The organism is Paenibacillus tianjinensis, from assembly GCF_017086365.1.
Lineage (GTDB): Bacteria > Bacillota > Bacilli > Paenibacillales > Paenibacillaceae > Paenibacillus_AQ > Paenibacillus_AQ tianjinensis.
The window spans coordinates 1,382,115-1,497,457 of record NZ_CP070969.1 but is presented as its reverse complement, the minus strand read 5'-3'; the positions used below and the strand labels follow the sequence as shown (position 1 = coordinate 1,497,457).

General features: G+C 46.3%; 83 protein-coding genes and 10 pseudogenes (2 of these 93 cut by a window edge). 16 read left to right on the top strand and 77 right to left on the bottom strand.

What is annotated here, in order from left to right:
• Positions 1-1,451, top strand: the 3' portion of a protein-coding gene (locus tag JRJ22_RS06575; protein ID WP_206103752.1) for a type 2 periplasmic-binding domain-containing protein. 340 nt of this gene lie to the left of the window's left edge; the window shows 1,451 of its 1,791 coding nt (coding positions 341-1,791); the start codon falls outside the window, past its left edge; its stop codon occupies positions 1,449-1,451.
• A gap of 136 nt (positions 1,452-1,587) precedes the next feature.
• Here JRJ22_RS06575 and JRJ22_RS06570 read toward each other — a convergent pair whose 3' ends face one another.
• The 3 genes from JRJ22_RS06570 to JRJ22_RS06560 form a co-directional block, all read right to left on the bottom strand.
• Positions 1,588-2,370, bottom strand: a complete 783-nt coding sequence (locus JRJ22_RS06570; RefSeq protein WP_206103751.1) for an alpha/beta hydrolase — start codon at positions 2,368-2,370, stop codon at positions 1,588-1,590.
• Positions 2,370-3,917: a carboxylesterase/lipase family protein gene (locus JRJ22_RS06565; RefSeq protein ID WP_206103750.1), complete on the bottom strand. Its 1,548-nt coding sequence runs from the start codon at positions 3,915-3,917 to the stop codon at positions 2,370-2,372. Before JRJ22_RS06565 ends, JRJ22_RS06570 begins: the two co-directional genes overlap by 1 nt.
• A 184-nt stretch (positions 3,918-4,101) precedes the next feature.
• Positions 4,102-5,916 (bottom strand): family 43 glycosylhydrolase, encoded by a 1,815-nt coding sequence (locus JRJ22_RS06560; RefSeq protein WP_206103749.1) that lies wholly within the window; start codon positions 5,914-5,916, stop codon positions 4,102-4,104.
• A 182-nt stretch (positions 5,917-6,098) separates the two neighbouring features.
• On the opposite strand from JRJ22_RS06560, the gene JRJ22_RS06555 reads away from it, so the two are divergent.
• A complete protein-coding gene (locus JRJ22_RS06555; RefSeq protein ID WP_206103748.1) occupies positions 6,099-6,890 on the top strand; it encodes a helix-turn-helix transcriptional regulator in 792 nt (263 codons plus the stop codon).
• A 117-nt stretch (positions 6,891-7,007) separates the two neighbouring features.
• Here the strand turns inward: JRJ22_RS06555 and JRJ22_RS06550 are convergent, their stop codons facing one another.
• From JRJ22_RS06550 to JRJ22_RS06490, 13 genes are all read right to left on the bottom strand, one after another.
• Complete coding sequence (locus JRJ22_RS06550; RefSeq protein ID WP_206103747.1) at positions 7,008-8,522, bottom strand: glycoside hydrolase family 43 protein; 1,515 nt, start codon at positions 8,520-8,522, stop codon at positions 7,008-7,010.
• Positions 8,523-8,550: 28 nt separating this feature from the next.
• Complete coding sequence (locus JRJ22_RS06545; RefSeq protein WP_206103746.1) at positions 8,551-9,978, bottom strand: glycoside hydrolase family 43 protein; 1,428 nt, start codon at positions 9,976-9,978, stop codon at positions 8,551-8,553.
• Between the two features lie 41 nt (positions 9,979-10,019).
• On the bottom strand, positions 10,020-11,039 hold the full coding sequence (locus tag JRJ22_RS06540; RefSeq protein WP_206105004.1) for an endo-1,4-beta-xylanase: 1,020 nt from the start codon (positions 11,037-11,039) through the stop codon (positions 10,020-10,022).
• Positions 11,040-11,136: 97 nt separating this feature from the next.
• Positions 11,137-12,657, bottom strand: coding sequence for a response regulator (locus JRJ22_RS06535; RefSeq protein ID WP_206103745.1), 1,521 nt, complete (start codon positions 12,655-12,657; stop codon positions 11,137-11,139).
• Positions 12,650-14,458: a sensor histidine kinase gene (locus tag JRJ22_RS06530; protein ID WP_206103744.1), complete on the bottom strand. Its 1,809-nt coding sequence runs from the start codon at positions 14,456-14,458 to the stop codon at positions 12,650-12,652. Before JRJ22_RS06530 ends, JRJ22_RS06535 begins: the two co-directional genes overlap by 8 nt.
• Positions 14,459-14,479: 21 nt before the next feature.
• Positions 14,480-16,006, bottom strand: a complete 1,527-nt coding sequence (locus JRJ22_RS06525) for a response regulator transcription factor (RefSeq protein ID WP_206103743.1) — start codon at positions 16,004-16,006, stop codon at positions 14,480-14,482.
• 131 nt (positions 16,007-16,137) lie between these two features.
• On the bottom strand, positions 16,138-17,049 hold the full coding sequence (locus JRJ22_RS06520; protein WP_206103742.1) for a carbohydrate ABC transporter permease: 912 nt from the start codon (positions 17,047-17,049) through the stop codon (positions 16,138-16,140).
• 14 nt (positions 17,050-17,063) lie between these two features.
• On the bottom strand, positions 17,064-18,050 hold the full coding sequence (locus JRJ22_RS06515; RefSeq protein WP_232381048.1) for an ABC transporter permease: 987 nt from the start codon (positions 18,048-18,050) through the stop codon (positions 17,064-17,066).
• 98 nt (positions 18,051-18,148) lie between these two features.
• Complete coding sequence (locus JRJ22_RS06510; protein ID WP_206103741.1) at positions 18,149-19,852, bottom strand: type 2 periplasmic-binding domain-containing protein; 1,704 nt, start codon at positions 19,850-19,852, stop codon at positions 18,149-18,151.
• A gap of 319 nt (positions 19,853-20,171) precedes the next feature.
• Positions 20,172-22,418 (bottom strand): glycoside hydrolase family 95 protein, encoded by a 2,247-nt coding sequence (locus tag JRJ22_RS06505; RefSeq protein WP_206103740.1) that lies wholly within the window; start codon positions 22,416-22,418, stop codon positions 20,172-20,174.
• Positions 22,419-22,473: 55 nt separating this feature from the next.
• Positions 22,474-23,493, bottom strand: a complete 1,020-nt coding sequence (locus tag JRJ22_RS06500) for a zinc-binding alcohol dehydrogenase family protein (protein ID WP_206103739.1) — start codon at positions 23,491-23,493, stop codon at positions 22,474-22,476.
• A complete protein-coding gene (locus JRJ22_RS06495) occupies positions 23,493-24,452 on the bottom strand; it encodes an aldo/keto reductase (RefSeq protein WP_206103738.1) in 960 nt (319 codons plus the stop codon). Before JRJ22_RS06495 ends, JRJ22_RS06500 begins: the two co-directional genes overlap by 1 nt.
• Positions 24,453-24,457: 5 nt before the next feature.
• Positions 24,458-25,309: an amidohydrolase family protein gene (locus tag JRJ22_RS06490; protein ID WP_206103737.1), complete on the bottom strand. Its 852-nt coding sequence runs from the start codon at positions 25,307-25,309 to the stop codon at positions 24,458-24,460.
• A 130-nt stretch (positions 25,310-25,439) separates the two neighbouring features.
• Between JRJ22_RS06490 and JRJ22_RS06485 the strand changes: the two genes are divergently transcribed.
• Positions 25,440-26,309: an AraC family transcriptional regulator gene (locus JRJ22_RS06485; protein ID WP_206103736.1), complete on the top strand. Its 870-nt coding sequence runs from the start codon at positions 25,440-25,442 to the stop codon at positions 26,307-26,309.
• A gap of 33 nt (positions 26,310-26,342) precedes the next feature.
• Here the strand turns inward: JRJ22_RS06485 and JRJ22_RS06480 are convergent, their stop codons facing one another.
• The 3 genes from JRJ22_RS06480 to JRJ22_RS06470 form a co-directional block, all read right to left on the bottom strand.
• Positions 26,343-27,770, bottom strand: coding sequence for a family 43 glycosylhydrolase (locus tag JRJ22_RS06480; RefSeq protein WP_206103735.1), 1,428 nt, complete (start codon positions 27,768-27,770; stop codon positions 26,343-26,345).
• Between the two features lie 252 nt (positions 27,771-28,022).
• Positions 28,023-28,442 (bottom strand): DUF3237 family protein, encoded by a 420-nt coding sequence (locus JRJ22_RS06475; RefSeq protein ID WP_206103734.1) that lies wholly within the window; start codon positions 28,440-28,442, stop codon positions 28,023-28,025.
• A gap of 11 nt (positions 28,443-28,453) precedes the next feature.
• Positions 28,454-29,353: an alpha/beta hydrolase gene (locus tag JRJ22_RS06470; protein WP_206103733.1), complete on the bottom strand. Its 900-nt coding sequence runs from the start codon at positions 29,351-29,353 to the stop codon at positions 28,454-28,456.
• Positions 29,354-29,612: 259 nt separating this feature from the next.
• On the opposite strand from JRJ22_RS06470, the gene JRJ22_RS06465 reads away from it, so the two are divergent.
• The gene (locus JRJ22_RS06465; protein ID WP_206103732.1) at positions 29,613-31,634 is read left to right on the top strand and encodes an ATP-dependent DNA helicase; all 2,022 of its coding nucleotides are present in this window, start codon (positions 29,613-29,615) and stop codon (positions 31,632-31,634) included.
• 332 nt (positions 31,635-31,966) lie between these two features.
• On the opposite strand, the gene JRJ22_RS06460 is transcribed toward JRJ22_RS06465, so the two are convergent.
• The 4 genes and pseudogenes from JRJ22_RS06460 to JRJ22_RS06445 all read right to left on the bottom strand — a co-directional run bounded on the left by JRJ22_RS06460 (position 31,967) and on the right by JRJ22_RS06445 (position 33,879).
• A complete protein-coding gene (locus tag JRJ22_RS06460) occupies positions 31,967-32,797 on the bottom strand; it encodes an NAD(P)-dependent oxidoreductase (RefSeq protein WP_206103731.1) in 831 nt (276 codons plus the stop codon).
• A gap of 5 nt (positions 32,798-32,802) precedes the next feature.
• Complete coding sequence (locus JRJ22_RS06455) at positions 32,803-33,174, bottom strand: MerR family transcriptional regulator (RefSeq protein ID WP_206103730.1); 372 nt, start codon at positions 33,172-33,174, stop codon at positions 32,803-32,805.
• Between the two features lie 197 nt (positions 33,175-33,371).
• A pseudogene (locus JRJ22_RS29670) lies at positions 33,372-33,440 on the bottom strand (IS66 family transposase); the annotation flags it as partial.
• Positions 33,430-33,879: a MerR family transcriptional regulator gene (locus JRJ22_RS06445; protein WP_206105002.1), complete on the bottom strand. Its 450-nt coding sequence runs from the start codon at positions 33,877-33,879 to the stop codon at positions 33,430-33,432. The gene JRJ22_RS06445 and the pseudogene JRJ22_RS29670, both read right to left, overlap by 11 nt.
• Between JRJ22_RS06445 and JRJ22_RS06440 the strand changes: the two are divergent.
• Together JRJ22_RS06440 and JRJ22_RS06435 are read left to right on the top strand one after the other, a co-directional pair.
• A pseudogene (locus JRJ22_RS06440) lies at positions 33,871-34,440 on the top strand (aldo/keto reductase); the annotation flags it as partial. The gene JRJ22_RS06445 and the pseudogene JRJ22_RS06440 sit on opposite strands and share 9 nt — an antisense overlap.
• Before the next feature lie 79 nt (positions 34,441-34,519).
• Positions 34,520-34,648, top strand: a pseudogene (locus JRJ22_RS06435) (CD3324 family protein); the annotation flags it as partial.
• Positions 34,649-34,882: 234 nt separating this feature from the next.
• Here the strand turns inward: JRJ22_RS06435 and JRJ22_RS06430 are convergent.
• Positions 34,883-35,932 carry an NAD(P)-dependent alcohol dehydrogenase gene (locus tag JRJ22_RS06430; RefSeq protein ID WP_206103728.1) on the bottom strand — a complete coding sequence of 350 codons (1,050 nt, stop codon included), beginning with the start codon at positions 35,930-35,932 and terminating at the stop codon, positions 34,883-34,885.
• A 121-nt stretch (positions 35,933-36,053) separates the two neighbouring features.
• Here JRJ22_RS06430 and JRJ22_RS06425 point away from each other — a divergent pair, with 121 nt between their 5' ends.
• Positions 36,054-36,470: a MerR family transcriptional regulator gene (locus tag JRJ22_RS06425; protein ID WP_206103727.1), complete on the top strand. Its 417-nt coding sequence runs from the start codon at positions 36,054-36,056 to the stop codon at positions 36,468-36,470.
• Positions 36,471-36,574: 104 nt separating this feature from the next.
• Here the strand turns inward: JRJ22_RS06425 and JRJ22_RS06420 are convergent, their stop codons facing one another.
• Together JRJ22_RS06420 and JRJ22_RS06415 are read right to left on the bottom strand one after the other, a co-directional pair.
• Positions 36,575-37,303 carry a ThuA domain-containing protein gene (locus JRJ22_RS06420; protein WP_206103726.1) on the bottom strand — a complete coding sequence of 243 codons (729 nt, stop codon included), beginning with the start codon at positions 37,301-37,303 and terminating at the stop codon, positions 36,575-36,577.
• Positions 37,304-37,318: 15 nt separating this feature from the next.
• Positions 37,319-38,368: a Gfo/Idh/MocA family protein gene (locus JRJ22_RS06415; protein WP_232381047.1), complete on the bottom strand. Its 1,050-nt coding sequence runs from the start codon at positions 38,366-38,368 to the stop codon at positions 37,319-37,321.
• A gap of 130 nt (positions 38,369-38,498) precedes the next feature.
• Here JRJ22_RS06415 and JRJ22_RS06410 point away from each other — a divergent pair, with 130 nt between their 5' ends.
• Positions 38,499-39,398: an AraC family transcriptional regulator gene (locus JRJ22_RS06410; protein ID WP_206103724.1), complete on the top strand. Its 900-nt coding sequence runs from the start codon at positions 38,499-38,501 to the stop codon at positions 39,396-39,398.
• Positions 39,399-39,456: 58 nt separating this feature from the next.
• Here JRJ22_RS06410 and JRJ22_RS06405 read toward each other — a convergent pair whose 3' ends face one another.
• From JRJ22_RS06405 to JRJ22_RS06375, 7 genes are all read right to left on the bottom strand, one after another.
• Positions 39,457-41,088 carry a glycoside hydrolase family 13 protein gene (locus JRJ22_RS06405; protein WP_206103723.1) on the bottom strand — a complete coding sequence of 544 codons (1,632 nt, stop codon included), beginning with the start codon at positions 41,086-41,088 and terminating at the stop codon, positions 39,457-39,459.
• A gap of 129 nt (positions 41,089-41,217) precedes the next feature.
• A complete protein-coding gene (locus JRJ22_RS06400) occupies positions 41,218-42,792 on the bottom strand; it encodes an ABC transporter substrate-binding protein (RefSeq protein ID WP_127601938.1) in 1,575 nt (524 codons plus the stop codon).
• An 82-nt stretch (positions 42,793-42,874) separates the two neighbouring features.
• Complete coding sequence (locus tag JRJ22_RS06395; RefSeq protein ID WP_206103722.1) at positions 42,875-43,753, bottom strand: carbohydrate ABC transporter permease; 879 nt, start codon at positions 43,751-43,753, stop codon at positions 42,875-42,877.
• Positions 43,754-43,765: 12 nt separating this feature from the next.
• On the bottom strand, positions 43,766-44,695 hold the full coding sequence (locus tag JRJ22_RS06390; protein ID WP_206103721.1) for an ABC transporter permease: 930 nt from the start codon (positions 44,693-44,695) through the stop codon (positions 43,766-43,768).
• A 75-nt stretch (positions 44,696-44,770) separates the two neighbouring features.
• A complete protein-coding gene (locus tag JRJ22_RS06385; protein ID WP_206103720.1) occupies positions 44,771-46,381 on the bottom strand; it encodes a response regulator transcription factor in 1,611 nt (536 codons plus the stop codon).
• Positions 46,382-46,384: 3 nt separating this feature from the next.
• A complete protein-coding gene (locus tag JRJ22_RS06380) occupies positions 46,385-48,136 on the bottom strand; it encodes a sensor histidine kinase (RefSeq protein WP_206103719.1) in 1,752 nt (583 codons plus the stop codon).
• 120 nt (positions 48,137-48,256) lie between these two features.
• Positions 48,257-53,368, bottom strand: a complete 5,112-nt coding sequence (locus JRJ22_RS06375) for a glycoside hydrolase family 66 protein (protein WP_206103718.1) — start codon at positions 53,366-53,368, stop codon at positions 48,257-48,259.
• A 411-nt stretch (positions 53,369-53,779) separates the two neighbouring features.
• On the opposite strand from JRJ22_RS06375, the gene JRJ22_RS06370 reads away from it, so the two are divergent.
• Complete coding sequence (locus JRJ22_RS06370) at positions 53,780-54,784, top strand: LacI family DNA-binding transcriptional regulator (protein ID WP_206103717.1); 1,005 nt, start codon at positions 53,780-53,782, stop codon at positions 54,782-54,784.
• Positions 54,785-54,952: 168 nt separating this feature from the next.
• On the opposite strand, the pseudogene JRJ22_RS29160 reads toward JRJ22_RS06370, so the two are convergent.
• A pseudogene (locus tag JRJ22_RS29160) lies at positions 54,953-55,096 on the bottom strand (RNA polymerase subunit sigma-70); the annotation flags it as partial.
• Positions 55,097-55,323: 227 nt separating this feature from the next.
• Entirely contained in the window at positions 55,324-56,067 is a 744-nt protein-coding gene (locus JRJ22_RS06365; protein WP_206103716.1) for a 4'-phosphopantetheinyl transferase family protein, read from the bottom strand.
• A gap of 248 nt (positions 56,068-56,315) precedes the next feature.
• Here JRJ22_RS06365 and JRJ22_RS06360 point away from each other — a divergent pair, with 248 nt between their 5' ends.
• Positions 56,316-56,480 (top strand): hypothetical protein, encoded by a 165-nt coding sequence (locus JRJ22_RS06360; RefSeq protein WP_206103715.1) that lies wholly within the window; start codon positions 56,316-56,318, stop codon positions 56,478-56,480.
• Positions 56,481-56,576: 96 nt separating this feature from the next.
• On the opposite strand, the gene JRJ22_RS06355 is transcribed toward JRJ22_RS06360, so the two are convergent.
• The 9 genes and pseudogenes from JRJ22_RS06355 to JRJ22_RS06315 form a co-directional block, all read right to left on the bottom strand.
• The gene (locus JRJ22_RS06355) at positions 56,577-58,991 is read right to left on the bottom strand and encodes a glycoside hydrolase family 31 protein (RefSeq protein ID WP_206103714.1); all 2,415 of its coding nucleotides are present in this window, start codon (positions 58,989-58,991) and stop codon (positions 56,577-56,579) included.
• 75 nt (positions 58,992-59,066) lie between these two features.
• Complete coding sequence (locus JRJ22_RS06350) at positions 59,067-60,824, bottom strand: alpha-glycosidase (RefSeq protein WP_206105001.1); 1,758 nt, start codon at positions 60,822-60,824, stop codon at positions 59,067-59,069.
• Between the two features lie 53 nt (positions 60,825-60,877).
• Positions 60,878-61,720 (bottom strand): sugar ABC transporter permease, encoded by an 843-nt coding sequence (locus JRJ22_RS06345; protein ID WP_054939453.1) that lies wholly within the window; start codon positions 61,718-61,720, stop codon positions 60,878-60,880.
• Positions 61,717-63,027, bottom strand: a complete 1,311-nt coding sequence (locus tag JRJ22_RS06340) for a carbohydrate ABC transporter permease (protein WP_206103713.1) — start codon at positions 63,025-63,027, stop codon at positions 61,717-61,719. The genes JRJ22_RS06345 and JRJ22_RS06340 overlap by 4 nt, the downstream gene beginning before the upstream one ends.
• An 88-nt stretch (positions 63,028-63,115) precedes the next feature.
• Positions 63,116-64,417, bottom strand: a complete 1,302-nt coding sequence (locus JRJ22_RS06335) for a sugar ABC transporter substrate-binding protein (protein ID WP_206103712.1) — start codon at positions 64,415-64,417, stop codon at positions 63,116-63,118.
• 168 nt (positions 64,418-64,585) lie between these two features.
• Positions 64,586-65,611 (bottom strand): LacI family DNA-binding transcriptional regulator, encoded by a 1,026-nt coding sequence (locus tag JRJ22_RS06330; protein WP_206103711.1) that lies wholly within the window; start codon positions 65,609-65,611, stop codon positions 64,586-64,588.
• Between the two features lie 185 nt (positions 65,612-65,796).
• Positions 65,797-65,886 (bottom strand): annotated as a pseudogene (locus JRJ22_RS06325) (RNA polymerase subunit sigma-70); the annotation flags it as partial.
• 142 nt (positions 65,887-66,028) lie between these two features.
• Positions 66,029-69,805, bottom strand: a complete 3,777-nt coding sequence (locus tag JRJ22_RS06320; RefSeq protein WP_206103710.1) for a carbohydrate-binding protein — start codon at positions 69,803-69,805, stop codon at positions 66,029-66,031.
• Positions 69,806-69,845: 40 nt separating this feature from the next.
• On the bottom strand, positions 69,846-70,829 hold the full coding sequence (locus tag JRJ22_RS06315) for an S-layer homology domain-containing protein (protein WP_206103709.1): 984 nt from the start codon (positions 70,827-70,829) through the stop codon (positions 69,846-69,848).
• Positions 70,830-71,151: 322 nt separating this feature from the next.
• Between JRJ22_RS06315 and JRJ22_RS06310 the strand changes: the two genes are divergently transcribed.
• A complete protein-coding gene (locus tag JRJ22_RS06310) occupies positions 71,152-71,370 on the top strand; it encodes a hypothetical protein (RefSeq protein WP_232381046.1) in 219 nt (72 codons plus the stop codon).
• A 19-nt stretch (positions 71,371-71,389) separates the two neighbouring features.
• Here JRJ22_RS06310 and JRJ22_RS06305 read toward each other — a convergent pair.
• Positions 71,390-71,767: pseudogene (locus JRJ22_RS06305) on the bottom strand (sigma-70 family RNA polymerase sigma factor); the annotation flags it as partial.
• Positions 71,768-71,930: 163 nt separating this feature from the next.
• Between JRJ22_RS06305 and JRJ22_RS06300 the strand changes: the two are divergent.
• Together JRJ22_RS06300 and JRJ22_RS06295 are read left to right on the top strand one after the other, a co-directional pair.
• A complete protein-coding gene (locus tag JRJ22_RS06300; protein WP_206103708.1) occupies positions 71,931-72,608 on the top strand; it encodes a hypothetical protein in 678 nt (225 codons plus the stop codon).
• Positions 72,609-72,652: 44 nt separating this feature from the next.
• On the top strand, positions 72,653-73,147 hold the full coding sequence (locus tag JRJ22_RS06295) for a hypothetical protein (RefSeq protein WP_206103707.1): 495 nt from the start codon (positions 72,653-72,655) through the stop codon (positions 73,145-73,147).
• 105 nt (positions 73,148-73,252) lie between these two features.
• Here JRJ22_RS06295 and JRJ22_RS06290 read toward each other — a convergent pair whose 3' ends face one another.
• Complete coding sequence (locus JRJ22_RS06290; RefSeq protein ID WP_206103706.1) at positions 73,253-74,179, bottom strand: copper amine oxidase N-terminal domain-containing protein; 927 nt, start codon at positions 74,177-74,179, stop codon at positions 73,253-73,255.
• A 776-nt stretch (positions 74,180-74,955) separates the two neighbouring features.
• Here JRJ22_RS06290 and JRJ22_RS06285 point away from each other — a divergent pair.
• Positions 74,956-75,477, top strand: coding sequence for a hypothetical protein (locus JRJ22_RS06285; RefSeq protein ID WP_206103705.1), 522 nt, complete (start codon positions 74,956-74,958; stop codon positions 75,475-75,477).
• A 146-nt stretch (positions 75,478-75,623) separates the two neighbouring features.
• Here JRJ22_RS06285 and JRJ22_RS06280 read toward each other — a convergent pair.
• The 20 genes and pseudogenes from JRJ22_RS06280 to sigK (JRJ22_RS06185) all read right to left on the bottom strand — a co-directional run.
• Positions 75,624-75,719: pseudogene (locus JRJ22_RS06280) on the bottom strand (RNA polymerase subunit sigma-70); the annotation flags it as partial.
• Positions 75,720-75,873: 154 nt separating this feature from the next.
• Positions 75,874-76,266: a C-glycoside deglycosidase beta subunit domain-containing protein gene (locus JRJ22_RS06275; protein WP_206103704.1), complete on the bottom strand. Its 393-nt coding sequence runs from the start codon at positions 76,264-76,266 to the stop codon at positions 75,874-75,876.
• Positions 76,267-76,285: 19 nt separating this feature from the next.
• Positions 76,286-77,272, bottom strand: coding sequence for a sugar phosphate isomerase/epimerase family protein (locus JRJ22_RS06270; protein WP_206103703.1), 987 nt, complete (start codon positions 77,270-77,272; stop codon positions 76,286-76,288).
• A 33-nt stretch (positions 77,273-77,305) separates the two neighbouring features.
• Entirely contained in the window at positions 77,306-79,804 is a 2,499-nt protein-coding gene (locus JRJ22_RS06265; RefSeq protein ID WP_206103702.1) for a GH39 family glycosyl hydrolase, read from the bottom strand.
• 32 nt (positions 79,805-79,836) lie between these two features.
• Entirely contained in the window at positions 79,837-80,805 is a 969-nt protein-coding gene (locus JRJ22_RS06260) for a sugar phosphate isomerase/epimerase family protein (protein ID WP_206103701.1), read from the bottom strand.
• An 18-nt stretch (positions 80,806-80,823) separates the two neighbouring features.
• A complete protein-coding gene (locus JRJ22_RS06255) occupies positions 80,824-81,921 on the bottom strand; it encodes a Gfo/Idh/MocA family protein (protein WP_206103700.1) in 1,098 nt (365 codons plus the stop codon).
• Between the two features lie 232 nt (positions 81,922-82,153).
• Entirely contained in the window at positions 82,154-83,242 is a 1,089-nt protein-coding gene (locus JRJ22_RS06250; RefSeq protein WP_206103699.1) for a Gfo/Idh/MocA family protein, read from the bottom strand.
• 15 nt (positions 83,243-83,257) lie between these two features.
• On the bottom strand, positions 83,258-84,049 hold the full coding sequence (locus tag JRJ22_RS06245; protein WP_206103698.1) for a sugar phosphate isomerase/epimerase family protein: 792 nt from the start codon (positions 84,047-84,049) through the stop codon (positions 83,258-83,260).
• Between the two features lie 77 nt (positions 84,050-84,126).
• A complete protein-coding gene (locus JRJ22_RS06240) occupies positions 84,127-84,681 on the bottom strand; it encodes a hypothetical protein (RefSeq protein ID WP_206103697.1) in 555 nt (184 codons plus the stop codon).
• A 25-nt stretch (positions 84,682-84,706) separates the two neighbouring features.
• Positions 84,707-85,345 carry a TetR/AcrR family transcriptional regulator gene (locus JRJ22_RS06235; RefSeq protein WP_206103696.1) on the bottom strand — a complete coding sequence of 213 codons (639 nt, stop codon included), beginning with the start codon at positions 85,343-85,345 and terminating at the stop codon, positions 84,707-84,709.
• A gap of 289 nt (positions 85,346-85,634) precedes the next feature.
• On the bottom strand, positions 85,635-86,591 hold the full coding sequence (locus JRJ22_RS06230; RefSeq protein ID WP_206103695.1) for an ROK family glucokinase: 957 nt from the start codon (positions 86,589-86,591) through the stop codon (positions 85,635-85,637).
• Between the two features lie 143 nt (positions 86,592-86,734).
• Complete coding sequence (locus JRJ22_RS06225) at positions 86,735-88,135, bottom strand: glycoside-pentoside-hexuronide (GPH):cation symporter (protein WP_206103694.1); 1,401 nt, start codon at positions 88,133-88,135, stop codon at positions 86,735-86,737.
• A gap of 396 nt (positions 88,136-88,531) precedes the next feature.
• Entirely contained in the window at positions 88,532-89,242 is a 711-nt protein-coding gene (locus JRJ22_RS06220; protein ID WP_206103693.1) for a DNA alkylation repair protein, read from the bottom strand.
• A gap of 274 nt (positions 89,243-89,516) precedes the next feature.
• On the bottom strand, positions 89,517-90,005 hold the full coding sequence (locus tag JRJ22_RS06215; protein ID WP_206103692.1) for a hypothetical protein: 489 nt from the start codon (positions 90,003-90,005) through the stop codon (positions 89,517-89,519).
• 656 nt (positions 90,006-90,661) lie between these two features.
• Entirely contained in the window at positions 90,662-90,838 is a 177-nt protein-coding gene (locus JRJ22_RS06210) for a hypothetical protein (RefSeq protein ID WP_206103691.1), read from the bottom strand.
• A gap of 122 nt (positions 90,839-90,960) precedes the next feature.
• The gene (locus tag JRJ22_RS29665) at positions 90,961-91,041 is read right to left on the bottom strand and encodes an ArsR family transcriptional regulator (RefSeq protein ID WP_206104999.1); all 81 of its coding nucleotides are present in this window, start codon (positions 91,039-91,041) and stop codon (positions 90,961-90,963) included.
• 102 nt (positions 91,042-91,143) lie between these two features.
• Positions 91,144-91,647 (bottom strand): annotated as a pseudogene (gene sigK / locus JRJ22_RS06200) (RNA polymerase sporulation sigma factor SigK); the annotation flags it as partial.
• Between the two features lie 70 nt (positions 91,648-91,717).
• Positions 91,718-92,317 (bottom strand): ATPase, encoded by a 600-nt coding sequence (locus JRJ22_RS06195; protein ID WP_206103690.1) that lies wholly within the window; start codon positions 92,315-92,317, stop codon positions 91,718-91,720.
• Complete coding sequence (locus JRJ22_RS06190; RefSeq protein WP_206105367.1) at positions 92,310-92,489, bottom strand: hypothetical protein; 180 nt, start codon at positions 92,487-92,489, stop codon at positions 92,310-92,312. Before JRJ22_RS06190 ends, JRJ22_RS06195 begins: the two co-directional genes overlap by 8 nt.
• Before the next feature lie 174 nt (positions 92,490-92,663).
• Positions 92,664-93,176: pseudogene (gene sigK, locus JRJ22_RS06185) on the bottom strand (RNA polymerase sporulation sigma factor SigK); the annotation flags it as partial.
• 245 nt (positions 93,177-93,421) lie between these two features.
• On the opposite strand from sigK (JRJ22_RS06185), the gene JRJ22_RS06180 reads away from it, so the two are divergent.
• The gene (locus tag JRJ22_RS06180) at positions 93,422-97,228 is read left to right on the top strand and encodes a hypothetical protein (protein WP_206103689.1); all 3,807 of its coding nucleotides are present in this window, start codon (positions 93,422-93,424) and stop codon (positions 97,226-97,228) included.
• A gap of 384 nt (positions 97,229-97,612) precedes the next feature.
• On the opposite strand, the pseudogene JRJ22_RS06175 reads toward JRJ22_RS06180, so the two are convergent.
• The 9 genes and pseudogenes from JRJ22_RS06175 to sigK (JRJ22_RS06135) all read right to left on the bottom strand — a co-directional run.
• Positions 97,613-97,997: pseudogene (locus tag JRJ22_RS06175) on the bottom strand (sigma-70 family RNA polymerase sigma factor); the annotation flags it as partial.
• Between the two features lie 557 nt (positions 97,998-98,554).
• Positions 98,555-100,102 carry a hypothetical protein gene (locus JRJ22_RS06170; RefSeq protein ID WP_206103688.1) on the bottom strand — a complete coding sequence of 516 codons (1,548 nt, stop codon included), beginning with the start codon at positions 100,100-100,102 and terminating at the stop codon, positions 98,555-98,557.
• A gap of 88 nt (positions 100,103-100,190) precedes the next feature.
• Positions 100,191-100,940, bottom strand: coding sequence for a hypothetical protein (locus JRJ22_RS06165; RefSeq protein WP_206103687.1), 750 nt, complete (start codon positions 100,938-100,940; stop codon positions 100,191-100,193).
• Positions 100,941-101,016: 76 nt separating this feature from the next.
• Positions 101,017-103,497, bottom strand: coding sequence for a pPIWI_RE module domain-containing protein (locus JRJ22_RS06160; protein WP_206103686.1), 2,481 nt, complete (start codon positions 103,495-103,497; stop codon positions 101,017-101,019).
• Positions 103,484-106,567: a pPIWI_RE_Z domain-containing protein gene (locus JRJ22_RS06155; RefSeq protein ID WP_206103685.1), complete on the bottom strand. Its 3,084-nt coding sequence runs from the start codon at positions 106,565-106,567 to the stop codon at positions 103,484-103,486. The genes JRJ22_RS06160 and JRJ22_RS06155 overlap by 14 nt, the downstream gene beginning before the upstream one ends.
• Positions 106,568-107,623 (bottom strand): restriction endonuclease-related protein, encoded by a 1,056-nt coding sequence (locus JRJ22_RS06150; protein WP_206103684.1) that lies wholly within the window; start codon positions 107,621-107,623, stop codon positions 106,568-106,570.
• Positions 107,624-108,138: 515 nt separating this feature from the next.
• Positions 108,139-109,158, bottom strand: coding sequence for a toll/interleukin-1 receptor domain-containing protein (locus tag JRJ22_RS06145; protein ID WP_206103683.1), 1,020 nt, complete (start codon positions 109,156-109,158; stop codon positions 108,139-108,141).
• Between the two features lie 252 nt (positions 109,159-109,410).
• A complete protein-coding gene (locus tag JRJ22_RS06140; protein ID WP_206103682.1) occupies positions 109,411-111,069 on the bottom strand; it encodes a restriction endonuclease in 1,659 nt (552 codons plus the stop codon).
• Positions 111,070-111,234: 165 nt separating this feature from the next.
• Positions 111,235-111,936: an RNA polymerase sporulation sigma factor SigK gene (gene sigK / locus JRJ22_RS06135; RefSeq protein ID WP_054939435.1), complete on the bottom strand. Its 702-nt coding sequence runs from the start codon at positions 111,934-111,936 to the stop codon at positions 111,235-111,237.
• A gap of 229 nt (positions 111,937-112,165) precedes the next feature.
• Between sigK (JRJ22_RS06135) and JRJ22_RS06130 the strand changes: the two genes are divergently transcribed.
• Positions 112,166-113,311, top strand: coding sequence for a family 8 glycosyl hydrolase (locus JRJ22_RS06130; RefSeq protein WP_206103681.1), 1,146 nt, complete (start codon positions 112,166-112,168; stop codon positions 113,309-113,311).
• 252 nt (positions 113,312-113,563) lie between these two features.
• On the opposite strand, the gene JRJ22_RS06125 is transcribed toward JRJ22_RS06130, so the two are convergent.
• Positions 113,564-114,112, bottom strand: coding sequence for a hypothetical protein (locus JRJ22_RS06125; RefSeq protein ID WP_206103680.1), 549 nt, complete (start codon positions 114,110-114,112; stop codon positions 113,564-113,566).
• 38 nt (positions 114,113-114,150) lie between these two features.
• A protein-coding gene (locus tag JRJ22_RS06120; RefSeq protein WP_206103679.1) for an acyltransferase family protein crosses the window boundary here: on the bottom strand, positions 114,151-115,343 show its 3' portion. It continues 970 nt past the right edge of the window; 1,193 of the gene's 2,163 nt are visible here — the last part of the coding sequence; its start codon lies off the right edge, out of view — the gene reads right to left on this strand; its stop codon occupies positions 114,151-114,153.

Genomic DNA, 115,343 nt, shown 5'->3' with positions numbered 1-115,343 from the left:
CGGGAGATCTGGGAGACCTCCTGATTATTGATAACAGTCAGCTGGAGGAATTGATTCCGGCAGGTATGATTATGGATATCACGGATAAGATCAAGAATACGGAGTACTTGTCCAAATATGTAGACAATCACTTCAAGCCTTTCAATGCTGCATTCCAACACATCAATCCGGATGGCAAGATTTATGCGCTGCCGACTTTTACATCGGACACTTCCCCGACAACCTTCTCGGAAGAACTCCCTTACTCCAGTCCGCTTATGCCTTGGGACTATTACAAGGGGATAGGAGCTCCCAAGCTGAACAATCTGACCGATCTTCTGAATGCATTGAAGCAGATGCAGGAGAAATATCCTAAGACACCTGACGGCAAACCGATCGTTCCGATTACCTTGTGGAAGGACTGGGACAACGGTAGTATGGAAAATGTCCGCTGGCTCAGTAACTGGTATGGTTATGAACAGCCGGACGGAACCTCGACCATACAATTAAATGCAAAAGGCGATATTGTTCCTCTCGTTGACGACAACAGTATGTACAAAAAAATCCTCAAGTTCTATTTTGACGCCAATCAGATGGGGCTGGTGGACCAGGACTCACCTTCCCAGGACTGGAATAAAGTCGCTGAAAAGCTGACTAACAAACAGGTTCTGCTCTTATGGTATTCATGGCAAAGAGGCTTCTACAATACCATTGAAAGAGGCAATAAAGGTGACGGCAATGTTGCCATTCCGATTGCTGATACTCATATTATCCAGAATAGTGATGCCTACTTCGGGAACGGAAGAGTATTTGCTGTAGGTTCAAAAGCAAAGGATCCGGACAGAATTATTGAATTCATGGATTGGCTGTGCTCTCCTGAAGGCCTGCGCTACTATACCAATGGATTTGAAGGCTTCAACTACGAAAAGACAGCCGACGGCAAGTTTAAGCTAACACCTGTAGGCCAAACCGCCTTCCAGGATAACACCCCCGTTCCTGAAGAATACGGCGGCGGCGGATATCAAGACGGACAGAGTAAGATCAACACTATGATTATGAGCGACTTTGTGGTAGATCCGGATACGAAAGAATTCTACAACAACACTTATTGGAGCTCAACCATAGAAGCAAACAAGACAGTTCTGACTACGGAATGGCAGAAAACTTATAATGCAACCACTCCGACAGAATACTATCAGAAAAACAATATGATCGATATCGTGCCAAATATTAATACAAGTCTCGGGTCGGACTCCTCGGACATTAAGAATAAACGGAGCCAGATCTCGGATTATGTGAAGAACACCTCCTGGAAAATGATATTCGCCAAGGACCAGGCAGAATTCGATAAGCTCTGGACCAAGCTGAAGGACGATGTGGTCGGTCTCGGCTGGAATGATGTCCTTGCCGTAGATACGGAAAGAGCACAAAAAATTGTTAAAATGCGTGCCGATGCAGTCGCAAACAAATAATCATCGTCCCACCAAGCACTTTGCGTATAACCTGCTCTAATCAAAAATAAGGGGCGTTCCCGGCAGCCATAATGGTCTGCCGGGAACGCCCCTTGTTGTATACGGCTTCAAGCAGCGGTTATCCTTGAGCGGTCAGCTAAAAAATAAGCTTCGAGAACTGATATAAGCCGTTCTTCCAGACCGGCCAATCATGGTCGCCGTTTTCTTCCACCCAGATATGCGGCACGGAATGCTGCGACAAATACGCATGCGTCCGGTCGCTGACATTCTTAAGACTGTCCAGATCCCCGCACGATATAAAGAGCAGACTTAGTAGCTCTGCAGTCTTCTGAGGTTCCGGGAGCAGCAGCTCAGGCAGCTTCGTATTAGGAGCCGGAGAGAACGCCCCGATCCAGGCGAAACGGTCCAGATTGCTCAGACCAATATTCAGAGATTGCCCTCCGCCCATGGATAATCCGGCAATGGCACGGTGCATCCGGTCCGTCAAGACCGAATAATTCATTTCAATATAAGGGATAAGATCATGGAGCAAATCCGATTCGAAGGTTTCGAAGGCCTGGATCTTGTCAGGAGCAAAAATATCTCCTTCCGCCCGGTCATTCAGCATCGCCCGCCCGTTCGGAAGTACAACAATCATAGGCTTCAGCATTTGATCCGCATACAGATTATCCAGAATGATCTGGGGCTTGCCGTGGTTGTACCATTCTGTCTCATCTCCGCCAATCCCGTGCAGCAGATACAAGACGCTGTACGCCTGTTCTGCGGAATAACCGGGTGGCGTATATACCATTGCCTTCCGGGTGCTGCCAACCGCTCTGGAGGGATATTCAATAGTATGAATTTCTCCCCGCACAATGCCATCCCTCTCCGTATCATATCCGGCTGTTTGTATCGTATACTTCCGATAACTCTCGTTCATTACCGCTCATTCCTCTCTGTATGGATGGCTTGCCGATTGAAATATTGCTCAACCAGAAATTGCATGACCTCACCCGGAGGCTCCTCCATCGGCACTGCCTGGTCTGCAAACACCATGCCGTAAGGCATTTCCGGCGTACACGGTTTCCAGAGAGGCAATTCCTCGCCAGTCGAATCTTTGCCGTTCGGATCGCCCGTGCCAATGAAATAGGCCAAATAATTGCACATCTGGCGGGCAAGATCATAATGCTTGCCCACAAAAGGCCGCCAGCATTTGGCCAGCGTTTCGAAGTGGAACCACAGATCCACCGAGTGGAAGGTTCCGGGATCATCCCAGCCCGGAATGTCCGCATCAAAATTGTAATAGTACATCGGAACACCGCTGCCGGAATCACTATTGGCCTTGATGGCAACACGGGCCGCATATTCAATATTATTCACGGAAGCTTTTTGGATCATTTCCTCCAGATTTCCTGTATCAAAGGCGCATAGCTTAAGATACACTTCGGCTTCCCCGCCAAACATTTCAACAGCCATGGCTCTGAATTCCTCCACGGTGCCTGCACCTGGAGCGCTCATAAATTCGGAAGAGGTATTTCCCAGCATGACCGGGACCTTGTGGTGCTGCCCCTTCAGAAAAAGGTCATACGGATTACCGGGACAGTACACCTGGTCTATGACCGTTCCCCAGAAGTGGCCGTATTCCAGCATTTTATCGCGGATATATACGGCATCCAGCTTGCGGGCCTCTTCCAGAGTAGACACCCCTATGAATTCAAAGAAGGCTGCTCCCTCCGCTTCAGCCTGCCTTAGGGTACGGTCTAGCGGAGGCATCGCGTTGCCGGGATACAGCGGAGTAAAGACGCCGCTCATAACCACGGCCCGCTGAAACAATCCTTCATTCTGCGGCGAGGTTAGTTGGCTCATCACACTTGCGCCGCCGGCCGATTGTCCCCCTATTGTGATTTGGTCAGGGTCTCCGCCAAAAGCAGCGATATTGCGCTTCACCCACTGCGTGCCCGCCTGTTGATCCAGATGTCCGAAATTCGCGGGAGCACCGGGGGATTCGGCAGTGATCTCGGCATGGCTCAGGAAGCCAAACACGTTCAGGCGGTAATTCACGGTCACAACGACAACCCCCCTGCGGGCAATACGTTCACCGTCAAACTCCATTTCCGCTGTATGGCCAACCTGAAGTCCTCCGCCAAAATACCATACAAAGACAGGGAGCTTCTCACCCGAGCTATGGGCCGGTGTCCAGACGTTCAGATAAAGGCAGTCCTCATCCATGGGAAGATCGGGATCGACCGACCATTCGCGGGTATAAATATTATTCACATCTATAACAGTCGGGGCCTGCATCGAAATCGGGGCAAAATCAAACGCTTTCAATTTTCCTTCCCAGTGTGGTACAGGCTGGGGAGCACGCCAGCGGTTCTCTCCTACAGGCGGGGCTGCAAACGGAATTCCCTTAAAGCTGGTGATACGCGGATCAGCTGCCGGCAGTCCTTGAACAATACCGCTTTCAACACGTACTTCTCTTAACATACCGTTACTCCTCTCTGAATACAAACGTCTGCTTTTTTTTGTTTATTCGATCAGCAGAGGAAGAGCTTCCTCTGCTGAAGTCGACTGATGACCGATTGACGCTTCGCATATTTGACATACCGCTTGGGGGTGACGCCGCTGAACAGCAAACAGCCGCATCCGCCGCCCCCAGCTAAACCGCGGTTTAACTCACGGTTACTTCTATAGTTACCTTTTTCAGCTCCCGGTTCAGATCCTTATCCTCTGTCAGATCCAGGACTGGAACACCGTCAATGTCAAAATGCACGCGGCGGATGCCGGAACTTCTGGGTCCGTCAATCCCCGGTCTTGCATGGTAAGCATTCCAAATGACTCCATCCTCATCGGTCACATAGGAATTGTGGCCCGGTCCATATTCCCCCGGTACACTTCTGGAGGTCAGCAGCGGGTAATTGCCTTTGGTCCAGCTGCGGATATCCAGCAAATCCGCACCCTTGTCAGCCGTCAAGAGACCCACAACATAGGTTGCATCCACCGCCGCGCTGGCAAAGGTCAAGAATAACTTCTCATCGGTGTAGAGAGCGAACGGTCCTTCATCTACAAAGGTATGATTATTGGCCCACCCGTAATCGGGTTTTGTCAAAAGCACCGGATCACTGGTCAGCTTCCACGGCTCCTGCGGGTCGATTCTGGCAATATAGATCCAGGCTCCAAGATCGACAGGCACGAACTGGCGCTCCGACCATGCGGCGTAATACTCTCCGTTCCATTGTATTACGGTCATATCGAGGGAAATCGTCTTGCCCGCTTCACACAAATATGTACCATCATTCTTTACTACACGCTTAGGCATCGACCAGTCAGCAGCGCACATCGGATTCCCTTCTGGCCGCAGCTTCATGACATGCGACTCTTCATACAGGAACTCACCTGGTGTTGCCGCATGAAAGATATAAAGTTCATCCTCAATGATATGGAATTCCGGCGCCCACAGCAGCCCGCCGATCTGCTCATAGGTATTCGAATCCAGAATCAGTGCTTCCTCGGCATCTACCAGCCCAGGGATCGTATCGGCTTCCCGCATATATAACGTGTGATTTTGGTCTGCATCGTTCGTGGCAATGAAATAATATTTTCCTTTCCATTTGGCAATGCAGGGGTCTGCACGGTCGAACGCAATTGGAAACGGATAATGATCCTGATGAACTTCACCGGAAATTCTATAGGTCCCCGCCTGCTCCCAATCGATTTCATCCGTATTCCAGTCCACTCTCTTCAGTGCTTTGGTGCCGTCGCTGTACAGAGCCGTCGCCCGGATCTCTTGCAAATCCGATTCCGATGCCGCTCTCACGCGGTCCGGAACTTCAATGGCAATGTTGGTCGGAACCGTAAGCTTACAGTAGAGCCTGCGGGCTATATCCTTGGATACCGGGATGTAGTTGCGCGGCAGAATCCCTTCAATATCGGAAAGCACTGTGTCTAGAGTAAAGGGCTGTGCCGCTTCCGGTGCGGAGATATCCTTCATGCTCATGATATCGGCTATAAAATTCTGATAGCCGTTCCCCAGCTCATCGATCCAGCGGATCAGATAGCCTTTCCGGCCGGTATCGTATTCGCAGGAGACATCGCTTACAAAGGTATCTGCCTTAAGCTCCAGCAGTCCAACTTCGTTGTACTGCAGCAAATCAACAGAGGAGAACAGCAGCACTTTCCCCTTGCTCTCTGCATCGGCTTCGCCTTCCGCCTCCGTACGGACTGCAATCACCCCGAAATTCCCCTCGGAGGTGTGAAACAGATACGGATTCTTCAGGCTCTTGGCCCGGAGTGTGCCATCCTCGTTCTCTGTCGCTCTGGCGAATAGAACCCCCGAATTATGGTTTAATTCCTGAAAAAGAAGCCCGTCGCTGCAATAGGCCAAATGCATGCTGTGCGCCAGTTTCGGAGCATACACCATATCCTCCTGCGGTAACCGGGTATAGCAAAGGATATAATTCCGCTCTTCCTTTTGATGTGCTATCATTAACAAACATCCTTCCTTCATTATTGATAATTTCTAATGACCAGAAAATCATATTCTGTGGTAGAATTCAGAAATAATCTCCAAATTACCTTGATTTGCAATATAATTATAGAAAAATACTGAATTCCAAACAATGATCTATCCTGTCCATTAATTGATGTATCCGAAGAAAGGAGAAACTGATGCCAAAAATTCATTATGTCGAATTCGACGCTACTCATTCTGAAGATTTTGTGTTCAGCATACCCGGTGGCCATGATGCCTGGCTTCTGGTGCTCACCCAAACTGCGGCATTGTTTGAAGTGCACGGAGAATTGAAAGAGTTCCCGGCCCACTCCGTTGTTCTTTATCCGCCTAAGCACAAAATTTATTACCGTGCCTGCTCCAATAAATATATTAATGACTGGGTCCGTTTTGATGCGGATGAGTCCTATATTACAGAAACCGCCTTGCCTGTCGGCATTCCATTTTCACTTCCGGACCCCAGCTATTGCCACCAGCTGTTTCAGCTGTTGACCTTTGAACATACTTTTCAGAATGATTACCGGGAGCTTTCCATTGACTACCTGTTTAGAATTATGTTTAATAAGCTGTGCGAAGCGTCCCAAGATAAGCTGAGCCCGCAATACTATAATCTTCTGAACTTGCGCAAGACTGTTTACAATAACCCCGGCCAGCCTTGGACTGTTTCCTTAATGGCAGAGTATCTGCATATCAGTGCAGGCTATCTGCAAACGATATATAAATCCACCTTCGGTATCTCCTGCATGGAGGATGTCATTCATTGCCGGATCCGTTTGGCCAAAGAAAAGCTTGGCTTCGGTCCGCATAAAATTGCTGAAGTCGCAACGCTTTGCGGTTATGCCAATGTCGAGCATTTCTGCAGACAGTTTCGGCAGCTTACAGGTTACTCCCCCAAGGCTTACCGGGAAAAACTCGCCTCCAAAGAACCGAAGGCCGGGTTAGAACTATAAAGCAAACGATTAACAACCCAAGCCGTTTATATCCAATGCAAAGGGCGGTCCATACGTGGCCGCCCTTTGCATTGTCATTTGTGGCATAGTTAGCTCTGTACGTCTACAGACCTAGTCCTAATTCCGCCTATGATAATGAAAATAATCGAAATCCGCATAACCGCCGGACTGATGAGTCGCATAATTAAACAGTCCAATTCTGTATCCCATAAAATGATCCAGCGTGTATTTCATATGCAGCGTCCGGCCGACGGGCTTCCACGCTGTCCCGTCTTCCGAATAGAAGAAATGTGCCTGGTCAAGGCTATCCTCAAAATTGAAGTCAATTTTGAGATAAACCCGCTCACCGGTAAACACGATACTCTCCACCGTCTCCTCGCGGCCTTCTCCGCCGTTAACACACATATCAATGCTGAACTGTCCCGGCTCCCCGGCTGCAATCCTAATCGTGCCAAAACCATTCTGTAGGGCTACCATCCCTGCCCGGTCACCGGGCTTCATTCCCGAAATCTCAACCACTGTCTCCGCGCTGCAGGCCGGACCTTCCGTACGTTGCGTCAGCGTATTGCGTGCAAATAGAATACTGTCTGTTAATGGACCGGTGTGGAGCCGCAGATGGCCCGGCCGCTCTGTTACAGACCATAACCCATTGTCAGGATTATGGTTCCACTGCCAGTTCAGGGCCAGCCGGTTGGACGCATAGTCGAACTCATCGCTGATTACCAGAGGCTTCGGTTCCGCAACAGGCAACTTTGTCTCAACAATGGGAGGAACTGAGCCATTGATCCCGATGACCGGCCAATCGTTCTCCCAGCTCACAGGAAGCACACAGGGAATCCGCCCGACAGCATCATGATCCTGGAACAGCACAGCATACCAATCATGATCCGGGGTATCAACAATGCCACCTTGTGCCACACCTTTATTATGGTAGCCCAGATCATCGTCCAGAATAATTTCCCGTTCATAGGGACCCAGAAGCTCGCGCGAACGATAGCAGATTTGACGTCTGCGCATATTTCCGGTTTGCGGCCATTCAATAAAGAACAAATAGTAATAACCGTTCAGCTTATACGCATGACAGCCCTCGATCCGCAGACCGATGTCTCTCCGTTCGCCTTCGAGCAGCAGCTGATCGGTTCCACCCGGCATCACGGCTGTAAGATCTTCCGTCAGCTCCTTAATACGGATATCCCCATTACCGTAGATCACATAATTACGGCCGTTGTCATCCAGCAGCAAGCCTGGGTCATGGTGAAGCCCCGGTATCACCGAACGCTCCCATATTCCATGTTCGATATCCTCCGTGCGGTAGATATAGAACTGGTCCATGTCATTGGATGAAAAACAAACGTAGAATACCCCGTCCTTGTAACGGAGGGAGGCCGCCCAAGAGCCCTTTCCATAAATACCTCTTCCGTCCATCAGCCGATGGGCATCATTATCTTCAAAGGTATCAAATACATAATTCACAATTTCCCAATCTTTCAAGTTAACCGATTTCATAATCGGACAGCCCGGCATGGAATGCATGCTTGTGCTGACCATATAGAATGCAGGGCCGACCCGGATTACGTCAACATCCGGAACATCTGCCCACATAATGGGATTGGTTATGGTAGCGGTATTCACTGTATTGTCCCTCCCTGGATGTATTCCTCTACTGCATAAACTGCCAGGATACAAGCTGGAATAATGGAGTCCCTGTATTCCCTATAAACACCAGATACAGGTCCCGGGTTCCTTCGACTCCTTTAACCTCCGTCTTAAGTTCCCTCTGCTTCACCGGCCCGTTCGCAGCGGGAACAGGCAGTTCGCCAATCAATTGACCTGCCGGATCATCCAGATGCAGTTCAATCGCACCGCCGTCTTCAAGGCTTATGACAGTTGCACAGAATGCTACGGCACCTTTACTTCCGAAATCGACACCGGCTAACCCGATCCAGTCTCCACTGTCAATGTCGGTTACTACCCGTTCTCCCGCGGCCGCCTCGAATGCTGTCTTTACGCCTGCGCTCCATCCCATTGTCACCGCCTGCACATGTTGATACGGGCATAAAGGTTTGATTTGCTGTACACCTTTATAGTCTGCTTCAACCTCCCGGATAGACCCATCCTCGTTATGAAAAATGCGGCCCAGATGCGTCGAACGGTAGCCGTTCGCAATTCCCTGTGCTTTGGACAAGGTTTGTGCATGATAGGCAATATACCATTCATCATGAAATTGGAATATGGCATGATGGTTATTGCCTGACACTCCGAAAAAATGCCCCGGATTCTTTAATATCGTCTTATGATAAGTCCAGGGACCCATGGGTTTGTTGCTCGTCATATAGGCAATCTCTCCCGCAGGAGGACTGCCTTCCGGACGTTCCCCATCATAGAAATTAGAACAGTAGGTATAGTAATAGATGCCCTCCCGTTTATGTATCCCGGCATCCTCGAACATGAACGGAGCGGGAATAACCTCCGCAGTACCTACTACGCTGGTCATGTCCTCTCCCAGCTTCATTACCCGTGCTGTGCCCGGCTCCGCGTATTGTCCTTCCGGTACCCCGCCACCGAAATAAATGTAACTCTTGCCATCATCATCAACCAGAACCGCCGGGTCGAAAAGCCAGGTTACATCCTCCACTCCCGGAGTGGAACGCAAAATAAGTGCCTCACCAATAGGGTCAACCCATGGCCCCTCCGGACTGTCACTCGTCAGAACGCCGATACCGCTGGCATTATTGGCGAAGTACAGGAAGAATTTATCTTTGCCTTCGATCACCTTGTGGACTGCTGCAGGCGCCCAGGACTGGGTAGCCCACTTGGCCGCCCCATCCGGCCCGGCTACCCTAATTTCACCATGATCGGTCCAGTTGATTAAATCGCAGGAGGAGATTACCGCAATCTTATTGATACTGCTGTAAGTGTTTTCTATTATCGCACCGCTTCCGTCGTACTCCAGCGCGTCATGGGTCATGTACAAATAGACCCGGTCTTTGAATACCAGTGCATACGGATCGGCCCCGTATCGATTTGCTACCACCGGATTACCGTTAGGCGGAACCTTCCCTATGGCCTGATTTAATTGAACTGTCATTTTCTTCCTCCTATTTTGAATTTCCCGGACCTCATCAATTGTTATCCTTTAGAAGCAGCCAGATCGGCAATCCGTCCAAACGAAGCTTTGGGCTGGTGGTTTACGTCGAACAGAAACGGCCAGTTTTTACGCCCCCGGACTGGAAAATCATCCAGCCATGTATAGTCATCAGCTACACCCCAGAATGTAACAGAGTCAATGACCTTTCTGTATTCCAGCAGAACAGCAAAAATCTCTGCATAACGTTCTTCCTGAAGCTTAAGCATCTCAACTGTTGGCGCTTTCAAATCCGCCCGCTCATCTTCGAACCGGAACATGGAAAGATCGAGCTCGGTAATGTGGATTCTAAGGCCAAGAGAGGCATATAGCTCAAGCGCACTGCGGATTTCACCAATTGTCGGGCCATAGATATTCCAGTGTGCCTGCATGCCTATCCCGTGAATAGGTGTATTTTGATTGAGCAAATTGCGGACCAGCTTGTAGATTTTGTCCCGTTTAACCGGATCGGTCTCATTATAGTCGTTATAGAACAGCAGGGCGTCCGGGTCGGCTTGATGGGCCATTTCAAAAGCCTCACGGAGATAGTCCTCCCCGAGAATTTCCAGCCATTTCGTATCCCTCAGGTATTGGCCGGATTTATCCTCAACGGCTTCATTCACCACATCCCAGGCATAAGCCTTCCCGCGGTACCGGCCTACAACAGTGTTGATATGGGTTCGCAGGCGGCCGAGCAGCTGTTCTCTGGTGCACGGACCCCCTTCTGAATTGCGGAACATCCAGTCTCCTGTCTGATTGTGCCATAGCAGGGTATGGCCCCTTACTGCGATGTGATTGTCCTCCGCAAACTCAAAAATACGGTCGGCTGCATCAAAGGTATAAATTCCTTCCTGCGGTTGGACTTCCTCCGGCTTCATTACATTCTCGGCAGTAATGCTATTGAAATGCTTGGCAATGAAAGAAGCTTGCCCAGATAATACATCCATGCTGACCGCAGCGCCAATCTTGAAGGCGTCCCGGAACATTTCATGCAAAGCGGGTAACCCGCTGTTTGGCTGTGCCATCATCGATAACCTCCTAATCTGAATGTAGAGAGACAGTTAAGTCTATGATATCTCTTTTGTATGCGTTTACCATTACTATACTAAAGAAGGATACCCGTCATTTTTCGGCTCCAGCCTGGTTGCGATAAGCGACCGGTTTCAGTGCAGTCCGCTTTTCAAACTCTCTTAAAAAATGATGGTAATGAACATAACCCACATTCTCTGCAATCTTCCTGACGGTCTCGCCCGTTTCAATCAACCGCTTCTTGGCTTGTTCAATGCGCAAATTATGAATATATTCAAGTATGCTGATACTGTTCTTTTTAATAAAGGCCTGGCCCAGGTATACCGGATTGATATAAAAGTGCTCCGCAATTTCTTTCACGGTTAAAGGCTTGGAATAATTCTCCTTCAAGAAACATTCCACCTGTACAAGCGGATGCTCGGATCCGCGTTCCTTATGCTGCCTGATATATTCCATACATGAATTCAGCAAATCTCCAAGGATGTCTTCCAGCACTGTGAGCGACTTGGGCTCGGTTTTGAAAAACTCAAAAGAATCACTCCACTGCTCAGCCTTTCCCCCGAACTCCTTCACCAGCTCCATACTTTTCAGCATGATATCGATGCTGGTCATCTGAACAACCTCAGGCGCAGTTCTGTTCACTTCAAACATTCTGAACATTTCCTTCAATTGGTACCAGACTTTCTGCTCCTGTAATCGTTCCACTGCGCCCATCAGCTCCTCAGTCAGATCTGCGGAGGGAAGATTATAGCTAAGCTGGTTCCGTGAATCCATGGTAGTATCAATAGGTCCGCTTGCTTCCGAATAAAAAAGATGGCGGGCGGCACCCCCTACTGCCACCATATAGGATACGGTCAGCTCCCGTAGAGATTGCACGCTAGGCCCGATGCTCACAGATCCCTTCACGCTGCTGTTCTGTGACAGCTCGGCATATACAAGTCTTGCCAGCTCCGCCGCAGATGCTGAACTCTCCACGACAAGCCCCGCCTGATCACCCGGCAAATCAATGAACAAGGCGCCCACCGCCCCAGAGAGCTTCCGGCAGATGTCCGTGATAAGGCATTTGGGGCCATCCACATGTATATAAGTCCATCCTGAAGCCGCCTCGTCCAGACGATCCATCTGCTCAGCAATCTCTTCTTCCGGCTCGGCCCACTGCCCTTCAACCATTCGGGCGATCGCAACGGGAAGAAGCCGGTTCGCCAGCATGTCCTGCTGCATCTTGTGCTTGACACGTTTTTCCAGCTCGTCCGTAATATCAGCAAGCGCCTTTTCCCACTCCGCTTCAATGACAGGCTTCAGCAAGTAGTGTCTCACACCATAACGGATGGCTGTCCGTGCGTATTCAAACTCGCCGTAACCGCTGAGAACGATGAATAGGGGCTGCTCCATGTCCAGCTGGCGTACGCGCTTGATTAGCTCCAATCCATCGATGCCGGGCATGCGGATATCTGTAATCACAAGATCTGGCGAGCATTCATCAATGGCGATCAATGCTTCTTCCCCATTCTCGCATGCTCCGCAGATTTCAAAGCCCAGTTCCTCCCAGTCGGTCAACATTCTTAATCCCTCTAATGCAATCGTTTCATCGTCAGCTAAAACTACCTTATACATGGGATTCCTCCACTTTTGGGACTAATGCCAGGTCTATAGGAATTTGAATAGTAATCGCCGTCTGTTCATACTCGGTGCTCTGAATGCTGAACCCGGCTCTGCTGTCATAATACAACATCAGGCGTTTATAGACATTTCGGAGCCCGATATTTTGGCCGGTGTCTTGCTCTGATTGCAGGTGGGACTCGATCCATTTCAGCTTTTCCTTCTCAATTCCCTTCCCGTTATCTGTCACAGTAATGATTAGGCCTGAATCGTTCCTGGATGCAGACACGTGAATCTTCCTTGCTCCTTTGACTGACTGCAGACCATGCTTACAGGAATTCTCCACCAGCGCCTGAATGCTCATTTTGGGAATCCGCCAATTCAGCACCGCAGGGTCGATATCAATGTCATAAGTGAACCGGCTCTGAAAGCGGAATTTTTCAATCTGCAAATACATTTCTATAAAAGATATTTCTTCTTCGACGGTAATCAGATCGTCCTTCCAGCTTAACAGCCTGCGCAGAATAAGAGCCAAATTCCGGATAACATCGGTGACCTCTTCATACTTGTATTTTTTGCATATGACCAATATGGCGTTCAACGTATTGAAGAGGAAATGCGGGTCCACCTGACTTTCCAGATAGTTCAATTCGGCCCTCACCTGCTCAAGCTCAAGATCCTTTTTCTGGATTTCCAGCTTATATACATCATTGATCAAATTGCGGATTTTCTCCGTCATCAGATTGAAGCTGCGGATCAAACCACCGATCTCGTCTTTCCCCTCATACATATCAATATTCTCAAACTGTTCGTATTTGACCAGCTTCATATGTTTGTAGAGCAGCCTTACCCTCAGATTATAGGATTGTAAAATAACTATCATTAATAGTGTGGGAATAATTATCGTCAATACAGCAAAAATTAACGAAATCCGCAGCGCATGGCTCATCTCACCATTGCTTTTTCTGCCTTCCGGGATTCCGATCAGCCTCCAGCCCTCAGTATATCCTGCACTGCCCAAGGTTCGGACAATCTGCTTGGACGGCTGGCTGTCGTCCGTATCTACTTTCAACAGCGCATTTTTATCCGTTGAGTAGAAGGAATGATCCGATTCCAGCACGACACGATTCTGCTCATCCAGAAGCTTGAACTGCAAATAGTCGCGTTCCTTCTGGAACAGCCCCTGCACATTGTTCAACCGCAGATCGATTCGCAGATATTTATGGTAGGGCTGTCCAGTAAAGTTATCCAATTTGCGGATAAGGCTGACAAACACTTCTTGCTGGGGCGGATTGAGCGGGTTGGTTCCCTGATAAGAGGTTAACAGCACTTTGTCCGAGCCACTGGATATTTTGCGGTACCATTCACTCTTCTTGTCGTTGTCTGACAGCATAAAGTAACTGCCACCGTTCTGGAAGGTCGGATTCGTAGTATACACACCCATCCAATAAATATAGGAATGCAGATTGCTATATTGCCACATTTTGTCCCTCAGAACATCGCTATAGGCATCATAATATGCCTCATTATCCGGGTAGGCTACATCCATGATTTCATTATAAGCACGGTCTGCGGCAACCGTATTGCTGATCGCCACACATTCATTCACGATCTGCATCAGATCATAGACCACCCGGTCAACTGAAATCTCAAGATTCTCTCTTTCGCGGGTATCTACATTACGGCTGATCTGAACATAAAAGAGGCCGTTAATGCTGAGTATAGGGACAAGAACACATAGCAAATAGATAAACAGAAATTTGTATTTGAGCGGAATATCATTGACGATGGCTGATGGTTTCCTTTTGCCCTTCATGCTGCTCTCCTCCCCCTTGAATCAGCCCTTCTTGTACACCGAAGGCGAGACGCCATTTAGCGCTTTGAACTTGGCCGCGAATAAATCGGCATCCGAATAGCCCACACGCTCCGAAATATCAGAAATGCACATATCCGTCCGGCGCAGCAGTTTCTTGGCTTTTTCTATCCGGTATTCATGAAGAAAATCGTTAAAAGAGATGCCATAACGTTTCTTGATCCGTTGTCCCAGATAGGCAGAATTCACGTGTAAATGCTTGGCAATATCCTGCAGCTTCAGCTTCTCCTGATAGTGCGCCCGCACATAGTCAATCGCCGTTGTAACAAGCGTGTCCTCCTGATTATTGTCTGCTGAGGCGAACCATTCGGCAACTTCGTGCAAATCCTCCATCGTCTGCCGCTCAAGCAGCGGCAGGCAGCAAGCGGTTACACGGGGTGGAAACCATTTATCCGCCCATATTGCCGAATCTCCTCCTCTGACCTCGATTTCACGGAGCAGTTCAGCTTTGATGTTGCTCAGGAAAGCATCGATCCATGCACATGAAGTACTATCCGCAGAGAAAATTTTAAATACATCGCTGAGTTGGGAGCTTAATGGTTCAAGCTGCCCTTCGGTAACCGATTGGAGCAGCGATTTCTTCATCCCTGCCGGAAGCAGCGCCATTTGATCCTTGTCCTGCTTCTGGAAGAAACTAATTTCGGGGGTGTTCACATCCGGCCGGCATAGCTCAGCTGCCAGGGCTTCATTATACGCAGTATTCAGAAATGCGGTACCTTGATGCTCAAGACTTACCGAGAAAAGAACCTGTCTGCTAAACTGAGTCCGCATTTCATTAATCCAGCTTGCCAGCATCCTCCGGTCTAGCTCCGGGCCTTCCGCCGGGAAGACCAGCAAATAGCCATACTTACGGGTTCCGGCCATAAAAGGATACGCGGTTATATTGATAAACATTTCCTCGACACTCAGCGAATACACTTGTCTTCGCAAATGTGAGCTGTCGAGCGAATCTCCCTGAGCCAATACACAGCATATCCGGGAGCCCGGATGTATACTCAGCGTTTTAAGTGCCTCTTCCACTTCTTCTGCAGTATTCTCCCGCATGAGGAGACGGGATACCGTTTCCGCCTGTATGAAGGCGGAAACCGCTTCGCGCCGTGAAGCAAGCTTGCGCTCAGCGCGTATTTGTTCAGCTACAGTCTGCAGAGCCTCTGTCAATTCTCTTTCATCTAAGGGTTTGGTCAAATAATTGGACACACCGTATCTAAGCGCTTCCTTCGCATACTCGAAGTCAGCATAACCGCTAAAGATGATGAACTTCGGCTGGAAATCACTTTCTGCAAATTTCTTAATGAGTTCAAGGCCATCGATCACAGGCATACGTACATCAGTTATGACCAAATCAGGCCTTGTGCTATGGATAAGCTGCAGCGCATCTTCGCCATCCAGAGCCTCGCCGCACACTTCAAAGTCCAATTCCTCCCAGTCCACTAAGAATCGAAGCCCTTCAAGCATCAGCGGCTCATCGTCGGCAAAAAGTACCTTAAGCATTGGCATCACCCTCTTTATGTCTAAATTCTCTGATTTCTGAAAGCTATACCTTGTGGAACAGGAGAAACCGCTTCGGTCACTGCCGAAACGGTTCTCATTAACATACAATCATTTAGATATTATTAATTCAGTTATTCTTTAACACTACCCAAGTTTAATCCTACCACGAAGTACTTCTGTAAAAAAGGGTATACGAACAAAATCGGTACTGCGGTAACGATAGTGATGGCTGCACGGATGGAAGCCGGTGTCACCAGGGCCTGCATCTGATTGTGCTGATTGCCTGCCAGCGCAGAAGGATCGTTGTTCGTGCTCATGGTGGAACCGAGCAGCTTCATCATTTCATATTGCAGTGTGCTCAGATTGATATCTGAAGACGCATACAGGAACGTGTCAAACCAGGAGTTCCATGCGCCTACGGCGATGAATAAAGCTACGGTTGCCAGTACAGGTGTACACAGTGGAAAGATGATTTTCCAGAAAATTCTGAATTCTCCCGCACCGTCGATTTTTGCCGACTCTATGAGGCCGGCCGGGAGGGAACGGATATACGTACGGATGATAATCAGGTTGAAGGCGCTGACCAAGCTTGGAAGGATATAGACCATAAAGCTATGAAGCAGGCCTAACTGTTTAATAAGGAAATAATTTGGAATCAGTCCGGCATTGAAATACATGGTCAGGATGAACAGCATGCCAATTTTTTTACGGAGAATGTATTGTGGCTGCGCCAGTGTATACGCCAGCATCGTAGTCAGAAAAACGCCGAATACCGTCGAGAGCACCGTACGGGACACAGAGATAAAAGCGGCATGGTAAATCGTCCCTGTAATAAAGACGGCTCTGTAGTTCTCCATGGTCCAGGCACGGGGCCAGAAATATATTCCACCGGCAAGAGTGTCACTGCCGTCATTGAAAGAAACAGCCAGCGTGTGGAGGAATGGATAGAGCGTGATGGCAACCACAAAGAGCATAAATATGGTGTTGATCGTATGAAATACAATCGGCTCAATGCGGCCTGAACTTTTCGTCACAGCTTTCATATGGGCTTCCTCCTCTATACTAATCGCTCTTCGCCGAGGCGTTTTGCGATATAATTTGCGATGAATACGAGAATGACACTGACGATGGTTTTGAAGATCCCTGCAGCCGTAGCCAGAGAATAATTCCCCATAGAGATACCATATTTCACTACAAAGATATCAATGGTTTGCGACCAGTCCACAGTAAGACCGTTACCAAGCAAATATTGGAGTTCAAAGCCGGCATCCAGAATATGTCCGATGTTCATAATGAGCAAAATAACAAATGTGGATTTGATCCCCGGAAGAGTGACATAGCGCATCTTCTGAAAACGTTTAGCGCCGTCAATGGACGCTGCCTCATACAGAGAAGGATCGATCGAGGTAATGGCTGCCAGATAAATGATGGTACCCCAGCCCACCTCTTTCCACACGTTCGAAGCCCCGATAATGCCCCAGAAATATTTTCCTTCACTGAGCCACATAATCGGTTCTTTAATTAAGTGAAGCTTCATTAAGACGATATTGACAATTCCGTCATCAATCGACAGTGAAGTAGCAACGATGCCCGCTGCGATAACCCAGGACAAGAAGTGCGGCAAATACGAAATAGACTGAACGATACGCTTGAAAAACTTAGCTCTGATCTCATTTAGCAGCAAAGCCAGACCGATTGCCGTAACAGTGCCAAGCACAAGGTTAATAAAGCTCATGGCGATCGTGTTGCGCAGCACCATCATAAAGGTCTCATCTGAAAATAGAAATTTGAACTGCTGCAAGCCTACCCACTCTTGCTTGCCGAAAGAGAGCGCCGGGCGGTAGTTCTGAAAGGCCATTAACCAGCCCCAAATGGGAGCATAGTTAAAGATAATTAAATAAATGGCAATCGGTACGGACATGAAAACAAGCTGCTTCTGCATTTTCAGCGTTTTCCAGCTAAGACTCACACCGATTTCCGGATCGACTTTGCGTTTTCTGGTCTTCTGAGTTTTGACCTGTTTGTCCAGTACGGCATCAGACATTAGTGTTCCCCTCCTGTAAAATCATTCTCTCCATACTATCCGGATTAATGAAGAGCGGGAAATACGATTTCCCGCTCTATTCTTTGTCTTGAAACCGACTACTTCACACTCCACTTTTCGATGCGCTGCTGGATACCTTCATTTATCCGGTCTTCATAAGCCTTGATGTCCAGCTTATGAATGCGGTCGACATAATCTTGCCAGACCCCTTCAAATTCATCGGGACTTGCCATAATGGCCTTCGGCAAATATTTGACTTGAAGGTCATTCAGCTTGGACTGCGCAAGCTTGGCTGCCGAACCGTCCTTAAGAACGATGGAGTAAGCAGGGAAGTAGATATAATTTTCTTTCGGTTCCTTGAAGAATTCGGACCATGTTTTCTTGTTATACGCTTTCAGGATTTTCTGATCATAAGGTTTCAGACTGTCGAAGAATTCCTGCGGCTGAGTTCCGGCATCAGCTGCATTCCCGTCGCTGTAGGTACCTTGAATTTTCGGCATATAACCAAACATAGTCGTGATTTTGTTAGCCAACTGCCAGCTTGTTTGATCCGCATTTGCCCGTTGTTCCGGCGTCCGGTAGAACATGCCGTCTTCCTTCACTTCATAGTCTTCGCCTTTGACGCCCCATTGGAGAGTTTTCTGCCAATCTTCTGTAATCATCTGATCCAGGAATTTGATAATCCGGACAGGGTCCTTGGCATTGATCGATATCCCTAATCCGCGGTTGGTGCCGACCGCTCCGCGGTCACGATACCATTCCTCAGCGCCCGGATAGAGCAGAGGGAAGCCGATATAGGTATTTTCAATTTTACCCTGGGAAATCAAAGAGGTTTCCCCATCCTGGAAGTTCCAGTGCTGGTCAAACATACCGATGACTTTACCGCTTGCGATTTTGGCCAGGTACTGGTCGTAGTTCTGTACGAAAGCTTCTTTATCCATCAAACCTTGAGCGTTAATTTCATTAAGCTTCTTATAATAGGTCTTAGAAATGTCCTTATCGGCAAAAATCTGCGCTTTGTTGTTGTCTACAATAACGCCACCGTCATTCGGATGGCCCGCCAAATGCTCAGGAGCGTTCTGAAGCGGGAATACACGCCAGTCGAAGTTGAGCGATTCAAATCCGATCATATCCGGGTGCTTTTCTTTATATTTAGCGATGATATCGAAATATTCATCCAGAGTCTTAGGAGTCGGATATCCCATTTCCTCAAGCACTGCCTTTTGAAGCCAGAAGCCTGGTCCCTGATAAGTTGGTTCGGTAATCTTTCCTTGATAAACCCCATAGCTTGGCAGAACGTAGATATGTCCGTCGGTCTCATCCTTGATCTGATTCCAGACCGCGGCATAATGTTTTTTCAGGTTGGGAGCGTACTTCTCAATCAAATCTTCAAGGGGAATGTACGCCTTGGCATTGAGTAATTTGTCATCGCCCGACATAAGGTCCGGGTAATCTCCTCCGGCAATCATAACCCCCAGCTTCTGCTGCAGGTCGCCCACCAGAAGCTCCGTTTTAAAGCTGACGCCGGTTTTTTCTTTAATCAGTTTGAGAATCTTGTTGTCCTCCGTAGGCGTCTGCCCAGGACTGGCCAAAAATACCGAGAATGTTACAGGAGCATTATCGTCTCCATTTGCCGCCGGACTAGCGTTTCCTGCATTTGCCGCCGGACTAGCGTCTCCCCCATTCGCTGTGTTGCCGTTTGCGTTGTTTGTGTTGTTCGAGCTGCAGCCTGTCAGTGCCAGTGCAAGCGCGAATGTACCAGCTGCTATTGCCCGGGTTGAACGTTTTGCCGTTTTGTGCATTTTGTTATGCCTCCCCTTTTTGGCTAATTGCTTTTTGTTTGCTGTCAATCACCTGGTGATATCATTAATTATACCTTCCAAGAATACGCTTCCAATTCATAAACTATAGTTCTTACCCCCTAAAAATATGAAATATGAAAACGCTTGCTGCTTATATACTCCTTAGAATTGTTAACGTACACGGCATGTACATACCGGATTATAGTAAACGTTTTTCCTTTGGTAAAGCTCGTGCTGAACAGAATAGGGCTGGCGTAATACGCCAACCCCAGCCAGCCCAGTTCTATTATACAGACAGAACAGGCATCTTCCTATTTTCTTAACGGATGAATGTATAAGTGCTTCCGGCTTCTCCGGTGAACGAAACGGAATCAAGACCAGGACCCTCCAGCCGGCAAGGACCGGAAACGGTGCATGTCACAACTGCTCTCGTAACAACGCCCTCTTCCCAGGCAAAGTCGAGGATATATCCCCCCCTAGCCCGCAGACCCTTGACGCTTCCCTCGCTCCAGCTTTGCGGCAAAGCGGGCAGCAGCTCAATTCTCTCGGTATGGCTTTGCAGCAGCATTTCGGCAATCCCCGCCGCTCCTCCAAAATTACCGTCAATCTGGAATGGAGGGTGGTTATCAAACAGGTTAGGCAATGTCGAATGCTCCAGAAGAGCGCGGACGTTTGCGTAGGCTTTGTCCTCATCCTTCAATCTGGCCCAGAAGTTTATGATCCAGGCCCGGCTCCAGCCGGTGTGGCCGCCGCCGTTGGCTAGCCTGCGTTCCAGTGTCGTCCGCGCCGCTTCAGCCAGCTCCGGTGTACGCTCCACGGTGAAGGCGTCGCCGGGGTACAGCGCAAATAAGTGCGAGATGTGCCGGTGCCCGGGCTCCACTTCTTCATAATCCTCCATCCACTCCTGAATCTGGCCGTATTTTCCGATTTGCGGTTTAGGAAGACGCCTCAGGGCGGCGGAGAGTTCTTCGCGGAACGCCTCATCCCTGCCAATGATTTCGGCACTGCGGATGCAGGCCCCGAACAGGGCGTCTATAATCTGAAAATCCATCGATGCCCCGGCGCAGAGCACTCCCGATTCGCCGCTGGGCAGCTTATAGGTGTTCTCAGGGGAAACGGACGGACAGGTAATCAGCCGTCCGTCGGCGTCTTCGATCAAATAATCAAGCAGGAACTGAGCGGCCTCCTTCATCGTCTCATACGCCTGTGCCAGAAAATAACGATCCTGGCTGAACCGGTAGTGCTCCCAAAGGTGCAGGCACAGCCACGCGGCGCCAAGCGGCCAAAAGGAAGCCGGCAGGTAGGTATCCTGCGGAGCCGTGTCTGCCCAGATATCCGTATTATGATGCGCAGTGAAACCACCGCAGCCGTACATGACCCTGGCTGTGACCCTCCCCGGCAGCCGCATCCGCTCGATCAGATCAAACAGCGGCTCATGACATTCAGCGAGGTTGCAGGTCTCCGCAGGCCAATAATTCATTTGCGCATTGATATTAATCGTAAATTTGCTGTCCCAGGCCGGGGTGAAGCTGTCGTTCCAGATCCCCTGCAGATTGGCGGGTAAGGAGCCTTGGCGGCTGGAGGCGATAAGTAAATAGCGGCCATACTGGAAATAGGTCGCTATCAGCCCGTTGTCCTCCTCCCCCTTGCGAAACCGTTCCAGCCGTTCGTCGGTCGGCAACGCACACTGGTGCGGGTTCTCCGGCAGTGTCAGCTCAACCCGCCCGTACAATTTACGGTAATCCGAGATATGCCGGGACAGCAGCTCTTGATAGGGAACCCGGCTCAGCTCTTCCAGCTGTCTCTTGGCATAAAGCTCCGGATCGGGGTGACGGAAAGAGGTTCCTGCGGCAAGCAGCAGCGTAACTGAGCTTGCGCCATCCACCAGCAAATACTCGCCTATGGTCCGGCAAATGCCGTCTTCCGTTACTGCCTTCAAGACAGCAGCAAATGAGCTGCCTCCCTTGCCGCCGCACTCACCGCTCACCGCCAGCCCGCTGTTTTGCCACTTTTCTATTCTCTCCAGATATCTCCAGTTGTGGCGGTTAAACCTTGCTTTTAAGGAAATCCCGTCCTTATGGTCGGTCGAAATTCGGATGGAAATGGCCTGATCCGGATAGCTGGCAAACATCTCCCGGATATACTGAACCTCACCGATCCTATAACTGATCCGGGATACACCGTTCTCCAGATCAAGCTCTCTTCTATACTCTTCGGCAGGCTGTCCGTGACCGCCAAAGGACAGCAGCAGTTCCCCCAGCGGCATATAATGGCGCTGCGCTTCGGGAAGACCCGCCATCGACATTCCAGCCAGTTCCTCTGCCTCCTTCAGCCTTCCCTCCAGAATCAGCTTGCGGATTTCGTGCAAATGAGGCAGCGCGTCCTCGTTGTTGCGGTCGCGGGGACCGCCGTACCATACGGAATCCTCATTGAGCTGCAGCTTCTCCTCGGCTGTACCGCCAAAAATCATAGCACCGAGCCGACCGTTTCCAATCGGCAATGCCTCATTCCATTCCCCCGCCGGCCCGCTGTACCACAACCGCTGAGGGCGTTCCGTGCTTATCATGATTGCTTCGCTCCTTCCATCAGCATTTATGAATTTACCGATAACGGTATTGTAATTAGTCCAGCTCCACCAGCGCCTTAATTACCTTAGATTCTGGCTGGAGCCAGCTCTCGAACCGGCTGATCATGTCCGCAAATCTGCTGCGGTTGGTAATGTAACTGCCGACATCGATGTAACCGTCTTTGATGGCATCAAGGACTCGCTCAAAGTCTTCCCGGGTGGCATTTCTGCTGCCCTGTACCGTCATTTCACGTGCATGAAAATCGGGATCATTGAAGGTAATCATGCCTTTCACCAAGCCAACATAGGTCAAGGTTCCCCCATGGCCGACAAAACCAAAGGCACTTTCCATGGATGAAAGATTGCCGGTGGAATCGATAACATAGGGCAGGAAGCTGCCGTCCGTAAGCTTGGACAACTGTTCCTTAGGCTCGCGTAGTGCGTTCACCGTATGCTTTGCCTGCGCCCATTCCCTGCAAAAGTCCAAACGTTCGTCGTTTACATCCATGCCTATCACCTTCGCTCCGGCAGATCTGGCCATTGCCATCACTCCTAGACCGATCGGTCCGGCACCGATAACCAGGACTTGGTCCCCGGCGCCAAGACCCGAGCGGCGGACGGCGTGTGCGCCGATGGCCAGCGGCTCCAGCATGGCCGCCTGATCAAGCGACAGCCCTTCCGTTTTCAATAGATTTTGTATAGGCAAGGCCACTCGTTCCCTCATTCCGCCGTCCAAATGAACGCCGAACACCCTCATATTCTGACAGCAGTTGGTTTTGCCGCTCAGGCAGGCCCGGCACTTGCCGCAATGAAGATATGGAATGACACTGACCTGCTCGCCGGCCCGCAGGCCCCCCGGATTATCACCAATGTGCTCAATCGTTCCGGACAGCTCGTGTCCAAGCACGCGCGGGTAGGTGAAATAAGGCTGGTTGCCCCGGTAAGCATGCAGATCGGTACCGCAAATACCGATCCGGCGAATCCTTACAATCGCTTCGCCCGCATGGAGTTCCGGCTCCGGCAGATCTTCCCTGTATACGAATTTCCCGATTTCCTCGCAGATAATTCCCTTCATTATAGACGCTCTCCGATCTGATCCCGCTCTTTGTCCCACTCCGGCCGGCCGCTCGGCCATGTTGCGCCGTCGATCGGCTTCAGGATCTCCAATACTTCCTTCAGCAATTGTTCATCCATCGGCTCTTCCGTCCACAATATATTGTTGCGGATATTTGCCGGTGTCGCCGTGCTTACCAAGGTTGTCGGAATCTGCTCATTGGCAGTGGAGAACTGGACCGCCAGCTTCGTAATATCCTCTCCCTTATCCCGGCAGTATTCGGCGGCACGCTGGCACGCAGCCTGGATGTCCCCGCCCGCCGGATGCCAGTCAGGTACCTGGCGGCTGCTCAGCAGGCCCATGGAAATGGGCGACGCGTTGATCAGTCCGGTTCCCTTCCGCTCCAGCAGCGGAAGGAGGCGAAGCAGCGTGGTATCGTTCAGCGAATAATGGCAATACGACAGAATCACATCCAGAGCGGTTCGGGACAACACCGTTTCGAAGACATTCAGGGGCAGGCCGGTCACACCAAAGAAACGGATCTTCCCGGACTGCTTCAATTCCTCCAGGGCCGGAATCCCTTCTTCCATCACCTGCTCCATCGAACCGAATTCAATGTCATGCAGCTGCAAAATATCCAGATAGTCCGTTCCCAGCCGGCGCATACTTTCCTCCGCGCTGCGGATTACCCGTTTCTTGGAGAAATCAAAATCATCCTGACCGTAACGTCCGGCCTTCGTGCTTATAATGTAGCGGTCCCTCGGAACCGTCTGCAGCGCCTCACCAAGTACTGTCTCCGCTTTCATCAACCCGTAATATGGAGAAACGTCAATGAGATTAATCCCCATGTCGATAGCGGTATGAACCGTGCGGATTCCCTCTTCCTTCGGAACCTCCCGGAATACGCTTCCAAGTGAAGACGCACCGAAACTTAACACAGAGACATCCAGACCCGTATTCCCCAGCTTTCTGTACTTCATCGCGCCTAACCTCCAATATACTGTGAATTTAACTTGTAAAATCTCGCCGCATTCGCTCCGAAGATTGGCTCCATCTCTTGCGGGGATAACCGGTCCTGCAACGCTATCCGCAATATATCCATGACTTCATCATAGGTTGCGGCTTGAAGGCATACGGGCCAATCGCTGCCGAAGAGCAGCCTTTCGGGTCCAAACAGGTCCAGCATTTCATGTACATAGACCGTAAAATCCTCATGGGTCCAGCCTTGTGGATGAGCCTCTGTCACCATCCCGGAAAGCTTGCAGTAAATGCCAGGATGCTGCGCAATCTCCGCCATCTGAGTTCGCCACGGCTCCAGTCTGTCTGATGCAATCGGCGGCTTCGCGAGATGATCGATGACCCCTCTCAGTCCTGGAACCCGTTCCAGCAGCTCTATAAGCTGCGGAAGCTGATCCGCCAGAACAAGCAGGTCGACGGGAAGATCCTCCTCCGCTAAATATGAAAGCGCTTCTATATAGGGGGTAGATAAAAGAATGCCGGGATTGTCCATCTCCTGTATCATCACGCGAATGCCGGTGAATTTCGGGTGCTCGCAGAGCTGCCGGTATTGCGTTTTGAATAACGGGCTCTCAAGGTCCAGCCACCCGATCACGCCAGCTATAGAGTCAGCATGTTTGCTTAATTCAAGAATATATTCCGTCTCCTCCACCGTTGGCGCAGCCTGTACCACAATCGTGTGGCTGATTCCGTGTTTTTGCAAGTGCGGTTCAAGATCGGAGGGCAGATAATCCCGATACAGCACCGGTATTTCGGGTGTAATCCATCCGTAATCATTTCTGTCAATCTTCCAGTAATGCTGATGAGCGTCAATACGCATTACCCCACCTCCATTCCATCTTATTGTAAGCATCGGATCAAAGAATAAAAATAGCTTAAACAAACAAATTTATACCTTATTTTGATATGATGGCTGTAAGAGTCTAGAGTTCAACAAAGGAGGCGGGGCAATGAAACCGATCCGAAAGACTTTCGGCAACGAGTTGCCGTTTTCTCTGCTTCTGCACTACAAGGAAACAAAAAGCCCGCAGCATGAGCTGCCGGACCATCTGCATCACTGGTATGAGTTCGTTTACGTCTACAGGGGAAAAGGGACTTTTTTTATTGATCAGACGTTCTACGAGATGTGCCAGGGTGACATCATCGTCATTCCCGGCAATACGGTGCACCGGGGATTTCCCGACAAAGAAGAGCCGGTAACGTCCTCTGCCGTTTTTTTCAGCCCCTACCTTGTTAATAACAACACATTCAGCGAGGCCTATACCTATCTTAGGCTATTTGATACAGCCAAGAAGAACAAGCAATACAAATATACCCTGCCTCCTGAACACGCCCAAATCATAGAAAGCGATATCCTGGCCATCCATGAAGAATGGGAGCAGAGACGCCCGGACGGGGGCCACGCCATGGCGCTGCTGCTCCATCTCGCACTGCTTCACTTAAACCGGTACTGCTTGCCGCAGGCAGCCGAGCCGGGCGCCACAAGCACCTTGGTCCCGGATTGGTTCCGTGAAGCACTCGCCTATATCAATGACCATCTGGACGGGCAGCTGGAGCTTCACGCGCTGGCGAAACGGGCAGCCGTATCTTCAGCCCATTTCAGCCGCGTCTTCAAACAGCGGCTGGGTATGAATGCGGGCGAATATATTTCCACCAAACGGATTTTTGCGGCCAAGGATCGCTTGCTCCAGTCCAATGACAAAATTGAGCAAATTGCCATGTCCTGCGGCTTTGAGAGCATGCCCCATTTTTACCGTACATTTAAAAAATATACGGACATGACTCCTGCCGCCTACCGGAAGAGCAACCGGCCGTCCTGAGGCATTGATTGTTATTTTAGATTTCCACTCGGTTTATTCCAAAGTAAAAGAAGCCAGACTGGCACCTCCATGGCCGGTATATGTAAAATACAGTGCTTGTACACCGTCCGGAATAGCCAAATCTGTGGAGTATTCCTCCCAGACATTCGAAAAACCTACCGGTATCCGTCCGAGAGCCGGTCCGTCCCATGACGTTTTTACTTCAAAGGTGCCGTGGCAATATCCGCGCACCTTAATTTTGACTTTTCGGATTCCCTCGCAAGCAAAATATTTAAACCCAGCGGTAGCGGAATCCGTCATATTGGCAATATAGCCGATTTCCTCGTCGCCATCCCTGCCGTCCTGAGTAATCTTCGGAAACCGGCTGTCCATCCATGCTCCCATACGGCCAAAGCCTCCGGTGTAGATTTCCTGATCTTTGCAGAACAAATGGCAGGCCAGATATGCCGGATATTCTCCCCGGCCTTCAAGCGGTCCTCCGTTCGGACCGCTGGATGTAATCTCCACCTGCGGAATAGTGCCATCCCCGCGGAATTCAATCCTCTCGATACAGCCCTGCCGGCAGAATGCCGTTCCATTGGTGTGGCGATGATAAAAAATGTACCATTCCCCGTTGATTTGGGCGATACTGCCATGATTATTGCCGCCGTAATACATCGGCTGATTCGCCGGCTTATATGAATCAATATGAAGATCGCAATTGCTGACAATGACTCCCTGGTAAATGAAGTCTCTGGTCGGATGCTTGCTGGTCGCATAACACAACTCATGCATGGAGATTGAGGAATAAATAAGGTAGTAGGTATCTCCCTTTTTGCGGATGGATGGCGCTTCAAAGAACTCATAACCTTCGAATCCGCTCCCCTTGCTGTAAGGCTGGCTCGGCGCAACAAACACAGGCTCTTCGACGATCGTCAGCATATCCGGGCCAAGCACCGTTGCCATGGCGCCGTGTCTGGATGAGTCGCCGTAGCCACAGAATCCGGTGTACAGGTAGGTGTTCTCTCCTTCGGTCAGCACACCCGGGTCAAATTGCGGCTCGTCGCCCTCTCTTTCCCCAAGGCGTGTTCCATCCGCATATCGTACGTAGCCGTAGAACTCATACTTGCCGCCCGGTGTATCGCAGACCGCCACCGAAACAACTGGAACCTTGTCAAGAACATAGTAGAGATAGTACCGCCCGTCTGGTCCGACGGTAACATCGGGAGCATACAGACACATGTTTCCTCCTGGATTAAGCGGATCGTCTGTAGTCTTATAGATCACACCCTCATAACGCCAGTCCGCCAGATTCTCCTCCGGGGCTGACCAGCAGACATAGTCATTCAAGCAAAAAGCATGTCCGTTAAAACGGTCGTGCGAGCCATACACATACACTCTGCCTTCAAAAACATGCGGCTCACCGTCGGGGGTATATTCCCAGGACGGGAGATACGGATTTAATCCTTGTTGTTTTATCATCGCAATTTCATCCTTGTCATAAATTAATTTAGTCCCTTACAGTATAGTGACGTGACTTTAGCGAAGTCCATGACATATAGCCACGTAACATTGATCTATTCATAGATTATTTGCGTTGTTCAGATAATGATTTGCAGCGCAAAGCAAATTATTATCAGTAATAAAAAAGGAACCTGAAGAGCGTCTATCACCCTCCAGATTCCTCACCAGCCGATGAAATGCTTCTCACCGCTTCGGCTTATCAAAATTATCCTATACCCATCTATATATTTTGATATCGACTCCCAATTCGGTTGGTAATCCTTCTGCAACATATACATCATCGTTCAAAAAAGATAATGCCCTGCTATTCGTAATCATTTTAGGATGTGTACGAAACAAAGCATCGTTCCATTTCTTACCTGCATCGCCATTGTTTTCGATATAGATTTGACATTCTTCTCCTGTAAAATCTTTCCCTTGAAGCATATACCTTGCCGATAAGCTATGCCGGTCACCATTCTTGCCGATGATTTGTGTATCTACTCCTCCCGCCAGTACCTCTCCCTGAAAGTATTTTCCTGTCACATTGCCGGTAAATGAAATCATAACAACCGAATCTCCATCCTCTCGATGCAGTTCTGCAGTTTGTCCGATTGTCACATGAACAGTGAACACTTCTTCCAATTGCATATAATCCCTCCTCAGCGCGGCCGGTTTAAGTGGGCAGATAAAAATTTTGCTGTAATGTCAAGCACCTGTGGACTCCAGAAGCCTGGTCCGTGATCCGCGCCTGCCACCTTATAAAATAAAACGTTATGTCCATGCGCTTTCAAAGCCTTATACATCTCTATACTCTGGTTAATATGTACCACGTGGTCACTGTCTCCATGCACGATCAAACACGGCGGAAGCGCTTTATCCAAATCCTGATGAATAGGGCTCGCCTTCTTCGCCAGTTCTGTATGTTCCTGTACTGCCCCGCCAATAAACAAGCCTTCCGGAGAGTCGGCTGCATCGTGGTCAAGAATATTATTATACTTCCCTAAGGTCAGCAGGTCCGAAACCCCGTAATAATCGATGACTGCGTTAACCTCGTCCGACTGTTCACTGTACAGACCGTTATCGTACTCGCCCATGGTAAGCCCCGTCATCAATGAAAGGTGTCCGCCGGAGGAATCTCCCCATACCGCTACGCGGTTCACATCAATTCCATACTCCTCTGCATTCTTGCGCATATAACGGATCGCACATTTCACATCTTCAACTGCTGCCGGGAAGGGTGCGATGTCGGTGTCCCGGATTTCAACGCTGGCTACCACGTACCCTTTTGCTGCAATATGGGAGAGGTTAGGAAGGCCGGAATATACATCCTGTTTCCTCCATGCAGAACCTTGGATAAAGACGACCAGAGGAAATGTATATCCGCTGCGGCTTGGTATAATAATTTGCAGTTTTCTTTCCACCCCCCCGTAGGTTGCGTAAACTACATCAGGGCGGTATGTACAAGAATAATAGGAGCCTCCTTCCGCAAAATCCCCATACAGAATCTGAGTACCTTCGGGTGTTTCGTTGGCTGCAATATCCGCTGCTTTCTGATCCACTGTTAACCACTCCTTGGATATAAAAGTATCCTTACTAAATTCCTCCACAACAATGTATCATAACTATGCATCCTATTTATATATGAAAATCAAGCAACCCTGCCAACAAGAAAGGCGGGCCTTGCCAAATTCATCTTTTAGATATAAATTAATATTCTTGCCAGAAGTTTACTGTTATCTAAGGATCGAAGATAGTTACCATTTCACGTTACCAAACCTTTATGGGAAGATTATTGATTTTGAAAGAGAGGCGATCGATATGAGCTGGTTAAGTGATCTCTATAAATTACAGAAGCGGGAACCAACCAAGGACATCGAGCCCTCTTTGGTTGATGCCATCTTCCGGATTTATGATCGGTTTCCGAGGCTGGGTCTTAGAGAACGTATCGGACAGCAGGATATGTCTCTGGACATAGCTGATGCCTATATAAATGGCCGTAACGCCATGATTGAAGCCGGAGTGGGGATCGGCAAGTCCTTTGGATACCTCATCCCAAGCCTGCTTATTAATCAAGTGTCACGGCAGCCGGTCATTATTGCAACATCCTCCATTCAGCTGTCAGAGCAAATCCATAAAGACCTGAGAGTGATCGGAAGCCGGCTCGGATTCACAACGGTTCGCTCCGTCGTCGGAAAAGGAATGGGCCAATATGCCTGCCGGCACAGGGCAGCGGGCTTGTTCAAGCCTGATGATGCAAGCTCCCCCCTGTCTGCCCTTGCCCAGCGTATTTTGAATTATGAGATTGATGAAAGAGCGGATATCAAGGGCGGGATCAGTGATGCTGAATGGGCTAACGTATGCGTGAATGATTGTAAATTTGAACGTTGCCAGCATAAAAATGGATGTTTGTTCTATGATATGAGAGCTAAAATTAATGCTAAGATCGGCGATATTGATTTCATTATCGTAAATCAGGATCTGCTCATCCGGGATTTGATTAAGAAAAAGGAAGGTACACGGGGCATCATTACGGAACGGCCGGCTCTGATCGTGATTGATGAGGCTCATAATCTGGAGGCAAAGGTTAGGGATGCAGGAACAGCCGAGTTTACCTTCCGCAGAACCTGCCGGATTCTGTACGACGCTTTGCAGATTCTTTTTAAGCAGTCCGGGGATAAAAGCCTTTTTTCACAATCCAAATTTCTAAAAAGATGCGTTGAACAGGTTTTTAAACAGATCGAAGCGGATTTACTCCACGCAGCCAAACAGGATACTGACCGTATAAAAGTGTCTCCGATTACAGGTATACCGTTAACCCGGGTCGCACATGATTTGAAGGATCTTACGCTTAGCCTCTCGGTTCTAACTTCCCGGAACGAGCGGGAGATCGATGATGTTTTTGAAGCCATGAACGGACTTATAGACCTCTTTAATGTCCTGGCCGGAGCAGAGGATAACTATCTCCTATGGGCAAGCAAACCCCTGCGTGAAGCTACGGTCAGCATCTGTCCCAAAGATATAAGCCAGTTTTTAAAATATACGTTATTCAACAGCAAGACATCCGTTATCTTAACGTCAGCAACGATGTGTCAAGGCGGAGAAACGCTGGAGGAGCAATATGCTTATTTGACGCAATCCCTTGGGTTTTCGGGTGATTATATGGACCGCCAGCCTTCACCCTTTGATTACAACAGCCATGCTATGATGTATATCTCGGGGAATATCCCCTTCTACCGCCATGATAAACGAGAAATCTATCTGGAAGCAGCCTATAAAGAAATGGTTAGGCTCTGTAATCTGACACAAGGTAGAACACTGGTCCTTTTTTCAGCTAAAGAGGATATGAAGTACATTTATAAGAAGCTGCTTTCGGGTACGGATAAGTTCACATGGGCACTTCATGCACAAAAAGAGGGGTCTTCCCAGGACGGGGTAATCGCTGAATTCCGGGGCAGTAAAGGTGTCCTCCTTAGTACCGGTGTCTTCTGGGAAGGCGTGAATATCGAAGGCTCCGACCTGTCGCAGGTTATTATTTTCCGTCTGCCCTTCCCTGTTCCAGCTGATCCTATCTATGAATATAAGGCAGCTTTGGCGGAGAATCCTTTGCAGGAAGTGTTTGTACCGGATATGCTACTTCGGTTAAGGCAAGGCACCGGACGCCTGATCCGCAGTGAAACCGATCTGGGTGTACTCAGCATCCTTGATTCCCGTCTCTGCATCGCAGCCCGTAAGGATTACCGGGACAAGGTACTGGAAACTTTACCGTTTAAGAGGATTACTGAGGATTTCACGGTTCTGGAGCAGTTTGTCCAGGAGAAGGGGATCAAGCATAACGTTTGAAAATGGGACAAGCCTGCCGGGGCTCTGCGGCAGGCTATCGTCCGTACACTAAAACTTCAGCATCTGCTCTAACTTTCCTTGTTGCGGGGCTATTATCCTGCAAAGGCCCGCCGGCATCGTGCCCGATCGGGCCTTGAACTTTCCTGAACGGAGCTAATCACTATCGGAAGACCGTTAAAGTAAGGATCAAGGTACCGATCGAACACTTCGCTCATCCTTGAAAAAGTTATGGTTTCATATTTATCCGGCTCATATCCCCATTTCCAGACCCGCATAAATTCACTCCTTACGTATTGTAGGAAGATTAACTTCCTGCGTTGTTCATGCGACTGTTAAGGAGAAGGAGATTCGCTTATCAGGTCGTTTAATAAATTTGCGAGCGGCGTCTCCGTCTCCGCCATTACTGCTCTCTCCTTGAATAACCCAATGTCTTTGGCGGCAATCCAGCTGTTCGGGAGACCTTGCAACGTAATTTGCTCGGCATTAAGCGCAATTAACTTGCCAAAATTTTGATACACCGGAGCGGTAAACATCGTCCGAGAGAGCATTTCCATCATTTCCGAAGGATTGATTCCGTTTTTTTGCGCCATTCTGCACGCCTCCATCATGGCTTCCATGGCCGTAAAGCTAATGAAGTTGCCACAAATCTTGACAATTAAGGCTGAGCCGATCCTTTCACCGAAATCAAAAATCCCTTGTCCCATCGCATCCAGAAGCGGCAAGGCTCGTTTCTTCGCCTCCTTCGATCCCGCGATGCAGAACCATAATTTTCGCGAGGTAGCCGCTTCGGGAGGACCAAAAACCGGCGCTTCAACATAATGACTCCCATATTCGTCATGAAAATCGGCGAGCTGCCGAGAGGTGGCGGGCGAAACGGTACTCATCGAGAGATGGAGGCCTCCACGTCCAAGCCGTTCCATAAATCCTTCGCTCCGCACAATATCTTCGAGCGCGGAATCGTCGGTCACCATAGTAATGACGATATTTCCCTTTGTAGCGGCTTCGCTCGGCCTGGAGACGAATTCGGCCCCTAGCGCGACCAGAGGCTCAGCTTTGCCTGCTGTTCGATTGTATACTCTAAGCGTGTAACCGGCTTTGATCAGATTAAAAGCCATAGCTTGCCCCATATTCCCCAATCCAATAAATCCAATAGGTGTTGTCACAGCCTTCACTTCCTTTTTTCGTTTTGAATTTCCGCATATTTGGCCAGTTTTAGATTGACCGCTTCAAACGCTCTATCGAGCTCCCATTGCCTTTCTTGAAGCTTCTGCTTGTGCTTTTCCAGCAAGTCCTGTCTTTGCGGAATGGTCGAATCGCCCTGGACGGCCAACTCGACGAATTGTTCCAATCCGGCAACGGTCATGCCGGTCGCGCGAAACCATATCATCAGGTTGATCCATTCCAGGTCCCTCTCTTCAAAAATTCGATTTCCGTAAGGGTCGCGTTGAAGAAATGGCAGCAACCCTTTCCTTTCATAAAATCGGATGGTATGAGGAGGAATCCCCAGCCTTTCCGAAGCCTCTTTAATGGATAAACTCACCTTGAGACCTCCATTTCCGGTAAGATAATATATTCCGATTTTACATGACTCCCACCAATTAGCGAGAATCTTAAATTCATAGTACACCTTAAACTTAAGTTTAAGGCAACAGCTTCTTGGAAGTGGTTGATGTGCTTTGGAACGTCAAACAGCCCCCACCTTGTTATTAAGATGAGGGCCAGTATTAGTTACAATCAGGATTTTCTCCCAATGACAAACGGCTTGATCGACCTCTCGCTGTGATTGTTATCGATCTCAAGCCTTCCGGACAGAGGGTGAGTAAAACACATCACCATGCATATGCTGGATTTTGTCCCAGTTCCCGGGATTGGTTGTGTCTGGAGAGCGGTGCTCCAGGATGTCCTGATACAGAGCGGTTTTTTGTTCCAAATGGGCAATGTGCCGTTTGGCTTCTTCAAGTTTAACGAGTGCTGCTTCTTTATGCTCCATAATAAGAGCGCAGCGCTGCGGAATGGTAGAGTCCCCTTCAAGGCAGAGGTCGATGTATATTTTAATGACTTCAATCGGCATACCGGATTGTTTGAGGCATTTGACACCATGCAGCCAGTTAATCGATTCTTCGTCGAACATCCGAACATTATTATGACTACGCTGTACGCTTGGCACCAGACCTTTATCCGTGTAAAAGCGGACGGCGTGCTCAGTGAGCCCCGTAATCATAGCGGCTTCTTTGACCGTATGCAGCTCGACTATCTCGATCTGTACCTGATTCACCAGCCGTTCGGCGATTACTACGGCGCATGGCGTGCGATGGAAGAGCTGTACCGCGAAGGCAAGATCAGGGCGATTGGTGTCAGCAACTTCCTCCCTGTCCGTCTGATGGATCTCATCATGCATAACGAAATCGTTCCTGCAGTCAACCAGATCGAAACGCACCCGTTCTTCCAGCAGGTCGAGAGCGCCGCTTTTATGAGAGAGCAGAACGTTCAGCACCAGTCATGGGCCCCGTTTGCTGAAGGACTGGGCAACATGTTCGGTAACGAAGTGCTGGCTTCAATCGCTGAAAAACACAACAAGTCCGTCGCCCAGGTCGTGTTGCGCTGGCTTGTTCAGCGTCAAGTCGTGGTTATTCCAAAATCGGTGAGAAAAGAGCGGATCGTAGAAAACTTCGACATTTTTGATTTTGAGCTGAGCACGGGAGATATTGAACAAATCTCTGCTCTCGATACGCGGGAAAGTCTATTCCTATCGTACCACGATCCGCAAGTCGCCAAGATGATGGGCAGCTGGAGAGTTGACCTGTAACCTCATCATCGCTAAATAAGCTTTTATAAATAGAGGCTTTGCACCTTATTTTTAAAGACTGAAAAAAGAGGCGGGCAACGTGAAACATAGAAATACTTCAAAGGTTTTACCAAAAGAGCTTATCATGGAAATCCAAAAATATATTCAAGGAGAGACCCTGTATATTCCTAAGCCGGAAATAGAGTATGAGAATTGGGGAATATTTTCATTTTGGTTGGAAATCTGTATTAGGACATGAGCCCGGCCAGGGGACAGTGAGTGATTATTCATCGATGAAACCCTTAGGTCCTGAAAGCTTTTGGATTGACTTGAGTTGAATACTAAAAGCAGCGGGCAGTTTGAGACTTTGATTGAAAAGTCTTACTGCGCCGCTGCTTCATTTATGAGGCTATTCTGTCTGATCCACCTGTATCAAGTCCCTATTCTTGATCTTCAGCTTCCCTTATTCGTTCCCCATCGTGCTGATATCGATGACAAACCGGTAACGGACATCTGAAGCAAGCACACGCTCCCATGCTTCATCAATCTGGTCGGCAGAAATGACCTCGATCTCAGATGCAATATTGTGTTCAGCACAGAAATCGAGCATTTCCTGCGTTTCACGAATGCCGCCAATCATGGATCCGGCGAATGAACGGCGTTGACCGATCAGCGAGAATACATTAACAGCCAACGGATCAGCAGGCGCACCGACATTGACTAATGTACCATCCAGCGCCAGGAGCGAAAGATAGGCATCGATATTAATCTGCGCGCTTACAGTATTTACAATCAGATCGAACGAACCGGCAAGCTGCTTGAATGTCCCCGGATCATTAGTCGCATAATAATGGTCCGCACCTAATTGCAAGCCATCTTCCTTCTTTTTCAGTGACTGTGACAGCACAGTAACCTCAGCTCCCATGGCATGAGCGATCTTCACAGCCATATGTCCAAGTCCGCCAAGACCCACAACAGCTACTTTTTGGCCTGGAGCGGCTCCCCAATGGCGCAGCGGTGAATAGGTAGTGATTCCGGCACACAACAGTGGTGCAGCGGCATCCAGCGGAATAGCATCAGGAATCCGGACTACGAAATCTTCTGTTACTACGATATGGGTGGAATAACCGCCCTGCGTATAGTGCCCGTACCGGTCGGTCGCTCCATAAGTGCCCGTATTTCCATGCAGGCAATACTGCTCCTCGCCTTTATGGCAACTACTGCACTCTCCGCAGGAGTCAACCATACAACCCACCCCTACCCGGTCACCAACGGAATACTTTGTAACTTCGGAACCGACCTTACTGACAATCCCGGCGATCTCATGTCCTGGAACGAGCGGATATTTGACCGGCCCCCACTCCCCGCGGGCTGTATGAATGTCCGAGTGGCAGATCCCGGCATATTTAATTTCAATAAGAACATCGTGCGGCTGAAGATCCCGGCGCTCAATGGTGGTTAGCTTGAACGGACCTTCCTGGCTGAATGTAGCACGTGCATTAACTTTTATCATAGTGTAACCTCTCTTCTAGTTATTATATTAAAATCCGCAATTCAGACTTTACAAAACATATGTTATTACTTAAAGTTAACTCTAAGTCAAGCACAAATACAATTGAGACTGGAGATTCAGGATGAAAACATACTCCATAACTGAGGTGGCAGAATACTTTAACATGACACCACATACCCTGCGTTACTATGACAAGGAAGGTCTTATGCCTTTAATAGAGAGGAGCTCCGGCGGAAAACGCGTGTTCAAGGAATCGGATATAGAAGCTTTAAAAGTAATTGAATGCCTGAAGTCATCCGGAATGCCGATTAAGGAAATTAAACATTTTATTGAGTGGTGCTCTGAAGGAGATTCCACCCTGCAGCAAAGATATGACATGTTCCTGGAGCGGAAAGCTTCCGTAGAAGCACAGATGGAAGAATTAAAAAAAACGATGGAAGTCATAGAACATAAATGTTTGTACTACAAGACTGCCGTGGATAGCGGGACGGAAGCTGTTCATAAGAACAATAAAGCAAAAAGTTCATCCCCTCACTAGCTTCGCTATTTAAAAACACAAGATGCCTTAAAAATATGTGATGATAGAATAGAAAAAAAGCATACCCGGCGGTATGCCTCAATTAGTGGTACTATTTTATCGTTCTAAGGAATCAGCTCAAGCGGGGCAACGCGCCCGTATGAGACTGTGGCAAGACTGCTTTTGGCTGCCCACCGGACGCTATTGCTGATGACTTGAAGAATCTCAGGCTGATAGTAGACCGGAAAAGTCTCATGCCCGGGTCTGAAGTAAAAGATGTTACCCTGTCCGCGCTTGTAGCAGCAGCCGCTGCGGAACACTTCTCCGCCTTCGAACCAGGAAATAAAGATAAGCTCATCGGGTGCCGGAATCTCAAAACGTTCGCCATACATTTCTTCCTTTGGAATCTCAATATACTCTCCAAGTCCCTTGGCGATTGGATGGCCCGGTTCAATGACCCAGATCCGCTCCTTCTCGCCGTCATCACGCCATTTTAAGGCGCCTGTATTGGTACCCATTAAAGCATGGAATATCTTCGAGTTATGTCCAGAATGAAGCACAATTAATCCCATGCCGTTCAGCACCTTTTGCCGTACCTTTTCCACAATTTCATCACTTACTTCGTCATGGGCCAAATGTCCCCACCATAGCAGTACATCCGTTTGCTCCAGTACTTCACTGGTCAAACCATGCTCTGGTTCATCCAGAACCGCGGTTCGTGCCTCCATATCTTCTGTAGTATTCAAATAATTGGCCAGTACCGTATGAATCCCTTCCGGATATACAGCTCTAACTTCTTCATTGTGTCTTTCATGACGATATTCGTTCCAGACTGTGACTTTGATTGTAGACATGATATTTCCCCCTTGTTAGATGAAAATCCACCGTTGTTCTTTTAATGAGACTAGGATTGAATCAATCGCATGCTGGTTTACATAGCCGTCTTCCATAGTGGCATCGTATCCGTCACCATGTCCGTTTACCAGATTAATGAACGCTGTCATTTGATCCACCTGAAATTCTGCAGGAATCTCTACTTTCCGGAATACCTCATCACCATCTTCAGCTAATTTAACGTGTAGAACATCCTCTTCCTCCAGGTTATACAGCACCGCTCCCCGGTCCCCAAAGATTTCTAGCTGCTGAAAGTTTCCCCTGCCGAATGCAAATCTGGAGATTGCCATCGTGGACGAGATCCCCCCGTCAAGCCTGGCAAGCACATGACAGAAATCATCGACATCTACCTCTCCTTTCCCATCACTCTCAAGCAAAGGCCGATCCTTGATAATCGTTCCGGCATCTGCCATTACCCGTTCCACATTGCCTACAAGAAAACGCTGAAGATCGAGCAAATGCGAACCCAGGTCTCCAAGCGCGCCTGAACCGGACAGCTCCCTGCGGAATCTCCAGACCAGCGGAACCTGCTCACTTAGCCCCCAGCCTTGCAAATACTGGCCGTAAACATGTTTAATTGCACCTAATTTCCCTTGATCGATCAGCCATTTTGCATACCTTACCGCCGGCTTGTACCGGTAACTGAAACAGATCATATGCGGTAAATCCGTCTCACTCAGCAGATCACGCAGTGCGGCAGCTTCCCGTTCATCAAGCGTCACCGGCTTCTCCAGAGCAAACGGCTTTTGCTGCTTGATGGCCTCACAGGCAATTTCATAATGGTTATAGTTGGGCGTACCGATACTTACAGCCTCAAGCTCAGGGTCTGCCAGCATTTCTGTATAATCCAAGTACCTTCTTGATTCCGGGATCTTATATTGCTCTCCCCGGCTTGCCAGCACTTCTTCCTTACAATCACAAATCGACCACAAGACCGCTTCTTCATTCGCTAAAATTCCGGAAATATGCATGTCAGATATGCCGCCGAGACCAATTACACCGACTTTCAGTTTTGCCAACTGCACCACCCTGCCTCTTATCAATATCGTTTGTAACACATTTAAAGTATAGTTTGTGCTAGAATAAACGAACATGGCTGAAAGATACCCTTTTTGTACAAAAACTACTTTTTCTTTTCCTTAAGGGGGCGTAAATGTGTTTGCTGTCAATACCGAAATGCTGCCAAGAATCAAGCTGATGGGATTCGTTTCCTACAAGCAGCCCTGGATTCATTTTAAAAGAACAACAAACGAGCATGTCCTCTATTTCATCAAAAGCGGAGAACTTCACCTTACAGAGAAAGGAATTCATTATATTCTAAAAAAGGGAGATATCCTTTTACTGGAGCCGAATATAGAGCATGAGGGAACAGAAAAACATGTCTGCGATTACTACTTTATTCATTTTGAGCATCAGGATATAAGCTTCGCACAGGCGGGGGATTTGCTGACAATGGCCAGACGCTTCATTCTGGAGGAGGAAACGCAGCAAACCGAAGGAGGCGATTTCATTTGCCATTTTCCGAAACATTACAATTTGTCCAAAAACGTTCTGTCTCTCTCTATTCAAGCTATGAATGAAATGCTGATGTTATATAGAAGAAAATATTTCAACCGCGGACTAACTGCCCTGAAATTTACCGAATGGCTTATCGAGGTGTCACGCGAGCATTTCATTGCAGCGCTTCAAAATCATGAGGGCAGCAATACCAAGCCCTTGATTAAAGTCCATGCCCTGCTGGACTATATTCACGAGCATTATACAGACAAAATTACCGGGCAGGGGATCGCGCAGGAATTTGACTGCAATTATGACTATCTGAACCGCGTCTTCACCAGGCTGACAGGCCAGAGCATCATGCGCTATGTCAATCGCGTAAGGATCAATCATGCGAAAGAGCTGATTGAAGCCACGCATCTGCCGTTTGGTGAAATCGGCTATTTGACTGGTTTGGACGACCCTTTTTATTTCAGCAAAGTGTTTAAGAAGATTGTTGGAGTTACACCTTCACAGTATTACAAAGAGATACGGGGCCAGGTAAAAGAATCCCATTAAAGAACAAAACCGGGGCAGCATCAGGTGTACCCGATGTTGCCCCGGATGGGGTTAAAGCCTACAAAAGTTTAACGGCGAACGCCTCGTACGGCCGCAATTGTAATTGTCTAAAGTCTAAGTCTTCTCTGGAATAGTTTCCGATGATTAATTCCCCGGCTTGACCGAAACCGGGCAGCTCCAGCGCTACAGCCTCCCTGCTGAAATTGGCGGTTACCAGCCAGGTCTGACCTTCGTACCGGCGGTAATACATGAACACTTGATCCGGCACACCCGTCACCAGTTCAAAATCACCCCATACAACGATCGGATTGTTCTTTCGCAGTTCGATTAACTTCCGGTAGCAGTGGAACACTGAATCCGGATCCTCCAGGTTCGCCTTCATGTTAATTTCTGTATAATTCGGATTTACAGGCAGCCATGGCTCTCCGGTTGTGAATCCCCCGTTAGGGGTAGTATCCCATTGAATCGGTGTCCGGGCATTATCTCTGCCCTTGGCATTAATGGAATGAATAATCTCTTCCTTGGCATATCCGCCTGCAAGCCGTTCATGATACATATTGATGCTCTCTATATCCTGCACTTCGCTGATCTCTTGAACCGGATAATTAGTCATTCCAAGCTCTTCGCCTTGATAAATGTAAGGTGTGCCCTTCATTAAGTGCAGCAGAATGGCGAACATCTTCGCGCTCTGCACACGGTACCGTCCGTCATCCCCCCAACGGGATACAATCCTCGGCAAGTCATGATTGTTCCAGAACAGGCTGTTCCAGCCTTCGTTCCCCAGCTCCGTCTGCCATTTCGCCAGCACCTGTTTTAATTCACTTACAGCAAGCGGCTTCAAATCCCACTTTTCTCCGCCTTCCTGCTGATCCAGACCGATATGTTCAAACTGGAATACCATGGAAAGCTCGTTACGGTCCGGATTAGAATACAGCTTAGCCGCTTCCGGTGTCGCCCCCCAAGTCTCCCCCACGGTCAGAACATCATGCTTGCCAAACGTCTCCCGGTTCATTTCCTGAAGGTATTCATGCAGCTTCGGGCCGTTTCCTGTAATCTCCTGATCCGGTATTTTGCCGACCAGATCAATCACATCCATACGGAATCCTCCGACCCCTTTATCCAGCCAGAAATTCATCATGTCCCATACCTCTTGCCGGACTTTGGGGTTCTCCCAGTTCAGGTCCGGCTGTCTGCGGCTGAACAAGTGCAGATAGTACTGGCCGCTCGTTTCATCAAGCTCCCAGGCCGAACCGCTGAATGTGGAACGCAGGGAATTGGGAACTCCGCCGTTCACCGGGTCACGCCAGATATAGTAGTCCCGGTAAGGATTGTCTTTTCCCTTGCGGGCTTCAATGAACCATGGATGCTCATCCGAAGTATGATTGACCACCAGATCCATAATAATCCGGATGTTGCGGTGCCCTGCTTGTTCGATTAATTCATCCATATCCTCCATTGTTCCGAATTCGCTCATAATATCCTGATAATCACTGATGTCATAGCCGTTATCATCATTTGGCGACTTATAAACGGGACTAAGCCATATCGCGGTAATACCAAGCTGCCCGAGATAGTCTAATCTGTTGATAATTCCCCGGAGATCGCCGATCCCATCTCCGTCGCTATCCTGAAAACTCCTAGGGTAGATCTGGTAGATAACCGCTGTCTGCCACCATTTCGTATTACTCAATGCAATCACTCCTATATGTTCTATTTATCTATAACTATAAACCAAAAATGAAAAGAGACATAACCGAAGGATTATGCCCCTTTGTCAGACAGATTCGTTTAACAAATAAATTCAGTAATGGAGCACCGCCTATTTCTTGCCGTTTTCTTTAAGCCAGGCATCAAGCTGTTTTTGTGCTTCTGCAATCACCTTGTCGGCTCCTGCTGCCTTTTGTTTCTCCAGCATTTTAGGGACAACCTCTTCCGGATCCAATTGACCGGACTTCAGCCCGTCTACAAAGGTTTTATTGGCATTGTCGATTGAAATCAGTTCATTTTTAACCGGCTCCGGATCAAAGACAAATCCGAAAATCCGGGAAGGGTTCGAAGAAATTTGTTGATTGAATTTTTCATAGTTCTGGTATTTATTCGGGTCTTCTCCTACACGGGTGTAGTTAAGCATCTGATTGCCGATTTGCCACATAATATCATGATAATAGCCGACGCTGTCTGTTGTTTGACCTTCCGGCAGAGCAATCTGGCCATCTTGCAGCACATAATGCTTCCCTTCAATTCCGAAGTTAAAGAGGGTCAGCAATTCCTTGTCTTTATAAAAGAGGTTAAGCAGCATCATTGCACGTTCAGGATCTTCTGAGCTCTTCGAAATCGCATACATGGTTGCTGTCATCTTTCCGGTCTGCAGACGGTCAATATTAAGAGGAATCTGCAGCATTTCACGCCCTGCCTTGATCGAACCATTCGGTGAGATCGCAGCTTTACCAATCTCCATATCAGCCAGAATGTCCATATCACCTACAAAAGCGAACCCTTTACCGGCCTGCATTTTCTTCCAGGCATCTAAACCGGGGGTCAGTGCATCCTTGTTAATATACCCCGCCTTGTACCATTTGTTGGTCAGCTTCGCAAGCTCCATATAGCGGGGCGTGGTGAATGAATTGATGACTGTATAATCATCAGCCGCTGTCCCTACGGTGTTAATTGCAGCGATACTTACAATAGAGTCCAGATTCGCGGATGAATAGTAAGCTTCGAGCGGAAAGCTTGGTGCCACCAAAGGCGTGATCCCCGGTTCTTTCTCTTTTATGGTTTGGAGCATAGGCTCCAGATCCTCGACTTTACCGGACTTCAGTGCAGTCAGATCAAAGCTGTATTTGTCCACAAGCTCTTTGTTCAAGTAAACACCTTGCGTGCCGCCCAGCTCCTGATGGGTATGAATACCGTACAGCTTGCCGTCGCGTTTGGCCGGCTCGTGGTAATCCTTCTCTACAGCTTCGATATCAGGACCGTACTTGGCCAGCAAATCATCAAGCGGCAGCAGTCCCCCTTTGGTAACCTGTTGCTGGAAGCCAAGCCAATCCGCCGTAAACAGCAGGTCCATTTTATCACCGGAAGCCATCATCAGATTCGTTTTATCGCTCCAAGCCCCCCAATCAATGGGATTCAGCTTGACCGTCATATTCAATTCCGGATAAGTCTGCTTCAGATAATCATTCATCGCATCCTGAACCAGCTGATTGTCTTTTTGAGGCGCATCGGGGAATACCATCACAACCTCGTAAGGCTTAAGCCCCGTGCTGGCTGCCCCCTCCGGCTCAGCTGAACCCGCTGGTGAATTTGCTGTGTTATTTCCGCCGCAACCGGCTGCTACGACTGAAGTCAGCATCAGTGCTGCCAGCACAGCAGAACTCTTTTTTAACCAATTCATAAATAGTAGACCTCCCTGGAATTCTTCTATTTTTCCCTTTGAAACCATTGTCAGCATATACTAATCCGGCATAATGCCGGAATCAGCCTTTCACAGCGCCTACGGTAAGACCCTTTACAAAGTACTTCTGCAGGAACGGGAACACCAGCACCAGAGGACCGATCGCAATCATTGCCATGGCCATACGGATAGATTCAAGCGGTGTCGTAACCTGGGCGGTGGAGCTATAGGCCTTATTGGCGATCGTCTGCAGGAATGAAGCGTTCATTAAGGTCTTGGTCAGCAAATACTGCAGAGAGAACAGCTTCTCATTCTGGATGAAGACCAAACTTGTAAACCAGTCATTCCAGTAGGATACGGTGGTGAACAGCCCGATTGTCGCCATAACAGGCAGGGACAGCGGCAGAATAATGCTGAAGTAGGTCCGGAATTCTCCTGCACCGTCAATCTGCGACGAATCAATCAGAGAAGGCGGAATACTGTTCGTAAAGAAGGTCCGCATGATAATAACGTTGAAGCCGCCAATCAAGCCAGGAATGATTAAGGCCATTAAAGTATCCTGAACATGTAAAAAGCGGGTGTATACAAGATACCAGGGCAGCAAACCACCCGAGAACAGCATCGTAATCAAAATGTAGAGGCTCAGAGCCCCCCTGAGCGGAAACTCTTTTCTTGATAACGCATAGGCCATTGCCGAAGTCACGAACAAGCTGACCACCACACCGGTGATCGTTACCAGAGCAGACACACCATAGGCCCGCAATATTTTCTCGGCATCTTCAATTAAATACTGATAAGCGACAAGGCTGAATTTACCCGGCCAGAAGCTGTAGCCATGAACGGTTACCCAGTCTTCGTCAGCGAGCGATATCATAAGCACGAGCCAGAACGGGATCAGGCACGCCAGGCTAAACAAGGTCAGAACAATAATGATGACGGGATTGGTTCTTTTGGAATTCATATTGATCTCCTTTTAGAATAGGGCATTTTCTTTGCTGACTTTACGGACAATCAGGTTGACAGTCACGACTAGCGTGAAGCCGACAACGGATTGCAGCAGCCCTGCCGAGGAGGCAAGTCCCGTATCGCCGGTGACCAGTAACGCATTGTATACATAAGTATCGATAACTTCCGTTGTCTCTTTAATCATCCCGGATGCCATTGTCGCCTGATAAAACAAACCGAAATCAGCGTTGAAAATCCGGCCAATCGCCAGCAAGGTCATGATGATAATGATCGGAGCAATCAACGGGATTGTAATTTTCGTCATTTGCTTCCAGCGGCTTGCCCCGTCAATGACAGCAGCTTCATAATATTCGGAGTCAATTCCGACAATCGCTGCCAAGTAAACCACTGCCGAATACCCTACACCCTTCCAGGTGTTGACAATAGTCAAAATATAAGGCCAATGCCGTGCTTCCGCATACCAGTTATTAGGCTCGAGCCCAAAGGGCTCCAGGATGAATTTATTGACGAAGCCCAGTTCCGGATTTAAAAACCCGTAGACAATATAGCCGACAATGACCATGGATATAAAATTGGGCAGGATCACTGTACTCTGAAAAAACTTGGAGGCGAATTTATTTTTGACCTCGTTAAGCATAAGGGCCAACAGCACAGCCAATAAGGTATTGATTACTAAAAAGCTGATGTTATACAGCAACGTATTTCTGATGATCACCCACGCATCATTTGAAGCAAACAGAAACTTGAAATTATCCAGTCCGATCCACTTGCTCCCCCAGATCCCGTCCGTATAATTCAGATCCTTAAAGGCCAGAAAAATCCCAAACATGGGAAGATAATTATTGATTAACATCAGCAGCACACCAGGCAGTGCCAGAACAATTAAGGCCCTGTACTTCCAAAAGCCTTTCCGTTTCAATCCTTTTTCCGAAGCCATAGTTCCACACCTTCTCATTGGGTTATGTCTTCATTATAAGAAGTTGCCTGCAGCTGCTCTGCCGTTTTTATAACCTCAGTCTATTCGTTTTGTGACTTTACGATATTCCTGGGGATTGACATCAAACTGCTTGCGGAACATCTTGGTAAAATGCGAAAAATTACTATATCCTACCTGTTGCGCTATCGCACTTACCGGCAGATCCGTAGTGTCCAGCAGTTCGCGGGTACGGTTCATTTTAACTGAAATCAGAAAATCGATGAGACTTTGGCCTGTTTCTTTTTTGAATAGCCTGGAGAGATAAGCCGGATTCAATCCCACATAATTTGCGACAATATCTCTCGATATCTCTACTTCCACATTGTGCTGAATGTAGCGGATGGACCGCTCAATCACGCCCCCTTTTTCCTGCCGTTCGAACTCTGCTTCCATAACGGCAGATACCATTCCTTCTGCCCAATGCCTGTATTGAGCCAGACCCCGGATGCGGGCGCTTGTCCAATCTGTAAACTTGGCTATACTGCCTGCATTAATTCCTCTGACCTGCAGGAAGTGGTATATAATCTGCAGCGTATCCTGATGCAATGCGTCCAAATGTCTTCCCTGAAAGCATGGATCAGCCTGTAATTTTTCAGTCAGGTTATGGATAAACTGCACAGCAGATTCCCGTTTTCCGGTTAGCATATAAGCAGCTAAATCATCAAGTTCTATACCTTCCGACTCTGAGGACAGCGGCACCTGGTCTTGAGGGATGTATAGGAGCACCGATTGTGTCCGGGAAATGTTGTCACGCTCCATTGTCTTTAAGCTCTCGCACATTCCCGGCAGCTCTTGAAGGGATTTGAACGAGCCGACATAGCAGGTTACTATGCTGTAGAACATATCCTGGCATGCCTTAATAAAATGCTGTCCGGCAGCTGTGAGCTGCTGAATACCAGGCTTCCCGGCTTTCCCGCCTTTGGCATACAGCAGAATGAACAAAACCCCGTGTTTATCCGTAACGGCCTCGCCCTGGTACTCCTCAGTGAAGAATTCTGCCGCCGCTTTTTTGACGGCATATTCCATAATCTCCTGATCACGCGGGCTTAAGGGTTTATTCCAATTTTCAATACTGATCAGGATTGGCAACACCAGATCAGCAGGCTCTAACCCCACGCCGGCGCCTGCCAGCTCCCGTTCGAAAAAATCTCCAAAAGACAGAATGCTGCGGGACAACAAATCCTGCCAGAAACGCTCCACACGCTTCGGCTTCTCTTGCTGCCACAGATTAAGATACTTATGGTACATTTTATTGTAAGATTCGTACTCTTCTTTCTCACGGACAGCTGCAATCATCCCCGATACGGCAGACAACAGTTCAGCTGTATCAACTGGCTTGAGCAGATAATCGAAGCTCCCGAGGTTAACTGCTCTTTTGGCATAGGAAAATTCGGAATGACAAGTCAGAAAGATGGTTTCCGTCCAGGGCGAGTGTTCTTTCACCCAGCCAACCAGCGAAAGCCCGTCTTCATCGGGCATTTCAATATCGCATATCAGCAGATCAATCTTTTTTTCATTTATTATTTCTCTGGCTCTGTCTGCTCTATTAGCTGTCACAACCTCTTCAATTCCAGCCTCGTTCCAGTTACAGCAGTAAAGAAGGCCCTCTACAGCAAATTGTTCATCATCCACAATCAATAATCGCATCGCTTATCGTTCTCCTTCTGTATATTCAATGGGCAGGATCAGGCGCACCCGGAATCCGGACGGCTTATTCCCGCTGAAGTGAATGCCGGCACGCCCCTGATATCTCATGGCCAGCCTCTGTTTCACATTCCAGATCCCGATATGACCTTCCTCAGTTCCCGGCGTGTAATCAGGAGCATTTAACTCCTGCAGTTTCTGGGGACTGCTCCCTTTTCCGTTGTCCGAAATCTCAACAATCATGGTATCATTCGCTTCTTCAGAACGGACTGCCGAGAGATCCAGAGTGAACGTCTCTGTTTTTAAACTTATGCCATGAAGCATGGCGTTTTCTACAAAGGGCTGTATGATCAAGGACGGTATAACGGCGCTTTTAAGATCCTCGGCTACGGTAATCCGGAAATCGAAAGATTGCTGATAGCGCATCTTTTGAATTTCAAGATAATTGCGGAGATGCTCCATTTCTTGTCCTAAAGTTATACTGTTCTCCTTCACCTGAAGCATAAAGCGGAAATACTGCACCAGATGGCGCACCGTCTTTTTCACCAGTTCATATCGCTGCAGATCGGCAAGCTGAAAAACAATATTGAGCGTATTCAGGAAAAAGTGCGGATTAATTTGCATCTGCAGATGCTTCATCTCTGCTTTTTGCGCATGTAACCGTTCCTCATAGACATCAATTTTTAAATCTTGTATTTCAACAACCATAGAATTAAATGCCTGATTCAGCGCTTGAAACTCTAAGAGGTTAGAAGTCGGAAGCTGGGTCTCCATAGAACCTTTTCTTATCCGGTGGATTCCCCCCAGTAAATCCAGAATCGGACGGATGACCATGCGGCGAAAATAATACAAGTAGACCAGCAGAATGATCAAAATAAAAAAGGGAAGCACATTAATAATCATCTGGAAGATATTCAGGCCTTGAAGCAGTTCTGAAGCGGGGATGACCACGGAAAGATTGATTCCCAGAGTCGCTGACTGGCTGGACACAACGAATAATTTAACGCCTTCATGCGAAAAGGAAAACGAAGCATTCCGGCTCAGCTCCTCACGCGGCAGCTTGAAATTATATCCCATTGTTTCTGAAGAACTGGTCAAGATATTCCCGTTATTATCCACGATTAGCACATCCCCGCCGGATTGCAGGTTTAGATTGCCCAGCGGTGAACGCAGGGAGTCGATTCGGATAAGTGCGCCGATATAGGCGGGACTGCCCAGATCATTGCCTGCTATCCGGTTTAGATAGTAATCTCCTGCAATCTTAACGAGGGTCCATTTATACCGGAGCGATTCTAATTGATCCGTCTTATGAACCGTCTCTGTAATCGATGCCCGGACTTTATCCATATAATCTTCTGTCGTTCCCAGTACATTGGACAATGTCAGTGTATCGTTAACGCTGGAGTATAGATAGAACATGTCGACGCTATGATAATAGGCCTGATAGGCTTGATTTCGTTGCATAAGCCCCATGCGGGCAAAAAAGTATTCGGAATCTGTCCGCCCCGGGGAAGTGAGCTCTAAAAAGTTCTCATCATGATCAACAATATCCACCAGATTAATCGTAATATCCCCGAGGCTGCTCTCCATCATTTGCAGATTGGAGCTCACCAGGTTCTGATAGGATCTGGATACCTGATCCAGAACATTTTGCTTGGCATAGTACCCCCCTGCAAAAAGCACAGTGAGCAGAGGAATCGTTATAGCGGCAAACAGTTGAACAAGCCTTACACCCAGCGAATTTTTTTTGTTCTTCATAATGCATCCTTCCTGTGACCTGACAGTAAAATAACCCCACAAAGTGGGGCCTTTAAATAGAAGCCGACTCAAAGGGCCACCTTGGTGACCCTTGAACGGCATAAGTTAACTTCTGTTGCTCTATTTTAACAAATACGCAATGGCTTGTGCCGCTTCTGCCCGGGTAGCATGAGCTCCAGGCACAAAGGCTCCATCGGCATAACCTTTCATCAAACCGGCCGATTGTACCAGTTGAACCGCTGCTTGTGCCCAGGCTGAAATCTCATTACTGTCCCGGTAGGCTAACGATGACTCCGCCGACCGGTCGGTACCGCCAGCCTTTAAAAATGCCCCTGCCAGCATCACAGCCATCTCCTGCCGCGTTATCCGTTCATCAGGCGCAAATCGTTCACCGCTTCTTCCGGTAATCAAACCTGCCTGATAAGCAGCAGCAATATCATCCGCATACCAGCTGTCTGCAGCAACATCCGTAAACGGTACAGGACGGTCAGCCTTCAATTGAAGCGCTCTGACCAATAATGCTGCAAACTGTGCGCGTGTGATCTTCGCCGAGGGGACGAATGTATTCTCTGTCATTCCACTAATCACATGCTTCGCCGTCAAGGTATGAATGGCCTTGAACGCCCAATGCTCCGCAGGTACATCAGTAAATGATTTGTCGTAAGCGAATAGGGTATAACGGCTGAAGTGATATAGGTCCGCACTGATTTGCTGTGCTGCTGTATTTGCTCTGCTGCTGACATAATCCCACTTCCGGAGCGGTTCCAGGAAAGAGTAGATCCCCAGCAAATCATTAAGTTCCCCTTGTCCAGCAAGATCGTCAAGCTTTAAGGTGAGCTGCACTGGGCTTCTGAAAGAATCAAGTCTGGATACGCCTTCGTTTGCCGTCGTCACTCCGAATTCAAATTCATAGACCGGTCCAGCGGAAATCCAGGGCTTCCCGTCCGGAAGAAAAGCATCCTTTGGCTCGATCTTGTTAAATGTAATTTGAATGTTCGAATCAGCTGTCAGTTTCCCTTTGTTCGCTTCAAGAAGCTGAAGGATATGGTCCTGCATGAAATGCAGAGTGAACTTATTTCCTTGAAGCAGCAGGTTCTCTCCTTGCAATCCCTCTACAGCGGAAACCGGGATGAGCATCCGATTGTACTTCTCCTCATTGACCGCAATTGAAATGTTCCCATTGGCCGCCACGCTTAAGTCCTTAGCCTGCAAGACAAGGGCCTCTCTTTTCGCTGCTGCCGGAGTTGGCGTAGCGGAGTTCCCGGCATTGCTTCCCGATGATCCCGGTGCAGCAGTAGCTGCCGGTGTTGGAGTTGCGGTTACAGCCGGTGCCTGGGTTGGAAGACCGGGTTCTTCGCTGCTGAAGATAGGCTGTACTTTTACTGTTTCCGGGTCTTTGTCGATATAAATCATTGTCCAATACTGCAGAGAAGGCAGTTCAATGAGCAGATTGTCGCCATCCCAGGAATACTCCAGCTCCTGTGACAGGCCATGCCCGGCGTCCGGTGTAGCAGCATAGACCTTCAGATCCGGTGCTTCTTTCTCTGTGATCCCGATATCGTATGATACTTTCAATGAGTGGAGAACCGCCGGCTCATTGGCTGCATTTCGCCAGTTGCTGTCATTGTTAAGCAAATTGATCAGATGCAGCACGTCATATCGTTCAAAGCCTGGATTCGCATCATTTTTTCGGACGGTTGCCCAAAGGGTATTATCCATTCCGTCTTTGCTTATTGCCAGTTTGCCGCCATCGGCCTCGACGGATACCGTTACCGATGAATCGGCTGTGCTGCGGAATAGCAGGTTTTCATAGGCTGCATTAAATTTATAGTATTCCTGCATGGCTTCTTTGGTGGAGGCCAGCATTTTTTTGCTGCGGTTCGGATAGTATTCATGGGCCAGCATGTTCGGGCCTTCCGATTGCTGCTCAGCCGTTCCCAGTTCAATATGTGTAGCCCCCATTGATGCCAGCCCGGCATCCATCAGCCGTACGGACGGCTCGTTGAAATAACCCGCCGTTACTCCGCGGAGCCGGATCGTTCCGGCAATATCGTCCGGTTCCATACGAAGGGTAACGGTATGAATTCCCGCTTCCATGTGTGGAATAATCACATAGCCGTCTCCGCTGTACTTCTCAATGCTGTCCGTGCCATCCAATCCGATCTTCAGCTCCTTGCCATGTTCGTCCTTGGCACGCACCCCGTCAATATAAACTGAACGGGTGGTTAAGCCGCCCGGATTGGAATAAGTAAAGATCAGACTCTGCTCCCCCGATTGAGGTATGTTCACCGGATAGGTTACCTGCTGGCCTACTTCGCCAAAATTCAACACGGTATCCTTATAGAGTGAGAACGGTGACTCCGTGTTTGTACTTTCAGCTTCATAGCTGCGGGTTACAGCGTCTGGAGCATCTGATAAGGTAATGTTCAGCTTATCCAGCCTGATCCCGCTGTCCTGACCTTCCGGCATCTTAATAATAATGGTGTTATCACCTTCTGCCAGCCGGATGCCGTTCACCGCCGCCTCTTCCCATCCGGAGCCCGTAGTTGGTGCAAAGCTTATTGGAATTCCTGTACCATTGTTAATATAAACGCTGCGGCTAACGGTCACTGCTCCCTGGGCATCATTTTGATAAATCCAGCCGAGATCATAGAGGCCAGACTGCCCTATATTCACTGTGAACGCTACACGGTCATTGACATTATTGAAGTCGGAGGCATACCCGGTTAAAGGAACAACTCCTCCTGTCACTTCAGCGCTGCCTGTACTGTATTCGTACCCTCCGGCGATAATCCCGCCAACATTGGTATATTGTCCGCTTGATTCCATCTTCAGCGTAACCTTATGGTACCCCTGCTGGAGCGGGACTGACAATTCAAGGGGCTGCATGGTGCCGCTCCAGCCGCCCGCTGTTTTGGGAAACGTGATATTCTGCGCCTGCGGCGCCGGTTCCCCGTCCACCAGTACCGACATTACAGGATCATTATCTCCATGATACAGGACCGTAATCGTGTCCAGCGGATGGTCTGCATATACATTATAGGTGACCGTCTGCCCGGCTTGTCCGAAATTATCCGTCTTGCTCTCACTGTAATTCATGCTGTTGGTTTGCGGAATATCCGCATACATCGCGTAGTATTTCTGTGTGCCGGCAGTCATATATTGGAGCTTGATACCCAGATCATTTGTTGAGGCCTTCAGGGTTATCGTGTTATCGCCTTCCTCCAGATGAACAGTCTGCAGATTGTTCCGTTCGGAGAATTTATCCCATGTTCCCCTACCGGCAAACGTCAGCTCTCCCTGAGGCACATCATTAACCAGCAGCTCACGTTTCACATCCTGCCAATCCGAAGCATAGCTGAACCCAAGCGGATAATCCCCTTCAGCAGGAACGTTCACCTGGAACTTCACATAATCACCTGCGGTATCAAAATAATACACATGGCTGTACTGATCCACAATTACAGTATCCAGCTTGGCATCTACCGCCTCGTAACGTTCATTAATCCCTTGGCCCTGCACCTCCAGGCTCGCGAGATTAAGCCAAAGGTTATTGGTGTTCAGCGTCAGTTTAACTGAATTTTCACCCCTCTTCAGCGTTGCTGCCACCGTAGCTTGTGCAGTCGGATTCCCCCAACCTGTATTAGCTTCAAAGGGAATGGCTGCCGCAGCAATTTCATCGTTAACAATCAGCTTGCCTTCCGGAGAACCGGAGCCATTGCCCTGCCCGTAATTCAGAGCAAGCGTATACAGACCGTCAGCGGGTGCATTAACCGTAAACGTCACCGCATCCGTATCTTTGCGTCCAAAGTTGCCTACCCAGCCGTAAGCTTTGGCAATCCGGGACTGGTAATCCAGCGTTACCGGAACATCCAGCGCTTCCGTACCCCGGGTCGGCAGACCTGTAGCCTCCTTATAGTTCATATAGCCGGCGATAACCATTGCTTTGCCGCCGTCTTTCTTCCGGGTATCTTCCACAACCTTCTGAATATCGCGGTAATGGTTGCGGTCCTGCCAAATCTCACTGTAGTCGAAATTGGTTTTCGTATCCGGATCGGGTACAGCGCTGTATTCGGCATTGCCTCCTACCATATTGAAGGTAACCTTGCTCTTATCGGGATTATTTGCAAGCAAAGAGTCTTTAACCGAGTTAATCAGCTGGGTATAATCCAGAGAATAGTAACGTTTGTTGCCGTTATAGTCATACAGATAATTGTTGTCATTTGCTCCCCATTGGTCCAGGTGGATGCCGTCGAACCCGAAGGTGTTAATGGAACGGTCAAATTGTCTGGTAATATAATCCTGCCAGAACTTGTTGCCCGGGTCTTGCAGGAACAGAGAGGTTGTCTTCCCGTTCACATCAAAGGTATAGCCGTTTTGGTCTTTCTGCGGATTATTTATGTCTAGCTGAGCACTGTTATAGAGTCCCCATTCCGGGCTCACGCCGAAATCTTCATAGTTCTCACGCGCCGCATAATTCATTTGATAGGCCATGGCTGCAGAGCCGTATTTCTGGGCAGCCTCTACCTGCTGCTTAACGCTCAAGGGATACAGCGAACGCCCCAGCAGATCTGTATAATGTGTATCCGCGTTAATATCTTCATCGATAAAATTTCCGTCCGCATCTGTCAGCGGTTGTCCGTTCTCATCTGTTTTGGAATAAACCGAAACATCATGACGCCACATCCAGTCATAGAACTGGTAAGCATTAATGTAGTAGTCCTGAGACAATTCTCTGAGCTTGGAATCACTCTCTTCCGCCGTTTCCTGCGGGAAATCCGCCACATATCCGTATCTCGGGAAATGCGTCCAATCACTAGATACATCTATGGCTGCGGTTACATAATCCGTCGATGCAGCGCCTTCGATCCAAGCTTTTGCCGTATAGCCGCGGAAATCCTCAGCCGGAGGTGTCCAGCCCACGGTAAGCATGTTGCTTCCTTCCTGCAGAACCGTCAGATCTTTGCTGCCTTCGGCAATCAGCGTATTCAGCTGGTAAATCTGCAAATGCAGCTTGCCGCTCCAATCGGCAGATTGATCCAGGGTTAAGATCAGCTCTGCGGACTCACCCGGAGCGAACCGGGCCTTTGAGGGCACCATCTTTAGTATTTTAGGATTCACCTCACCCGCTGGCTCCGCCTTAGCCGTTCCACTGCGGGCATAGCCTGTTGTAAAAGTTTGAACCAGCAACAGCACGAAACAAAGAAATAGAACTGCTTGTTTCCTGACCATAAGACCGCTCCTTCATACTCATAATTTGAGAAGACACCATGCTGCCAAGACTGAACACGGATGTTGGCTTTTTGGGAGGTACATGTTTCAGGGAGGTACATCTTTCAGGGAGGATGTCCATATCAACGTAAACGTTTACTTTAATGAGTAAAAAGTATCCTTTACTAAGACATTCCCCTCCCTATCTGAAAAATATTTATTGCGGATTTCAAGTATTTCATCTCTATTTACTTGAAATCCGCAATACGTAAACGCTTACTATAAATTATCCCGATTATTTTCCCTTGTCAATGGTTACTTTTCTAACACTTGGCCATTATTGACAAAATAGAGGTTAAGACTTATATTTCTCGTAAACGTTTACTGTATTTCAGTTGTTTACTTTATGCTATCAGATAGGCAGGAGATTAGATGAATCCCACGATTAAAGATGTTGCCCAGAAGGCGAATGTTTCCATCGCCACAGTCTCGCGAGTGCTGCATAACCTGGGCGGCTATTCAGATAAAACGAAGCAAAAGGTGGACCAGACCATTAAAGAGCTGAAATATCAGCCGAATGCAATCGCCCGCGGACTGATTAACAAGCGTACCCAAACCATCGGCGTGTTGTTTCCTGATGTGTCGAGTGCCTTCTCTTCCGATCTGCTCCATGGGATTGATGAATTCGTCCATAACCACAATTACAGTGTGGTAGTTTGCAATACCGATCAGGACGGCAAACGCACACTAAAGTATCTGCAGCTTCTGCGAGAGAAGCAGGTAGACGGGATTCTTTTCTCCAGTGAAGCACTTAAGAAAGAGTACTACGACCTGCTGGAAGACATGAGAATCCCGGTGGTCCTGATCTCATCCCAGACCGATTTCCCCAATGTGCCTTACGTTAAGATCAATGATTTTCAGGCTGCCTATGATGCAGTTGATTATCTAATCATCAAAGGTCACCGCAGAATTGCCATGATTAGCGGAACCAGGGGCGATCCCATTGCGGGGACGCCAAGAATCGAAGGATACCGCAAAGCGCTGGAGGCTCACGGAATTGCTTTTAACAGCAGTTATCTCACATATGGAGACTTCATGTATGAGAGCGGCAGCAGAGCAATGAAGACAATATTACAGAAGGCACCTGAGGTTACCGCAGTATTTGCAGCCAGTGACGAGATGGCAATTGGTGCTCTTTCAACCGCTATACAGCATGGCCTGAACGTACCCGAGGACATCTCCATCATGGGTTACGACGATCTCCGTTTAGCACGGATGGTTAATCCGCCATTGACTACAGTCCGGCAGCCGCTTCATGACATTGGAATGATCGCTTCTGAGAAGCTGATTCATATGATTGAATCAGGTGAAATCGCCCAGAGTCAAATCTGCGCCCACTCCATTGTAGAAAGACAAACGGTTAGAACCATTACCTGAAATTGAATGAATAAGAGCAGCATCTGATAGCTAAACAAAAGCGGCTTATCCGGAGATGAGCCGCTTCTTATATACTTTTTCTTTTTGTTATCAGTACTACCTTGCAGCATACACGCTCACCGCTTCGCCTTATAAAACTGATGATAGAGCTTCATGAGCTACCACAACTTCCTTCTCCGTCCCTATAGGATCATGCAGGGATACGTCCTTTTTGGTCTTTTTTAGCGATATCAAATGCATGAGGATTTCATTGTCGATACAGCGGGCGGCAAAGGTCGCAAGCTTCGTACCTTTGTTAGGCCGGTAACTTTGAGGTTTTGGACACGATGCGATGTCATTTTAATAGTGACTGCATAACAAAAAAAGGTCACAGAGGGTATCTTCTGCGACCTTTTTTGCAATTGGGGGACCAGTGAGCTCGGCTTCTCCCCCTTTGTTTTGTTTCTCTATAGTTGCTCCCCTTCACGGTGAACTGCAAGTGGCCAAATTTTTAATTATAAATCCAGACTTGGTTAAGCCTTGCTATTCAACAAAATTAATTATGAAATTGACTCCAGTAGTCTCTTAGCATCATCTAAAATTTCCCTTAGGTTCCATATTATAACTTCTTGCGGAAAGTCCGAATGTGAGCTACATGCGGCTAGTTTGTATTGACTATGTACCTGATATTGCCGAAAATAAAAATGCTCTTGGCTGTGATTATTTTCAAAAGAAATATTTTGATCTTTTACTGAGAATGAAAACGAATCTAATGGAATAGATAATCCATGTCCATAAGCTTTAATATAACTCTCTTTTAATGTCCACAAGTCAAAAAAATATTCATTTCGTTCCTTATCATTCTTTGCAACTATGTCTGCATACTCTTTCTCTGTAAAGATTTTTTTTGCAATATCCAGGTCTATCGGTCGAATTTTTTCCACATCAATCCCCACTGGAGATTGACTAATAACAGCCGTGACCCATTCACCTGAATGGGACACATTAAATTCTACCGAATGTCCTTGTATAAAGGGCTTTCCATATGAATTTGAGGAAATTCTAATGTCCATATTACTCAAATTCATATTCTTAACAAGCATTAGACGAATGAGCAGATCTGCGACTAACGATCGAAGAAAATCATCTTTACGGCTGAATCTGGATAGACGCTCTCCCTTTTCTTTCGATAGAAACTTCAAATAAGACATATACTCATTTATCGAATTTATATTTTCAATTCCCGCAATTCTAACACAAACAATATACATAACGAGCTCCTCTAAACGTTCGACATCTTCCAAAGTAGATTCATTCTATATAGACTGAACTTTTGAATTACAGACGCACGCAAGTTATCTGATTAATCCTTATGACAGCTAAAGCTTACCACGCTTTCTTTGCTTTATGCCACATCGGGAAAGAAACCTGAGACCTTTTTCTTCTCCCAGGTTATTCTGCTTGAAACACATTCAGATATAGACCAACCAGACATTTCCCCAAGCGTTATACGTTCTCTGATAAAAAGAGCCTGCACCACACTCTTCATGCGATGAATGAAATGCTGCAGCTGTACAAGGCGCAAGCATATTACCGAAGCCTGACGGCACTGAAATTCTCGGAGCCTGGCAATAATACGAAATCGGTTGTGAAGGTGCATGCGCTGCTAGACTATATCAAGGAAATTACGCTAATAAATGACGAGCGCCGATATTGAGTGAAAAAAAATACCGTCAGAATGTCCCGACGGTTCCTAAATATTCCTATTCAGTACACTATCTTATAATCCCGGTCCTCTATAATCAATGGTTACTTATTTTATTTCCACTCTAAGCCGAACATTATCCTTCGGCTGCGGGAATGTCAAGGTCAGAACACCTGCATCCGTCTCAACTGTTCCTCCATCCGGCAACCCTTTAATCTGCGAACGCTCTGTAATCTGCAAATTTTTGAAATGCAGAGTCCATTGCGTCCATTTGCCGGTATAACCGAGATGAGCCGAGTCAATAGAGAATTCTGCAGCTTCGGAACTCTCCAGAAGATGCAGCTTGAACAGATTGTATTTACCCTTCTCATAAGCATAGGATTCCCCATCATCGTCGTAAAGCTCAAAAATATTATCCGCGCTTCCCGTACAATAAATATCAAGCTGAAGATTGCCGTTGCCTTCCATTAATGTGGAGCTAACCGGCTCTACCTGCGGCAGAATTGCTCCACCTTTGACATATAAGGGCAAGATATTCACTGGAGCCAGCGCAACTATGCTACGTCCGCCTTCCACTCCTTCTCCCGTCCAATAGTCATACCATGTACCCTCCGGTAGATACACGGCGCGGAAGGTTGAACCCGGCCTGTATATGGGCGCCGCCAGAAGGTCGCTGCCGAGCAGGAACTGGTCGCAAAGATTATACGCCTCGGGATCGGAAGGATACTCAAGAATCAATGGACGAATAATAGGCATGCCTGTTTCTGCAGCTTCCCGAAAAAGGGAGTAGATCAGCGGCATCATCCGATAGCGCAGCTTGATATAATCACGGCAGATTTCCTCGATCTCAGGCCCAAAGGACCACGGCTCCTGTCTTAAGCTGGACTGCTCGCTGTGGTTGCGAAAAAATGGAAACAACGCGCCCATTTGGATCCAGCGGGCCAGCAATTCACCGCTTGCGTGATAAGCAAACCCCCCGACATCAGGACCGGCAAATGCAACGCCGGAGAGACCGAGATTAAGCACCATTGGGATAGACATGGCCAAATGCTCCCAATAGCTGCGGTTGTCGCCAGTCCACACCGCCGCGTACCGCTGGATACCGGCATACCCTGCCCGGGTCAGTACGAACGAACGCCGTCCGTCCAGATTTCTTTTCAAGCCTTCTGCGGTTGCCTTACACATGAGCAGACCATACAAATTATGGACGGTGCCGTGAGATACCGGACTTCCGTTGTTATTGTGAATCGTATCCTCATCCATCGTCATCGTCGGGCTAAAGACGGCGGGTTCATTCATATCGTTCCAAATGCCCTCAATACCCGCTTCCGTGTAAAAACGATGCAAACCTCCCCACCATTCTCCGGTTTTGTCATCCGTAAAATCGGGAAAGACGCTAGGGCCTGGCCATACCGGCCCTTCGAAGGGCTCACCGTCCGGCTTCAGGCACAAGTACCCGCCTTCAATCCCTTCATTGTATATCTCATAATTGGAATCCACTTTGACCCCGGGATCGACAATCGGTACGATTCGGATGCCCAGTTCCCGCAGTTCCTGGATCATCGCCGCCGGATCGGGAAAACGGACAGGATCAAAGGTAAAGACCCGGTACTCGTTCATATGGTGAATATCCAGATGGATCACGTCGCAGGGAATATCTTTCTCGCGAAAAGTATGCGCCAATTGCAGCACTTCATCCTGGGACAAATAGCTGTAGCGGGATTGATGGTATCCCAGCGCCCATTGCGGTGGTAGCTGCATTCGCCCGGTTAACGATGTGTACCGCTTGAGAACATCCTTGATTTGCGGACCGGCAATAAAATAATAATCAAAAGAGCCTGTTTCTGTATGAATAGAGTAGATATCCTTTTGGCTGCGCATATCAAAGAACGTTCTGCCGGGATTATCCAGATAAATGCCGTAGGCCATTTGCGGCTCGTGAACAATCAGAAAGGGGATCGACTGATACAACGCTTCAATCTCCGGTACATGCGGAGAAAATACGTCTGAATTCCACATTTCATAGCGTTCTCCCCGCTTGTCCAGAAAGCCCGTTTTTTCTCCAAGTCCGTAATAATGGGTATCCGGGGAAACATTGAACGTTCCGGACACGGCCATTTTTTCATCCCATAGCAGCAAACTGTTATTTACAACCTTATTACCGGCTTTGTCCATAAACCGAAGGCTACAGTCGGATTTTGATATTTCGAGAATTACATGTTTTGTTTCCCACAAGTAAGCCTCTTTTGTCTCCTGTATCTCCGGAAAATGATGTTCAGCCTCTTTTACAACAGCAATAGTACCTGTCATATCCAAGACCCTGCTTGTGAGCAGTTCCGGGAACAGCTTGATGCGAATGATTCCTTCGCTCATTTTGTTCAACGCGAGAATGCCGTGTTCGCCTTGAACGATCAGCAGGTTCTCCTCCTGTGATATCCCGGTTAATCCCCCCATCCCGAACAGCTCTTTCGAAATCTGGTGGTTTTCGATATTAACGGGACTTATCGCTCCACTATTCAACATTTGCAGGTCCTCCCTTTGATAAAGCCAAACAACTTGTCTTCGGCCTTACCAACCCAAAAGTTTTCCGTATTTTTTCTATAGTTTTGTTACAGATTTTTTATATAAAATTCGGAATTCATAAGGCATCAATTCACCTTGATTTTCACCGGCTGGTCTTGTTTCCATTTCGCCGCTCATGGCATCGCACCATTCGCCGGAGAGGAATGGAAATTCGGCGGCAAGCGGGACCGGGGACACGTTCATAATCACAACCACATGATCTTCACCGTAATGGCGCTCATACGCCAGCAGGGAAGAACCTTTCTCGGCCCACAAGGTCCGGAACGATCCTGAAGACAGCGCAGGATGTTCTTTACGGATCAGGATGAGCTTTTGATAGAAAGAGAACAGCTCCCTGTCCTGCTTCTCGGATTCCCAGATCATGCACCTGCGATTGTCGGGATCGAATTGACCCGCAAGTCCCACTTCGTTCCCGTAATAAATGCTGGGCGCCCCAACAAAAGTAAACTGAAACGCGGTGGCTAGCTTCATCTTCCGCTTGTCATCACCACATAATGTCAACAACCGTACCGTATCGTGAGTATCCAAATGAATAAAGCAGCTCTCATTCACCTGCTGCGGATACCGCGCCAAATATCTGCCGATTTTTGCGGCGAACTCAAACGCATCATGATGCTCAAAAACGATAAAATCGAGGATCGCTTGAGCCACCGGATAGTTCATCACGCCGTCGAATTGATCCCCTTGCAGCCATTTCATCCCGTCATGCCAAACTTCCCCCAGAATATAGGCGTCAGGCTTCAACTCTTTCACTGCTTTACGGAATGCCCGCCAAAAGGTATGATCCGCTTCGTTCGCCACATCCAGGCGCCAACCGTCCACGTCCGCCTCTTCGATCCAATAGCGTCCCACGTTGATGAAATAATCCCTAACTTCCGGATGGGCCGTATTTAATTTGGGCATGGTTTGTTCAAAAGCAAACGTCTTATAAGTAGGAATGCCGTCCGTAACTTGAAGCGGCCACTCGTTAATGTGAAACCAGTCGTAATACTTCGAGTCCTTCCCTTTCTCCACAACGTCCTGGAAATAAGGAAACGTAACCCCGCAATGATTGAACACACCATCCAAAATAACGCGAATCCCTTGCCCATGGCAGACCTGCACCAAAGATTTCAGCGTCTCCAGTGACCCAAAGTGAGGATCGATCTTCAAATAATCCCTTGTATCGTATTTATGGTTCGACGGCGCTTCAAATAGAGGCGTAAAATAGATAACGTTAATGCCCAGCTCCGTCAAATAATCCAGATGTTCCATTACCCCCTGCAAATCTCCGCCAAAAAAATTGTAATACTCCGGTTGGCCGCCCCATACCTGTGTCCCTTGCGGATCATTACTACAATCTCCATTAGCGAAACGATCCGGAAATATTTGATAAAAAACCGCATCCTTTACCCAAACGGGCGGCTTGTGTATATCGATCGGATGCAGATAGGGGAACTCGAACAATCCCAAATGCTCCTTGGGCGAATCGGAATGAAAGCCTTTTTCGGTATACCAGATTTGATCATTCCCTTTTGTCAAAATAAACCCATAGGCGAGCCTGCCATACGGAGGGCGTACCGCTGCCTGCCAGTAGTCATACATCTCATCGCTCGCCAAAATCTCCATATTCTCTGTTGCCATGTCGCCCCAGGGTTTGCATTTATCTCCGAACAGGACATTCACCTTTAGGACATCATCTCTCTTTGTACGGATACGTAAGTGAACCGTTTGATCATCGTAACCATAAGCCCAGCAATCATTGGGACGGTGATAAATCGCTTCAAGCAGCATTATCAAACCTACAACTCCTTCGACATTTAAAATGTTAACTTTTCCATTACAAATCAGCCCTTCTCAGACCCTGCCATCAGCCCTTCAACCAGATACCGCTGCAATAAAATGAACAACAGGGTCAAAGGGATCGCGACCAGCACGCAGCCGGCGGCGAACAGCGTAAATTCCGTGGCGAACTTCCCCTGCACAATTTTGAACAGTCCGACAGCCAGCGTCTGTTTCTCCGGCGTACTTAATACCATGTTGGCAAAAATAAAATCGACAAAACCTCCGCTGAATGAAGTGAGGGCGATAAAAACAAGCATTGGCTTGGACAACGGTAGCATAATTCGCCGGAATACCGTAAAATTGCCAGCTCCGTCAATCCGGGCCGCATCGACCAGACTCTGCGGAACCGTGTCAAAATAACTTTTCACGTACAAATAGCCCATCGGAGCTCCGGCCGAATACACCAGAATGAGGGATAGATGCGTATTGAGCAGCTGCAGTTGCATGAGCAAAATATAAACTGCAATCATACTCATAAATCCGGGAAACATCCCGATGATGAGCAGTCCCAGCATCAGATTTTTACGGCCTTTGAACCGGAAACGGGAAAAGACATAACCGGTGATTGTAACCAGGAATGTGCTGAAGATCATCGTGAAGAAAGATACTTTGAACGTGTTGATGAACCACTGCGCGTACGGATACGTATTGAACAAATCCCTGTAGTGCTGAAGCGTGAACGTTGATGGAATCAAATGCTCACTGTATAAGGCGTTACCCGGTCTGAAGGAGGACATTACGACCCAAAGAGCGGGATAAATACATATGATGCCAATCACAACCAGTCCGACATAACAGAAGAAGTTGCCCAAACTCCATTTCAGCTTCGCGTCCGATTTTGTCATCTGTGCAAATCCTCCTCCTTAAATGCCTTCGTTCTTCGGATGTTTGCGATTGCAAAGGATGAAACAATGATAAATATGAAAATGCCTATAATTGAAGCAAAATTATATTTGCCGCTGTCCATCGTCAACTTGTATAGCCAGGTGATAAGAATATCGGTGCTGCCGGCGGATTGGTAGGCCGGATTTGCCGGATTCCCGTTCGTCAACAAATAGATCAAATTAAAATTGTTAATATTGCCGGCAAAGGACATCACCAACAGGGGGCCGAACGAGAATAGGACCGTCGGCAGAGTGATTGCATTGAATTGTTGAAACGGACTTGCCCCGTCAATCTGAGCAGCTTCGTACAAGTCCCTCGATATCGTAGATAAAATCCCAATAACCATCAGCATCGTAATCGGAAAACCAATCCAGATGTTCACGACGATTACCGTGAACTTGGCCCAGAACGGGTCCGTTAACCAGGGCAGGCCTCCCAGACCGAAATAACCGAGATATTGGTTAATCGGGCCAAACTCACCGTTAAACATGTTTCTCATAATGAGCAGTGAAATGAACTGAGGGATCGCATACGGAATAATAAATAAGGTGCGCCAAAAGCCTTTAAAGCGGATCCCTTTTTTCTGAACCATCAGGGCCACAACAAATCCGCCCGTAAATGTTGTCAACGTTGCGCACACCGTCCAAATAAGCGTCCAGAGCGCTACTCCGAAAAAGGTCTGATTCCAGGCTTTAATGGTAAAGATATTTTTGAAGCCTTCCAGTCCGATCCAACTCACCAATTTGGCTGGCGGTAGAAAATTCGGAGCCGAATAATTCGTAAAGGCCAGCAAAATCATGAACAAGATCGGCATCAATGTAAAAAAAACAACGAGTAAAACGGGGATAAATATGACCATCTGGGGGAATTTAGCCCCTTTAAGATACTGTAAAGTTTCCACAAAATGCGGCGCCTGCTCCCCCTGATCCCGCCTCTTGCCTATCAGGTAGGCATCGCGCACATTGGCAATATAAATGCTTGCTACGATCGCCATGGCTAAAATGACGATCATGCCCTCGATCAATAAAAAAATAGAGTGGTCGCCGCGGACATTGACATATACCTTCCCTACCTTTTCCAGGTGGTCGGATTTTTCCCCTAAAGTAGTTAACCCCCAAACAGCCCTGGGTAAAGAAAAGGCCAAGCCGATTCCGGCAATGTGCAAAAGGAATAACAGTACTCCTTTTACAAATTGTCGGTTGTACAGTTGTCCAAGCCCCATACCGAGCAACGATAAGATCATTGCCCGCTTTCGATGCTGGATCATTATTATTCATCTCCTGTTAGCAAAAAAGTGGCGGCGTCATCCCTATCATGAGATACGGATGACGCCAATAAATCAGGCAGGCCGCAGTTTATTGGTGCAAGGTTGCAATGCCTTCCTTGATACTCTTTACTGCATTGTCTAGTGTTTTCTGCGGATCTTCGCCTTTCCAAATCAACTCAAGCGCATTTGCCATTGGGGCCCATACCTGCTGCATCTCAAAGATTGACGGCATCGCGATGGAATGCTCAAACTGCTGGATCGCCCCGCTGACCATAGCGTTGTCTTTGATTGCTGCCTCGTTCTCCAAGCCTTTGCGGGCGGGAATAAAGCCGGTCACTTCAAAATTCTTCAGCAGCGCTTCCTTTGTTGTCACATATCTGGCGAATAATTTAGCCGCATTCGGATATTTGGAATACGCGCTAACATAATAAGCCTTGACGCCAGCGAATGTATTAGGCACCTTGCCGTTCGGGAACTTCGGCAGCGGTACCATGCCGACTTCAAAGGGGAGTTTGGAGAAATTGCCGATATTCCACACGCCGTCCAGATTAATAGCCAATTTCCCTTCCTGGAATAAAGCAGTTTTCACATCGCCTGTCGCATCGGCTGCTTCCATAGGCAAAATTTCACGCATAGCCTGAAAGTATTTCATTGCTTCAACGGCTCCCGCATTGTTCAGCCCGATATCCTCCGGATTGGTATTGTTGTCGCCAAAAACATATCCGTCATAACCCGAAAAGAAGGGGTACGCAAAGTAAAAGTTATTTAACTGCATCATAAATCCGTATTTCTTCGCTCCCACATCGTTATATGTCTTGGAGAAGCGGATAATGTCGTCCCAACTATTCAAATCCGACTCCTTGACCAGTTCTTTGTTATAGAACAAAGCATAGGTCTCCATATTGCGGGGATAGCCGTAAAGAATGCCGTCTTTCGTAACGGCATTCACCGCCGTCTCCTGAAATTCCGCTTTGGTCTCCTCTTCAAAGAAGTCATTCGGAAGGACAAAGCCGCCCGCTACCGCTTCGCTCAAATTGTCATGAGGAAGCACCAGCAGATCTGACGCCAGCCCGGCGGGGCCGTCGGTCTTCATCTTGGTCATCTGCTCCGGGGCTCCTTGTTCCTGGACCTCAACCGGAATGTTGTATTGCTCAGTGAATTGTTTGGCGATTTCGGTCAAGAAAGGAAGCCCGTCTTTTCCGTCCCAGACAAGTAGCTTGGCGCCGGGCTCCGGTGTCAGTTCATCGGCGTTTGCCGTAGTTTCGTTAATTGTGTTGGCTTGTTCTGCAGACTGGGGATTGCTCTCTGTCGTTTGCTTGGCTGAACATGCCACCGTACCGAACATAAATATAATGGCGATCAACAGGATATTGAATTTCCCTAATTTCATAAACAATAACCACCCTTCAATTGTTTAATAAAACGCTTTCAATGAAGCGTTAATCAAATGAGTAAATCTATATTTACTCATTTCGACGCTTATCCCCGCAAAAAACCTCCTTTCATTTTTATTGATTAATCGTTTAATCTAATTATAAAAAAATATAGCAAGAGAACACTATACTTTTTTACTATAAGGAATCGTGCTTTGCCGAACAGTAAGACTGACCGGAATAGTCACGTTTCTTGTGGAGGATACCCTTCCATTAATCTGATCGAGCAGCATGTTAACTGCTGTTTGGGCTTTGCCCAAAACGTCCTGCTGGATTGTCGTCAACGAAGGAATCATATACCGGGTATAAAATATATCATCGAAGCCGACAACGGATATGTCGGCGGGAACAGAGATACCGATATCATACAGACCTCTGATTAATCCCATGGCAGAAACGTCGGAAAAAGCGAATATTGCGCTGATTTTCCTTTTGCTGCTACCAATCTTTTGGGCCGCCTGATACCCGCCCTGAATGGAGGAAAACTCCTCAAACACCAGCTCCGGATCGCCCGGAGTGCCGCATTCCTGTAATGCCCTCAAATAACCCTGGTAGCGGTAATAGTTAACTCCGCCTTCCTCCAGCCTCCCTGTCAGCACGGCGATCGTCTTATGTCCTAAGCCGATCAAATGCTTCGTTCCTAAGTATCCCCCTGCCTCATCATCCAAATTGACTTGGTATAATTCAGGATTGGACAAGTAGCTGTCCAGAAACACGCACGGCACACCCATCTCCAGCACTTTTTGATAGGCGGAAGATTCGCCATAGGCACCGACGACAATAAGACCGTCAAGATGCCGCTGTTTCACAAAAGAGAAATCCTCGTCCTCATTAATGCCCTGCAATATGACCTGCACTTCGTGATGCCGCGCCCCATTCTCCACTCCACGCACAAGCTCCCAATAAAAAGGATTGTCCTGAAGAATTCCCTTCTCCAGAAAAGGAACAACGACGGCAATAAGATGCGAATTTTTGTTTTTTAGATTACGGGCCGAAGCGCTGAGAACAAACTGCTGTTCCTGAATGACTTTGTTCACCTTGTTGATGGTGCTTGCAGATACCCTGCCGGTTTGATTAATAACATTGGACACCGTAGCAACGGATACGTTGGCAATCCGGGCGATGTCTTTAATTGAAACTTTGTTATTCATAAAGGCTCCTCAATTTGATTAAACGTTACATCACCATAAACTGATTTAATCACCTATGGATTATTTAGTCAATGTTTTTTTTGGAATGACCCGCTTATTTCCCCACATCCCTAAATATGGGGGCAAATGTATCCAACAGTCGCTGATCACGGTATATCGTCCTTACATCTACATCGCACTTAAAAATCGTCCGTCTCCGAACCGAGAATATCAATCAACGTAATCTCATTACCTTCCTTATCAGTCCCAATCGAATTGTGGAGAGTCACGTCTTGAATCATAATATTTCATAAAAAGTATGAAAAAACAACAGCGGATCAAGTTATCTTGATCCGCTGCTGTGTCCCGTTCGCTCAAATGAGCGCTCTTAACATTATAGTGTCTTCACCGCCTAGAATTTTTCACGCAACTAATCACTTATTCGAGTATCTTGGTTGCAACATACGCAAGATCAATAATATCAACCTTATTATCGCCGTTCAGATCGGCGATCTTGGCCTTCGCCCAATCAGGGCTGGTGGAGTCCTTGCCGTAATAGTAAGCTACAATCGCAAGGTCACCTACATTGATGATTTTGTCATTGTTAAGGTCTGCAGACGCTGCCTTAATAACTGCTGCCTCGAAGGTTTCTTCTGCACTGACCAGTGCGGTTACGGCACTGTCAACCTGGTACTGTGTCGCACTTTGGTTGTCTTTTACAGCTTTTGCTGCGTTGATGGCAGCACCTAATGCATCTTTGGCTGCCTGCGGGTATTGGCCAGGCTGTGTGCCCACTACTGATGCGTCATACAGGCTCTGTGCCTTCGTAATGGTTGTTGTCAAAGCTGTCTTATCTACAACCACTTCAATACGGCCTATTGAAATGCTCTTACTGCTAAGAGCCGCCTCGATCACGGTCCCCTCAGGAGCAATGCCAAGCTTAGCCTCTGTAGCTGCAATCGTTCCGGTCGTATTCTGAACACCCGCCTTTACCTTGAAGGTGAGGTTCAGAACCGGCGTGCTCGCTCCAGATATCCCTCCGATATTGGCGGCAATGAGCCTAACTTTTCCCGCATTGGCTTTGTCCTCTGTAACAATCTGGATGTTGTTGTCTGCACCTGCCGCACTCACATATTCAAATAGGTTGGAATCATAGGTCAGGGTGATATCCTCGGCAAAAACCCTTTGTTCCGCATTGTTCAGGCTTACTGCCACTATAAAGCTGCTTCCAGGATTCACACTGCTGTCTGCTGAAAGTGCAGCCGTAGGTACTTGAGGCTCAACGGATGGTGTTACCGTTACATTACTTACCGCTGTTTGATTACCATCCGCTGTTGTTACCGTAATGACTGCATTTCCTGCAGCTATTGCATGAACGGTTACACTTGTTGTACCTGTTGAAGAATCATAAACAGCACCCGTTACGGTTGCAACACCTGTATCGTTTGATGAGAAGGTTACTGTTTTGTTTGTTGCATCTGCAGGGGTTATTGTTGCCGTAAGTGTTTCGGTTGAACCTGTGGCCAAACTCAATGAACTCTTGTCAAGTGTTACTCCTGTCACGGCTACACTGCTTGATGGCCAGACAGGATCTGCGGTTGAGCTGCTTGTGGTTAAATAGATCCGGTCTATTGCAAGTCCATCTTCCCTTCCCCAGAAGTTCAATTCATGCTCGCCAGCAGTAACATTCAAAGTAGCTCCACCAAATATACCGCCGCTGTTACCACTGATATTAGCCCATTTAAACTGACCACCGCTAACCCCTTCAATACCATTGCTAGTGAATTTATACTGATTATCTAATCCAACGTGGATGGAATCCGAATCGAATCCAAGCGTCTTGACAAGTATCCATACGTTGTAGGTTCCTGCAGTCGTAAAGTTGATTTTATATCCAAGTCTGGAATTGGCAGCGAGAGAGGCAGCATCCGTAGCTGACGCAGCGAATCCATTGTTAGGCCCGAAAAACATAGCTTTCGTGGACTGTCCGTCAACAAGCGACCAGGTATGGCCGTTTATGGTGCCATATACATAGGCGGTGGCTGTGTTTTCTGCTGCTGTTTCGGCTTCAATGGCCACTACGGCAGGCGTATTGACCACTACAGTAATTTGAGCTGTTACAGCGGCACCCACTGCCCCCTTAAAGCTTACAGTAACATTGGTTGTTCCGCTTGCTTTAGCCGTTATAGTACCGCCGGCAACATCCGCAATAGCAGGACTTGAATTGCTATAAATTGCTGTTTTTGTTACATCTTCCGTTTGTCCATCAACATATTCTGCTATTACTTTAAAGGTTGCAGTTTTGCCAGAATCCAACACGACTGAAGCATTGTCAACGGTAATCTTCTTTACCGTCAGTTCACTGTTCAAATCTTTCACAAGCATATTAAGAGTATCCGTTTTTCCGCCGTAGGTTACGTCAATGCTTGTGGAGCCATAGCCCACCCCAGTGACAACTCCGTTATTTACGCTTACAATACCGCTTTGTGCCGGTGTTGCAACGGCCTCAGCAGTAACATCTGTACTTGTTCCATCGGCGTATATTGCTGAAACCTTCATGTTTGCCTGATTGGTTCCTGTAACAATATCAATCTTTTGTTTATCGATGGATGCGTTGATTGCAACTAAATCATGAGCAGCGCTCTTTTGCTCGAACTGCCAAGAATCTACCTTGAAGAGATTACCCGTTGACGATCCCTTGTATACCATGTATAGATCATGGACTCCTGTAGCACCAGAAATACTTGTTGTTTTTGTCTTCCAACTACTTTCACCGCCTGTGTTGGAAACTGGAAGTGTCCCGATCAATGTGCCATCAGCACTATCAAGATACAGCTCTATGTTTCCGCCACCCGAACCACTTGCAACATTGGCTTTAAATGTTCCGGCGCCTGTAGCTCCAAAATCAACTTTGGATACGGCCGTCCAGTCCCCATCATTTATGTTGCTCACAGCCAGATTTATACTGCTTACCATACCTCCGGGTTCGGTACTGCTCTCAGTGGATATTCCTCCATTCCAGCCTATGGTTTCTGCCTCAACCCTTGTATAGGGATCAAGATTTTTCAACTGCGGAACACCTGTATAATCACCTGTAATATTCTGAATGACTCCGTTTGCATCAAAACTTACCTTATTGATGTGTGCGTTGCGGTATCCATGAGGTTGCCCGCCCATTTGTGGATATGAACCACTCTCTGCCATTGCTTTTGCAAGGGTCTGCGCGTGGTAGGTCACATACCACTGATTGTTGAATTCAAAAATCGCATGGTGGTTGTTACCTCCCGCACCAAAGAAGGTAGCAGGGTTTGGCAGTATGGTTTTGACAAAGGTAAATGGCCCCATTGGGTTGTCACTTACCATATAAGCAATTGTTCCCGTAGGAATATCTGACGGATGCCCACTAGAGAAGTTAGTACAATAGGAGTAATAATACTTCCCGTTATATTTGTGGATGCCTGAATCTTCAAACAACCACGGCGGATTGATTCGTCCAAGAGTACCGCCGCTAGCATCCAGATCCAAACTGATCATATCCGCACCAAGCTTTGCAACACGTGCGGTTCCCGGATCAGCATCTTTCCCCGCCGGAATACCGCCGCCGAAATACAGGTAACCGCTTCCATCATCGTCAACCAGTACTGCAGGGTCAAACAGCCAGGTAACATCACTTGCCCCAGGAGTACTTCTGCTTACTAATTGCTTTCCAATTGGATCTGTAAATGGTCCGATCGGACTATCCGCTGTGAGCACTCCAATGCCGCTTCCATTATCCGCAAAATAAAGGAAGAACTTCTCCTTGCCATCTATCGTTTTATGTGCAGCCGACGGCGCCCAGGAGTTGTTTGCCCATTTTGCCGCACCTTGTGGTCCGGCTGCAAGGATTTCACCGTGGTCTGTCCAGTTCACCATATCATCGGACGAAACAACCGTAATCTTATTGATCTTACTGTATCCGTTATCCTTAACTGTCCCGTCAGCATTGTACTCCAATACATCATTTGTCATGTACACATAAACTCTGCCGTTATAAACCATCGCAAATGGATCGGCACCAAACTTTTGTGTAAATAGCGGATTGCCGTTGCCAGGCGTTTTAGCCAGTGCTGGAGTGAGCGGTGATGCTGCAGCCTGTACCCTTACCGTAGCCGGGTTTGATACGAATGTAAGAGTGACAACCATCATCATCGCAAGCAGTTTATTCCATATCTTCATATAACGACCTCCATCATCCATTAGTTGGTTAACCATTGCATTACTTGTTCAATAACCTGTATATGATGACGGCTGCTTCCGCTCTTATCGCCGTATCATTTGGCTTAATCATGCCATTGTAGCCCTTGATGATTCCTTCCTTGACCAGTTGAGTCAAGGGGCTTACTGCATAAGCTGCTACCTCACTGGAATCACTGAAACTGTTTAAGTCTGAAGCGGACTCGTCTAGCATTCTTCCGGCAATTTTCATTGCTCGTGCGGCTGCCACCATCATATCCTGTCTGGATATGCGCTTCTTCGGCCCGAACTGGTTGTCGCCCGTTCCCTGAGCAATTCCAAGTTTTTTTGCTATCCCTACCTCCTTGTAATAATAGTCGGACTGTTCTACATCATTGAAATTGCCGTCTACTTCTGCATGAAGTTTAAATACCCTGACCAGCAAGCTAATGAAGTCTGCCCTGGTGATGTTATCTCCCGGATTAAAGGTCGTAGCTGACGTTCCCTTGATTATTCCCGAAGAAGCAAGAGCTTCTATCTCCGTTTTTGCCCAATCATAGCCTGCCAAATCGTCGAATTTGGTTCCATAACTGTAGACAGTTACTGTCAGATTCGGATCCAGTGCTTTCACGGATACCAGCTTAATGTGGGCATTTCCCTGAGCCTTCCCTTTGAAGACGATGGTACTCAGGGCCGTGCTTCCTTGCTCTCCTGCCTTCTTTCCTATTTTTGTGAAGGCTATAGTCATTTTTCCGTTATCTGTCTTCGGCGGTATAAAAAAACCCTCCAGCTTTGATTCCGCCTTATCCAACTCAACAATATCAGGATCGAACGTAATCAAAGCTTCATAGGCATAGAGGCCTTTTAAGTTGCTTCCATTCAACGTAACTTTCAGTATTTGATCAGGCAAAGCGTTTTCTGCACTTTTACTCAGAGTGAAATCTGTATTCCCTTGTGCATATCCTGCGCCGGGTATACAAGCAACGATCATGGCTGCAATTACATACATTACGATTAATTTCCTCATGTTAAACTCCTTATCGTGAGAATAGGGGAAGTAAGGCATCATACATGATCATAGGCATTGCACTGGATGTATTCGGCATGTGGATTGGAGGAAACAAGTTTTTCAATTAAGTATTAATTAGTAGGAGGGGAGTGGCGTTGGCGAAATTAAAGCGCTATCAATTCCTTGAAAATTAATAGTCGTATGCGACCTAAAAAAACGAGATGATGCCCATCGTGGCAAGAAGAACTTCTTCTTAATCACAGTAATCAGCTTGCCTATCCCCCCCCCTGTTTTATATTGTTTTCATTATAACTGCGACATTAGAAAATCACGCTGGAATTTGTTTTTCAAAAAGTGGATTTTTTGGTTCAAAACCAAAAAAAATCAAACGGCTTTACAAACCAAAAAAGACACGGAAGTACAACTCCATGCCTTTAAGAAGCAAATCTCACGTTTCGCTGAACTAGCTGTTGATGATAGACAAGTATTGAAGCAAGTTCTTCAACGTCTTGTCAAGAAAGTGGCGTTCAAGGACGACGGGACCATCAAAGATGTGTGAACAATCACCGCTTCGCCTTTTAAAACTCATAATACAGCTTCATGAGCGCCCTTTTCTCAATCCGCGAAACATAACTCCGCGAAATCCCCAGCTCCTTCGCGATCTCACGCTGCGTCCGCTCTTCCCCACCGGTGTCCAGGCCAAAGCGGCCGACGATTACCTCTTTCTCCCGGTCATCCAAAATATCCAAATTGCGGTAAATTTTACTCTTCTCGATCTTCAGATCCATTTCCTTCACAATATCATCCGCATCGGAACCGAGGATATCGATCAGCGTAATCTCGTTCCCTTCCTTGTCCGTACTAATCGGATCATGCAGGGATACGTCCTTTTTGGACTTTTTAAGCGATCTCAAATGCATGAGGATTTCATTCTCGATACAGCGGGCGGCAAGAGTTTCGAAAAAATTAATATTAACGGTTGTTGTAAAAAATGCTTCTTACACTCCTTATATATGAAGGCGATAAGGCGCCAAGGTAATAACGCTAGGGAATAGCGTGCTGAGGTGATTCCCCCAGTATTGTTCTTCAAATAAACAATCAACTAGGAGTGGTAGAAAAATGGCATACACCTATTCAAAAGTAACAGCAAGCAACGGTGTGGTTCTTCAATCCATTAAAACTTCACCTAACGAGGTTTACATGAAAGGACTACCGGGCGGTTCGACAATTCCAGGTCAAAGTAGTGATGGAATCAATGGAAGTTTCTTTGATTTCGGAACAGGCTCTCTACTGACAATTGCTGTAAATAATGATATTCCGGTTGGTCCCGGCACCAAGGATGATTATGGTAGTGGTTATCAGAACGCTGGTTATGCTCGCGGTACATTAGTGTGGGATTCCCGTGAGCAACAATTCTCTGTACAAATTGTCAGCTCTGCAGCCAGCCTCAACGTCATTAGTCGCTATCAGTATTGGGCACAAGGCGGAATTAGTATGACTTTAGGTAATGATTCGACATGGGCTTCTATTGCAGATCAGCAGAATATGCCGAATCGTACGGGTAACGCTATGCGTGCGGGGCTGGTTTATAACAACACCAATAACATTTGGCTGGTAGTTACCAATACTTTGTGCACTGCAGCTCAGTTCCGCAGCGCTATCAAAGAAAAGATCGGTTCTGGCACATTGGTAAACGGGATTTTTCTGGATGGGTCTGGCTCTGCTCAGCTTAAGGCTGGTACAAACGTTGCCACGGGGGATGGCCGAAAGGTTTTCTCTATGGTTGCATTGCGGTAAACTAATATATTTCTCAATCTAATAAATAATAGGAGTGATTAATTATGGCATTATATGAATATGCAAAATTTGTTAAGGTTCTTGCAAGTAATAGCGGGCGCGGATTCCAGGCAACGGTACAGTTGCCGAGTACCAAGACCATGCCTTCGATTGGGTCGTATATTACGGCTTACGTTGGACTCGGTCCGCTTGAGGCAGGGGTGTCTGTTCAAAATGATCCAAAATTTAAGGATTCTTCCGGTGCTTATAAATGGCATTGGACCGTTGCATCTGAAACTGCAAATGAGACAGGTGGATCAGGCCCTATGCTGCAGTTCAGTGACGGAGAAATCATCAATCTTAAAGTAACTATCGACGATACTGTAGACAGCCCTACCTACAAAAAAATGATTTTCCAGGTGAATAATCAAACAGTCTACAAGACTGCTAATGACTACATGAATCAAAACTTTACAACGGGTACAACTCCTTCGCCGGCCGACTATACCGTCACTTCTGATTTGGCGAACTCCCGAATCTATGCGTCACTTAAAGCTTAAGCAAGGACACAGCAAAACTCAAGATGCACACGAACAGGCACCGATATTTTATCGGTGCCTGTTTTTGGAATAAGAGAATTTTTAATTTTGACTTTACAGGTTTTTTTACGATCCAATCGGTTGTTCCTCATCAATCTCTCTAACAAAGTTCTTATTCTGGATCACCTGAGCGCTGCTCTGCTGTGATCCCAGGACCGACATCTGTCCATCAGAATTGGCAAATCCATATTGGACCATATGCGTAAACAGGTCTACATTAAAAAATACATATCTCTTGGACAACTGGGGCGCCGAACCGTACTGTTTATCGATTTGATAGCCGAACAGTTGAGTGATATCTTTGGAAGCAGATTTCTTAGTGGTATCCAGATTGGCTTCCCACATCAGCTTGGCTTGACCGCTCTTGATCTCATAATAATAAACAAGATCTGCTGTTTGAATAAAATAACGGTCCGATTTTCCTTCCGGAAAATAATAGGTTGTATTCAATCCTTCATCATCTGCCGTCAACATAGGCAATCCGGAATTATGAATAGGAAACTGTAAGGCAGCAATCCGGGATATCGCCAGGTTATCGCTCTTATAATTTTCAGTCAGGACAGAATTGGCGCGGTCGGAAATGGTAATTAGCTTGGTCAATGAATTTAATTCAACATTGTAATTTAATGCCTCCGAGACAAACCGGATTGGAACAAGGGTTCTTCCGTTTATTATCGTAACAGGTACATCTAAGCTGACGGATTTATTATTAACTATCGCTACGCTTTTACCTGCGGTGAGAAGAACAGTGGAATCCCCTTTTTGCAGCTTAAGCTGTTTATTCGTAGAATTCCAATTCATCTTGATCCCGTTGAAGCTTTGAATGGCCTTCACAGGTATAAGCACCCGGCCTGAGACCACCTGTCCATCATAAGAAGTACTTGAGCCGCTTCTAGACACTTTATAAGAAGGACTACTAGCGAATGAAGAGCCTAGCAATGTAGACGATAAGGCTACAGTAAGCAATAAGCTGGCTGCCACTTTCTTTTTCATTTAATTTTCCTCCTTTTTGGGAATCATCTGGTATGACGCACTCCAAATATCCTGAATATGCAGATGTTATACTGACGCTGTGAAGCCAGAAAAGTTGCAATATATGGATTATTTTAGAATATATAATTAATAAAGCATTACTTCCTCATTTATTCATTGGTCTTTACTCTTATTCGTTCTAGATTTTCTTCTGATTTAGGGATCAGAAATCACTCAGATTAAACGTTTAGAGCCTATATAAGGTGAAGGATGGGGGGAAGTATGGAGCGCGGCTTGGCCATTGGGAATATTACAGACATATGGAGCAACAGTACTAACACTTTGCACTTGGTGTAAGGTTTCGAAAAAAGTCATATGTAATATATGTTTTTGATATAATTTCTTCTCATCAGTAGCTCATGAAAAAATGTATAGTTCCATTGTTATATGAAGATGCCAAAGAAAGTGCTAAATTATCGGGAAGTTACTTGTCCAAATGTAATAATAGGTTCCTAGACAAGACAACTATCAAGAATAGCACTTTATAAATACTTCTTAAGGGCAGTCGTTCCGTAACTGTTCAAAAATGATCTCAGTTCGTGGTCATTTCACCTTTACGTCGTTCATTTTGTTGTCATTTCGCCATGTTCAAGTTTACATACACACCAAAAAAAGAGGTTGCCTCATTAGAGATCACCTTCTTTTGCCTTTTTTGAATAAAATGTGTAAATTAAAAAGAGTGTTGTAAACTTTTTCTTTTTTTGAACGTCTGAATAACAGAAAGGATGTGTTCTCACATGAATAAGCTTACCCTGGGCATCGCTACTCTGTTACTCTCGTCCACATTTCTTGGTGCATGTGGCAATCAAGAGCAAGAGCCAACAGATCCGAACACCCCAGCAACGACCTCATCCAGTAATACAGCTGAAACTAACTCTGCAGGATCAGAAACGACAACGGGAACGGAAAACAATTCTGGGCCAATCAGCAGTAATAACATTAAGTGGGAAGAAATAAAAGACCCACTTATTGATGAGGCTATGAAAGCCAAGCTCAAAGCTTCAATTGATGCAATCGTTAAAAAAGATGTGGATGCTTTTCATCAAACACTCGGTCCCACTGTTGGTACCGCGCACGATTATCTCTTAGATAATCCAGTTAAAATTACAGATGTTGGCGAAGCGCATGAGGAAGATGGGCGTGTTCTAGTGCCTATAATTGGAGAAAATCAAGGTAACGGAAATGTCTCTGAAATGGCATATACATTCTATTTCGAAAAAGACAAAAGCGGTGAGTGGCAGATCATATCTATTGACTAGAAGTTCTGCCTGATCAAGAGAAGATGTCACAAAGACGCTCGAATTAGAGCGTCTTTCTTTTTTTTCTCAATCATTTTTTTTGGACGTTTCTGACGGGGACTTTTTTAACTCAACATTTAGGTTCTGAACAGCTCGAGTCAATTCCCTCACTGTTTTATAACATAACTCCACGAAATCCCCAGCTCCTTCGCGATCTCCCGCTGCGTCCGCTCCTCCCCGCCTGTATCGAGTCCGAAGCGGCCAGAGTTCATGAGATTAAAGAGATTTGGCTTTTTGAGCACCGCTGCTGACGTGATACCTGTAGAAAAGATAAAAAAACCTCTCCGGATAATTTTCCGGAAAGGCTTCAATATCAAAAGCCGGCTTACTCTTCCATTATTCACTTTAAAAAAATCATTAATTTACAGTAAGGGTTTTCGTCTGTGTTCCGGAGAACGGCACCGGGATGTAGGCCACGCGCGAGACCTGAGTCAGCTTAATCTTATGTTCACCCGGCGCAAGCCCGCCTGGCTGTTCTACATACACAATGCCCTCTTGTCCGTATTCCCATTTGTAGCTGGTGACGGTCTTCATTTCTTCCAGTGTAAAATAAATCTCCCCGTCCGGTGAAAAACGGATGCGCTCACGCGGGACTTCCTGCCCGTCCACCTCAACCTGGATATCATGAACCATGGAAAGCGGAATACCGCGATAATAGGTAATGCGCGTACGCATTTTGTAGCCGGTGATTTCGCCGTCCTTTTTAACATTTTCAAGACTGTTATCTGTTAGAACGTAGTTATCGAACATATCCTCATCTCTCCTCTGCTTAGATATAGGAACGCAGCATGTCCTGCTGCTTTCTCACTTGGGCTACTGCATCGATCTCGGTTCCCGGAAGGGCAAACCGGCCGCCTTCATATTCGCTGGCAATATAACCGTCGTAGCCTTTTTCCTTGAGATATTCAATCAGTTCCTTATAAGGAATGGAGTATTCTGTGCCTTCCTCGGTCATCTCCCAGAACTTGCCGTGGAAATGCTTCACATACGGCATATAAGGGTCCAGAACGGAGAAATCCTTGTTCTCGTATCCGCCCGCGAAGAGAATGTATTCTCTGTCGATCCGGGAACGGACCATTTTTTCCAAATCTTCCGGCAGCTTGTTATGGGAGAGCTCCAAAGGATCATCCCCGCTGGCAAAGATATCGTCGATATATTTTACAATCTCAGGATTCAAGCCCTGGTCGAGGAAAAAGGCTGTGGATACCCGCGGATGTCTGCGGCAGAAAATCCCTGTATCCACGACCAGACCCAGATAAGGCGAATCCAGCTTGAACATGATATCGGTAAATTTCTTGGTCAATGCGTTGTCAAGAGCCATCCCGGCGTGCACTTCAAGCGCCATAATGACATTCAGCTCTTCCGCAAGCGGCAGGGCTTCCTCAATAATGTCGGCCGGGGTGGCGGAAACAAGACGAACCATCGGGAAGCCGAGCTTGCTAGCCTGAACCAGCTCTTTTTTCAGGAAATCCAAGTTTTCTTTCTTGGTCAGCATGCGGTTATGATACAGATTTGTATTGATAAAAATATCGTTGCAGACCGGAACGATTCCCGTCTCCTCAACGATCCGTTTCCAGTTCTTGATGCTCGCATCGTCGGTTTCCGGCGTGTTGTGGAACATCTGGTCCGTGATGACCTCTACCCCTTCCACACCAATCTCCGCCAGCTCCTGCAGACAGCCTTCCAGCGTCAATTTGCCGCGCACATATTCATCCTGATAGCTGTACAAGCTTACTGCCCGTTTAATACTGGACATGTTTACCCCTCGTTTCTTTTATAAAATATTTTGTCATAACGTATCCATTCTCAGCTCCAGCTCGATCAGGCACATTTCGTGAGCGCGGAGTGAGCTGCTGATCTCTATTCTTCCGCCTTTCACCTCTACATGCTCTACGGAAATATCCGGGACACAGATCTGCTTCAGAAACATAATTTCATCAGGCCGGATATCGTGGACAGCGCCGAACTTTTTCCACTCTTTAAGAATGCTGCCCCGCTCGCTGCTGACAGAGGAACGCTTCAGCCGGTAGCTGCCGTCCTTCAGACCCTCAAGCCGGAATTTACGCTCCAACGGCCTAGATCCGGTTCCCGACTCCTGAAGCTCATCCGGCACAGGTACAGGCTCTGACTCCCCGTAACCGCTCAAATCGGAATGCCGGTAATGAAAGCACAGGAGCTGGTAACGGTCACCGCTGCGTTTGGTAAGCATGTAATCCCGGCCCCGGCCGATCAGGTGCTTGCCCATCCGGTTCAGGAAAGCGAATGCATAGTAAGCAGGCTTTTTGATTCCGTTTTTGGAGATCAGCCCTGCTCCGCCGTGCAGCAGCCGCCGGGAGTCCCGGAACTCGCTGAAAATATCAGAGTAGAGCCAGTAGCCCATCAGCACCTGCTCGCCAAGCACATCCGTCATATTTTTGAGGATATAGGATGCCTTGAAGATGCTGTCATTGAGCGAGTCCCTGCTCGAAATACTGAAGTTCCACTCCGATACATGCAGCGGCAAATCTTCCAGTCCATGATCGGCCAGCGACTGTCTGACCGCTTGGATGGTGTGCAGAATCCATTGTTCATCGGCTGAATGTGCGAATACCGGGGTACTCCCGTCAGCAGGTGTAGTGAATTCATACGGATAGAGATAGACGGACAGGAAATCCGGAACGATCTCTCTACGACCCCACTTGTCCACCAGAAGCGGCAGAAAGCGCCCCTCGAGATCCATGCTTAATCCGCAGCCCCCAAGCTTCGCCGCAGGCAAAAGCTCCTTTAGTTCCCTCCAGGTCAGATCGAACCGGACAAAATACTCATTGAACCATTGCTCCATTTCATCCGGCTGGTAAGCGGTGCTGACCAGATGGTCCACTTCCTCAAACAGAAACGCATGCTTGCTGGAGTGCCATAGCTCAAAATACCAGCTCTCCACTTCTTCGCTGCCGTAGCGGTTAATGCAGTGAATGAGGAAGGAGCGGATCAGCCGTTTCCATTGCTCCGCCCCTCTCTGCCGGTGTACCGCGGGAGCTTTTCCCATCTTCTGGGCGGCATTCTTCTGGATCAGCTTCGGCTTGTCGCCCAGTTCAAGGTACGGCCGCAGATTGTTGCGGATCAGAATATCGATCAGCTTATCGATATTGCTGAAGTTATAGCCGTTATCCGGGTCCGACGGGTCCTCGATCATCATCTCTTCGCTGAAGATCCCCCACACCCGGGCATACGAGAAGCCCAGATCGGTGCGGATCAGCGGCAGCTGCTCCTGCAGATCGGAATTCAGTAGATCGCGGGCATAGCCGATGTTGATGATTTCCTTCCAGACTCTTTTATAGCCGGCTGCCTGCTTCGGCACAGCCTGAACCGTAACAATAGAGGCATCCTGCGTATTGTGCTTACTGATCAGCGCTTCCAGCTCTTCCAAATCGGCATTTTCCGCAAGCGCAGAGCTTTCTTCTTCACTTGATCGTGCCGGACAGGATTCCAGTGCCGCCTTCCGGTACTGGGAAGGTGTCAGCTGATATGCTTCCCGGAAGACCCGGTTGAACGCGGTCAGACTGGGGAACCCGCTGTCCAGCGCAATCCGCGTAATCGGCTGGTCTGTATAAAGCAGATGGGCCATCGCATGATCGAGACGGATCTGGTTCAGGTATTCCGAGAATGTCATGCCTGTTTCTTTCTTGAATGACTTGGAGAGATAGGGTACGGATACATAATGCTGTTCGGCCACTTCATTTAGAGTCAGCGGCTGCCGGTAGTTCGCCAGCATATATGAGCAAATCTCCATCAGCCGCTGATTCGGCTTGTTAAGCGTAAGCATCGAGCCGGATGCTGCTGTTTTTACCGTGTAGTGGCTTAGCAACAAATGAAGCATCTCGAAGGTCAGTTTAATTTCCACAACAGGATGCATCGTTTTATTCCGGATGCGCCCCTGAAGAATTTCTGTGAACATGCTCCGCAGCTCATCGTCGCTTTCCTTGCGCTCCCGCACGGAGCAGCAGAAGAACCTTGTCTCCTCCTGGCCGCCGAAGAAGGTCAGCAGCTCCTGGGGAACCCTGAACCGGGCGGCTAATACATCCTTCCCGGCGCTCAGCTTATGCTCCTCAAACGGATTAAACAGGATGAACTCATGCGGCCCGAGCGCAAGCTTCCGCTCCTGCCGCTGCACGGTCAGGTTGCCCCGCAGCACATAGACAATCAGGATATCGGGACTGGCAACGGAGCCGGAATCCCGTTCGGTAATAATCGACGTTTGTAATGACAAGCGGGGTATAATCCGCAGTATAGGATGTTCGGACTTCTCCATTGCACAGCTCCTTTCCTGTTGTTATCCGTAGATCAGACCCACCACATCTCTGCTGCCGGCTCACGGATGAGCAGCGGCTTCAGGGTATCCACCGCTTTGGAGAAGCCCTCTCCTACCGACATCAGTCCATCCTCATGTTCAATGCTGATGACATAATCATAGCCGACCAGCCGCAATGTGCTGATCAGATCAGCCCAGGTTTTGCTGTCATGGCCATAGCCGACAGAGCGGAAATTCCAGGCCCGGTCCAGCAGTGCCGTGTACGGCTGCATATCCGTAACCCCGTAACGGTTGACGTTGACCGGATCAATAACCGTATCCTTGGCATGGAAGTAATGCAGTGCGCCGGCCCGGCCGAGAATCTGGATCGCCTGCAGCGGATCAATGCCCTGCCACCACATGTGGCTTGGATCAAGGTTGGCCCCGATGGCTTCGCCCGCTGCGTCGCGCAGCTTCAGCAGTGTAGCCGGTGTATGGACGGAGAAGCCGCCATGCATTTCCAGCGCAATCTTCAGCCCTTTGTCCTGTGCGTAACGTCCGGTTTCCTTCCAGTAGGGAATAACCTTCTGCTCCCATTGCCAGGCCAGCAGCTCGCCGTATTCGTTCGGCCACGGTGCAACCGGCCAGTTGGGAACCTTCGCATCATCAGAGTCACCAGGACAGCCTGAGAAACCGACAACAACCGGAACCTCCAGACGCTCGGCAAGGTCGAGTGTCTTCATGAATTCATCATGGTACTGACGGGCAACGGCCTTCTGCGGATGCAGCGGATTGCCGTGGCAGCTCAGTGCGCTGATGCTTAGCCCTCTGGATTCAAACTGCTGCTTGAAGGCCTTCAGCTTGCCGGCATCAGCCAGCAGCTCATCGGGCTTGCAGTGATGATTGCCGGGATAGCCGCCGGTTCCCAATTCCACAGCATCCAGTCCTTTGGAGGCGATGATATCCAGCGCTTCCTCCAGAGGCAGCTGCTGCAGCAATACAGAGAATACTCCAAGTTTCATTGTTACAACTCCTTCTTTTTAGAAGAATACCGGCTCGCCTGTTTCTGCCGATTTGTAGATCGCTTCAAGAATTTGTGTTACAACCAGGGCCTGCTCCGGTTTAACCAGCGGCTCTTTGTCGTTAAGCAACGCATCCAGCCACATCCGTGCTTCCACATCGTTCGCTCTGCGGCTCTCTCCGCTGAAGTAAGCTACACCGCCGCCGTCAGACGGGCCGGTTTCAACCAGCTGACCGTGCTGTGCAGAGTTGAACACCACATATCCTTCATCCAGGAATGCTTTGCCGCGCATTTCCGCACCGGCCTTGGTTCCGCACAGCGTAACCTGGGCTTCCTTGCCGTCCAGCACGTTGAGCGCCCATGCGGCTTCCAGATAAATCGTTGCACCGTTCTCCATCTTGATGAAGCCGAATGCGGAGTCTTCCACTTCAAAGGTTTCAGGATCCCAAGGTCCGAACATGTTGCCCATCGGGTTGTTGCTCAGCTTCTGGTAAGTCGAGCCGACAACCATTTTTGGTTTGTAGTTGTTCATGTTCCACAGGGTCAGATCCAGTGCATGGGTACCGATATCAATCAGCGGGCCGCCGCCCTGCTTCGATTTGTCCGGGAACACACCCCAGGTCGGAACGGCTTTACGGCGTACAGCATGTGCTTTGGCAAAATAAATTTCACCAAGCTCATCATTTTCGCAGGCTTCATGAAGAGCCAGTGAATCCACGCGGCAACGGTTCTGGTAGCCGATCGTCAGCTTTTTGCCGGTACGCTTGGCGGCATCCAGCATTTTCTGTGCTTCCTCGGTGCTAATGGCCATCGGCTTTTCACACAGTACATGCTTGCCGGCTTCCAGCGCATCAACCGTAATGTAGGAGTGGGACACATTTGGAGTCAGGACATGTACTACATCCAGCGTTTCGTCCTTCAGCAGTTCCTTGTAATCTGTGTATACGCTTGCATTTTCAATCCCGTATTGCTTGGCAGCCTTAGCCGCACGCTCCTCGACGATATCACAGAATGCTACAAGTTCTGCTTCTTCACTAAGAGCGGCAAGTGCCGGGAAGTGCTTCTGATTGGCGATCCCGCCGCAGCCGATGAATCCGAATCTCAATTTTTTGCTCATGTTAGTTTCCTCCTGAATGAAAGGTTTCGAAGTTATTTACTACCAATTAATAATTATCTTTTGTTAAATCATTTACTGATAGTAAACTTCCTGTTCATACAATATCACTTCCGTATTTGTTTGGCAAGATGTTATTTTTAAAATTTGTAATCGTTTTTAAACGTAAAAAAAACATGCGCCATCCCTGAATCGTTCTTCAGGAATGCCGCATGCCTCGTACAATATTAAAGCTTTATCTGACAACTGCTACCGGCTGCTCCTGCTTCAAAATCACAGGTGCGCCTGCTGCAGCGCTTTGATAGAAAGCATCTACGATTTCAGCAAAATACAGGCCGTCTTCCGCCGGGGCAACCAGCGTACTGCCTCCATGCCGGATACTGTCAACAAAATGCCGGAACTCGTTCTTCAGTTGCAGCGTCGGGTTCAGCTTCAGCTTCGGGGTAATATCCAGACAGATATCCGAGCTTTCGCCGAACAGCTTCAGCTGCCCGTTAATAAGGCTGGCTCCGCCCTTTGAGCCCATCAGCTCCACGTAGAAACGGTCCTCTTCAATGTTGGAGGCCCAGCTGAAATCAAATGACAGGCTGGCCCCGTTTTCCAGTCCTAGGTAACCGGTTGCGGCATCCTCCACATTAAACAGGCCGCCTTCAATTCCTTTGTAGCCGTTGCGGTTCCGGGCGGTTGTATGGACAAAGTTCTGGTGGATGCTGCCGGCCACATAGGAAACCTTGGGCAAGCCCATAAAATACAGAGCAAGGTCCAGATAGTGGGCGCCCAGGTCAATCATAACCCCGCCGCCGGAACGATCCTTATCGGTGAACCAGGTCCCTCTGCCCGGGATGCCGCTGCGCCGGATCCAGCCTGCTTTGGCATTGTAGATGTTGCCGAGATTACCGTCATCAATCCACTTTTTCAGGAAGACAGCTTCATTAAGGAAACGGTTGTTAAGGCCGATCATGACTTGCTTGCCGGAACGGTCGCGGGCAGCAATAATGCGGTGGGCTTCCTCACTGCTGATGCTGAGCGGCTTCTCACAGTGGACATGGGCGCCATGTGCCAAGGCGAATTCGGTAATTTCTGCATGAAGGTAGTTAGGCGTAACAATGCTGACGATATCGGGACGTTCTTTGAGGAACATCTCCTTATAGTCACTGTATACACCCGGCACATTGTACTTCTCCGCCATCTTGGCTGCCTTGCCTGCATCAATATCGCAGATGGCAACAACCTCAACATCCTCAAGAGCCAGATAGCCGTGGATATGCTTCTTCTCGGCATTTCCGCCTGCGCCGATCAGCGCGTATTTTAATTTATCTGTCAATGTAATCACCTCTTTTTAATCTTCAAGCAGCAGCTTTTTGAAATAGGCCGCGGAGAAATCTATGCCTTTGTCAGCCAGATGGTCCGGAAGCGCGGATTTGCGCGGTTCAATACTGAGTCCGGCGTCATATCCGGTTGCTCTCAGTGTAGCTATAAATGAAGGCCAATCGGTCTGGTCCATCCCGGCCGGCGGTTCATCCACCTTCTGCCCGTTTACAAGCAGCGAGCCTTTGAGATGCACATGGGTGAACCGGTGCCCCCAATCCAGCGTCTCCTGCAGATAATCCCCTCCGAAGAAGCGGGCATGCGATGGATCAAATTTGATGCCCAGCTCCGGCAGATGCCCATGAATAATCCGCCAGATATCCGGAGTATTTACAAAGTTTACTTTACGGCAGTTATAGGAGGAGACTGCGACATTCTTAGGCTTGGCGTAGGCAATCAGCTCACTGAAAAAAGCGATCGCCGCCGTGCAGTTCTCATACAGCGACAGCTCTTCCACATAGTTGCAGCCGGCCACGAAGCTCGGGCAATTCAGCCGGGCTGCAGCATCAATCAGCTTGAAGCAACGCTCCAGCTCTTCACGGATGATCCCGCCCTGCTCATTAATCCGCAGCGATTTCCAGCGTCCGATTGAGCCGAACTCTATATCATACTTGGAAGACCATTCAGCGATCTGTTCAACCTGACTGGTAAATTCGTCGACGTTATCCCCCTCATTAATGGTGAATTCCAGAAAACTCAAACCTCTGCTTTTGGCCTGAACAAAGCTTTCCTCGTTGACTGCAGCAATAATTCCCAGCTTCATATGCGCGCTCCCTTTCTTAATAAGCCGTGTAATAGTTTATATATAATTAATGGTTAACTGTAAGTAACTCTTTAATATTACTTTATCACTATTTGTCTTGCTTTGCAAGAGAAAACGCAATCATTTCTGCGGCCCGGGGCGGCTCCGATCAGGACGAAATCAAAGGCATTTTTGCCTTTGATTTGCTCATCCGGCCCGTCCAGGGCAGAATCAAAGGCATTTTTGCCTTTGATTCGCTCGTCCGGCCCGCTCAGGGCCAATTCAAAGGCATTTTTGCCTTTGATTCGCTCGTCCGGCCCGCTCAGGGCCAATTCAAAGGCATTTTTGCCTTTGATTCGCTCGCCCCGCCCACTTAGGGCCAATTCAAAGGCATTTTTGCCTTTGATTCGCTCGCTTGGCCCACTTAGGGCCAATTCAAAGGCATTTTTGTCTTTGATTCGCTCGTCCGGCCCGCTCAGGGCCAATTCAAAGGCATTTTTGCCTTTGATTCGCTCGCCCAGCCCGCTTAGGGCTAATTCAAAGGCATTTTTGCCTTTGATTCCACTGGCGGACCTGCTCCCTCTAGGCTCAGAGCGCACAAAAAGCGGATTCCCCACAAGGAATCCGCTAAGTCTGCCGTTAACCGACGGCATTTCTGCCGGTCGTCCGCCATTTAGGCTATTTTTTCAAATAATGCAGCACAAACGCCTTGGAAGTATCCGCGAGCTCCTTCACGTCGACTCCGTGCTCCTCCTGCAGCAGCTTGCCTCGGAAGGCCAGACGCTGCATCAGGCTGATGATCATCTCGAAAATAAACAGGCTGGTCTTCTGCAGCTGCAGCTCAGAGCGAATCGAGCCGTCCCGCACACCCTGCTCAATATAATTATGCAGCACCCGCCCGATGGTACCGTCGCTGACCAGTTCCCGGTAGGTCGCCTGCAGCTCCTCGTTTGGATAGTGGTCACGGTAGGTATGATCAAAAAATCCGATGTATTTCAAATAATCCGGATGGTTCTCCAGAAACTGAATCCAGACATCCAGGTATCCTTCCACACTCTCCAGGCCGCTGCTGCGGGATGCGGTATGCTCCTCGATGAACACGGTCAGTTCACCCAGTACTTTTTGCTGTACCGCAAAGATCAGCTCGTCCAGTGAATTGAAACATTTATAGAAGGTAACCTTGCTCAGATTCGCCCGTTCACATATCTCTTTAAGACCTACATTAGTAAAATTGCGCTCAATCAGCGTATGCTGGCCAGCCAGAATGAACTCTTCACGGTTCCGGTTCCGCACATCCTGATGCCAAGTCGTAGCCATTTAAAACATCTCCCCCATGTTTGATAGTAAACCATTAATCCGTAGTTAATCATTGTTAGAATAATACAGGGGGGTCTAAAAAGCAAGCCGGATTACACCCGGAAGCGGGCAATCCCGTTCCTCAGCTCCTCCGCGCTCTTTTCTGTCTGCCCGGCAGTACCGGCTACCACCACGCTCTACTGCAGAATCCCGTTCGCCTGCTAGGCGATCAACCCAGTATCCCGGGCGAACTGGCTGTTCACCTGTGTAATCTCACCGATACTGACCGCCATACTGTGTATCACCTTGCTCATCCGAATACATGAAGCCCGGCCGCACCTACCACGCCCGCATTGTTGCCCAGGATAGCCGGTACAATATCAACATTTGTCTTGGCATTTTCCAGGGCATACTTACGGAAGTGATGGTCAATCTGATCCAGCAGGAAGCTGCCTGCCTTGGCCACACCGCCGCCGATCACAAAACGCTGCGGGTTGACCACGACCGACAGCAGTGCCATGGATTTACCCAGATAGTCTGCAGCCCTGTCCACAATCCGCGCCGCTACTTGATCACCGGCTTTGGCCGCGTCCAGCACATCCTTGGCGGTAAGTTCACGGATATGGGCGAGTGAGGTTTGTTCCCCGCGGATCACGGCTTCTTTGGCCATATAAATAATGCCGGTAGCGGAGGATACAGTTTCCAGGCAGCCCTTTTGCCCGCAGCCGCAGGTAATGGCTTCTTCTGCAGGCACAACACCCAGATGCCCGATTTCGCCGCCCATGCCGCTGTAGCCCTGACAGAGCACATTCTTGATAATAATCCCCCCGCCTACGCCGGTTCCAAGGGTATAGCACACTGCATTCGGAATTCCCGCAGCGGCGCCGCTCCACACTTCCCCGAGTGCAGCCACATTGGCATCATTGTCGATCCGCACCTCTTTGCCGAGTCTTTCTTCCAGAATGGCTTTGACCGGCACATCCTTCCAGCCCAGATTGGGAGAAGCCTTGACCACTCCGGTCTCCATATCCAGGAACCCGGGAATGCCAGCTCCGATTCCGGCAATCTGCTCCCAGTCACAGCCTTCCCGTCCCACAAGCTCTCTCACATACAGCTCAATGTTCTGCAGCACGCCTTCAGCACGCTTTTCCGCTTCAGTCGGCCCTTCGTATACAGCCAGCAGCTTCCCGAGACGATCGCATAACCCCACCTTAACCGAGGTCCCTCCCAGATCAATGCCTACGTACAGCTTTTGACTTTTATCCATTGCACACTTCTCCCTCTAATTATGTACTGTTGTTCAATCATTTACTTATAGTAATCTTTTGTTGCAAAAAAAAGCAATGCCATAAGTCCGAAACCTTACAGCATTGCAAACTTCCAGTTCTGAACTACCGTTTACAAGCTTGGTTATACTGCGCTTCTTCTTTGTTCCAGTTCACGGACCACCTGAGGATGAATGGCATCCAGCTTGTAGAAGGAAACGGCAATAATCTGCAGTACCGTACACACAAGCGGAATCGCAAAGAATAATACATTGATGGCAGAGGAAGCCTCAGGTGTTACATTTTCAGCATTATAGCCGGACATAGCCAGTGTATATCCCACAACAGCGCTGCCCAGTGCCATTCCGACTTTTGTTGCAAAGCTGTAGCCGGCGTACAGGGTGCCTTCGGCCTTTTTGTTGAATTTCCATTCGTTGTAGTCGACGGAATTGGCGATCATACTGAACACGGCACCGGAGCTGATTCCGCCGATCACATTAGCCAGGAACCATACGCCGACGAACAGGGTCATATTATTTTCAAGCATCGGCATAATCGCTACTCCGATCATAAAACAAACATTGGCGATAATGTTGCCCTTACGCTGCTTGAACTTCCGCAGGAATGCTGGAGTAATAGCGGCAGAGAACAGGATAGATACATACAGCGACGGAAGCAGGATGGAGATCATTCTCGGGTTGTGCAGTACATGCAGGCAGAAATAAATCGTGATCGAGACAATGGCACCTGTCCGGACGAAGAGCAGCAGCGAGAACAATATCGTAGCTACCCAAGGTGTATTCTTGAATGCGCTTTTATAAGTCTGAAGCAAGGCCCCTTTTTGTTTAACAGCAGATACAGGCTCTACATAACGTTCTTTACAATTTTTATAGACTATGAGGAACATAATGGCGCTGAGTACGGCGAATACGACTGTAGTGAACAGATAACCTGTCTTTTCATTTCCTCCGCCGAAAAATTCGACCATAGGCGTTGTTAAAGCGGTTACGATAATACTGCCGGCAGCCATACCGACCATCCGGAAGCTGGACAGCTGGTTCTTCTCATCCCCGCTTCTAGTCATCATTGGCATAAGCGCACCGTAGGGTACATTCACCAGGGAGTACAGCAGGCCGGCGATAATGTAGGTAACGGAGGCATAAATGATTTTGCCGGTTACAGAAATATCAGGGCTGGTGAAGGTCAGAATCAGCATAATGGCAAACGGTATAATGCCAAACAGGATATACGGCTTCGATCTGCCGTACTTCGTATTGGTCCGGTCGACCATGCCGCCGATAACCGGGTCTATGATTGAATCAAGAATCCGTGCAACCAGAATCAGAGTGCCTGTAGCTGCTACCGGAATTAAGGCAACGTCAGTATAAAAATAAAGCAGGAAGCTTCCGACAATCTCCCACATCAGGTTGGAGCCCAAATCCCCCAGTCCGTAGCTGATTTTTTCCCTGAAGCCTAATTTACCGTCGGCCTGAGGCGCTGCCGCTGCGGGTACTAGAAGTTCATTTGCCAAATTCGTCGATTGCATAGTATCCATCTCCCTTTATTTAATCGCTTTCATGATCCGCAAAAATACAGCTTACGTTCCCCGTTCCTTTTGCGCTTTATCATTGTTTCCGCTTTCATTATAGGATGCCGCCAGGCTGCAGGCTTTTTGATATTTAATCATTTGAATTACTTATTTTTGTACATTTCCGTCTGTGCGCCAGGAGCTTAAGAGAGCCAGGTTAAATTCAGCTATGCTTTTGTTAACCTTTTACCGAAAAAAAGGAAATGTTTACAATAAGACAACGGTTAACGTCAAGTAAATATTTTCATCACAAAAATATCACAGACTGCTGCTCTTAGCAATACATAAAAAAAGACAAGCCGCCGGCTTGTCCCTTTAATAACTTTTCCTATATATAAATCTGTCTGGAGTTCCTCAGCATCTCACATGCCGGCGCTTGAATCCGGGCTTCTGCCCTTTATCCATAGCTTTCTCAATATTCGCATAGGCATGAATGTGCTTGCTCTTTCCCTTGCCGTCCCCGACTTCTACCGGTCCTACCTCTTTGGCTGTTGCGACGGCCTGCTCATGAAGCGGCACATAAGATATGCTCACTGTGTAGAGGAAGTTATTCATGGAATATTTGGTCCTTTCGGGCGCATCGTGAATGGTATTCTTCACCCGCTCCAGCATGCCGGCCAGCTTGTCTGCATCGAATTCCGCATCCTTCCGGTTGCCGAGCAGCCAGCAGTAACAGCTCCAGCCCGCCGACATCCGCAAATCCTCCCCGCTGGCAATCCATTTATCGGCCACCTGCTGGGCAATCTCAGCCTCCGCGAGGGTCACCGCCACCACAAAATCGGACAGCATATAAAAGTAGGCAGCATCCATCCACCGGTCGTAATCAGCTTCGGTCATGCCATTCGGATCGGCAATAATCCCGGCAAAATACATCGCGTCATAGTTGCCTGTAGCATACAGCTGCTCAGCCAGCTCCTGATTAATCCCGGTCTGCTTGAAAATCGGCTTCATCGCTCCGGTTGCCACGCCGAACAACGGCTCCTGTGCACCGTTTGAGCAGTACATTTTCTTCGTGCGTTCCTTGCCGAGGGCTTCGAGCTCCTGCATTACCCTTTCTGCATTCATCCATAACACGTCCTTAGCTTTAGATACTGAAAGTGTACTTCACAGCCGTCCTTGCCGCAAGTGAGGCTGTTAGCGGAGTGGCCGTTGGTCTGTTGTCGCTTGTCGGGTGAATTCGCAGAGAAGGTTCTCGGAATTGTCGAAGCCCACCAAGAAAGGAACCCTATGGAAACGCACATCTGCTCAAATCTCACTGTTCCAATTTTACCGGGAGAAGCATGGCCCCCTCCAGCCGCGGATATAACTTTTTCAGTCAATGTCATCATTATTACGTAACTCATTTAGAATATGTATAATACGAGTAAATAATCGTAATGACTTTGTTTTTGGAAAATCCAAATTCAAGATTAGTGCCATTCACCTTATCAAAGTAACCAATAATTTCCGCTCCTGTATCGGATCGTGTATAAGAGTTCTTACCATATGCGGAAATAACATCTTCCTTAGAGTTGTTTAACGTAATGTCCCGGTTTGTTTTATACTTAGTGCTGCCTATATGATATCTCGCTACCTTATTATTCATTAATAGGAAATCGACGTCGAAACGGGACTGTTCCTTTCCATAAATGAAATGCACAGATTTCGGTGACTTCACTTCATCCTTAAAATCGGGTTCACCAAAAACATTAAGTACATCTGTCTCAGTTGAATTTAAGGAAATGGATTGGATATCTTCATCACTTAAAGAGGTACTGTTAGTGGATTCGTAAAAAGAAGACTTATTTTTCGAAGATGGGTCGCAAGCCGTACTCATTCCAATAACCATAAGTAATAAAATCGAGAATGATATGAGTTTTAACACTTTTCTTGAACAATTAATCATTATCAACCCCTTCAGTTTAATCACCACATTATAACAAAAATTCCACTATAGGTATTTCCATGATGAAGGAATTTTTCGGATAAATTATTTATGATTTCAATAACGTTCACTTAGTATCCACATGTTAAATCTTATTCAAACTTCGTTAGCAGTTTCTAGACTTTCCTTTCCAAATAAATCAGAAACCACATAGCACTAAAAAGGCACCCGTCCAACGACTGGTACCCCTCCATTCCCTATAGCATCGCCTTATTAAACCCATGAGACGACTTCATAAGCGCCCTCTTCTCAACAACTAAGTAAACTAATACGATCTAAACCGAGCTGAATCGGTTTACACCTCGGCTTCGTGCACAATCTGGTGCCGAATCATATATTCATGCAACTCATGCTGCGGAAATTACGGATGGGTTTCGACCTGATTGATCATCGGCAGAATAGACGATGCTTCATCAAATGATCCAGATACCCGATCTCAAAATAAGCAACGCCGATTACTTTGATTCTTCCCTCAGGGTATAGCTCTTATATTGCCCTCCAAGCTTCCACATATTGTGGGCCGGCAAAGAATATCAAATACATATCAAGATAGGTGACGTTCAGCTTTCTGCAGGTTTGTTCGAACGCTTTTTTCGTCGCCATGTAGCCGAACTCTGTTGTCCACGAATCGCTTCGCCGTTTGATTGTTCAAAAGCTTGCCCTTTAGGTATTTTATATACGCCAAAGCCCAATTTGGGAATAAGAACGCCGTTTCTGGCCTTAATGTTTTTGTTCATTGCTCTTCCCTCCCGTTAGAAGGCAATTTGCAGTACGAAAGCGCATTATCGATTTCCTGAGCCAGATTTTTCAGGAAACTCAGCTTGCTTTGTACATCCAGGCGGTAGTAATTGATTGCCCCTTATTTACGAACGCTAACGATTTCTGCTTCCTTCAATACTCTTAATTGATGGGATACCAAGGAACGCGACTGATAGGTTATCTCCCTGCTTGAAACACATGCAGAAACAGACCAACCAGAAGTTTACCGGCTGACCTAATAATACGAAAAGAGACCTGTCCCCGACAGATCTCTTCACTCTTCTCACCGCTTCGCCTTATAAAACTCATGATACAGCTTCATGAGCGCCCTTTTCTCTATCCGCGACACATAACTCCGTGAGATCCCTAGCTCCTTCGCAATCTCCCGCTGCGTCCGCTCTTCTCCGCCGGTGTCCAGGCCGAAGCGGCCGACCACAACTTCCTTTTCCCGGTCATCCAGAATATCCAGATTACGATATATCTTGCTCTTCTCGATCTTCAGATCCACTTCTTTCACAATATCATCTGCGTCGGAACCGAGGATATCGATCAGCGTGATCTCGTTACCTTCCTTGTCCGTCCCGATCGGATCATGCAGGGATACATCCTTTTTGGTCTTTTTAAGCGATCTCAAATGCATGAGGATTTCATTTTCAATACAGCGGGCAGCAAATGTAGCCAGTTTCGTGCCTTTGTTCGGGCGGTAGCTCTCAATGGCCTTGATCAGCCCGATGGTGCCGATGGAGATGAGGTCTTCCATGTCTTCGCCGGTGTTGTCGAATTTTTGAGGTTCTGGACACGATGCGATGTAAACAAAATAACCAATCACGATCGTTCCCGATTCGAATTGGTTTTTTTTACGTTCTGTATTTAATTTGTAATTGTCTATCGATTAATTGTGCCCATTCAGGCAGTTCATTTAAATAATATTTTATCCCGCTATTATCTGCTTCGAGAATAAACTCCCCATCAGCTTTACTATTATCAACAACAATTAATTGATCAATCAGGTCTAAGTGAGATAGCAGATTATTCATACTTGTTACATTGCGTCTAATAATATCCTCGGTTTCAATATGATGACCACCGTTTTTCACACGTAGAGCAACACGTTCAATATTTAGCCGAACTTCCCCTAGTCCCACATAAAACACAATAATTTCAAAGCCTTGTTCTTTTGCATCCCTCATCTGCCTTATAACGTTACCACCCGCTAAGGTGGTTTCCACAGTGAAATCCCACTTATTTCGGATACATTCCCTGGCTATCCTTATAGCTTCTTTTCCAGCGGATACTTTACTCTTTTCAGGATGTCCACTATTAATTTTACGGGCTAGTGCATCCGGATCAATATTCACACTTACTCCAAGTCGGTCAACAATCAAGTTGCGGATTGTGCTCTTACCGCTCCCATTATTACCGGCAAACACAAACATCGTTGCCTGCGTATCATTCATGGATGAAATCCTGTTCATTCATTTTCTCGATCTTGCCCGTACTATATTCTCTAACAATTTGCCCCTCATTTGTCTTATATACTATATAAGTTCCATTTGCTTTAGCATCCAACATCGCCCGGTCACCCGTTAACCGGATCAATTTAGCAAGGTCCTTCGTAAGATTCATCATTACACAAACACCTCATTTTCCACTTATAGTTCGAGTATACCACAGTACAGTACATTTTATATCTGACTAAAGCTTTGAAGATAACACAGTGATTTTTAAATTTCTTATATAAAACACAAATAACCTGCAGGATCGAGACATTTGAAGTCTCATTCCTACAGGCAACTCCTTACCTCACCGCTTCGCCTTATAAAACTCATGATAAAGCTTCATGAGCGCCCTTTTCTCTATCCGCGACACATAACTCCGCGAAATCCCCAGCTCCTTCGCAATCTCCCGCTGCGTCCGCTCTTCCCCGCCTGTATCAAGCCCAAACCGCCCGACCACAACTTCCTTTTCCCGGTCATCCAGAATATCCAAATTACGATAAATCTTGCTCTTCTCAATCTTCAGATCCACTTCTTTGACAATATCATCTGCGTCGGAACCGAGGATATCGATCAGCGTAATCTCATTACCTTCCTTGTCCGTCCCTATAGGGTCATGCAGGGATACGTCCTTTTTGGTCTTTTTAAGCGATCTTAAATGCATAAGGATTTCATTCTCGATACAGCGGGCGGCAAAAGTGGCGAGCTTCGTGCCTTTGTTCGGGCGGTAGCTTTCAATGGCCTTGATCAGGCCGATGGTGCCGATGGAGATGAGGTCTTCCATATCTTCGCCGGTGTTGTCGAATTTTTTGAGGTTATGGACACGATACGATGTAAATTATATGTAAAGTGGTGGTAATGTACTTTCAAAAGTTGTTCGTCAACTTAAACTAGTTTATATGTTACTCTTCGTCAAATTGAAGCTAAGAACGATATTATTTAGTATTAAATTCAGTTATTACTTACTAAGCAAACCACTAATTCTATATAATTAAAAGATCAATCATAATCAGAAATCCGTCTTTTTTGAAAACGTGCTTATACTTTATGAGCAGGAGGTTTATTATGCTGGATATAACAGGAAACGATATTGCAGAACTAAATGATTCAGACCTTAGGTCACTTATCGGACTTCTTTGTGAAGCAGAGATACGTAATATGGGATTACCAGTTGCAGGTGTTACTTGGGGAGGACACCAGAATGCTAGTGATGGTGGTATAGATGTTCGTGTGGAATTAACGTCAGCCTTCCAAAATGATGGTTTTATCCCTAGATCAAATACAGGATTTCAAGTCAAAAAGCCTGATATGCCGAGAAGTGCAATTATTGAGGAAATGCGGCCTAACAATAAGCTTAGACAAGTTATCAGAGACTTAGCAGATAATAACGGGGCGTACATTATTGTTAGTAGCCAAGGCTCTACAGCAGACTCAACTTTAAGAAATCGCAAGGTAGCAATGCAAAGTGCTGTTGCTGACTATCCAAAAGCCGCTCGACTTAAGGTTGATTTCTATGACCGTGGGCGAATTGCAAGTTGGGTTCGTGTACATCCTGCCCTAATCTTGTGGGTACGCAATAAGATAGGCCGTCCAATTCAAGGATGGAAATCTTACGGGAATTGGGCGAACTGTCCAGGGGGAATGGAGGAAGCATATTTTACGGATAGCCATGTTCGTTTATATAATTCAACTAGATTACAATCCGATGCTCTTTCAGTATCAGAGGGAATAGATGAACTGCGAGGTGTTCTTAGTCGTCCAGGAGCCTCTGTTCGTTTAGTGGGATTATCGGGGGTCGGAAAAACACGCTTAGTGCAATCTTTGTTTGATGGAAGAATTGGTGAAAAACCGCTTAATTCTTCTCAAGTTTTTTATACTGATATTAGTGACAGCCCCCATCCTGACCCGAGAAATTTCGCTGAAATGTTAATTGCTTTTCAGAAACCACTAATACTAGTAATTGATAACTGCCCACCTGAATTACATAGAAAATTAACGATTATATGCTCGTCAGCCGGAAGTCAGCTTAGTCTTCTCACTGTCGAATATGATGTGAGGGATGATCAACCCGAAGAAACTGAAGTTTATCGTTTAGAACCAGCATCCAGTGATTTAATTGAGAAGGTTATTCTTAGTCGATTTGCTCACATAACTGAAACTGGTGCCAGGACAATAGCTGAATTTGCAGGTGGTAATGCACGTATTGCTATTACTTTAGCAAAGACTATTGAAAGAGGAGAAGATATAACTCAACTTAGAGATCATGATTTATTTGAAAGATTGTTTCAGCAAAGAAATTTACCAGATAGCAAGCTTCTTAAGGTAGCGGAAGTTTGTTCGCTTGTATACTCATTTGACATTCGAATAAGTGAAGTCGATGAAAGTGAATTGAAATTACTAGGCTCCCTAAGAGACCTAAGTGATCGTGAACTCTATGAAAACGTAGTTGATCTTAAACGTCGTGAACTTGTTCAACAACGGGGTCATTGGCGGGCGGTGCTTCCGCATGCGGTGGCAAATAGACTTGCTGAAAGAGCACTACAGAGTATACCGGCTTATATTATTACTGATACCTTCTTAAGAGATGGGTCTAAAAGGTTGCTAAAATCATTCTCTAGACGACTAGGTTTCCTACATAATTCACAAGCGGCAATTGAGATTTCTAGGGAATGGCTTTCGGAAACGGGTTTGTTAGGTAATATTATGAATTTAAATGAACCTGGTATTACCTTACTAAGAAATATAGCACCGGTAAATCCAAACTTGGTATTATCCCTCCTAGAGGGAGTAGTTAATCAAGAAAATCCCCATATATTTTTTTCGCGTGAGAATAATCATTTTTGTGATTTCACTAGACTTCTCCGGTCAATAGCATATGACCCACTTTTATTTGAAAGAGCAACTCATCTTCTATGCCGATTTGCTTTAGCTGAACAATCTGATGAAAATTTTAATTCTATAAGAAAATTATTAAAATCGCTGTTCTATATTTATCTCTCAGGCACTCATGCAACACCCGAGCAACGACTTAGTGTGATCTCTACTTTATTAGAGTCTGCTGCAGAGGACCGAGTAGATTTGGGCGTATCATTGTTAAGCGCAGCACTAGAAGCATGGAATTTCAGCTCAAGTAACAGCTTTGAATTTGGCGCTCGTGCTAGAGACTACGGCTGGTCACCGAAAACTAAGGCGGATATTAATCACTGGTATAAGACATTTCTTGATTACATATCACCATTAGTGGCTTCTGAAAATTCTTTAGCGGCTAAACTTAGAGAAGTTCTATCTATGAAATTCAGAGGGCTATGGACAAGAGCTGCGATGTATGACGAATTAGAAGCGGTAACAAATCTTATTGCTGAAAAGCATGTTTGGAACGAGGGGTGGACAGCGGTAAAAAGCACTATTAGGTTTGATGCAAAAGTAATGACACCAAGTATTGTTGACAGATTAAATAATCTAGCTAAAATCCTTGCACCAACTACTTTGATTGGTAAAGCCAGACTATACACACTTTCTGGTTATAAAAACGCCTTGGACCTAATTGATACCATTGAAGAAGAATCAGATTCAACTGAAAGCTACACTAAGATACAAAATACTGCTCGCTCACTTGGGAAAGAAGTTGGTTCTAGTATGGAGTTAGTAGATGAACTGTTGCCGGAGCTCTTAAGCCACGAAGGGATAAGAATTTTTGATTTCGGACAAGGTCTGTCGGAAAGCATTTGTAACCCGAGAAGCATATGGGAGAATATGCTTCATCATTTACACTCCATACCTGTATCCAAGCGTAACTTCCAGTTACTTAGAGGATTCTTAAGTGGCCTTTCAAATACTAATAATGACTTGTGTGAAAACTTATTAAATGAAGCTGTAACGTGTCAGCTATTATCTGCTAGTTTCCCAATAATTCAGACCAGTGTAAGTATCAATAAAGAAGGAATAGAGCGATTAAAAAAAGCACTTCAACTTGAGAGTGCTCCAATTTGGATGTATCGAAATTTATCGTATGGAAGAGCTTTCGATAGTATAAACGATAGTGATTTTTGTGAATTAATAAAGCTCATTGCCTCTAAAAGCGATGGAAGCAACGTTGCAATCGAAATTCTTCATATGAGGATTCATGGAGAAAAAAAGGAAAACATTGGTGATGAGATTATTGCATTAGGTCAAGAACTACTCGTAAAATATTCATTTAACCATGTTAATGCAGCCCATAAAGATTATGAATTAGCAAAATTAGTAGAATACTTTTTTTCTAATGAAGAAGCGGCGGGAAACATTCGATTAGTAGCAAATAAAATAGCTGCTGGATTAGAAAACTATGAAATTCATCTCACTGATTTTGATGATGTTTTGGTAGCAATTGCCTCAACCCATCCATTAATATTTCTTGATGCTTTTCTAGTAGAGTATGAAGAAGTTATTTATGGCATATCTCGACTGGTTTCAGATGATCTACATTCTTCTATAAATCCGTTAACTGTCATCAATGACGATATTATTCTTTCATGGTGTGGTATTAATCCAGAGGTTCGATACCCAAGAATAGCATCAGTTATTTTGCCATACAAAAATATTGGAGACGGAATTGATTGGTCTCCACTCGCAATTACATTGATTAGAAATTCTTCCGATCCAGTTACAATTTTAAAGGAATTTAAGCATGCTTTCAGACCAACTTCATGGAGTAGTTCCCGAGCAGAGATTATGCAAAAGTTTATCCCATTAATATCGCACCTAAAACAACATGAGGACCCTAATGTTTCACAGTGGGCTATTCAAGAAGAAAAAATATTCAGGGAAGAAGTCCGCTCTGAACGCGAATGGGAATTAGCACGAAATAGGGAGCGTAACGAACGTTTTGAATAGGTGATTTATTCACTTTTATTTAAGAAGTCCAACTTGTTTATCTAAACCTTATTTTCAGTTTCAGATAGGATTTTAGTTAAACCGAATCGGAACAATCATTAAACAGACTGCTCAACCATTAAATTGAGATTGAGCAGTCTGTAAAAAATATTACATTTACATTTTACCTCTTCGCCTTACATGATACAGCTTCACCAGCGTCCTCTTCTAACCAACTCCTTCGCCTTCTCTCCCTTCGTCCGCTCTTCTCTGCCGTTATCCAGCAAACCGACTTATCGCCCACATTGAATTTATTTGCTTCTGGTTATAACCAAAGCAACCCATCCGGAGACAAGTTGCTTTCTGTACATTATCTATTATTAATACGCACCATTTATCTGATACTCACCGCTTCACCTTATAAAACTCATGATACAGCTTCATGAGTGCCCGCTTCTCAATCCGCGACACATAACTCCTCGAGATCCCCAGCTCCTTGGCAATCTCCCGCTGCGTCTACTCTTCCCCGCCAGTCTCCAGGCCGAAGCGCCCGACGGCAAACTCTTTTTCTCTATCGTTCAAGATATCTAGATTACGATATATCTTGCTCTTTTCGATCTTCAGATCCACTTCTGTAACAATATCATCTGCGTCGGAGCCGAGGATATTAATCAGTGTGATCTCGTTACCTTCCTTGTCCGTCCCAATAGGGTCGTGCAGAGACAGTCCTTTTTGGTCTTTTAAACGATCTCAAATGCATGAGGATTTCGTTTTCAATACAGCGGGCGGCAAGAGGTTGTGGGCACGACACGATGTCACTTAAGTATCCAAATGCTCAATCTTAATTTAAAGTTTCTTTTCAACATATGCGTCAATCTTTAAGTTTAATAAGTCGCACGTATAACCTATTTCTTCCTGTTTATGATTTGCCGCATTTGATTCAAATATGGTCTAGTATGCTAACGCTTCCCGTAGTTGATATTTAACTGATTTAGTTTGGGTTACATTCTTAAAGCCGTTTACAAGACTTTCTTGGTTTCTGCTTGGCTTTTGTTTGTTTCATATTCACGTACTTCTTAATTGCGTATGTCATTTATGATTTTTGCTGTGATAGACATTCATTCTTCCCCTCTCATATGTATACGGTAATGTCACCAAATTTTGGTGAAAACATCGACAAAAAGAAGTGCTCGGAATGTATCTGTTTGCTTTACTTGCTACTGCTGTTACAATGAAATCGTTACGTCGGGTCCGTTCACTTTAGCGACTTACTGCTGTATCAGTACGATTGAATCGCCTTTTTAGTCAACTCTCGGGCAATTCGACTTTATATTGTATTATGCTAAATTAAAATAGAAATTGAAACATATTATTAATTTGTAAAACCAACTTTTTAGCCCATTCAGGGTATAACACAAAGATAAATGTAGCCCCAGCAATTAGTAGCATAGTCACATTTAGTCTATAGTTTTTGTATAAATTAATATAATCATTGATGTGTCCTGTGATAGTTAGCTTTTGCTCTAATATATTTTCAATATCCAAACGAACTTTTTCAATTCTTTCTTGAATCACTAATGGAAATTCAGTAATTACTCTATGGTATTTTTGAATCTTGGATTCATCAGTATCATCAGGAAATATTCCTTCTGAATCAACCTTTTCCTTTTCCCAATCAACCTCACTTTTTATACGCTTAAATAATACAAAATCGGACTCAAATTGAAATCTTAACTTTAACAATCTTTTTAAAAACCTCTTCTTCATCCTTATCTTATTTACATTGTTCCTATATTCGGCCCCTAATGAAATGAAAAAACCATTTAGAGTTTTCACTATAATCAATTTCAGTAAATTGGTGGTTTTTTCAGACATCTCTATAGTAGCTTGAAAATCAAAACTATAATATCCTTCTTTCTTTGAATAGGTATCTTCATTAATAACTATCAAAATATCATTTCTTTGAAGTTCTCTCGGTTTTGCACTTAAATTCGGCTCAAAAAATATAGTTTCTGAAGAAGACAATGTTTGACCTTTAAACCAACTTCCCCCTATTGAATCCCAAAACTCCATATCTTCTTCCTGGCTAAGAACTAGATTGGTTTTATATAGATTAAGACTTGGTGGTATAATTCCTTTATTATGCAAAATAAATGGAATGAATTTAGAAAGCTCATCATACAAATACCATTTTGTTTCAATCATTAGATCACTTAATAGTTCACTCTTTAAAAAGCTATTGTTATATCGTTGAACAGTGATTGACCTTTTTGCACCTCTGGCTTTTGCATTACGTGAAAAATGCTCAAAAACAACCCCTCTTTCCTCACGATAGTTTTGATTAACGATATTCTCAACTTGTTTTTTTCTATCTTCTGTTAAATAAATATGAATCTCAACTGCAACATATGATGTACTGAAATTTATGAGTTTTAGGTCAAAATAGTCGATTTGCCTACTAATAGTTTTGTTTTGATCGAAATCAAATCTGCCGCATTCTAACCAGGTATTATTAGAAAACAGGTTCTCGTTAAATAAATTATCTATAGAATCAATCATATCTTTCCATGATCTCATTCCGCCCATAAACTTATGAGAAGTGTTTTTTATAATCAAACGCTCAATACCATTTTTTAATCGTTTTATATCTTCTTTAGCGATTAGCTCAAATGTAATTACAGAAACAGGAACAAAATAACCTCCTAGTGGAATGGAGTTACTTATGTCCAATCTAAAACGATTCTGATTTTTAAATATGCGGTTATACCATTCCTTTTTTGAGTCTCTGTTTTCTTTATTGATTTCTAAGAACGGTTTTAGAAATGTTATGGCTTTTGCTTTTTCATATTGTATCCTCTCGATTAACTTTTCTCGCTTAATTCCATAAAACTTCATGCCCATCCCCCCGTATACTACTAACAATCAGCTTTATAATCATTCATTTGTATTTTTTGTTCCATGCTTTTAAAAGTACTTCCCCTCATCATTTTCGAAGTCCCAACATCTTACTAGCCACATCGAACTCTTTCTTATAAGGTTTAAGTTTAATCATGTCCCCTATACAAACATATATATCAGTTTGTTCATAAAATTTTAAAGCTAAGGTTTGCGATCCAAACTCATCAACTGGACTAAATTGATACGTAAAAACCAACGGATTCTTCCCTTTTATTGGTGTATTCCAGTTGCTTTGCTCCTTTTGAATCATTGTTATTCCATTTAGAAAATATTGATTTGATTCTGAGGCCGATGCATCGGGTGACAAAAACATATCCGACGCAACGACACACCTCCCTTTAAGTTGAATACGAAACTCATGAAAAAATAGAGCCCTAGCAATTGCTTCAAAGGAGTAACTTAACCGAGGAACATCTACATTGATTATCGAGACAGGAAACTCTCTTTCATTAATCATAATGTTTAATTTTTCTTCAACGTCCAACAAGTTTTTATGAAGCTGCAAAGATCGTTTCAGCTTAGTTTGTGTATGTGCATATGCTAAAAAGTTGTTGCCAACTTTTGCAGTTAAGCAAGCCATTAAATATTCATCTTCACCTGATTTCAAAGAGTTATGCTCATCACACGAAGGAACGGTGATTAATTCGGAACGGAAAGATTGCTTAAAAAGTGCCCCCACATCTTTATCTGTTGGAAAAAGACATCTTGGCGGAACATGCTCACGTGAAGTTGCTTGTTTCCCACACCAATAACATTGCTGTTTAATCTTTTTCACATTTTCTTTCCTTTCATTCTGAAGTAAATACCAGTTTCACTTTTGTCTTATTCCTTTTCTACCGAGTGATCTGCCTTTAAACAAATTCCGCCTCATTCTGATCCCACTCATGGTCTTTATTTTTTATATACTTCTCTATCGATCTAATCATCTTCAACGGGTAGGGAAACTTTAAGGTCGTTTCAAATGAGATGCACATCTCTCTTAAGTGGTGTACTGCCCAAGCCAGACGCTCTCTCTCCATCTCATCTGCATTGCCCATCGGCATGTATTCTACAAGACGGGGTTGCTGAAAAGTTTTTGACGGATTGTGGAGTTTAGTCATTTTTTTGTTGATTCTACGTTGTGAGACACCTTTTGTCCCCACTCCATAATACAAACCACTTGTTCTATCAGAATATATGCCGGTAGAGAGCGATAAGGGCATAAAACCATATGAAGGAAGTTCATCTGTTGCATTAATACGAATTACATTAATATCCGGGTCCTCTTGAATCCAAGGTGCAATAGGAGGATTTAGCAATTTAGATACTTTATCATTTGTTAATGCCCAGATTCCTTTATTCCTTAAGTGGGCTCCGATAAGCAGTGTAAATGCTCCTGTATGGAGCTTTTCCCAACTTAATTGTTCATCCAGCCATCTTGTTAATCTTGGCTTTACTTGATTCAGATAGAGTCCGAGAGACTTTAGTCTGTGACTTTCCAGTATTGCTTGATGAAGGGGGAGCCATTCAACTATCCCCTCTCCCCGTACATAGAGTACACCCTGGTCCAGCTTTGTTAGTATTGGAAAAATGCCACGGTCAACATGGATTAAATCAAAAGAAATGATAGGTCCTATTTCCCCAATATCAAATAGAGATTTACCATCTATAGCTCCTGCATCCGAGAGAAGATCCAAGATGCAATTAAATACTTTATGTTTATAATTACTTTTCCCTTCCTCTTCTTCGACCTCTAATTCATCCTCTTGTACACTTTCAGGATAAATAAATTGTGTGATACGCCCAGAGCGTCTAAAACCTTCTCGTACTGCTAATTTAGGATCAGCACCCTCTCCTGTCTTCTCCCAACTTTCTTTAGGCAAAATTTCAACTAATGATAATGTAACCTGCTTAGAAGGTACAGCAGCTTCAAGTGTTCGTTGAATGTAATTTACTCGGTGTGTATATGCATCTGTACCATAGGTAGGGTCCAAAGCATCGAGATACTCGTGTCGTTCTCGTCTGATCAATGTCAAGATGTTACTCGATGGTGATACCAATCGAAAGTTACTATTCTCATCCTCTTCAACGATGGAATTTGTATTATATTTTTTCTCTCTCAGCGCTTTAATCACTTCATCATACAGGCTTTCTGGTCCCCAAACCTCTAACACAAATTCTTTGGAATGCGGTATTAGCAGTGAAGGTAGTAGATTCCTTTTTACGGAACTCGTATGACTTGGTTTGGGAGCTGGAATAAATGGAATTGGAGCCAGCGGAACCCATTGCGAAAACTCTGCGGCTACAATTTCATAAAACCGTCTTTTTTCTTCAATACTAATTCCTGTTCCAACAAGGTGTGAACGATAGACCTGCTGGTTATGAACGATGATTACACGTGGATTACACCCCTCACCGAATCGTTCTGGATTCGTAATTATCTCTTCGGGAGTAAAAGATTGCCCCCACAACAAATCAAAAAACAACTCATCTAAACCTTCCTTCCATCTTGTATATGGAGCAAGATTACCCTGTCTTCGATAGGAGAAACTAGCAAAAGAGCGAACGTTATCATCTTGCAGCTTATCTTCAAGAGGGTTATCTATTGAGACGAGTAATGTACTGTGGACCTTACCTTTTATTTTTTGTGTGTTTACAGGTTTAGTAATAATACGGCGCACACCAAAACTGACAAGCAATATTTGTCGATTGGGCTCCCCGCCCCTAGTCTTTAAACAAAAGCGAACTACATAGCTAAACTCTCCTCTTCGTGAACGAATCGGTTGAGACATACAGTCCGCTTCTCTTGCTGCAAATACTTTAGAAAATTTTAAAACGATAGGCTCGTCCTCTTCTCCCAAGCGCAACGTCTTCTCACTTTGACAAAATTGATGTGCTACAAGGGAAGGCACAAGACTGTAGCAAAGAACGCTATCTTCTGCACAAGCTTGACCTACTGTTACTGTACTCCATTGAAAATCTGAAGGATCAATATCATCAGGTTGTGGTATTCTAACTTCATTTGCAGTTTTAAAAAACCAAGCCTTCACTAGAATAAAAAGTGTATTCATGGGGAGAGGCCGAATAGCAATAAGCCATGGTTTCTTAGTCCCTCTGTAAAGTTCATTATTGACCATAATTAAATCTGGGAAAATACTCTTCAACTTTTCTCCTAACGGTTTAATTCTCTTTTCCAGAGCGAACTCTTTCTCTCCATTTCCTTTGCACAATTGGAGGACCCATTTCTTCCAAATTTCTGGGATATTAAGTTGGTATACAATTTCTTTATCCCAATCGGAATGCGATGGATCAAAGGCAAAAAGCTGCAGTTGGGTACTCTTAGAACGACTCATCCTCTTCCTCCTTCATCATCATTTGAATGCTATCAATAAAAGGTCCGTACAGGCTTCGAAAAGCTGAGTTTGACTCATTTGAATTCATGATATTATGCCAATAATCAAGCATAGATTCATTTCCGTCTACATTCAAAGGTTGTGCAGCAAACTTACTATCACAATAGAACACACGGGCACTTGTTCCTTTTCGAAGCATTCGTCCGATTGTTTGCCATATAGGAACAAATGTAAACCAAGCGATCGTACGTCTTTCTTTAGAAGTTAATGAAGACCAATAATCCTGTTTGCGATAGATACGATGAAATAGCTTATTGCTTTCGCGTCTGATTAAGGTTACTGCTTTAAGATAATGTATTTTTTCTCGTTCTATTTGATTCAGCATGCTAGGTAACCGCGCATGAAGCAATTGAATAGTATACGCCATGTCATTCGGTACAGGATAAGGACGGACCAGGAAAAAAACCGAGCCGAATAATGAACCTTTTTCTTCATCCAGAATATTGTACCCCCGGCTAATTGCAAGAAGTGGGGCAATCAGTATATCTGCGGGTTCATGATAAAAACGCTCCAATTCCGATCTCATAAACTTCGACTCATCGATTTCATCGGTGCCCCTACTTAATTGGCGAAAACGTTCTCTCCAAACGGGATTCATCTTTAAGACTGCTGCAACATCTTCTACATCCGCGTAAGAATTGACTATAATTAATATCCGACGATTGGTTTGAACCTTTCTCCATTCTGCAAGTTCGTTTTCAAACTTATGAAGTAGTAGGGTTGTCATCCTTTTTAAACTTCCACTTCGTCGTTCTTCATCTTGTCCGGAGACCGAAATAGGGATGCCTGAACCACTCTCAAATAAAGGGTAGTATTGTTGATGTATCTTGGGGGGCTCCCAATTGGACTCAAGCAACCATGTCGGCTTAATATCCACATCATAATGAGGCGAACCAGGAGCGTAGCTCGTACCAGACATCAGTACAATAGCTGGGCCTTGGTGACTATCGGAATGTTCAAAAGCACTGTTCCAATCTTGTAGTAATAGACGGCCGACTCCTGAATAGTGGACAGCTTTAAAAGTCCCAGGAACCCCTTCTCGCTTAACTTCATACATATACCCTGTCAGTCTCCCTGTCATTGCCTCTTTCAAAAATGGAATAAATCCCCGTTGGTTGCTCTGAAAAACATTAATCTCACTGAACATTCTTAATTTCGTCCGAATAAAGGGATAAAGATCCTTTAATATTTCCAGTTCATAATCTACATTACTTAAATAAAGGTAAAATTCTAACCAGTCATAAGGATAACGATACGAACCTCTAGGCTTCTCTTCTCCCCCCAGTTTTACAACAATACGCTTCAAAATAACTTTTCGATCTTCTAATGATTCTGCTCCAAATAAATTTGCAACCTCAGGATAGATCTCGTGATCAAGTGGATTTTCAGTAAAACGCTGAAGCTTGTTCTCAAAAATTTCCGTTGCCTCTTCATTCGAGGTGAACGCCCGACTAATTCTATATGATTCTGTGAATAGCTGAATTAAGCGGTGTCGTAAAGAAATCGCAAATTCAGGTGAACGAAGTAATTTACGATAAACTCCGTCACGAATCATTTTGTGTAAACGATGTAATCCATCAATCCACTGCTGAACTATGATATCTTCGCTGTTAATATATTTGCCCGCTGTCATTAGCGTTGTTTCAACCAATAGTTTTTCAAAGAAATGCTCAGAGGTACCGAATAAGGCATGCTCCTCTAAAAACGCATCATCGAATTGTTTTTGAACTGCATCAACTTCATCAATGAAAATGACGTCCAACAAATCATACATCGCTTCATATATAGTTCTTTCATACGGATCTATCATTGCCGGTACCTTAGATTGTAGAATACTTGCAGAAGTTGTAATCCATACTTGTGCATCAATTAGCTTAGCATAGTCTTGATATACACCACATTGTGATGCAAATGGGCACAGACAAGCAGTTGCCTGAGTCGGTTGATTAATGTTACGACACGGATAATCCGTGCTTAGATCTTCGTCATTAGCAAGAACTCGAATTAAGCATTGATCAGATAAATGCGCGAGCTCAAGATTCGTATCAAGACTCCAATCTGATATATCATAAATATCATGCTGCTTAGCTGCCAAATAATCATCTCGATGTTTCGCACGGTTAGTTTTCCCAATAATAGGAGTAGCATTTATACCAAGTTGACGAAGCTCTTTTACTCGGTTAAGTACTTGAGGAACACTCCCTTCTATAATACCTATACGAGCCCCTTGTTGGGCTAACCGTACAGTCTCTGCTACCATAAAGGTAGATTTCCCTGCTCCCAACCCACCGATAATATGCTGAACACCTTTATATGTAAAAACTTTATCTAATGGATTTTGTACCGGCCTAAACCGAATAGTTTGTCCTTCTCTGTTCCTCCATTCTGAACTTGCTGCTGTTTCTTTCATTCCTGAAGATGGGTGATAAACACCATCAGAAAGCTCCAATTGGAAATTTCCTTTGACTCTGTAGTGTGGAAACAATGGGATTGGATTCGGAATATATGGAATATTTCCTTTTATCGAATCAACGCTCTGCTTCGACTCATATTCAAAAGTCCCCTCTGATGCAAATTCATATTTTTTCGCCACATTTTTTGCGGGTGCTGACAAAATATCCTCATACCAAGATTTTCTATTCGAGAAAAGGATAGGGTCTTTTTTTTGCCACTCTCTGTCTTTGAATTGATATAAGCAATATCCAGTTGGAAGTTGAGCATACATTCTAAACATCTGACTCCATACCCTTTTTGATCTCATCTCTCGAAACAACACACGAAGTCGATGTACAATATCAAGGTTTGCATTCCCAGGAATTACGGGTACATCATGTCCCGCCATAATACTCGGCGCTTCCATCACGGGCATATTGGGATCTACAAGCATGCAGCCAGTTATGAATAGCTCTACTGTATACATGGTTTGAAGTTTATCCTTTGACAAGTTCGTTCCAGAAAATTTCTGTTCGAAATATCGACGATTCTCCGGGGTCCGATATGAGATTCTCATTTACCAATCCTCCTGTTCCTTCAGCATCCTTAATATGTCTCTCTCATCTATGATACGAATATGATTAGCGTGGGTCCTTAATAGTCTTTTAACTGTAAATACGTAATTAGGATAACGTTGTCTGCGGTATTCAGGAATTACTACATAAACCTCATCTTGGCTATATTTTTGGAGCTGATAAACTGTCTGTTCATTAAAAAATTTAGCTAAAGAAAAGGGATTGCTAAAGTCTTTCATGTCAAAATAAATTGAATAACGACCCATTTCCACCTCTAAATCAAACCGATCAACATCAGGAAACATTACAACTTTATATCCACTTTGTACTAAATTATCACGAGCTCTAACTTCAACTAGTCCCGGAAGCAATGTATACCGGTAAATCCCAAAACGTAAGCGAAACAAGGGCTCCTTAGAGTTCCAATCCTGTAAATATTGTTCACGGCTTTCAACCTGACCACATATATCTTCAATCCCACAACGCCATTGATGGTTTCGGTAATCCAGTGTCCAACCACATCTTGGACATTTGCGATAACGTGATGCCTCTAGGGTAATATTTTGGTAACAATTTTGAACGGATTTAAATAATTCACCTTCTCCCAACGACAGGCTAAAAGGGAGAAATTCACTGAGTGTTACAACAGGGTGTTTTATAAGAAACATACGTATCTTTCGATACTGTTCGTCCAATTGAGGAGTGTTATTACGGCAATATTGAAGAATAGCCAAAACTTCTTTAACGTGTGCTTCTTCTGGAGACTCATAAATTAGTTTAAAATCTCTAGCAGCTGCAGAAATTCCTACATAGGGTATGACAAGCGGCTTATCACTTAAAAGGGTTGCTGCATCAGGTAAGCCCCATTCTTTTGGAGGCTTTTGCAATATTTTAAGCAGCGCTACAATATCAGCTGGAGGAGGACTCCCCTGTTCCATGAGGGCTCTTGAAAACAATCGATGACCCTTTTGAAGGGATTCCGGAATCTTATCCTTTGACAATTCCCATTTTTCCAAACCTTCTATTAAGTAGTAAAGAATTTCTTCCACATCTGACATTAATGTTTCCGCCTTTCCAAAAGATAACATATATTATCATTTTAATGGATATATGGTGAAATTGCGCCTAAATAATGCATAATTCTTAGATAATTTTATCGATAATTAGAATAAAATCTTCTTAATATATTGAAGATGGGATTTAACTCCAAAAAAGCAACTTATCCGAAGATAAGCTGCTTTCTATACACCTATTGTTATTATTAGTATTGTCTCGTAGCATCTGAATTCACCGCTTCGCATGACGAGATCTTTAACTCCTTTGCAATCTCCCGTTGTATCCGTTCCTCCCAACCGGTATCCAGTTCGGCGGCTGACTACGACCACTTTCTTCCTATCGTCCAATATTTCAAGATAACGATAAAATTAAGTTCAACTTCCTTAATAAAACATCGCCCATTTCATGCTGTACCGGTAAGTTCATGTAGCAATGCATTCTTAAGTTTTTCAGTGAACGGAAGTGTATTAAGTTTTTTTCAATACATCGAGCCGCAAAATTGGGGAGTTTCGTCCTCTTACATTCCTTTAACTTTCCTTTTTATGAACCCTGCCATTTCAGAGGCCGTAAAAAGTGAACCATCAATATATCCGGTAGTTCGTCTTATTCCCGGAATTTCGGTATCATCTAGCCGAATTGGTAAGATATATTCTTCTCTTTCAATAAAAGATCTCGCCTGAGCACTCTCTCTTTCATGGTTTGTCCATACTTTTTCTTTGTAGTACTTCGACAGAAACATCACGCAATATTTCGATTTATTTCTATATATTTCATCAAGATGTGTATATAAGTCTTTCCCCCATAATGATACAGTTTCGTACATATCATAAAAAACTCTAACATTCATTCTTCTTAATTGGTCAGCAATTTCGTCAACTAATTCTCGATCTTCACCTGCAAAGGAAAATGCTACCTCATATTCGTAGTACTTCATATCTTCGTACCCCTCTACTCGAGAATAGTTATTAAAATAACGACACTTATCAAATGGTACAATTAAAAAATTTATCTGGTTAGAATCTTCCATCTTTATTTTATATCTTTGACTTTGCATAGTACCAAGGCAAATACCATCCTTATTTTTTTCATCCAAATGAATTATTAAAATAAACTCTTCGCAAACTTGTCTGAGCCATTCGTCTCCACCAATGATGAAGGAATTGAGATGTATCGTCACACTGTATCCCAAGCTTTCATATTCATCTAAGTTTTTTAATAGTGGAATCAAACTTTCGAATACTTTGTATTCATCTTGTGAGAAAAACTCCTCAGCTACCATGTCATTGTTATTAAAAAAATCATTTATTGATAAATTGGGATTTTGAAGACTTCCACTACCTGAAAGAAAGCCAATACTCCTTGTAAGTTCTTTTTCAAAATCTACATTAAGCAAACTTAATTTAAATTCCCAATACTGACCTGGTATTACAGGTATTGCTTCGATAATTTTATAATCTCTTAAAAATTCGTTTTCAACTATTTCTTTAAGTTGTTTGCTTAATGCTATTGCATTTGCTTTTATCTCTTTAATATACATCGATTTAATTACTCCTTAAAAATAAAGTTAGCATTTTTACGCGACTATCGTACAAAAGAAAGTAATCCATAATCATTAGAATTTTGACTATAGCTTTGTTCTCTTCAAAACAGTAATGGTTTATGGTTTACAAAAAACTTGAAGATATCAGTGCTTTTATTACATATTTGAAAATATAAGGATAGTGCTATTAAGATAAACTTTCAATATTATTGCATTACCTTTCTCTCTACAAGAACTTCACAGATTATTTCACAACTGAATCTTCGCATAAATCCCCTGCTCCTCTAGCATATGCAAAAGTACCCGGCCATCAATTAATTCAATAGGCTTGTCCTTGGCAAAGCTTCTGGCATCGGGACCATACGTTGATGTGGTAACCAAAATCCCTTTCGATGCATTCTCGTTCATCATAGTACCGTATAAGTCGCGGACTGCAGCTACCTCTACAGTATTCTTATATCTTTTTGCTTGAATCACATATTTCCCACCAAATACAGGGCGCGGGTCAAAAGCAATGACATCGACTCCACCATCTCGGCTTGAGCGTGTCAGTTTGGATTCAAGACCAATTTTCGAAAACAAGTTACATACCAGGTGTTCAAAATCAAAAGGGTCCATCTCCAAAAGATTGGTTCGTGTATCAAGTGTAGATATCATATCTCTTTCATTTACAAATCGTTTATCGTACATGACAAGATCGACAATGGGTTTGACTGGGGTGAGTTCAGTTACTGAAGGAGAGAGCTGGGCTCTGAGACCTTTAACACAGGCAAGAATATCCACTCTGGCGAGATCGAACTTCATAAATTCGTCTTTCCGGGTCTGAATGGTTAATATGCATGGCCGAATGTCGAGTCCAGTACTTAAGTCTACTGTGGATACCACTCCATTAAATATTACAGAATCCAAATGATTGCCTTGGTCTGCTTCAAAAAGCTCATGAAGCGTACGGAGTGCTATTGAAGCCACAAGTATAGAGTAGATCTCATTCAATTCCTTGGGTTTAAAAGGAACCTCTTTGATCTCATCCCGGCTCTGTGTATACTTATATTCCTTATTCTGTGGTACAGCCGTCACATCCGGTAATTCATACTCAACTAATAATTCTTTGCTCTCTTCCAAATAAAACAGATTAAATGTTTGGGGAAAAATGTCACTGTAATTAGAACGTTCCAGAACCAAAGTGCTGTAAGCTTCAATCGCCTCTTTGTCTTTATTGAAATAGCTGGTTTTAAAATCATTAATGGAGCCATTATGAGATGCTATTTCCTCTAAAAACAAACGCTTTGCCTCATCATATTCCGCTCTTGCAGAGCTGAGGAAGATTTCATTTTCCTTAATTAGTTCATTTCTTCTAATTTCTGCAGACTCATAATCCAGAAGGGCATATTTGTATGTATTCTCTGCTGCTTCAATAGCTCTTAGGCGCGCTTTTTTCCCGAGGCCAATGATCTTCTCTATAAAGGAGGGTTCCATATCAACGCTTGCAAAATAGCTTTCTCTCAGCGGTACAGGGTTTTCTGGAACTGGCTTAACATAGGGCTCTATGTACTCTGGAAATTCATCCTTCTTATAAAGGGATTCGAATGAAATCTTGTCATCCACACCGAGCGTTTCACTTATGATTGATTTAAATTCGTTCAGCCGATAAAGAGTTTCTTCGTTATAATCATTCGTTTCTTCTTTACGTCCTTCTATGTATAGCGCCTTTTGTTCTTTTTCATATGCCTTTTGCTCACGTATAGATTGTTTAATGGCACGCTCATTCTCACGTTCATATTGCCGCTGTAGTCTTAAATGTCTTTCCTGCTCACGAATAGCGGAATTTCTTGACCTTTCAGCTGCACGTTGCGCTTTTGCAGTTTCTTTAATCATTTTACTGACTGTACTTCCAAAACTACGAGCCACCTTTACCCCTCCAGATTACGTATTAACAGGATTATTTGTTTATCCAAATTATAACATCAAATTTCAAATGTTTTACATGGAAATGCTACTTTTTACATAATTCTATTGAACTATGCGCCTTAATTTCGACAAAAAAGAGTCTGTCAAATGACAGACCCGATAGTCTCACCGCTTCGCCTTATAAAACTCATGATACAGCTTCATGAGCGCCCTTTTCTCAATCCGCGAAACATAACTGCGGCTGATCCCCAGCTCCTTCGCAATCTCCCGCTGCGTCCGCTCTTCCCCGCCGGTGTCCAGGCCGAAGCGGCCGACGACTACCTCTTTCTCACGGTCATCCAATATATCCAGATTACGATATATCTTACTCTTCTCGATCTTCAGATCCACTTCTTTAACAATATCATCCGCATCGGACCCGAGGATATCGATCAGCGTAATCTCATTACCTTCTTTATCCGTCCCTATCGGATCATGCAGGGATACGTCCTTTTTGGTCTTTTTAAGCGATCTCAAATGCATCAGGATTTCGTTTTCAATACAGCGGGCAGCAAATGTAGCCAGTTTCGTGCCTTTGTTCGGGCGGTAGCTTTCAATTGCCTTGATCAGCCCGATGGTGCCGATGGAGATGAGGTCTTCCATGTCTTCGCCGGTGTTGTCGAATTTTTTGACTATATGGGCAACAAGCCGCAGATTGTGTTCAATCAGCAAATTTCGCGCTTTGGCGTCTCCCTCGGCCATCATTCCTAAGTATTTGCTCTCATCCTGTTCAGACAGGGGCTGGGGGAAAGCATTATTTCTGACGTAGGATACCAGCAATGTCAGTTCTTTGATCAGCAGCGCTATCGTGCTTATTATTCCTGGCAACTTGGCGACACCTCCCGTACATGTACAATGAAACCGGACAGTAGTGAGAACTACGGGTTCATGGTCCTTTTATTCTATGTGGGTTATTGCCTATAAGTGCATGTACGGGGAAATTGGTACAAAACCTAATACGCAGCAGCTATACTTTTTCGGGAAAGCGCTTTAATTTGGACACCTCCCCCTATGCTATACTTTGGGCACAATCAAACTTGAACATCTGGAGGCTGCGATGAAAATCTGCAAAGAAGGTTCCTTTTATACGCGTGAATACCGAAATCTGTTCAGTGAGCTTGGGTTTAGTGATGAGGAAATCAGCAACAGACTTGAGTATACGTGGACTGAATTGTTCTACGGTGCACCTGAGGTCCGCATTTACCATCCAATGGATGCCGATATGGGCTATATTGTGGATACGGGCAACTCGGATGTGCGGTCAGAGGGCATGTCCTACGGGATGATGATGGCTGTTCAGATGAACAAAAAAGAAGAATTCGACCGGTTGTGGAAGTTCGCCAAGGTCTTCATGCAGCATACGGAGGGGCGCTACAAGGATTATTTTGCCTGGCACTGCAAACCCGACGGAACACGGCTCTCCCAGGGGCCGGCACCGGATGGAGAAGAATTCTTCGCGATGGCGCTCTTTTTTGCCTCAAGCCGCTGGGGGGACGGACCGGAGCCGTTCAATTATTCCGGGCAGGCCCGGATTATTCTCCGTGCTTGTGTGCATCAGGGTGAAAACGGCGAAGGGGACCCGATGTGGGACCCGAAGACCCGGCTGATCAAATTCATTCCCGAATCCCCTTTCAGCGATCCGTCTTACCATCTGCCGCATTTCTATGAATTGTTCGCCCTGCAGGCGGATGAACAGGACAGAGCCTTCTGGACCGAAGCCGCAGCGGCGAGCCGTGCTTATTTGCACACCGCTTGTCATCCGGTAACCGGCCTGTCGCCGGAATACGCCAATTATGACGGGTCACCGGCTGAACCCCAGCCTCATGGAGACTACCGTCACTTCTTCAGTGATGCCTACCGGGTGGCGGCCAACATCGGTCTCGATTACGAATGGTTCCGCAGGGATCCCTGGCAGGTAGAGCAGTCGAACCGGATCCAGGCCTTTTTCCGGGATATTGAGATTACGGATTACCGCCGGTATACCATTGACGGCCAACCTTTCGATGAGCCCTCCCTGCATCCGGTCGGGCTGCTGGCTACGCTCGCCATGGCCTCACTGGCTGCCGATGGTCCCGATGCCGAATCCTTCGTCAGACAGTTCTGGAATACGCCGCTCCGTACCGGTGTAAGGCGGTATTACGATAACTGCCTGTACTTCTTCAGCCTACTGTCCTTGAGCGGAAATTACCGGATTTATGGATAGAATCTAAAACGAGTTCAACTTATAGCGGTACAGGAAAAGGATCCTCCCGGCTGAAATGGCCGGCAGGACCCTTTTCCACATTCAACATTCTTTCTAATCGAATATGTCAGTATTCAATAAAACTTAGCCGCCCCATTCAACCTCGGCAAGGCGTCCGCCGATACCTTTTCACAAACTCCGTTCTCGCTGCTTATTACTTCGTAACTTTAAAGACATCAACCGATATATTGAACCCGGAGGACAGCTCGTTCTTCACACCGATATTCTCGATTCGTATGGTATGATTCCCGCTGGCAAGGTCTGGGGATTGGAATATGGAGACCCCATGCCGGAAGCTTGCGCTATAGAAATCGACAGTTCAGCGGTCGCCAGCTTCCCGTCAACATAAACATTAGCTTTCCCACCGTTCACATCTGTGTTGGCTACAAGCTCCACCTTCTTGCCCGTGAAGTTAAATTGGGCGTAATTGCCTTGTACCCCTGAATATTTCACTGTCCCACCGGAGTTCAAGACAGACACATTGGTCTTCCATATGCCCTTAAACTGAACGAAAGCATTCGTCTCCTCGAACCGGACTACAGCTTCCTTAGGGGGTACCGCAACCGGCTGACCGGTCACACGGAAGCTGTCTACATTAATAAATAAAGACGGCTGTTCTTTGTTATTCTTGGTCTGTCTGTTCGCTTCGGCCCATTCAATTGTTATAGTGTGCAGGCCGTACGGCAGCTCTTGTTTGAAGATGGATTGCTTTGTCTTCAGGGATCCGCTTTTTAGGGATGGAGAAGCGCGGGATATATGCAACTAAGCAGTTGCGATACCTTGGCTTCAGTGCTATTCAATTAGGATGGTGAAGCCGTGTCTGTCTGCGGCAGTCTTTTCTCCTGCTCCATGAATCGTTTGCCGGGCTTAACCCTGGCACTCAACCCGGTTACTGCTGTTTTCAACAACGATGCCAAACCGAGGGTAAGCAGGACACAAATGAGATTCAGGACAGGATCATTTACAGACCACTCTAGGCCTTGCCGGAGATCCGTCCCAATAGTAAGCATCCGTTCATGAACCAGATAAATTTCCAGACTATGCGTGCCGCAGAAGGAGATGAACCAGAATCTACTCCACCCCCGACCTGCAATCCATTGCAGCAGCCCCGACACAAACAAACTTAAAGGCAGCGTCATTAAAATAAAGGGATACCACCAAAGACCATAACTCCATATATAGTCGGTCATATATTTCTGTGTCGCTACCAGCAACACCACGCCGAGCAGAAGCATTCCGGTATACACCAGCAAATTCAGCTGCGAGATAGCCTGTTTCTTTTCGATAAGATAGCCAATAAGCACCCCCACAAAAAATATCGGGATTCTGATCGTGAAAATCAGCAAATAAGAGAGTGAAGTTCCGGATAGAACCACGCTGAAGAGCAGTCCAATAAGGGCGGCAGCCGCAGCGGTAATTACCTTATTTTTAACCGAGAAAAAGTACATGAACAGAGGGGTAAGCAAATACAGGACCAGCAGTGAAGGGACATACCAATCAAATCTGCTATCCAGCCCCAGCCAGAAGCTAAGAGTGGTCAAATTCAGAATGACATCCGTAAAGGACATTTCACCAAGTGCCCAGTACAGGAGGCAAAATATCAATACCACCGGAAGATACGTTGGAAGAATCCGCAGCAGCCGCCTCTTGTAAAAGGTTGCAATGCCAACATTTTTACGGTATGCGTAGTATAAACCCAAACCCGAAACAAGCAGGAAGATGTCTACCCCGCCATATCCATAGGCTTTCAGTTGACCCAGGACCGGAACAGAGGACACATCGAATGTCGAGTGATACAGCATTACCCACAACATCGCTAATCCCATAAGCTGGGTACGGTACGTACTAATCAGCTTGTAATTAAGCTTTTTTTCATGGATCACCTCTTGAAGGGCCGCCCTGTCGCGGGGAGATGGGTTTGCAGGCATCAGACTGGACAGTTTTTTGTAATTCAGCGAAAAAAGAATACCTAACGCAGCTTCCGAAAGAATGA

Excerpts from the sequence above, each read along its gene's own strand:
- JRJ22_RS06260 (WP_206103701.1), bottom strand. The coding sequence starts at position 80,805 with ATGAAACTTGGAGTATTCTCTGTATTGCTGCAGCAGCTGCCTCTGGAG.
- JRJ22_RS06265 (WP_206103702.1), bottom strand. The coding sequence starts at position 79,804 with ATGGAGAAGTCCGAACATCCTATACTGCGGATTATACCCCGCTTGTCA.
- JRJ22_RS06210 (WP_206103691.1), bottom strand. The coding sequence starts at position 90,838 with ATGAACAAAAACATTAAGGCCAGAAACGGCGTTCTTATTCCCAAATTG.
- JRJ22_RS06150 (WP_206103684.1), bottom strand. The coding sequence starts at position 107,623 with ATGTCAGATGTGGAAGAAATTCTTTACTACTTAATAGAAGGTTTGGAA.
- JRJ22_RS06495 (WP_206103738.1), bottom strand. The coding sequence starts at position 24,452 with ATGAAGTACAGAAAGCTGGGGAATACGGGTCTGGATGTCTCTGTGTTA.
- JRJ22_RS06255 (WP_206103700.1), bottom strand. The coding sequence starts at position 81,921 with ATGAGCAAAAAATTGAGATTCGGATTCATCGGCTGCGGCGGGATCGCC.
- JRJ22_RS06225 (WP_206103694.1), bottom strand. The coding sequence starts at position 88,135 with ATGCAATCGACGAATTTGGCAAATGAACTTCTAGTACCCGCAGCGGCA.
- JRJ22_RS06535 (WP_206103745.1), bottom strand. The coding sequence starts at position 12,657 with ATGTATAAGGTAGTTTTAGCTGACGATGAAACGATTGCATTAGAGGGA.
- JRJ22_RS06195 (WP_206103690.1), bottom strand. The coding sequence starts at position 92,317 with ATGAATGATACGCAGGCAACGATGTTTGTGTTTGCCGGTAATAATGGG.
- JRJ22_RS06295 (WP_206103707.1), top strand. The coding sequence starts at position 72,653 with ATGGCATTATATGAATATGCAAAATTTGTTAAGGTTCTTGCAAGTAAT.
- JRJ22_RS06235 (WP_206103696.1), bottom strand. The coding sequence starts at position 85,345 with ATGGCTACGACTTGGCATCAGGATGTGCGGAACCGGAACCGTGAAGAG.
- JRJ22_RS06375 (WP_206103718.1), bottom strand. The coding sequence starts at position 53,368 with ATGGTCAGGAAACAAGCAGTTCTATTTCTTTGTTTCGTGCTGTTGCTG.
- JRJ22_RS06560 (WP_206103749.1), bottom strand. The coding sequence starts at position 5,916 with ATGATAGCACATCAAAAGGAAGAGCGGAATTATATCCTTTGCTATACC.
- JRJ22_RS06245 (WP_206103698.1), bottom strand. The coding sequence starts at position 84,049 with ATGAAGCTGGGAATTATTGCTGCAGTCAACGAGGAAAGCTTTGTTCAG.
- JRJ22_RS06515 (WP_232381048.1), bottom strand. The coding sequence starts at position 18,050 with ATGTCTGATGCCGTACTGGACAAACAGGTCAAAACTCAGAAGACCAGA.
- JRJ22_RS06505 (WP_206103740.1), bottom strand. The coding sequence starts at position 22,418 with ATGATAAGCACGGAACGCCCTCAGCGGTTGTGGTACAGCGGGCCGGCG.
- JRJ22_RS06565 (WP_206103750.1), bottom strand. The coding sequence starts at position 3,917 with ATGTTAAGAGAAGTACGTGTTGAAAGCGGTATTGTTCAAGGACTGCCG.
- JRJ22_RS06355 (WP_206103714.1), bottom strand. The coding sequence starts at position 58,991 with ATGTTGAATAGTGGAGCGATAAGTCCCGTTAATATCGAAAACCACCAG.
- JRJ22_RS06300 (WP_206103708.1), top strand. The coding sequence starts at position 71,931 with ATGGCATACACCTATTCAAAAGTAACAGCAAGCAACGGTGTGGTTCTT.
- JRJ22_RS06400 (WP_127601938.1), bottom strand. The coding sequence starts at position 42,792 with ATGAATTGGTTAAAAAAGAGTTCTGCTGTGCTGGCAGCACTGATGCTG.
- JRJ22_RS06230 (WP_206103695.1), bottom strand. The coding sequence starts at position 86,591 with ATGGATAAAAGTCAAAAGCTGTACGTAGGCATTGATCTGGGAGGGACC.
- JRJ22_RS06160 (WP_206103686.1), bottom strand. The coding sequence starts at position 103,497 with ATGAGTCGTTCTAAGAGTACCCAACTGCAGCTTTTTGCCTTTGATCCA.
- JRJ22_RS06520 (WP_206103742.1), bottom strand. The coding sequence starts at position 17,049 with ATGAAAGCTGTGACGAAAAGTTCAGGCCGCATTGAGCCGATTGTATTT.
- JRJ22_RS06345 (WP_054939453.1), bottom strand. The coding sequence starts at position 61,720 with ATGACAAAATCGGACGCGAAGCTGAAATGGAGTTTGGGCAACTTCTTC.
- JRJ22_RS06180 (WP_206103689.1), top strand. The coding sequence starts at position 93,422 with ATGCTGGATATAACAGGAAACGATATTGCAGAACTAAATGATTCAGAC.
- JRJ22_RS06530 (WP_206103744.1), bottom strand. The coding sequence starts at position 14,458 with ATGAAGGGCAAAAGGAAACCATCAGCCATCGTCAATGATATTCCGCTC.
- JRJ22_RS06290 (WP_206103706.1), bottom strand. The coding sequence starts at position 74,179 with ATGAAAAAGAAAGTGGCAGCCAGCTTATTGCTTACTGTAGCCTTATCG.
- JRJ22_RS06270 (WP_206103703.1), bottom strand. The coding sequence starts at position 77,272 with ATGTCCAGTATTAAACGGGCAGTAAGCTTGTACAGCTATCAGGATGAA.
- JRJ22_RS06190 (WP_206105367.1), bottom strand. The coding sequence starts at position 92,489 with ATGATGAATCTTACGAAGGACCTTGCTAAATTGATCCGGTTAACGGGT.
- JRJ22_RS06430 (WP_206103728.1), bottom strand. The coding sequence starts at position 35,932 with ATGATAAAAGTTAATGCACGTGCTACATTCAGCCAGGAAGGTCCGTTC.
- JRJ22_RS06490 (WP_206103737.1), bottom strand. The coding sequence starts at position 25,309 with ATGCGTATTGACGCTCATCAGCATTACTGGAAGATTGACAGAAATGAT.
- JRJ22_RS06500 (WP_206103739.1), bottom strand. The coding sequence starts at position 23,493 with ATGAAGGGAATTATCTGCGAGGAAATCGGGAAATTCGTATACAGGGAA.
- JRJ22_RS06570 (WP_206103751.1), bottom strand. The coding sequence starts at position 2,370 with ATGAACGAGAGTTATCGGAAGTATACGATACAAACAGCCGGATATGAT.
- JRJ22_RS06545 (WP_206103746.1), bottom strand. The coding sequence starts at position 9,978 with ATGACAGTTCAATTAAATCAGGCCATAGGGAAGGTTCCGCCTAACGGT.
- JRJ22_RS06330 (WP_206103711.1), bottom strand. The coding sequence starts at position 65,611 with ATGAATAACAAAGTTTCAATTAAAGACATCGCCCGGATTGCCAACGTA.
- JRJ22_RS06525 (WP_206103743.1), bottom strand. The coding sequence starts at position 16,006 with ATGCTTAAGGTACTTTTTGCCGACGATGAGCCGCTGATGCTTGAAGGG.
- JRJ22_RS06360 (WP_206103715.1), top strand. The coding sequence starts at position 56,316 with ATGAATGAAATGCTGCAGCTGTACAAGGCGCAAGCATATTACCGAAGC.
- JRJ22_RS06130 (WP_206103681.1), top strand. The coding sequence starts at position 112,166 with ATGAAAATCTGCAAAGAAGGTTCCTTTTATACGCGTGAATACCGAAAT.
- JRJ22_RS06555 (WP_206103748.1), top strand. The coding sequence starts at position 6,099 with ATGCCAAAAATTCATTATGTCGAATTCGACGCTACTCATTCTGAAGAT.
- JRJ22_RS06320 (WP_206103710.1), bottom strand. The coding sequence starts at position 69,805 with ATGAAGATATGGAATAAACTGCTTGCGATGATGATGGTTGTCACTCTT.
- JRJ22_RS06510 (WP_206103741.1), bottom strand. The coding sequence starts at position 19,852 with ATGCACAAAACGGCAAAACGTTCAACCCGGGCAATAGCAGCTGGTACA.
- JRJ22_RS06465 (WP_206103732.1), top strand. The coding sequence starts at position 29,613 with ATGAGCTGGTTAAGTGATCTCTATAAATTACAGAAGCGGGAACCAACC.
- JRJ22_RS06340 (WP_206103713.1), bottom strand. The coding sequence starts at position 63,027 with ATGATCCAGCATCGAAAGCGGGCAATGATCTTATCGTTGCTCGGTATG.
- JRJ22_RS06475 (WP_206103734.1), bottom strand. The coding sequence starts at position 28,442 with ATGCAATTGGAAGAAGTGTTCACTGTTCATGTGACAATCGGACAAACT.
- JRJ22_RS06385 (WP_206103720.1), bottom strand. The coding sequence starts at position 46,381 with ATGCGATTATTGATTGTGGATGATGAACAATTTGCTGTAGAGGGCCTT.
- JRJ22_RS06215 (WP_206103692.1), bottom strand. The coding sequence starts at position 90,005 with ATGGTTATTGGAATGAGTACGGCTTGCGACCCATCTTCGAAAAATAAG.
- JRJ22_RS06390 (WP_206103721.1), bottom strand. The coding sequence starts at position 44,695 with ATGGCTTCGGAAAAAGGATTGAAACGGAAAGGCTTTTGGAAGTACAGG.
- JRJ22_RS06370 (WP_206103717.1), top strand. The coding sequence starts at position 53,780 with ATGAATCCCACGATTAAAGATGTTGCCCAGAAGGCGAATGTTTCCATC.
- JRJ22_RS06170 (WP_206103688.1), bottom strand. The coding sequence starts at position 100,102 with ATGAAGTTTTATGGAATTAAGCGAGAAAAGTTAATCGAGAGGATACAA.
- JRJ22_RS06145 (WP_206103683.1), bottom strand. The coding sequence starts at position 109,158 with ATGTATATTAAAGAGATAAAAGCAAATGCAATAGCATTAAGCAAACAA.
- JRJ22_RS06395 (WP_206103722.1), bottom strand. The coding sequence starts at position 43,753 with ATGAATTCCAAAAGAACCAATCCCGTCATCATTATTGTTCTGACCTTG.
- JRJ22_RS06285 (WP_206103705.1), top strand. The coding sequence starts at position 74,956 with ATGAATAAGCTTACCCTGGGCATCGCTACTCTGTTACTCTCGTCCACA.
- JRJ22_RS06480 (WP_206103735.1), bottom strand. The coding sequence starts at position 27,770 with ATGATAAAACAACAAGGATTAAATCCGTATCTCCCGTCCTGGGAATAT.
- JRJ22_RS06220 (WP_206103693.1), bottom strand. The coding sequence starts at position 89,242 with ATGAATGCAGAAAGGGTAATGCAGGAGCTCGAAGCCCTCGGCAAGGAA.
- JRJ22_RS06425 (WP_206103727.1), top strand. The coding sequence starts at position 36,054 with ATGAAAACATACTCCATAACTGAGGTGGCAGAATACTTTAACATGACA.
- JRJ22_RS06420 (WP_206103726.1), bottom strand. The coding sequence starts at position 37,303 with ATGTCTACAATCAAAGTCACAGTCTGGAACGAATATCGTCATGAAAGA.
- JRJ22_RS06540 (WP_206105004.1), bottom strand. The coding sequence starts at position 11,039 with ATGGCACAGCCAAACAGCGGGTTACCCGCTTTGCATGAAATGTTCCGG.
- JRJ22_RS06155 (WP_206103685.1), bottom strand. The coding sequence starts at position 106,567 with ATGAGAATCTCATATCGGACCCCGGAGAATCGTCGATATTTCGAACAG.
- JRJ22_RS06275 (WP_206103704.1), bottom strand. The coding sequence starts at position 76,266 with ATGTTCGATAACTACGTTCTAACAGATAACAGTCTTGAAAATGTTAAA.
- JRJ22_RS06335 (WP_206103712.1), bottom strand. The coding sequence starts at position 64,417 with ATGAAATTAGGGAAATTCAATATCCTGTTGATCGCCATTATATTTATG.
- JRJ22_RS06485 (WP_206103736.1), top strand. The coding sequence starts at position 25,440 with ATGAAACCGATCCGAAAGACTTTCGGCAACGAGTTGCCGTTTTCTCTG.
- JRJ22_RS06315 (WP_206103709.1), bottom strand. The coding sequence starts at position 70,829 with ATGAGGAAATTAATCGTAATGTATGTAATTGCAGCCATGATCGTTGCT.
- JRJ22_RS06380 (WP_206103719.1), bottom strand. The coding sequence starts at position 48,136 with ATGAAGAACAAAAAAAATTCGCTGGGTGTAAGGCTTGTTCAACTGTTT.
- JRJ22_RS06240 (WP_206103697.1), bottom strand. The coding sequence starts at position 84,681 with ATGCCGTCGGTTAACGGCAGACTTAGCGGATTCCTTGTGGGGAATCCG.
- JRJ22_RS06350 (WP_206105001.1), bottom strand. The coding sequence starts at position 60,824 with ATGCTGCTTGAAGCGATTTATCACCGTCCCAATGATTGCTGGGCTTAT.